This is a genomic window from Pseudoxanthomonas sp. Root65, assembly GCF_001427635.1.
GTDB lineage: Bacteria > Pseudomonadota > Gammaproteobacteria > Xanthomonadales > Xanthomonadaceae > Pseudoxanthomonas_A.
In genome coordinates this window covers 1,758,875-1,874,217 of the sequence record NZ_LMHA01000001.1, presented here as the reverse complement: position 1 = coordinate 1,874,217, position 115,343 = coordinate 1,758,875, and the positions used below count along the sequence as shown (strand labels likewise).

Annotated in this window: 101 protein-coding genes, 1 tRNA gene and 2 pseudogenes (1 of these 104 cut by a window edge); 48 read left to right on the top strand and 56 right to left on the bottom strand. The window is 67.3% G+C overall.

The features are described 5' to 3' along the window. Positions 1–494 carry the 3' portion of a pyridoxamine 5'-phosphate oxidase family protein gene (locus tag ASD77_RS08245; protein ID WP_055941187.1) on the top strand. It extends 88 nt beyond the left edge of the window, so the window shows 494 of its 582 coding nt (coding positions 89–582); its start codon lies off the left edge, out of view; it ends in the stop codon at positions 492–494. Between the two features lie 188 nt (positions 495–682). Here the strand turns inward: ASD77_RS08245 and ASD77_RS08240 are convergent, their stop codons facing one another. The 5 genes from ASD77_RS08240 to ASD77_RS08220 form a co-directional block, all read right to left on the bottom strand. Further along, entirely contained in the window at positions 683–1,183 is a 501-nt protein-coding gene (locus ASD77_RS08240) for a transposase (protein ID WP_055939835.1), read from the bottom strand. Between the two features lie 123 nt (positions 1,184–1,306). Next, the gene (locus ASD77_RS08235) at positions 1,307–1,660 is read right to left on the bottom strand and encodes an FKBP-type peptidyl-prolyl cis-trans isomerase (protein ID WP_055939832.1); all 354 of its coding nucleotides are present in this window, start codon (positions 1,658–1,660) and stop codon (positions 1,307–1,309) included. A 206-nt stretch (positions 1,661–1,866) separates the two neighbouring features. Next, positions 1,867–3,729 (bottom strand): hemolysin, encoded by a 1,863-nt coding sequence (locus tag ASD77_RS08230; protein ID WP_156383524.1) that lies wholly within the window; start codon positions 3,727–3,729, stop codon positions 1,867–1,869. A gap of 44 nt (positions 3,730–3,773) precedes the next feature. Further along, positions 3,774–4,298, bottom strand: coding sequence for a hypothetical protein (locus tag ASD77_RS18100; protein WP_156383523.1), 525 nt, complete (start codon positions 4,296–4,298; stop codon positions 3,774–3,776). An 879-nt stretch (positions 4,299–5,177) separates the two neighbouring features. Next, the gene (locus ASD77_RS08220) at positions 5,178–5,645 is read right to left on the bottom strand and encodes a hypothetical protein (RefSeq protein ID WP_055939826.1); all 468 of its coding nucleotides are present in this window, start codon (positions 5,643–5,645) and stop codon (positions 5,178–5,180) included. A gap of 643 nt (positions 5,646–6,288) precedes the next feature. On the opposite strand from ASD77_RS08220, the gene ASD77_RS08215 reads away from it, so the two are divergent. Further along, a complete protein-coding gene (locus ASD77_RS08215) occupies positions 6,289–6,963 on the top strand; it encodes a hypothetical protein (protein WP_055939824.1) in 675 nt (224 codons plus the stop codon). A 175-nt stretch (positions 6,964–7,138) separates the two neighbouring features. Further along, positions 7,139–7,609: a nuclear transport factor 2 family protein gene (locus ASD77_RS08210; RefSeq protein ID WP_055939822.1), complete on the top strand. Its 471-nt coding sequence runs from the start codon at positions 7,139–7,141 to the stop codon at positions 7,607–7,609. Between the two features lie 101 nt (positions 7,610–7,710). Here the strand turns inward: ASD77_RS08210 and ASD77_RS08205 are convergent, their stop codons facing one another. The 11 genes from ASD77_RS08205 to ASD77_RS08160 form a co-directional block, all read right to left on the bottom strand. Beyond that, on the bottom strand, positions 7,711–8,136 hold the full coding sequence (locus tag ASD77_RS08205) for a hypothetical protein (RefSeq protein WP_055939820.1): 426 nt from the start codon (positions 8,134–8,136) through the stop codon (positions 7,711–7,713). A 64-nt stretch (positions 8,137–8,200) separates the two neighbouring features. Beyond that, the gene (locus ASD77_RS08200; RefSeq protein ID WP_055939818.1) at positions 8,201–8,416 is read right to left on the bottom strand and encodes a hypothetical protein; all 216 of its coding nucleotides are present in this window, start codon (positions 8,414–8,416) and stop codon (positions 8,201–8,203) included. Between the two features lie 106 nt (positions 8,417–8,522). Continuing rightward, positions 8,523–8,909: a hypothetical protein gene (locus ASD77_RS08195; protein WP_055939816.1), complete on the bottom strand. Its 387-nt coding sequence runs from the start codon at positions 8,907–8,909 to the stop codon at positions 8,523–8,525. Between the two features lie 124 nt (positions 8,910–9,033). Beyond that, complete coding sequence (locus tag ASD77_RS08190; RefSeq protein WP_055939815.1) at positions 9,034–9,387, bottom strand: hypothetical protein; 354 nt, start codon at positions 9,385–9,387, stop codon at positions 9,034–9,036. 106 nt (positions 9,388–9,493) lie between these two features. Then, positions 9,494–10,660 (bottom strand): hypothetical protein, encoded by a 1,167-nt coding sequence (locus ASD77_RS18095; protein WP_235578496.1) that lies wholly within the window; start codon positions 10,658–10,660, stop codon positions 9,494–9,496. A gap of 107 nt (positions 10,661–10,767) precedes the next feature. After that, complete coding sequence (locus ASD77_RS08185; protein WP_055939813.1) at positions 10,768–11,613, bottom strand: hypothetical protein; 846 nt, start codon at positions 11,611–11,613, stop codon at positions 10,768–10,770. 55 nt (positions 11,614–11,668) lie between these two features. Further along, a complete protein-coding gene (locus tag ASD77_RS18090) occupies positions 11,669–12,148 on the bottom strand; it encodes a hypothetical protein (protein ID WP_156383520.1) in 480 nt (159 codons plus the stop codon). Between the two features lie 62 nt (positions 12,149–12,210). Then, positions 12,211–13,989, bottom strand: a complete 1,779-nt coding sequence (locus tag ASD77_RS08175; RefSeq protein ID WP_055939809.1) for a hypothetical protein — start codon at positions 13,987–13,989, stop codon at positions 12,211–12,213. Positions 13,990–14,080: 91 nt separating this feature from the next. Continuing rightward, a complete protein-coding gene (locus ASD77_RS08170) occupies positions 14,081–14,881 on the bottom strand; it encodes an NrdJb (protein ID WP_055939807.1) in 801 nt (266 codons plus the stop codon). Between the two features lie 121 nt (positions 14,882–15,002). Beyond that, on the bottom strand, positions 15,003–15,599 hold the full coding sequence (locus ASD77_RS08165; RefSeq protein WP_055939805.1) for a hypothetical protein: 597 nt from the start codon (positions 15,597–15,599) through the stop codon (positions 15,003–15,005). 284 nt (positions 15,600–15,883) lie between these two features. Beyond that, positions 15,884–18,034: an adenosylcobalamin-dependent ribonucleoside-diphosphate reductase gene (locus ASD77_RS08160; RefSeq protein WP_055939803.1), complete on the bottom strand. Its 2,151-nt coding sequence runs from the start codon at positions 18,032–18,034 to the stop codon at positions 15,884–15,886. A gap of 553 nt (positions 18,035–18,587) precedes the next feature. On the opposite strand from ASD77_RS08160, the gene ASD77_RS08155 reads away from it, so the two are divergent. From ASD77_RS08155 to ASD77_RS08125, 7 genes are all read left to right on the top strand, one after another. After that, positions 18,588–20,054: a Do family serine endopeptidase gene (locus tag ASD77_RS08155; protein WP_055941185.1), complete on the top strand. Its 1,467-nt coding sequence runs from the start codon at positions 18,588–18,590 to the stop codon at positions 20,052–20,054. A 169-nt stretch (positions 20,055–20,223) separates the two neighbouring features. Continuing rightward, the gene (locus ASD77_RS08150) at positions 20,224–20,589 is read left to right on the top strand and encodes a hypothetical protein (protein WP_055941183.1); all 366 of its coding nucleotides are present in this window, start codon (positions 20,224–20,226) and stop codon (positions 20,587–20,589) included. A 9-nt stretch (positions 20,590–20,598) separates the two neighbouring features. Further along, positions 20,599–21,078, top strand: a complete 480-nt coding sequence (locus ASD77_RS08145; RefSeq protein ID WP_055939801.1) for a hypothetical protein — start codon at positions 20,599–20,601, stop codon at positions 21,076–21,078. Next, a complete protein-coding gene (locus ASD77_RS08140) occupies positions 21,078–21,506 on the top strand; it encodes a hypothetical protein (protein WP_055939799.1) in 429 nt (142 codons plus the stop codon). The genes ASD77_RS08145 and ASD77_RS08140 overlap by 1 nt, the downstream gene beginning before the upstream one ends. A 180-nt stretch (positions 21,507–21,686) precedes the next feature. Further along, a complete protein-coding gene (locus ASD77_RS08135; protein ID WP_055939798.1) occupies positions 21,687–22,781 on the top strand; it encodes an AI-2E family transporter in 1,095 nt (364 codons plus the stop codon). A gap of 1,517 nt (positions 22,782–24,298) precedes the next feature. Then, positions 24,299–25,039: an HAD-IA family hydrolase gene (locus tag ASD77_RS08130; RefSeq protein WP_055939796.1), complete on the top strand. Its 741-nt coding sequence runs from the start codon at positions 24,299–24,301 to the stop codon at positions 25,037–25,039. After that, positions 25,036–26,406 (top strand): leucyl aminopeptidase family protein, encoded by a 1,371-nt coding sequence (locus ASD77_RS08125; protein ID WP_055939794.1) that lies wholly within the window; start codon positions 25,036–25,038, stop codon positions 26,404–26,406. Before ASD77_RS08130 ends, ASD77_RS08125 begins: the two co-directional genes overlap by 4 nt. Positions 26,407–26,566: 160 nt before the next feature. On the opposite strand, the gene ASD77_RS08120 is transcribed toward ASD77_RS08125, so the two are convergent. The 4 genes from ASD77_RS08120 to ASD77_RS08105 all read right to left on the bottom strand — a co-directional run bounded on the left by ASD77_RS08120 (position 26,567) and on the right by ASD77_RS08105 (position 30,277). Then, on the bottom strand, positions 26,567–27,169 hold the full coding sequence (locus tag ASD77_RS08120) for a response regulator transcription factor (protein WP_055939792.1): 603 nt from the start codon (positions 27,167–27,169) through the stop codon (positions 26,567–26,569). 198 nt (positions 27,170–27,367) lie between these two features. Continuing rightward, positions 27,368–28,570: a sensor histidine kinase gene (locus ASD77_RS18660; RefSeq protein WP_055939790.1), complete on the bottom strand. Its 1,203-nt coding sequence runs from the start codon at positions 28,568–28,570 to the stop codon at positions 27,368–27,370. A 28-nt stretch (positions 28,571–28,598) separates the two neighbouring features. After that, entirely contained in the window at positions 28,599–29,357 is a 759-nt protein-coding gene (locus ASD77_RS08110) for an ABC transporter permease (RefSeq protein ID WP_055939788.1), read from the bottom strand. After that, positions 29,357–30,277 carry an ABC transporter ATP-binding protein gene (locus tag ASD77_RS08105; RefSeq protein ID WP_055939786.1) on the bottom strand — a complete coding sequence of 307 codons (921 nt, stop codon included), beginning with the start codon at positions 30,275–30,277 and terminating at the stop codon, positions 29,357–29,359. Before ASD77_RS08105 ends, ASD77_RS08110 begins: the two co-directional genes overlap by 1 nt. Positions 30,278–30,510: 233 nt before the next feature. Between ASD77_RS08105 and ASD77_RS08100 the strand changes: the two genes are divergently transcribed. From ASD77_RS08100 to ASD77_RS08085, 4 genes are all read left to right on the top strand, one after another. Further along, positions 30,511–31,752 (top strand): efflux RND transporter periplasmic adaptor subunit, encoded by a 1,242-nt coding sequence (locus tag ASD77_RS08100; protein WP_055939784.1) that lies wholly within the window; start codon positions 30,511–30,513, stop codon positions 31,750–31,752. Between the two features lie 505 nt (positions 31,753–32,257). Next, complete coding sequence (locus ASD77_RS08095) at positions 32,258–32,950, top strand: ABC transporter ATP-binding protein (protein WP_055939782.1); 693 nt, start codon at positions 32,258–32,260, stop codon at positions 32,948–32,950. 12 nt (positions 32,951–32,962) lie between these two features. Continuing rightward, the gene (locus ASD77_RS08090) at positions 32,963–34,123 is read left to right on the top strand and encodes an FtsX-like permease family protein (RefSeq protein ID WP_055939779.1); all 1,161 of its coding nucleotides are present in this window, start codon (positions 32,963–32,965) and stop codon (positions 34,121–34,123) included. Between the two features lie 13 nt (positions 34,124–34,136). Next, a complete protein-coding gene (locus ASD77_RS08085; RefSeq protein ID WP_055939776.1) occupies positions 34,137–35,447 on the top strand; it encodes an ABC transporter permease in 1,311 nt (436 codons plus the stop codon). Positions 35,448–35,491: 44 nt separating this feature from the next. On the opposite strand, the gene ASD77_RS08080 is transcribed toward ASD77_RS08085, so the two are convergent. Beyond that, entirely contained in the window at positions 35,492–36,091 is a 600-nt protein-coding gene (locus ASD77_RS08080; protein WP_235578495.1) for a nucleotidyltransferase family protein, read from the bottom strand. Beyond that, positions 36,088–37,047 (bottom strand): XdhC/CoxI family protein, encoded by a 960-nt coding sequence (locus ASD77_RS08075; RefSeq protein WP_055939774.1) that lies wholly within the window; start codon positions 37,045–37,047, stop codon positions 36,088–36,090. The genes ASD77_RS08080 and ASD77_RS08075 overlap by 4 nt, the downstream gene beginning before the upstream one ends. Positions 37,048–37,217: 170 nt before the next feature. Here ASD77_RS08075 and ASD77_RS08070 point away from each other — a divergent pair, with 170 nt between their 5' ends. The 3 genes from ASD77_RS08070 to ASD77_RS08060 all read left to right on the top strand — a co-directional run bounded on the left by ASD77_RS08070 (position 37,218) and on the right by ASD77_RS08060 (position 40,524). Next, positions 37,218–37,673 carry a (2Fe-2S)-binding protein gene (locus tag ASD77_RS08070; protein ID WP_055939772.1) on the top strand — a complete coding sequence of 152 codons (456 nt, stop codon included), beginning with the start codon at positions 37,218–37,220 and terminating at the stop codon, positions 37,671–37,673. 63 nt (positions 37,674–37,736) lie between these two features. Beyond that, a complete protein-coding gene (locus ASD77_RS08065; protein WP_156383519.1) occupies positions 37,737–39,932 on the top strand; it encodes a xanthine dehydrogenase family protein molybdopterin-binding subunit in 2,196 nt (731 codons plus the stop codon). Between the two features lie 10 nt (positions 39,933–39,942). Next, positions 39,943–40,524, top strand: a complete 582-nt coding sequence (locus ASD77_RS08060) for a hypothetical protein (RefSeq protein ID WP_055939768.1) — start codon at positions 39,943–39,945, stop codon at positions 40,522–40,524. A 63-nt stretch (positions 40,525–40,587) separates the two neighbouring features. Here the strand turns inward: ASD77_RS08060 and rarD are convergent, their stop codons facing one another. The 13 genes from rarD to ASD77_RS07995 form a co-directional block, all read right to left on the bottom strand. Beyond that, the gene (gene rarD, locus ASD77_RS08055; protein ID WP_055939766.1) at positions 40,588–41,490 is read right to left on the bottom strand and encodes an EamA family transporter RarD; all 903 of its coding nucleotides are present in this window, start codon (positions 41,488–41,490) and stop codon (positions 40,588–40,590) included. Beyond that, positions 41,487–42,392: a drug/metabolite exporter YedA gene (gene yedA / locus ASD77_RS08050; protein WP_055939764.1), complete on the bottom strand. Its 906-nt coding sequence runs from the start codon at positions 42,390–42,392 to the stop codon at positions 41,487–41,489. The genes rarD and yedA overlap by 4 nt, the downstream gene beginning before the upstream one ends. Positions 42,393–42,670: 278 nt before the next feature. Beyond that, positions 42,671–43,486, bottom strand: coding sequence for a methylated-DNA--[protein]-cysteine S-methyltransferase (locus ASD77_RS08045; RefSeq protein WP_235578494.1), 816 nt, complete (start codon positions 43,484–43,486; stop codon positions 42,671–42,673). Positions 43,487–43,664: 178 nt separating this feature from the next. Beyond that, positions 43,665–45,845, bottom strand: coding sequence for a carboxy terminal-processing peptidase (locus ASD77_RS08040; RefSeq protein WP_055939761.1), 2,181 nt, complete (start codon positions 45,843–45,845; stop codon positions 43,665–43,667). 212 nt (positions 45,846–46,057) lie between these two features. Further along, on the bottom strand, positions 46,058–47,074 hold the full coding sequence (gene lipA / locus ASD77_RS08035) for a lipoyl synthase (protein ID WP_055939759.1): 1,017 nt from the start codon (positions 47,072–47,074) through the stop codon (positions 46,058–46,060). A gap of 539 nt (positions 47,075–47,613) precedes the next feature. Next, positions 47,614–49,791: a hypothetical protein gene (locus tag ASD77_RS08030; protein ID WP_055939756.1), complete on the bottom strand. Its 2,178-nt coding sequence runs from the start codon at positions 49,789–49,791 to the stop codon at positions 47,614–47,616. Positions 49,792–49,828: 37 nt separating this feature from the next. Continuing rightward, on the bottom strand, positions 49,829–51,352 hold the full coding sequence (locus ASD77_RS08025; protein ID WP_055939754.1) for a carotenoid oxygenase family protein: 1,524 nt from the start codon (positions 51,350–51,352) through the stop codon (positions 49,829–49,831). Between the two features lie 11 nt (positions 51,353–51,363). Further along, the gene (locus ASD77_RS08020; RefSeq protein ID WP_055939752.1) at positions 51,364–51,792 is read right to left on the bottom strand and encodes a DUF2141 domain-containing protein; all 429 of its coding nucleotides are present in this window, start codon (positions 51,790–51,792) and stop codon (positions 51,364–51,366) included. A gap of 100 nt (positions 51,793–51,892) precedes the next feature. Beyond that, the gene (locus tag ASD77_RS08015; protein WP_156383518.1) at positions 51,893–54,253 is read right to left on the bottom strand and encodes an EAL domain-containing protein; all 2,361 of its coding nucleotides are present in this window, start codon (positions 54,251–54,253) and stop codon (positions 51,893–51,895) included. Positions 54,254–54,371: 118 nt separating this feature from the next. Beyond that, a complete protein-coding gene (locus ASD77_RS08010; protein WP_055939748.1) occupies positions 54,372–55,436 on the bottom strand; it encodes a 3-deoxy-7-phosphoheptulonate synthase in 1,065 nt (354 codons plus the stop codon). A gap of 223 nt (positions 55,437–55,659) precedes the next feature. After that, entirely contained in the window at positions 55,660–56,268 is a 609-nt protein-coding gene (locus tag ASD77_RS08005; protein WP_055939746.1) for a DUF6445 family protein, read from the bottom strand. 99 nt (positions 56,269–56,367) lie between these two features. After that, entirely contained in the window at positions 56,368–58,008 is a 1,641-nt protein-coding gene (gene groL, locus ASD77_RS08000; protein WP_055939743.1) for a chaperonin GroEL, read from the bottom strand. 132 nt (positions 58,009–58,140) lie between these two features. Next, positions 58,141–58,434, bottom strand: a complete 294-nt coding sequence (locus ASD77_RS07995; RefSeq protein WP_055939741.1) for a co-chaperone GroES — start codon at positions 58,432–58,434, stop codon at positions 58,141–58,143. 208 nt (positions 58,435–58,642) lie between these two features. Here ASD77_RS07995 and cutA point away from each other — a divergent pair, with 208 nt between their 5' ends. From cutA to accC, 6 genes are all read left to right on the top strand, one after another. Beyond that, on the top strand, positions 58,643–58,978 hold the full coding sequence (gene cutA, locus ASD77_RS07990) for a divalent-cation tolerance protein CutA (RefSeq protein ID WP_055939739.1): 336 nt from the start codon (positions 58,643–58,645) through the stop codon (positions 58,976–58,978). Positions 58,979–58,982: 4 nt separating this feature from the next. Then, complete coding sequence (locus ASD77_RS07985; protein ID WP_055939737.1) at positions 58,983–61,277, top strand: protein-disulfide reductase DsbD; 2,295 nt, start codon at positions 58,983–58,985, stop codon at positions 61,275–61,277. Continuing rightward, positions 61,274–61,867 (top strand): TlpA disulfide reductase family protein, encoded by a 594-nt coding sequence (locus ASD77_RS07980; protein ID WP_055939735.1) that lies wholly within the window; start codon positions 61,274–61,276, stop codon positions 61,865–61,867. Before ASD77_RS07985 ends, ASD77_RS07980 begins: the two co-directional genes overlap by 4 nt. 212 nt (positions 61,868–62,079) lie before the next feature. Continuing rightward, the gene (gene aroQ / locus ASD77_RS07975; RefSeq protein WP_055939733.1) at positions 62,080–62,520 is read left to right on the top strand and encodes a type II 3-dehydroquinate dehydratase; all 441 of its coding nucleotides are present in this window, start codon (positions 62,080–62,082) and stop codon (positions 62,518–62,520) included. 48 nt (positions 62,521–62,568) lie between these two features. Beyond that, positions 62,569–63,048 carry an acetyl-CoA carboxylase biotin carboxyl carrier protein gene (gene accB, locus ASD77_RS07970; RefSeq protein WP_055939731.1) on the top strand — a complete coding sequence of 160 codons (480 nt, stop codon included), beginning with the start codon at positions 62,569–62,571 and terminating at the stop codon, positions 63,046–63,048. A 10-nt stretch (positions 63,049–63,058) separates the two neighbouring features. Next, on the top strand, positions 63,059–64,426 hold the full coding sequence (accC, locus tag ASD77_RS07965) for an acetyl-CoA carboxylase biotin carboxylase subunit (RefSeq protein WP_055939729.1): 1,368 nt from the start codon (positions 63,059–63,061) through the stop codon (positions 64,424–64,426). 86 nt (positions 64,427–64,512) lie between these two features. Here the strand turns inward: accC and ASD77_RS07960 are convergent, their stop codons facing one another. Both ASD77_RS07960 and ASD77_RS07955 read right to left on the bottom strand, forming a co-directional pair. Then, positions 64,513–64,872, bottom strand: coding sequence for a hypothetical protein (locus ASD77_RS07960; protein WP_055939727.1), 360 nt, complete (start codon positions 64,870–64,872; stop codon positions 64,513–64,515). After that, a complete protein-coding gene (locus tag ASD77_RS07955; RefSeq protein WP_156383517.1) occupies positions 64,869–65,804 on the bottom strand; it encodes a hypothetical protein in 936 nt (311 codons plus the stop codon). Before ASD77_RS07955 ends, ASD77_RS07960 begins: the two co-directional genes overlap by 4 nt. 148 nt (positions 65,805–65,952) lie before the next feature. On the opposite strand from ASD77_RS07955, the gene prmA reads away from it, so the two are divergent. From prmA to purD, 6 genes are all read left to right on the top strand, one after another. Further along, positions 65,953–66,867, top strand: a complete 915-nt coding sequence (prmA, locus tag ASD77_RS07950; protein ID WP_055939725.1) for a 50S ribosomal protein L11 methyltransferase — start codon at positions 65,953–65,955, stop codon at positions 66,865–66,867. A gap of 49 nt (positions 66,868–66,916) precedes the next feature. Next, on the top strand, positions 66,917–67,870 hold the full coding sequence (locus ASD77_RS17720; protein ID WP_082563177.1) for a DUF3426 domain-containing protein: 954 nt from the start codon (positions 66,917–66,919) through the stop codon (positions 67,868–67,870). Positions 67,871–67,990: 120 nt separating this feature from the next. Then, the gene (fis, locus tag ASD77_RS07940) at positions 67,991–68,263 is read left to right on the top strand and encodes a DNA-binding transcriptional regulator Fis (RefSeq protein ID WP_055939724.1); all 273 of its coding nucleotides are present in this window, start codon (positions 67,991–67,993) and stop codon (positions 68,261–68,263) included. Positions 68,264–68,327: 64 nt separating this feature from the next. Beyond that, positions 68,328–69,914: a bifunctional phosphoribosylaminoimidazolecarboxamide formyltransferase/IMP cyclohydrolase gene (purH, locus tag ASD77_RS07935; RefSeq protein ID WP_055939722.1), complete on the top strand. Its 1,587-nt coding sequence runs from the start codon at positions 68,328–68,330 to the stop codon at positions 69,912–69,914. Positions 69,915–69,964: 50 nt separating this feature from the next. Continuing rightward, entirely contained in the window at positions 69,965–70,396 is a 432-nt protein-coding gene (locus tag ASD77_RS07930) for a hypothetical protein (RefSeq protein ID WP_156383516.1), read from the top strand. 10 nt (positions 70,397–70,406) lie between these two features. Then, the gene (purD, locus tag ASD77_RS07925; protein WP_055939719.1) at positions 70,407–71,699 is read left to right on the top strand and encodes a phosphoribosylamine--glycine ligase; all 1,293 of its coding nucleotides are present in this window, start codon (positions 70,407–70,409) and stop codon (positions 71,697–71,699) included. A gap of 4 nt (positions 71,700–71,703) precedes the next feature. Here purD and ASD77_RS07920 read toward each other — a convergent pair whose 3' ends face one another. Then, positions 71,704–72,831 carry an NADH:flavin oxidoreductase/NADH oxidase gene (locus tag ASD77_RS07920; RefSeq protein WP_200947387.1) on the bottom strand — a complete coding sequence of 376 codons (1,128 nt, stop codon included), beginning with the start codon at positions 72,829–72,831 and terminating at the stop codon, positions 71,704–71,706. Between the two features lie 125 nt (positions 72,832–72,956). On the opposite strand from ASD77_RS07920, the gene ASD77_RS07915 reads away from it, so the two are divergent. From ASD77_RS07915 to ASD77_RS07900, 4 genes are all read left to right on the top strand, one after another. After that, positions 72,957–74,852, top strand: a complete 1,896-nt coding sequence (locus tag ASD77_RS07915) for an MFS transporter (protein ID WP_055939717.1) — start codon at positions 72,957–72,959, stop codon at positions 74,850–74,852. A gap of 110 nt (positions 74,853–74,962) precedes the next feature. Next, a complete protein-coding gene (locus ASD77_RS07910; RefSeq protein WP_055939715.1) occupies positions 74,963–75,250 on the top strand; it encodes a CD225/dispanin family protein in 288 nt (95 codons plus the stop codon). Positions 75,251–75,292: 42 nt separating this feature from the next. Next, positions 75,293–75,631, top strand: coding sequence for a CD225/dispanin family protein (locus ASD77_RS07905; protein WP_055939713.1), 339 nt, complete (start codon positions 75,293–75,295; stop codon positions 75,629–75,631). Beyond that, positions 75,631–76,041 carry a DUF2752 domain-containing protein gene (locus tag ASD77_RS07900; RefSeq protein ID WP_055941172.1) on the top strand — a complete coding sequence of 137 codons (411 nt, stop codon included), beginning with the start codon at positions 75,631–75,633 and terminating at the stop codon, positions 76,039–76,041. Before ASD77_RS07905 ends, ASD77_RS07900 begins: the two co-directional genes overlap by 1 nt. Before the next feature lie 19 nt (positions 76,042–76,060). Here the strand turns inward: ASD77_RS07900 and ASD77_RS07895 are convergent, their stop codons facing one another. The 6 genes and pseudogenes from ASD77_RS07895 to ASD77_RS07870 form a co-directional block, all read right to left on the bottom strand. Beyond that, on the bottom strand, positions 76,061–76,939 hold the full coding sequence (locus ASD77_RS07895) for a hypothetical protein (protein ID WP_055939711.1): 879 nt from the start codon (positions 76,937–76,939) through the stop codon (positions 76,061–76,063). 38 nt (positions 76,940–76,977) lie between these two features. After that, the gene (gene nudC / locus ASD77_RS07890) at positions 76,978–77,898 is read right to left on the bottom strand and encodes an NAD(+) diphosphatase (protein WP_055939709.1); all 921 of its coding nucleotides are present in this window, start codon (positions 77,896–77,898) and stop codon (positions 76,978–76,980) included. A 44-nt stretch (positions 77,899–77,942) separates the two neighbouring features. Then, positions 77,943–78,329, bottom strand: coding sequence for an iron-sulfur cluster insertion protein ErpA (gene erpA, locus ASD77_RS07885; RefSeq protein ID WP_055939707.1), 387 nt, complete (start codon positions 78,327–78,329; stop codon positions 77,943–77,945). A 37-nt stretch (positions 78,330–78,366) separates the two neighbouring features. Further along, entirely contained in the window at positions 78,367–79,095 is a 729-nt protein-coding gene (locus ASD77_RS07880) for a DUF6776 family protein (RefSeq protein WP_200947368.1), read from the bottom strand. A 122-nt stretch (positions 79,096–79,217) separates the two neighbouring features. After that, positions 79,218–79,571 (bottom strand): annotated as a pseudogene (locus ASD77_RS07875) (polymer-forming cytoskeletal protein); the annotation flags it as partial. A gap of 1 nt (position 79,572) precedes the next feature. Then, positions 79,573–80,307, bottom strand: a complete 735-nt coding sequence (locus ASD77_RS07870) for a DUF6776 family protein (protein WP_055939701.1) — start codon at positions 80,305–80,307, stop codon at positions 79,573–79,575. Positions 80,308–80,405: 98 nt separating this feature from the next. Between ASD77_RS07870 and ASD77_RS07865 the strand changes: the two genes are divergently transcribed. From ASD77_RS07865 to ASD77_RS07855, 3 genes are all read left to right on the top strand, one after another. Next, positions 80,406–81,026, top strand: a complete 621-nt coding sequence (locus ASD77_RS07865; RefSeq protein ID WP_055939700.1) for a DUF4126 domain-containing protein — start codon at positions 80,406–80,408, stop codon at positions 81,024–81,026. 82 nt (positions 81,027–81,108) lie between these two features. Then, positions 81,109–83,010 carry an EAL domain-containing protein gene (locus ASD77_RS07860; RefSeq protein WP_055939698.1) on the top strand — a complete coding sequence of 634 codons (1,902 nt, stop codon included), beginning with the start codon at positions 81,109–81,111 and terminating at the stop codon, positions 83,008–83,010. A gap of 29 nt (positions 83,011–83,039) precedes the next feature. Further along, positions 83,040–85,520: an ATP-binding protein gene (locus ASD77_RS07855; RefSeq protein WP_235578493.1), complete on the top strand. Its 2,481-nt coding sequence runs from the start codon at positions 83,040–83,042 to the stop codon at positions 85,518–85,520. Here ASD77_RS07855 and bfr read toward each other — a convergent pair. The 3 genes and pseudogenes from bfr to ASD77_RS07840 all read right to left on the bottom strand — a co-directional run. After that, entirely contained in the window at positions 85,487–85,963 is a 477-nt protein-coding gene (gene bfr / locus ASD77_RS07850; protein ID WP_055941170.1) for a bacterioferritin, read from the bottom strand. The genes ASD77_RS07855 and bfr overlap by 34 nt on opposite strands. Positions 85,964–86,081: 118 nt before the next feature. Next, positions 86,082–86,294, bottom strand: a complete 213-nt coding sequence (locus ASD77_RS07845) for a (2Fe-2S)-binding protein (protein ID WP_055939696.1) — start codon at positions 86,292–86,294, stop codon at positions 86,082–86,084. 183 nt (positions 86,295–86,477) lie between these two features. Further along, positions 86,478–86,957: pseudogene (locus ASD77_RS07840) on the bottom strand (RNA pyrophosphohydrolase); the annotation flags it as partial. 116 nt (positions 86,958–87,073) lie between these two features. On the opposite strand from ASD77_RS07840, the gene ASD77_RS07835 reads away from it, so the two are divergent. Next, positions 87,074–87,150, top strand: a tRNA-Met gene (locus ASD77_RS07835). Positions 87,151–87,425: 275 nt separating this feature from the next. On the opposite strand, the gene ASD77_RS07830 is transcribed toward ASD77_RS07835, so the two are convergent. The 4 genes from ASD77_RS07830 to ASD77_RS07815 form a co-directional block, all read right to left on the bottom strand. Beyond that, a complete protein-coding gene (locus ASD77_RS07830) occupies positions 87,426–87,863 on the bottom strand; it encodes a helix-turn-helix transcriptional regulator (protein WP_162247612.1) in 438 nt (145 codons plus the stop codon). Between the two features lie 242 nt (positions 87,864–88,105). Next, positions 88,106–88,846 (bottom strand): SDR family oxidoreductase, encoded by a 741-nt coding sequence (locus ASD77_RS07825; RefSeq protein WP_055941168.1) that lies wholly within the window; start codon positions 88,844–88,846, stop codon positions 88,106–88,108. A 207-nt stretch (positions 88,847–89,053) separates the two neighbouring features. After that, positions 89,054–89,923, bottom strand: coding sequence for an AraC family transcriptional regulator (locus tag ASD77_RS07820; RefSeq protein ID WP_055939691.1), 870 nt, complete (start codon positions 89,921–89,923; stop codon positions 89,054–89,056). Positions 89,924–90,006: 83 nt separating this feature from the next. Next, complete coding sequence (locus tag ASD77_RS07815; RefSeq protein WP_200947367.1) at positions 90,007–90,576, bottom strand: ABATE domain-containing protein; 570 nt, start codon at positions 90,574–90,576, stop codon at positions 90,007–90,009. Positions 90,577–90,770: 194 nt separating this feature from the next. Between ASD77_RS07815 and ASD77_RS07810 the strand changes: the two genes are divergently transcribed. The 3 genes from ASD77_RS07810 to ASD77_RS07800 all read left to right on the top strand — a co-directional run bounded on the left by ASD77_RS07810 (position 90,771) and on the right by ASD77_RS07800 (position 95,087). After that, positions 90,771–91,706 carry an alpha/beta hydrolase gene (locus ASD77_RS07810; RefSeq protein WP_082563175.1) on the top strand — a complete coding sequence of 312 codons (936 nt, stop codon included), beginning with the start codon at positions 90,771–90,773 and terminating at the stop codon, positions 91,704–91,706. Positions 91,707–91,999: 293 nt separating this feature from the next. Next, positions 92,000–93,655: an acetolactate synthase large subunit gene (locus tag ASD77_RS07805; RefSeq protein WP_055939687.1), complete on the top strand. Its 1,656-nt coding sequence runs from the start codon at positions 92,000–92,002 to the stop codon at positions 93,653–93,655. Between the two features lie 49 nt (positions 93,656–93,704). Then, positions 93,705–95,087, top strand: coding sequence for an aldehyde dehydrogenase family protein (locus ASD77_RS07800; protein WP_055939685.1), 1,383 nt, complete (start codon positions 93,705–93,707; stop codon positions 95,085–95,087). A 105-nt stretch (positions 95,088–95,192) separates the two neighbouring features. Here the strand turns inward: ASD77_RS07800 and ASD77_RS07795 are convergent, their stop codons facing one another. Then, complete coding sequence (locus tag ASD77_RS07795) at positions 95,193–95,597, bottom strand: fasciclin domain-containing protein (protein WP_055939683.1); 405 nt, start codon at positions 95,595–95,597, stop codon at positions 95,193–95,195. Between the two features lie 317 nt (positions 95,598–95,914). Between ASD77_RS07795 and ASD77_RS07790 the strand changes: the two genes are divergently transcribed. From ASD77_RS07790 to ASD77_RS07770, 5 genes are all read left to right on the top strand, one after another. Next, positions 95,915–96,208, top strand: a complete 294-nt coding sequence (locus ASD77_RS07790; protein ID WP_055939681.1) for a hypothetical protein — start codon at positions 95,915–95,917, stop codon at positions 96,206–96,208. Then, a complete protein-coding gene (locus tag ASD77_RS07785; RefSeq protein ID WP_055939679.1) occupies positions 96,205–96,447 on the top strand; it encodes a hypothetical protein in 243 nt (80 codons plus the stop codon). The genes ASD77_RS07790 and ASD77_RS07785 overlap by 4 nt, the downstream gene beginning before the upstream one ends. Positions 96,448–96,483: 36 nt before the next feature. Further along, positions 96,484–96,756: a hypothetical protein gene (locus tag ASD77_RS07780; RefSeq protein ID WP_055939677.1), complete on the top strand. Its 273-nt coding sequence runs from the start codon at positions 96,484–96,486 to the stop codon at positions 96,754–96,756. A 100-nt stretch (positions 96,757–96,856) separates the two neighbouring features. Further along, positions 96,857–105,556 (top strand): glycoside hydrolase family 94 protein, encoded by an 8,700-nt coding sequence (locus ASD77_RS07775; RefSeq protein ID WP_156383515.1) that lies wholly within the window; start codon positions 96,857–96,859, stop codon positions 105,554–105,556. Next, positions 105,553–105,804, top strand: a complete 252-nt coding sequence (locus ASD77_RS07770) for a hypothetical protein (RefSeq protein WP_235578492.1) — start codon at positions 105,553–105,555, stop codon at positions 105,802–105,804. The genes ASD77_RS07775 and ASD77_RS07770 overlap by 4 nt, the downstream gene beginning before the upstream one ends. Before the next feature lie 73 nt (positions 105,805–105,877). Here the strand turns inward: ASD77_RS07770 and ASD77_RS07765 are convergent, their stop codons facing one another. Then, positions 105,878–106,375, bottom strand: coding sequence for a GrpB family protein (locus ASD77_RS07765; RefSeq protein WP_055939675.1), 498 nt, complete (start codon positions 106,373–106,375; stop codon positions 105,878–105,880). Between the two features lie 37 nt (positions 106,376–106,412). Continuing rightward, complete coding sequence (locus tag ASD77_RS07760) at positions 106,413–107,120, bottom strand: hypothetical protein (protein ID WP_055939673.1); 708 nt, start codon at positions 107,118–107,120, stop codon at positions 106,413–106,415. A gap of 106 nt (positions 107,121–107,226) precedes the next feature. On the opposite strand from ASD77_RS07760, the gene ASD77_RS07755 reads away from it, so the two are divergent. Both ASD77_RS07755 and ASD77_RS07750 read left to right on the top strand, forming a co-directional pair. Beyond that, positions 107,227–107,814: a TetR/AcrR family transcriptional regulator gene (locus tag ASD77_RS07755; protein ID WP_162247611.1), complete on the top strand. Its 588-nt coding sequence runs from the start codon at positions 107,227–107,229 to the stop codon at positions 107,812–107,814. After that, positions 107,811–108,167 (top strand): VOC family protein, encoded by a 357-nt coding sequence (locus ASD77_RS07750; RefSeq protein ID WP_082563173.1) that lies wholly within the window; start codon positions 107,811–107,813, stop codon positions 108,165–108,167. Before ASD77_RS07755 ends, ASD77_RS07750 begins: the two co-directional genes overlap by 4 nt. 179 nt (positions 108,168–108,346) lie before the next feature. On the opposite strand, the gene ASD77_RS07745 is transcribed toward ASD77_RS07750, so the two are convergent. After that, complete coding sequence (locus ASD77_RS07745; protein ID WP_156383514.1) at positions 108,347–109,129, bottom strand: hypothetical protein; 783 nt, start codon at positions 109,127–109,129, stop codon at positions 108,347–108,349. An 800-nt stretch (positions 109,130–109,929) separates the two neighbouring features. Between ASD77_RS07745 and ASD77_RS07740 the strand changes: the two genes are divergently transcribed. After that, positions 109,930–111,678 (top strand): hypothetical protein, encoded by a 1,749-nt coding sequence (locus ASD77_RS07740; protein WP_162247610.1) that lies wholly within the window; start codon positions 109,930–109,932, stop codon positions 111,676–111,678. Positions 111,679–111,976: 298 nt separating this feature from the next. Here the strand turns inward: ASD77_RS07740 and ASD77_RS07735 are convergent, their stop codons facing one another. Beyond that, on the bottom strand, positions 111,977–115,039 hold the full coding sequence (locus ASD77_RS07735; RefSeq protein ID WP_055939664.1) for a sensor histidine kinase: 3,063 nt from the start codon (positions 115,037–115,039) through the stop codon (positions 111,977–111,979). Between the last annotated feature and the right edge of the window lie 304 nt (positions 115,040–115,343).

The window sequence follows — 115,343 nt, the reverse complement described above, 5'->3', positions numbered from 1 at the left end:
CCTTCGAGTCCGGCGACGAGGTGCGCAATGCCGCACTCGGGGCCGACGAGGCGGCCTTCATCCACGCGCAGCGCAGTTTCTACATGGCCACCGTGTCGGAAACCGGCTGGCCGTACGTGCAGCACCGCGGCGGCGCGCCGGGTTTCCTGCGCGTGGTCGATGCGAAGACGCTGGCGTTCACCGACCTGCCCGGCAACCGCCAGTTCGTCAGCGTGGGCAATGTGGCCAACGACGACCGCGTGGCGTTGATCCTGATGGACTACACGCACCGGCAACGGATGAAGCTGCTGGGCCGGCTGAGCGTGGAGGAAACACCGGGCGAAGAGCGGACCGAACGCACGATGACCATCCACGTGGAAGCCTTCGACTGGAACTGCCCGAAGTACATCCCGATCCGCTTCGAGGCCGAAGACGTGCAGCGTGCGCTGGATGAGCGCGACCGGCGCATTGCGGCGCTGGAGGCGCAGCTCGCCGAGCTGCGCAGCACACCGTAGGGCGGGCCAAGGCCCGCCGTTCGATGGGTACGGATGGCGTGCGATGGCGGGCTTGAGCCACGTAGCCCGGGTAAGGCCAACGGCCGCACCCGGGGTCTCGGACACGCTCCGGGCAAGGCACCCCGGGTGCGCTGCGCTTACCCGGGCTACGCATGCTTCGTGACCTCGCAACCGATCCACATGGACGCTTACCGTTCGCCCCACCGACCCGCGACATCATGATCTACCGCCCAACCACGCGGCAGCCATCCCCGCGACACATACCGATGGAAGCTGGAATGCGGCCAGGCAGCCACGGTTTCCACCAGCCCATGCTTGAGCGGATTGATGTGCACGTAATCGACCAGCGCCTGCAGCTCGGCCTCGTCGCGCACCGTGCGTTCCCAATAACGCGACTGCCACGGCGATGGCACGCCGGCCGGGACGACACGGCGCGTGAACCCTTTCTTGATGTCCTGCCACAGCCGCGGATAGTCAGCGGTCGCGTCCAACATGCGGATCACCGCATGCAGATGATCGGGCAGGACGACGGCGGCGATCACCACATGCGGTATGCGTCTGGCGGCCACACGCCAAGCGGCGCGCAACGCATCGATCTCGCGAACGAGAAGATCACTCCTGCGGTCCCGCAACGTGACGGTGAAGAAGTACGTTGCGCCTGCAATCCGATTGCGGCGATACCTGACCATGCCGCGACCATAACGGAAACCCGTAGCCCGGGTAAGGCCGAAGGCCGCACCCGGGGAACGGATTGGTTACGTGTCATGCGTCCCGGGTGCGCTGCGCTTACCCGGGCTACGCGAGATGATTCCTCAGGTACCCAGCAGTTCCACGTCGAACTTCAACGTGGCATTGGGCGGGATGACGCCGCCGGCGCCGCGGGCGCCGTAGCCGAGGTTGGCGGGGATGATGAGGGTGCGCTGGCCGCCCACCTTCATGCCCTGCACGCCTTCGTCCCAGCCCTTGATGACCATGCCGCCGCCGAGGGGAAAGATGAAGGGTTCGTCGCGGTCCTTGCTGGAATCGAACTTGGCGCCCTGCGCGCCGTTCTCGTACAGCCAGCCGGTGTAGTGCACGGTGACGTTGCTGCCGGGCTTGGCCTCGACGCCGCTGCCGACGACGCTGTCTTCGTACTGCAGGCCGGAGGCGGTGGTGGTGAATGCCATGGGGGTGTTCCTTGTGAGGATCAGAAGTGTCGGGGCCGTAGTTTATCGCCCGTGAACCCCAAGGGCTTCACGTAGCCCGGGTAAGGCCGAAGGCCGCACCCGGGGATCGCGACCGTGACGTGCAATGCACCCCGGGTGCGCTGCGCTTACCCGGGCTACGTGGACTCCTTGTTGATCCTCTGACTCCGGCGCTTCCGTCAGGCGCATCACATGCGCATGACCGGCCCCTCACGCGCCTGCCCGTGTTGATCCTGCAACGGCGTTTGCCCCTCACGCTGCTGCTGGATCAGCATCTGTTCGCCCAGCTCCGCCATGCGCTGTCCCTCGGGAGACCGGGAGAATGCGCCGGCGATGCGGTCAAGCTCATGGCTGTCGCCCGCCAGCAGGGCGGCATAAACGCTGTTGGCGTACGGGTCGTCGAAGGGTCCGCGTGCAGGCTCGCGGCTGCTTTGGAGACCGTCGGTTTCCATGGCTGTGGCGGGAATGCCTGGCACCGCGTCGACGGTCCCGCGATCCTCCTCGCTTGCCCTCACACGCTCCTGTTCTTCCGCGCGTGGCGGCGCTGCCTGCGGTCGTGCGACGCCGCCTGCTTCGCTCAGGGTTATCCCCAGCTGGCCATTCTGGAAATTTTCGATCGCCGCCGGCTCGCGTCCCATCTGATCCCGGGCCAACGTGTCCGTCACCGAGAGGGTGTTGTTCTCCAGCGCGTAGGTGAAGCGTCCATCTTCGCTGCGGTAGGTGTTGGCAGGATCGTTCGCTGCGCGCGCACCACCTGTCAGCGGCTGCCCGCCCCAGCGCACCTCGCCCACCACGTCGCTGTCCCTCACGGTGTCGCCGGCATCAATCACGTACGTATCGCGGCCCGCACCGCCTTCCATCCGGTCCCGGCCCTGTCCACCGATCAGGATGTCGTCGCCACGATGGGCACGCAGCGTGTCGTTGCCGCCTTCGCCGATCAGCAGGTCGTTGCTTGCGATCTCCTGTGGATTCCGCCCGCGCGACACCCGCTGCGAATCGATGGTTGCAGCGTGACGCTGGTCAACATCATCTGTCGTTGTGCTGTGCTGCTCACGCCTCAACGCGATGTTGCGGTTGTTGACGCGATCACTGTTGGCATCTGTCGGATATTGGCGGTCGACTTCATCACGGTCGCGCAAGCCTCTGCCAGGATCGAGGTAAATGGTCCCGGCGTTGAAACTGGCATCGGTCAATCTATCGGCCAAGTCCGGATACTCCTGTCGAAGCTCCCGCAGAAGCACAGTACGAGCCGGCCCGAGCGCATCCGCGATGTTCGGTACGTTTCCGTATTCATCGACCAGCGCGGGATAATCACGATTCGCCTGCGCAATACGATTTCGCTGGGCGGCGTCACCCTCAACGGTGACCCCGAAACCACGCTCCACGCGATCGATCTCATCGCGATGAAGTTGATACATGCGGTAGACGTTGCGGGCTTCGTCAGGCGCAACGTTGTTTGGATCGTCATACAAGCCGAACACTTGCGCTTCGGCAAAGCGGCGCTTCCGAAGGCCAGCTTCTGCGTCGTTGTTGCTTCCCCAGCAGTTGTAGCGCATCTGGAACCACGCCTCTGCGCGATCGCCGTCGCGCACCGCTTCCATGATCGCGTGCTCTGGCACATTGCTTCGCGGCATGCCATTCAGCATTCCCACGCCGCGATTGTAGGCAAGCGAAACGAGGGCGATCCGTTCATCAGAGAATGGCATCTGCAGACGGTTGGCCGGCCCTTCGTATTCCGCCATCGAAGCGCGCAGCAATTGGTCGGACTCGGTTGCATTAAGTTGCCGCGAAAACGTCAGACCTACTCTGGTCCTGTCGCCGGCTGGAGCGGCATCGACTGCAGCCAATGTTTGCCACTGCTGCTGGGTCAGTTCGATGCCGCTCTCGCGCCAGATCGCAACATTGTTGTCTCGGTTGAGGGTATAACCCCAACCGATTGTCGCGCGGTCATCACCGATATCCTGCGCGTGCGCATGCAGGCTCTCGGAGCCCGCTATTACCATGCGAAGCTTTCGGTCGTACTCCGCCTGGTCAAGTTCCCTGTAATCCATGTCGGTTGCCTCAGCGATGTGGCTGAAAGGTCGTCATCCATGCATCAATCCGGTGTTCTTATCGGGATACCACGGCAGTCGATTTCCTGCCGGGGTTCACTGCCTGATGGAACGTTACTCCGCTTTGTCAGTACATCTTCTCCTGCAATGATGTCGATGTCCCGTTCGCGTTTACGAACGGTGTCCCGCATTTTCCAATGCATGCAGCGACCCTCGATGGTTGCCTCGACAAGATAGATGCCTCCGCTTCGCAGGCTTTCTATTCTCAGGATGGCCGTATTGCCGATGGCAATGCCGCGAACAACCCCGCCTTCGTCGATCTGGGCAAGCCGCGCTCTCGCCCCAAAGTACTCGCCGCTGATCTTGTCGCCTACATGGGTCAGATCGACGTCGAACCCGCCACAGTCCGCATCCGGATCGGTCTTGTCGCACCACTGCACTGACCAGTTGCCATTGAAATCGGCCTTAGCAGCTTGCACCGGGGGGCTAGAGGTGCAGGCAGCCAAGCCAGCGCACGAGAAGAGTAGAAAGCTCGCCAGTGTGCCAACTGCGAATCTCGGGATTGCCATGGGGTCCTCCTGACCTTTTCCTGACAGGTGGCAGTCTGCCAGAGTTGAATGAGCGCTACGGTGATCTGCGGTACGGGGTTCGTATTGATCCTGGCACGACAACGGGGCTGCGCCGTGCCTTGATGCGTCGCTAGCCTGACGGGATCTCATCCGGCCAGCGGCAGGGAGCCTCCTCCAAGTCACGCAATGACACGCGTGCATGCTCCGATGTGTCTCTGCTCAGCATCCACGTTCCGCCGATGATGCTGTCTCCAGGCCACTTGCCTCGTACAGCCGCACCGATCACACGCCATCGCAGGCCCTTGGGCGTGAGCGTCACGACGGCGATATTCTTTTCTCCCGTTCGCGCGTTGTCGATCAACAAGACGGCCGTGTAGCCAACGACTGTGCCAAGCACCGAGCCAGGCTCACCCTCCTCCAGCTTGGACATCCGCGGCGTGGCGGCGAAGTGCTGCCCACACAGTCGCTCGCCACGCTGAATCAGATATAGGGCAAAGGTGCCACACGGGTCACCCGGAGAGTTCCGGTCGCACCACTCGGCTGACCAGGCGCCATTGAAATCCGGCGTCTGCGCTTGGACAGATGGACGGGAAGCGCACGCCACCATGCCGGCACACAAGCCCAGGACCAGAGCCCTTCGCGGACGGCGGCCTGCACGAGGTGTTCCATAGATCATGCGCCTGCTCCTTGCTTGCTTTCGACGCTCGTTGAAGACGCATGCCGCTATCAACTCCGTACCGAACGGTCAGGCCAAGGTCCGGGCCGGACAGCTCTTTGTAACGCGCCCCGGGTGCGCCGCGCTTACCCGAGCTACGTGTGACGGCGACTTTATGAGAAGGGCGAGCCGAAGCTCGCCTTTCTCTTCCATGCCGCGGGCGCTTACGCCGCCGGCTCAGTCTCCACGCGCCGCTTGCGGATGAAGCGTGCGCCCAGGGCTTCGCGCAGGCCTTCCAGGCCGTCGCCGCGGCCGCTCACCTGCAGGTGGGCGTAGCCTTCCAGCGAGCCGACCATCACGTCGCTGCCCAGCGCCGTTTCGGTATCGACCATGCGTTCATAGAGGCGCTGCAGGCGGGCCAGGATAGGGCGCAGCACGTCGAGGGCGGCCAGGTCGGCGCGGTATTCGTCCAGGTCGAAGTTGCGCGGCAGCACTTCGGAATGCTTGCCGAGGGTGACGACGGCCTGGCGGCAGAAGGCTTCGGACTTGTCGCCCATCTTGGTCAGTTGGCGGCGTTCGTCGGGGGTCAGGCCGACCAGGCCGGTGAGGCGCTGCTCCAGGCTGTCGAGGGCCGCTTCGATGGCGCTCAGGTCGTCGGCGGCGAGGTGCAGGGAAACGAGGTTCTGGCTCATGGTCACTCCGTTGATCACGTTGAAAGGAAACGTCGGCGACTCGGCGCCGACGACCGCAGCCTAGCGCGTGATCGCGCGCATTGCCTCTCACAAATGCAGGGCGTTTCGATATGTCGATGGCGCTCGGAACGCCAACGACGAAGCTCGGAGTGTGAGGCACGGAGCGCGGCGCCTTGCGCTTGGAGCTCAGAGTGTGAGGTCCAGAGCATCGCGCCTTGCGCATGATGCTTGGCGCTTCGGAGACCTCGCGCTTTTCGCACCGTCGACGACGCTAAATGTGAGAACGCCGACGCTCTAGGGGCCATCGACGAAGCAAAAAGCACGAGGGTCGGTGCTCCGCGCCCGGACAGCGGAGCGAAGGTGGCTTGCGCGTGGGATTCCGAGCTTCGCGCTTGGCATTCCGAGCCTTGCGGACGGGGCTTGACGCCTTGGCGACGGAGCGCGGAGCCTCGTCGATGGGGCTCCATGTGAGAGTGATGGGGCCTGGAATGTCATCTCACGTGGGGTGGATGCCGGTTTCGTACCGATGTTTCGTGCCTTCGTCGTCGCCAGCCGCGCTTCGTCCGGGCGGACCGCGCGCGATGCCGTGGCGCTCCGATACTTCCGCACCGCCCGCGTGCCGGGCATCTGACCCGGGACCTGCATGACCTCCGCGCATCTTGCGAACATCGCCGTCCATGTCGGCGCCGGCACCCTCGCCCTGCTGATCGGCTTCGCGATGCTCGCGCGCCGCAAGGGCACCGCCGCGCACCGGCGATGGGGCAAGGTGTTCTGCCTGCTTGCGCTGGTGGTGTCGCTGTCGGCGGCGGTCGGCACGCTGTGCTTCCGCTTCATCCCGGTGTTCGCGGTGCTGACGGTGCTGGTGCCGTATCAACTGGTCAGCGGCTGGCGGTCCATCCATACGCGCGAACGCGGTCCGTCGGTCATCGATGCGGTGTGGACGCTGGTGGCGCTGGCCCTGGCGCTGATGCTCACGCCGACGCTGGTTGCGGCGCCGGGGCGGCCGGACATCGTGGCGTATGCGTCACTCGGCACGCTCTTCCTGCTGTTGGCCTACGACGCGGTGAGGTGGCTGTTTCCGCGCCGCTGGTTCGCCACGCTCTGGCGCTATGACCATGTCTACAAGCTGGTCGCGTCGTTGTTCGCCCTGCTGTCGGCGCTGGTGGGCAACGTGATTCGGGTGGGACAGCCCTGGTCGCAGATCGCGCCGTCGGCGATCGGCCTGCTGACGATCGGCTACTTCTTCGTGCAGCGGCGAAGGCAGGAGGTCGCGACGCGGCCGGCGGGTTACGGGCGAACGGATGCCGCAGCGTCGTAGCACCGCAGGGTGGGCCTTGGCCCACCGTGTGGAGATACGCAGGGCTCGCGCGGCCGCTGCGGGTCGGCCCGGCCTGCGGTGTACGATGCGCCACAGGGGAAGGCTGGCTCGTCGGGGCGCCGTGCATCGGTGCGACGGTGGGCTGCGACATTCAGATGCTCTGCGGAGAGGCCCGATGAAGCACGCGCTGCACGTACTGCTGTTGATGGTGGCGCTGCTCGCGCCGGCCCACGCCCATGCCGACGACGCGCCGCTGTCGGTGCAGGCGCAGGTGATGCCGCTGCTCGACGAGATGATGGCGGCGGCCAATGCGCACGATACGGACCGGTTCATGGCGCTGTATGCGCGCGGCGATGCGCTGGTCGTGCAGTTCGACGACCAGACGCTGCGCGGGTGGCAGACGGTGCGGGACCAGCAGGACGAATGGTGGGGCGGCGGCACGTCCGACGCCGTCTACCGGTACCGTTCGGCGCCGGAGATCACCGTGATCGCGCCGGATGTGGTCAGCACGCTGCAGTCGATGGAGGTGGCCAGCACGATGCCCGATGGCAAGAAGGGCAACGTGCGGGTGATCGCCACGTCGGTCTGGCGGAAGCTGCCGGAAGGGTGGCGCATCGTGGTGGCGCACGAGTCGTTGATCCAGTAGCCCGGGTAAGGCCGAAGGCCGCACCCGGGGGTTCGGGACTTATCCGTGCACGGCGTCCCGGGTGCGCTGCGCTTACCCGGGCTACGTGTCTAGGTGCCCGGCTAACTGGCCTTGGCCGCAAACCACCGACGGCTGGCAGGCAGCAACAGCAGAACCGTCACGGCGATGCGCAGTACCGCAGCGAGGCAGGCATGCCACTGCTCCGGCGAGAGGCCACGCCAGAGCATGCGGATCAGGAAGAAGGCCGTCACCGCTGTGGTCAGGACCAGCCATAGCCTGGCCCACTGCCAGCGCCGCCACAGGGCGAACGTCATCACCAAGGTGTAGACGCCCATTGCCGCCATGCTGGGCACGAACAGCTCGAACCTCGACATGGGCGTACCGATCAGCGGGACCACTTCGAGTGGATAGATGACCAGATAGATCGCCAGCGCCGCCATCATCGTCGGCGGCATGCGCATGGGGGCGCGATCCGTCTCGACCAGCACGGCGTGTGGGGCGTCGTAGGGGTTGGGTGCTTCAGTCATGGCGGGGCGGCTGCGGAGCGGGCTTCATTGAAAAGGTACCCTGACCCCTGACCTGGCGGCCGGGTCAGGCCGACGGCACTACCGCTTCGGTGGATTCGCCGCAATGCGCGCACGTCACGTTGAACGTACGCGTCGGTGGCAGGACGCGCTTTCCACAGACGACGTCCAAACACTGCTGGTACAGGTCGAACATGCCTTCGCGGCCGCCTGTGTTCTGCTGCAGTGTGGCGATGCTGGAGAAGAGTGCGGTAGCGGCGGCGTACTGGGCTTCAGTGATCATGCGCTGGCTCGATCAGGGCGGCAGGGTCACCCTACCCCGGCGGGGATACGGCGCGCCAGCGGCAGGGGGTTCCGTGTACGTTCGAGGGCAAAAACAGCACCTCAGTCTAAGCATCGCACTCCGCTACGCGAGGGCCATCCTTGCGCACGTACGTGGTGATACTGCCGGTGTCTGCGTCGTGATTCTCCAGCACATCATGCCGGGGCTGGATGGTCAGCGTGATGGGGATGGCGTAGCCCTTGGCATTGGCCAACATTTCCAGCCGCGCACCGCGTATCCGGTAGACGAGCTCGGTGCTGCCTTTCGCACTCATGACCAGCCCCGTGCCGTCGGTCTTGAAGCGCATGGTGTCCTTGGGGCTCTTGTCGGGGTTTTTGCAGAGCACCCAGTCACCGACTAGCCAATCGTGGGGACCCGTGACCGTGTTTGCGGTGGCCGGAAGTGCGGCTGCGATGCTGAGCAGGCCAGCGATGATGATGACTACACCCTTCATTGATACACCTCGTGATTGACATCGTAGGGTGGGCCTTGGCCCACCGGTTCGTCTGCATTGGCTGAGGGAAAGGTGGGCAGAAGCCCACCTTGCGTAATGGCTGACATTTTCAGCGAAGCTTGTTTCACAACGTCCAGGCGATCAACGCGACCATGATCATCAGTGGAATGACCAGGGCAAACACGATGAACGTGCGTGGCGAGCCAAAGACCAAGCCGAACGGGTTCTGCCTGATCGCCGCTGCGGCGGCGTCTGCGTCGCCCTTGAATTGCGTCCTAATCTGATGCCAGCGCAACGCCACATACCCCACGGCGGACGCTGCAATGAACAGCAGGGCGATGCCGAAGGTATGATCCTCGCGCTTCAGCACAAGGAGAATGAGGGCCAGGGGAAGCAGCGCGAACACCATTCCTCCCGCGAAGCGCCACCAGCTGAGGCTTGCCTTGCGCTTGAACAGCATCTTCTTCCCCGCGCGCATGTTGAAGCCGAATGGTAGCCCGGGTAAGGCCGAAGGCCGCACCCGGGGATCGGAACAGCTCCGTGTAGTGCGCCCCGGGTGCGCTGCGCCTACCCGGGCTACGCCGCTATTCCGGCCCTTCTATCTCGCTGTCGAAGAGCCACCATCCTGCACCCGTGCCGTCGGGCAGCGTGACGATTTCATCATCATCCGAGGGAACGACAGCTTCGGGCGTACTGAGCGCTTTCATCTTCGGCTTAGAGCTATCGTTGAAGGCCGCAATTGCGGCGAGTGCCGCATCCAGATTGTTGCGTGCTACTGCCCGAATCAGATTGCTGGAGATGAAGTGGGTCGGCCCCCGATACCATGGCCAAGGCAGACTTCTTACTTGAACTCCAAGCTTTACGGTTAGGCCGCGCCACTCTACCTCGGGCATCGCATCAACAAGCTGGATGCTGCCACGAGTTTGCTCGGGGTCCACCAATGCAACTGCTAGTTCGAACTGGCCCGCAGCCAAAGCCCAGTTGGCGGTGTGATGACGCAGGAGAGCCAGCTTTTCGATGTCGCCCAGCTCCAGCCCCGGCTCTTCGGAAGGATCAACTACAACAGCCAAGCTTGGGCCATTTTCCACAAGTCCAAAGGTGACCGCATACTCGTTGGCCACGACAGCAGCCGCCCCGTGAGACTTTAGCCAGCTGGTACCTGCAGCAGTCTGCTCCAAACCATGTGCCAAGCCGCTTCTCCAACTTACATCGCTGGACTGCTTGAGGATCATGCCCTTACTCTCAAGCAGAACGACATTCTTGAACGTCCCTTTGGCGGCCATGAAGTCCGGCCGCTTGTTGAACGCTTTTGGCCCCGGAATCGGTGCTTTGAGCATTCCGCATCCAGCACCGAAGTCCACTACGGCAGACATCTTCAGCCCCTCCGTCGCATAGAGCCATGTCATGGCCTGACCCAAGTCACCTGCTAGTGCGGTTCGGGAAGAGTCGCGCAGCGTATCCAGTAGGTGAGGCTGAGCATGAAGCTCGCTGCCGCTCCATAAGCAAGCCTCGCGGACACGCGCATATGCCGCCAAGGCGCGCCAGAAGCCCGTCCTCTGGTCCGGCGCAAGCGTTGCTCCTGATCTGGCAAGAGCCATCGCCAGCTTGAGTGTGCTAACTACAACAGGAGCTTCGCCAAGACAGCCTTTTCGCAGGCTTCCGTTCTTTTTCCGCTCTGGCACCACATGTGCGCCGCTTGTAGCGACGTGTGAGTTCTCAAATTCCCAGAAACTTACATTTGCTTTTGACACAGTAGCTCCTGTGACATCCCTCTCTCTTGTCGTCCTGATGATGTATCGCTTCGCTCAACTCATCCTACTTTCTTCAAAAACTTACTCTGAAACCTGTTTTGTATCCCTCAGGGAAACATCGCTTTGAGCATGGCACGTGTGGCGTCGTCGTCCGCGCTGGACAAGTCTTCCAACACTGTCTCCAGCTCCACCTGCCTTACTTGGCTAAACTTCTCCAAGCGCGCCCCACGCGGCAAGAAGAAGAATGCCTTCATGCCTTCTTCCCAGTGACGCATGAGCACTTCCTGCTTGCGTGCCAACTCTCGGGGTTGACGCTGATACGTGACCTGCGCGATCACCTTGCGCCCATCGGCGTTGACGCCAAGTATGTCGATGTCGGGAAGCCCGCGACCTAGAGGCATCAGCAGGCGCTCAAGCTTGGCGGCGCTTCTCAGCCATTCGTAGCAGAGGACTTCATGTTGTCCGGGATGAAGGTTGCCGGGCTCCCTGGCGACGGAGCGTCCGTGCATCACGGCCTCTAGCACCCCTTTGCCTGCCGCCCATAGGCTGAGTGCGCCGTATGGCGGCTGGATCATCAGGATCGGATGATGGACATAGCGGACTTCCCGGACATCCACCAACTGCGCCGTCTTCAGGATGACCCCCGGCCGAAACTCCTCTGGCCGAATCTCTGTCCCGGGGTTGATACGCCCCACGAGCATGATGTCGGTGCCGTAAGCGGCACCAATGACGACCCCTTCATTGCAGTAGCTGCGCAGCCTGCCGATGGCGGCTTGCGCTGATCGCCACGGCTTTCCCTCGTGAGTGAGGTAGTCCTTGGGATCGACGGACTCGATGTCGTCGTAACGAAGCGCCACGAGCCGCCTATTGAAGAGCGAAGGAATAATCTCTCGCCTCAGCTCATCCTCACGCGCGCTATCGAAGATGTTATGACGGATGAATGCGTAATCCATTGTTGCGATTCTCTTGATGCTCTAGACAAACCAAGCGCGTGCACACCACTACATCTCATTTGCAACCCACACTTCGCGGCGTCACTGGATAACAGTCGTCTACTGATCTCCCGTCAAGCGGGCAATAGGTGTGGTTGGATCGCGCGGTGATTTGGGTCCAGCTACTGCCATCGCGATACAGGAGCGTTCCGCCGGCGCAGCGGTAGCCGGGCGGAACGGGATAGATGACAGCGACGGGACGGGGAGGAGGAACGGCGACTGTGCGGGGGGCGGCCTGCGCTTCGCGCTCCAGCTTGGCGGTTTCCTGCTTGAGCACCTGCAGCACCTGTTCGGCATCGCGGCGCGCTTGGTAGCGCTCGTAGGCGTTGAAGATCAGCAGTGCGGCGAGTACGCCGATGCCGACGGCCACGCCGATCTTCCAGGCGAAGCCGTCGTTGTCATGAGAGGGAGATGACAGTGACGGGCCGCGATAGGAGCGTGGACGAAACTCCACGTCCTGCATGTCCTTGTCGAACCTAGGCTCCTGACGTTCCATGGCATCCCCTTGCCTTGTCGTCCCGACTGATGGGTATCGCTTCGTTCAACCCATCCTACTCGCTACGAGCGCCGAATGAGCTGCGCCATCGGCCCGAGAACGAGACCCACAACGTTCTCGCTCGTGTAGACGGCATCCTTGACGGAGAGCATCTTGTCCCAGTGCCTTACGCGCTCTGACGCAACAAGCCACGCGTGATCTATGGTCGTCACAGATGACTCCATCTTCACCATGGCAAATATTCCATCAAAGAATGTGTCGAGGTAACCGTGCGCATTCTCCACCAGCATATCTAGTAGTTCGACCTTACGCCCGGAATGGACGTACAGATTGCGAGTTCTGTAGATCCTTCTCATCTGCCACTCTACACGTTGATCGTGAGTATCAAGAACCTTCCTTACCTCCCCCGGGGACTTGAAACGCTCGCGAATGTCGTTCCACCGATTGAGCAGCAATGGGTAGCTGGAAAGCTCTGTCAAGGCTTCATTCCTAGTCGCTTGATGAACGTCTAGGTACATCAGCTTAACGAGATTTACTCTGCTCAGATTTCCATCTTGATCACCAACATCGCGAAGCGCCTTCTTTACCAGCCTTGAATCGAATCTAAACATGTCGCTCAGCAAGTCATCAAAGATGTTGCACACATACTGGAGCCTCATTAAAGGCCTCAGCGTATCCGACACACTTTTAACGCGAGCGCCTCGCACGACCTTAGGAACGGAAGACTCTAGTGCAGACCAGAGATTCAGCAATTGAATGCTTGTTGAGCTAGTTCTTCCCGCAGCTCCATGGAGTCCAACAAGTCGATCAAACTGTTCCATCGACTCTTCTTCTAGCCCAAATTTTCGTACAGCCAACGCCATCTGTACGCCCGCCTTTGTCGGCCGAGCATCAAGCGTTCTCGACATGGCGGGAATTGGCGGACGAATCAAAGATCCTTGCGCCTCGCCTTTCTCCATCACCCACGCAAACTCACTCCAAGCTGGCAGAATTGCGTGATGAAAGAGGGAGTAGACGTTTGTAATACGCTCGATTTTCTCCTCTGCCCTCCTCCTGGCCGCAAACTTATCCATCGCTCTAATCTCAACAGCGATGAATATGCGTCCTGCCGCTTGAACTGAAAGCTTTTCCAGATCTTCAGGGGAAATTTCTGCGGGCGGAAGCTCGGCCACACTAGCGCCCATATCCTGAGATGCCTGGGCAAATTTCTTGAACAATTGAGACCCGGCAAACACGACCCTGTAGTTCTTCGCCTTTCCGTCAAATGCACTGAAGAAATCTTCCAGCCTCTGCTCGGGCGACTTGTCTTTTACCAGCTGAATTTTTTCGCGCAGAACCTCTCGAACAAATCTTCTCGTGTAGCCCAGTCTCAGCAAGCTCGTAACAAACGATCTTGCAATGAACCGAATTTCGTGCTTTTCACGACCTATTCTTACAAGGTCCCTAAGTGCGCTAACGCAAGTGTTGCAGTATTTTGCTGCAGCGAGGGACACCAAGATCAGTTCAAATCTGATCTTGCTCTGAGAAATGTTATCAGCCACGCATTCGTTGAGGAGCTTTTCGTAGTCGACGGGCAACAGGCTTTTTGCAATGACATCCTTCGAGATCATGAACCTCATCTCATCACGGATGTGTTCGAAGTTCCCCCTGTCGATGATTCCGGCATCGATATCTTCGACGACTTCAATAGCCTCAGCCGCGAGCGTGCTCGGATTGTGACTAGATGGCTTATACGTATCGAGCGTGTATTCAAACAGCATCTCGTCCAAGCACTCAGCGAAGAACTGATAACCCTCGTGTGAGCGATCATCTGCGAGACCCAGCAAGAGCGACTGTTTCATCCTGAGACCTCTCCTTTTTGCACCATCACCAAATCACTCGAAAAAAAGGGCTCCGAAGAGCCCTTTTTCCGCTTCATCCTTTAACTTAATCTCACCCGCACTTCGAATACCCACAGTTCAAGCACGTCGCACACCCGTCCATGATGACGAGGGCCTTGGTGTTGCACTTGTGGCAGAGCGTGGCGGAGGGCGGGAAGCTGGCGCCATCGCCGGTCACGGCGATGTCCTCGGCGGCGCCCTGCGCGGGCGCGGCCGGTGCAACGGTCACGGTTTCGGTGACGTCAGAGTTTTTTTTTGCGCGGTCTTCGTACTGCTTGCGCTTCTCGGCCAGGATGGCGCGCTGGTGCGCGCTCATTTCCGGGTCGTGGATCAGGCCGATCGACTTCATGTGCTCTTCGACGATGGCGCCCAGCTCGGCCACCAGCGACGGCATGTACACGCCACCGGCCTTGAAGTAGCCACCGCGCGGATCGAACACGGCCTTCATCTCGTCCACCAGGAACGTCACGTCGCCGCCCTTGCGGAACACCGCCGACATGATGCGCGTCAGCGCCACGATCCACTGGAAATGCTCCATGGACTTGCTGTTGACGAAGATCTCGAACGGACGGCGCAGCTCGTGCTCCGTGCCCGCGTTCAACACGATGTCATTGATGGTCACGTACATGGCGTGCTCCACCAGCGGCGACTTGATCTTGTAGGTGCTGCCGATCAGGACTTCCGGGCGCTCGATGCGCTCGTGCATCTGGATGATGTTGTCCTGCGGCACTTCCTTTTCCACCGTCTCGCGCGGCACCGACGCCACCAGGATCGCGGCTGCGGCTTCGCGCGCCTTGTCCTCGGGGGTGAGCACGCTGTAGCCCTTGATTTTCTTGTCGATCTTGACGGCCATGACGGTGGAATCCTGTTCGTATTCGGTGTGGTGTCGTGAATGGGCGGCGCCTGGCCTTCCGGGCCGGCCCCCGCCCCAACCCTCCCCCGGACCCGGGGGAGGAGGGGTGAAGCATCAGGTCTTACTTACGGGCGGCTTTTTTCGCCGCTTTCTTCGGGGCTGCCTTGCGGACGGCTTTCTTGGCCGCCTTCTTCGGCGCGGCTTTCTTCGCCGCTTTCTTCACGGGCGCCTTGCGGGCGACCTTCTTCACTGCCTTCTTGGCGGCCTTCTTGACCGGCGCCTTCTTGGCGGCGGCCTTGCGGGCGACCTTCTTCACCGCCTTCTTGGCGGCGGTCTTCTTGGTGGCGGCTTTCTTGGTGGCCTTCTTGGCGGCCGACTTCTTGGTCGCCTTCTTGGCCGTCTTCTTGCCGGTCACCTTCTTCTGCAGGCTGGCGGCTTCGGCCTTGGCGGCGCTGCTGGCGGCGGCCAGCTTCTTCTTGGCCTTGGCGACGGTCTTCTTCACCGCCTTGGTGGCCTTGTCGGTGCGCTTGGCCACGGCCTTCTTCGCCTTGGCGATGTCGGCACTGACCGTCTTGCGCGCCTTCTTGGCCGCCTTCTTGGCCTTGGCGACCGTCTCGCTGGCGGTGGAGGCCACCGCTTCGCCGATGCCGGTGACTGTTTCTTTCACGCTCTCGGCGGCGCCGGAGAGCGTCGCCGTGACACCATTACCGTTGCTCATGTTGCCCTCCTAGTGGGCGAGTGGGTTGACGCTGCCGATGCTATACCCGATAGCGCGGGGTGGAACGGTGAAGCCGGTGAATCGTTTGTTGCTTTTCCTTCTCCCCGCGGGCGGGGAGGGGTTCTTTCTTTCCCTTCTCCCCGCTAGCGGGGAGAAGGTGGCCGAAGGCCGGATGAGGGGCCGCTTTTCGCGAGGAGCAAGAGCAACTCGCTGCGCTCGCTCCCCCTCACCTGCCCTCCGGGCATCCTCTCCCCGCAGGCGGGGAGAGGCGAGAAGCAGGTTCCTCAGAACTTGCCGTAATACCCTTCCTTCAACGCGTCGAACAGGTTGGCGGCGGTGTGCATCTCACCGTCGTACTCGATCTGCTCGTTGCCCTTCACCTCGATGGTGCTGCCGTCTTCCAGCTCGAAGCGGTAGGTGGTGTTCTCCAGGTCCGCTTCCTTCACCAGCACGCCCTGGAAGGCGGCGGGGTTGAAGCGGAACGTGGTGCAGCCCTTCAGGCCCTGCTGGTGGGCGTAGCGGTAGATGTCCTTGAACTGCTCGTACGGGTAGTCCGTGGGCACGTTGGCGGTCTTGGAGATGGAGCTGTCCACCCACTTCTGCGCGGCGGCCTGCACGTCGACGTGCTCCTTGGGGGAGATGTCGTCGGCGGCGATGAAGTAGTCGGGCAGCTTCGCCTCCGGGTCGTCGGAGAACGGCATGGCCTTGCCGTTGACCAGCTCGCGGTAAGCCAGCAGCTCGTAGGAATAGACGTCGACCTTTTCCTTCGACTTCTTGCCTTCGCGGATCACGTTGCGGCTGTAGTGGTGCGCGAACGAGGGCTCGATGCCGTTGGAGGCGTTGTTGGCCAGCGACAGGCTGATGGTGCCGGTGGGGGCGATGGAGCTGTGGTGGGTGAAGCGGCTGCCGACTTCGGCCAGCTCGTCCACCAGCTCCGGGGCCACCGTGGCCACGCGCTGCATGTAGCGGCTGTACTTGGCGTGCAGCACCTTGCCGGGGATCTCCTGGCCGACCTTCCAGCCGTCGGTGGCCATTTCCGGACGCTGGCGCAGCATGGCGGCGGTGACGGCGAAGCGCTCTTCCATGATCGGGGCCGGGCCCTTCTCCTTCGCCAGGGCCAGGCCCATTTCCCAGCCGGCCACGGCCATTTCGCGGGCGATGGCTTCGGTGAACTCGCAGGACTCGGCGCTGCCGTACTTGTGCTTGAGCATGGTCAGGGTGCTGCCCAGGCCCAGGAAGCCCATGCCGTGGCGGCGCTTGCGCAGGATCTCCTGGCGCTGCTGTTCCAGCGGCAGGCCGTTCACTTCGACCACGTTGTCGAGCATGCGGGTGAACACGCGCACGACTTCCTTGTATTCCTCCCAGTCGAAGCGGGCCTGGTCGGTGAAGGGGTCGCGCACGAAGGTGGTCAGGTTGACCGAGCCCAGCAGGCAGGCGCCGTACGGCGGCAGCGGCTGCTCGCCGCAGGGGTTGGTGGCGCGGATGGTCTCGCACCACCAGTTGTTGTTCATCTCGTTGACGCGGTCGATCAGGATGAAACCCGGCTCGGCGTAGTCGTACGTCGAGACCATGATCATGTCCCACAGATGACGGGCACGGATGTGGCCGTAGATCTTGCAGGCCACCAGGCCGTCGTCGCGGACGATGTAGTTCTTGTGGGTGGGCCACTCGCGCCAGACGACCTGGGCGGCGTCTTCCACGTCGATGTCGCCCTTCTCCTTGATGTTCACCGGGAACACCAGCGGCCAGTCGGCGTCGGTGTCGACCGCTTCCATGAAGCCGTCGGTGATCAGCAGCGACAGGTTGAACTGGCGCAGGCGGCCGTCTTCGCGCTTGGCGCGGATGAAGTCCTTGACGTCCGGGTGGGAGATTTCGAACGTGCCCATCTGCGCGCCGCGGCGGCCGCCGGCGGAGGACACCGTGAAGCACATTTTGTCGTAGATATCCATGAAGGACATCGGGCCGGAGGTGTAGGCGCCGGCGCCGGCGACGAAAGCGCCCTTCGGGCGCAGCGTGCTGAATTCGTAGCCGATGCCGCAGCCGGCCTTGAGGGTGAGGCCGGCTTCGTGGACCTTGTCCAGGATGCCGTCCATCGAGTCCTCGATGGTGCCGGACACGGTGCAGTTGATGGTGCTGGTGGCCGGCTTGTGCTGCTGGGCGCCGGCATTGGAGGTGATGCGGCCGGCCGGGATGGCGCCACGGCGCAGCGCCCACACGAAGCGCTCGTACCAGTAGGCGCGCTTCTCGGGGGTGGCTTCGGCATCGGCCAGGGCACGGGCCACGCGCTGGTAGGTACCGTCGATGTCGGCGTCGAGGGCCTCGCCCTGCTTGGTCTTCAGCCGGTACTTCTTGTCCCAGATGTCCTGGGACGCCGGTTGCATGGGGACCAGGGTGGGCTGTTCCGTCTTGATCGCCTCGAGGCGCACCGTACTCATGGTTGTGTTGTTCTCCTGAAAACGACTGGAACTTCTAATGGCTGTGGTGGCGGACGGGCCAGGGCCCGTCCCGGTATTTCATCGCGGTCCCGGACGACGGGGACGGCACGCCGGGCGGCCGCACTCGCTGCGCCGCACCGGTGGCCGGATTGTGGAGGTGGGACCTGCCGTTACCGTGGTGCCCACTGCTTCCCTCGCCCTCATGCGCCAATCCCCAAAGGCGCCCGATTTCCCAAGCGCAAAGCCCGCAGGCGTTGTCGACAAAAACACCAGTGCTTGGGTCCGCCCCGTGCTGGACCGCAACATCTTGTGTCAGCACGAAGCCGCCAAACTACGCCCGGGGTTCCCCCCTGTCAACCGGATTGACATGACAATTGCATGGCGTCCACCCCACCGTCCGTCATACCGCGGCGGGCGGCATCGCCCACCCGCAGGCGGTGAACTTCATTGCAGGTTTAGGGGTCGGTCAGCAGACTCATTCAGGTTCGCGGGAAGGCCGCCGGCCCCCGTTCCCTTCGACGCCACGAGCTGACGACCGACCATGAAGAACGCGCTGCGCCCGCTCCCCACCCTGATCGCCCTGACCGCCGCCGCCGCCTTCGGCGGCTTTGCCGCTACCGGCCTCAACGAGCTGTTCCAGCAACCGGCCCAGGCCGCGCCCAGCGCCGCCGCCGTGCCGATGGCCGCCGCCCTGCCGACCACGGTGGACGGGCAGGCGCTGCCGTCGCTGGCGCCGATGCTCAAGCGGGTCACTCCGGCGGTGGTCAGCGTGTACAGCCGGCAGACCGTGCGGGTGGCCAGCCCGCTGGGTCCGTTCGGCGATGATCCGGTGTTCCGCCGCATCCTGGGCATCCCCGACATGCCGCGCGAGCGGGTGGAGCGCGCGCTGGGCTCGGGCGTGATCGTCGATGCCACGCGCGGCTACGTGCTGACCAACCACCACGTGGTGGAGAACGCCGACGGCGTGTCGGTCACGCTGAGCGACGGCCGCCAGGTGGAGGCCGAGTTCATCGGCTCGGACCCGGACACCGACGTGGCGCTGATCCGCATCCCCACCCAGGGCCTGACCGCGGTGCCGATGGCCAACAGCGACCAGCTGCAGGTGGGCGATTTCGTCGTCGCGATGGGCAACCCCTACGGCCTGGGCCAGACGGTGACCTCGGGCATCGTCTCGGCGGTGGGCCGCAGCGGCATTCCGGTGGCCGGCTACCAGAACTTCATCCAGACCGACGCGTCGATCAATCCGGGCAACTCCGGCGGCGCGCTGGTCGACCTGCAGGGCCGGCTGGTCGGCATCAACACCGCCAGCTTCAACCCGCGCGGCAGCATGGCCGGCAACATCGGCCTGGGTTTCGCCATCCCGATCAACATGGCGCGCGGGATCATGGACCAGCTGATCGCCAACGACGGCGTGGTGCGCCGGGGCACGTTAGGGGTGGAATCGCAGGACCTGGACGAGCGCACCGCGCGCGCCCTGGGCCTGGACCTGCCGCGCGGCGCGCTGGTGACGCGCGTGTATCCGGGCTCGGCCGCGGCCACCGCCGGCCTGCAGCCGGGCGACGTGGTGCTGTCGGCCAACGGCCAGCGCATCGACAACCGCGCGGCGCTGCACAACTTCGAGGGCCTGCAGCCGGTGGGCACGCGGGTGGCGCTGGACGTGCGCCGCGACGGCAAACCGCTGCAGCTGAGCGTGGCGCTGAAGGAAGGCGTGCGCAACGCCGAGGGCGCCACGATCGACCCGCGCCTGAGCGGCGCCACGCTGAAGGAACTGGACGAGTCCGCGCGGCAGCAGCTGCGCGGGCTGCTGCGCGGTGCACAGGGCGGCGTGCAGGTCGACAACGTGGTGCGCGACAGCCGCGCCTGGAACAACGGCCTGCGCCCGGGCGACATCATCGTCGGCAGCAGCAGCGGCGAATTCGGCGACCTGCCGGGCTTCCGGGCCAGCTTCGAGCGCAAGCCGGCGCAGCTGGTGGTGCAGATCCTGCGTGGACGCGGCACGGGGCGGCTGTTGATGCAGTGACGGTGGAGCAGGAGTGAGTGGAGAGGAGTGAGAAGTGAGTGCCTTGCCCCGCTGTCCCGCTCACTCCTCACTCCTCCCCACTCACTCCTCGCTCCAGCCACCTAACAGCGCGTTCACCGCCGTGCATTACAGTGGCCCCATCCCCCGCCTGCAGGAGACACCCATGAGCATGCCCACCAATACCGATGCCCTGAAGTCCAACCTCGGCGAAGCCGGTTCGCACCTGGCCTCGGCCGCCGCCGCGGCGGGCGAAGCGATCAAGGGCGCCGCCAGCGCCGCCGGCGATGAACTGCGCCTGGGCAAGGCACACGTCAAATCCGAACTGGCCGACGGCGCGCTGTCGGGTCTGGCCGCGGCCGAAGCCGGTGGCGGCGCCGCGCGCGAGCAGGTCGATGCGCTGATGGACAAGGGCCGCGACCTGATCGACAGCGCCGCCGACCTGATCCGGGAACGCCCGATCGCCTCGTTCGGCGTGGCCTTCGCCGCCGGCTGGATCATCGCCAAGCTGGCGCGCAGCGGCGGCGGCGACAAGTAAGCCTGCCGCGTGAGCGACGCGCCCCGCGACAACGACGTGCCACCGCCGCCAGCCTTCATCGACAGCCTCAAGGAGGTCGGTGAAGCCGGGCGCGCTGCGTACGGCTCGGCCAGGGACACCGGCCGCGCGATGCGCGCGCTGGTGTCGGCCGACTTCGCGTTGGCGCGCAGCGCCTTCGGGCGTGCGCTGGCGTGGGCGTGTGTGGCCATCGTGTTCGGCGCCTCGGCCTGGCTGCTGATCACCGGCGCGCTGATTGCGCTGATGCAGCGGTTCGGGTTTTCGTGGCTGCAGTCGCTGTCGCTGGCGGCCTTCATCAGCCTGGCCATGACCGCGTTCGCGGCATGGCGCGTGGGCCGCTATTTCGACTACACCGGCATGCATGCCACGCGCCGGCAGCTGTCGCGGCTGGGGCTGTTCGACGAGAACGGCAACAGCGACGAAGACGAAGCACCGCCCGCGACGCCGCCGCCCGGCAACGGAGGCCCCTGATGCGCTTCGAACAGTTGCGGCAGCACGTGGCCCGGGCCGAGAAGCGGGTGGAACTGCGCAGCGCGCAGTCCTCGCTGTACTGGACCATCCTCAAGCAATCCTGGCGTGAAGGCTGGACACCCGGCCGCATCGTCATCGCCGGGGTGGTCAGCGGCTTCCTGGCCGGCCGCGCCGAGCCCATGCGCGCGATGAGCGGCGCGCGCTGGATGCAGATGTTCACCGCGGTCTCCAGCTTCATGGCCAGCGCGCAGGCGGCGGCCGCAGCGGAGACCGCCGAGCAGGCCGCCGACACCGCGCAGGATGTGCAGCAGCAGGCCGAGGGCGTCACCGACGACGAACCGATGGTGGACGAGGTCTTCGACGAGGACGAGATCGTCGTCACCGCGCCTCGCCCGGCCGAAGCGGCGACCGAGCTGTCCGAGCGCTGACAGCGCAAGTGGGTGTGGGAGCGACGTAAGTCGCGAGCTCTTTGCTGCGCCACGATGGGCCTGCGCCTGGTATGCGGGTGAACGCCTCCCGTGCTTGGCCAGCGGCGCCCCGTCGCGACTCACGTCGCTCCTACAGCAATACCGCCACAATCGCGCATCCTTCCAGGCGGCCTCCTGCCCATGAGCACACCTGCCCCACCCGACGCCCCCGCCGCCCCCGTTCCACCGCCATCCCGTCCCCGCGCCTCCACGCCGATGCTGGTGCTGGCCACGCTGGCGGTCGGCTACACGCTGTGGGCCGCGCAGGACCTGCTGCTGCCGGTGCTGCTGGCGATGTTCTTCGCGCTGGTCGGCAATCCCATCATCCGCGTGCTGCGCAGGATCTACGTCCCGCGTTCGCTCGGCGCGCTGGTCGTGCTGCTCGGCGGCATGGCGGTCACCGGCCTGCTGGCGCAGAAGATGCTGCCCTCGGCGATGGAATGGGCGCAGCAGGCGCCGCGCGAGATGCGCCAGCTGGCGCCCAAGCTGCGCGAACTGACCAAGCCGGTGCAGGACGCGAACAAGGCCGCCGAGAACTTCGCCCGCGCCGCCGCCGGCGGACAGACCGGCCGCCAGCCGCAGATGGTGCAGGCCACCCCGGACGATCCCTACGGCAAGCTGCTGGCCACCCCGCGCGTGCTGGCCTCGCTGCTGGCGGTGGTGCTGCTGACGTTCTTCTTCATGGTCTACGGCGAGAACCTGCAGCGCAACGCGATCGCACTGCTGCCCGGGCGGCAGCAGAAGAAGTTCACCGTCGAGATCCTGCATTCGATCGAGCGCGAGGTGTCGCGCTACGTGCTGACCATCAGCATCATCAACACGGTGGTGGGCCTGGTGTTCGCCGGCGTGCTGTACCTGCTGGGGCTGCCGCTGGCCGAGGCGCTGCTGTGGGGCACGATGGCGGCGCTGCTGAACTTCGCGCCCTATGTGGGGCCGCTGATCGGGATGGTGGCGATGCTGCTGGTGGGCTTTGTCAGTTTCGAGCAGCCGCTGCAGTCGATGCTGCCGGCGATCGCCTACCTGGTGCTGCACACGATCGAAGGCCAGATCGTCACCCCGATCATCCTGGGCCGGCGCATGGCACTGTCGCCGCTGATCCTGATCCTGGCGCTGATGCTGTTCGGCTGGCTGTGGGGAATCATCGGACTGCTGCTGGCGGTGCCGCTGCTGGTATGCGTGAAGCTGGTGCTGGCGCGGGTGGAGGGGATGGAAGGCTGGGCGCGGTTGCTGGAGTGATCGCGGCGTCTTGAGCCCCTCTCCCTGCGGGAGAGGGGTTGGGGAGAGGGCCAACGAAGCCCGTTTCTTCGATCCGCCCGTAGTCGGCACCACATCCGCCATGACGTTTCGCTTACCCCGCGCGCTCAAGCCCCTCTCCCCGCGGGAGAGGGGTTGGGGTGAGGGCCAACGAAGTCCGCACCTGCTTCGATCCGTAAGCAGTCAGCACCACATCCGCGACAGGCTCTGCTTTTGATGGCCTGGCGGGAGGCGCTTTCCATGTCTTGAGCATGGTGCCGCTCGCCGCGGGGGCCCTACTTGACCAGCCATTCGGCTGTTGAAAAGCGCTTCTTTGCTTGTGCAAAGAAAGAATCAAAGAAACACCCCCCAGGCGGCACGCCCTGCGCTTCGCGCAGGGTCCGCGAGCGGGCCGGGAATTTTCGTAAGGCACATCCATGTGCCATACGAAAACGCCGCCCATCCGGGACGGCGCCCTTCGGGTTTTACCCGGCCCACTCGCCGTGCCTCATGGGGACCCCGAAACACAGGAGCGACAGCACAGCAGGTCGCGCGCGCGGACCCGTCGGCTTTGGCTCTTGGGCCCCCTGAGGTCCGGCAGTCACGGCGGGTAAAACCCCGTAGGGGCGGCGCACAGGACGTGCGCCGTTTTCGTATGGGCCAGGATGGCCCTTACGAAAATTCCCGCCGGGACTGCGTACCCGCTGCTTGCGGCGGGCGGACCGCCGGGGTGTGCTTTCTTTTGCCTACTTTTCTTTGCACAAGCAAAGAAAAGTAGGGCCTCCGCGGCGAGCGGCGCCATGTACCCGACAAGAAAGTCCCCATCGCAAGTCCATGGAACCCAAATCCATAGCGGATGCCGGAAACACCATGGAGAGCGAAGACATGGACTTCGTTGGCCCTCACCCCAACCCCTCTCCCGCAGGGAGAGGGGCTCAACACGGAGCGCTCAGGGCGTACCGCATGGCGCATGCTTCTTTGGTTCCTCTCTTTGCACGAGCAAAGAAGTGCTTTTCAATAGCCGTATGGCTGGTAAAGGGACGCCCCCGCGGCGAGCGGCACCATATGCCCGACAAGAAAGTCCCTACCGCAAGGCCATCAGAAGCAAAAAGCTGCGGCGGATGTGCTGCCGACTACGGGCGAATCGAAGGCATGGGCTCCGTTGGCCCTCTCCCCAACCCCTCTCCCGCAGGGAGAGGGGCTCAACACGGAGCGCTCAGGGCGTACCGCATGGCGCATGCTTCTTTGGTTCCTCTCTTTGCACGAGCAACGACGTGCTGCTCGACAGCCGAATGGCCGGTCAAGGGACGCCCTCGCAGCAAGGGGCGCCCTCTTGTCCGACAGGAAAAACCATCCGCAAGCCCTCGGGCCAAAGCGCCATCCTGCATGTGGCGGCAACTCGGGAGGCCTCGAGGCACCCAGTTCGTTGACCCTCACCCCCAGCTCTCTTCCGCAGGGAGAGGGGCTTGACCCGCGCCCAGTGACGGGACTGCCCGCCGCCCGGGTGTAAAATCGCGACGATGAGCTTCCCCGTCCGCGCCATCACCCTCGATCTCGACGACACCCTCTGGCCGTTCGCCCCCATCGGCGCACGCATCGAGCGCGTCCTCGACGACTGGCTGCGCCAGCACAGCCCCGCCACCGCTGCGATGTTCCCGGTCGAACGCATGCGCGCCGTGCGCGACGACGTCTTCGCCGCCCATCCGCAGTACAAGCACGACCTCAGCCGCCTGCGGCGGATGACGCTGGAACACGCGCTGCGCGAGAGCGGCGCCGACATGGCGCTGCTGGAGCCCGCGTACGAGACCTTCCATGCCGCACGCAACCAGGTGGAGTACTACCCGGACGCGCTGGACGCGCTGCAGCGCATCGCCGCGCGCCTGCCGGTGGCAGCGGTGACCAACGGCAACGCCGACCTGCAGCGGATCGGGCTGGGCCATCTGTTCGTCCATCAGGTGCATTCGCGCGAGCACGGCGTGGCCAAGCCGGAGCCGGCGCTGTTCCACGTGGCCTGCGACCTGCTGGGCGTACCGCCCGGCGACGTGCTGCATGTCGGCGACCACATCGAGATGGATATCGTGGGCGCGGCGAACGCCGGCTTGCGCAGTTGCTGGATCAACCGCCCGGAAGACCACGACGGCACACCCCGGGCATGGCCGCACGATGCCCTGCGTCCCGATCTGGAATTCGCCACCCTCACCGCGCTGGCCGACTGGCTGGACGCGCACCCCGACTTCGCCACGGAACCCGCCACCGCATGAGCGCTGCCCTCGCCTATACCGATTCTTCCGCCCATGCGCGTCCGCTGCATGTACTGGAACGCGCGCAGCTGGCCGCATGGCGCACCACGCAGTCGGCGGCGGTCAACGCCTGGATCGACGCACAGAACTTCACCGCCTCGCCCGGATCGCTGCTCGCGCTGCCGGGCGAAGATGGTCTGGCCGGCGCGGTGATCGGGATCGGCGATGCGCTGGATCCGTATGCCTACGCGCATGCGCCGTTCGGCCTGCCGGCGGGCGACTGGCAGCTCGCCACCGATCTGTCCGCCGATGCACGCACCGCGCTGCAACTCGGCTGGGGCCTGGGGAGCTACCGCTTCGACCGCTACAAGCAGCCGCCGCGCAAGCCGGCGCGGCTGGTGCTGCCGCAGGCCGATGCCGAAGCACTGGACCTGCTCGCCGCCAGCCTGCAAGTGCGCGACCTGGTCAACACGCCGACCGAGCACATGGGGCCGGATGAACTAGAAGCGGCTGTGCGCGCGTTGGCCGCCACGCACGGCGCAGACGTGGAGGTGATCGCCGGCGACGCGCTGCTGGCGCAGAACTTCCCCGCCATCCACGCGGTGGGCCGCGCCTCGCACCGTGCGCCGCGACTGATCGCGCTGCGCTGGGGCGACGCATCGCAACCGCATGTCGCGCTGGTCGGCAAGGGCGTGTGCTTCGACACCGGCGGCCTGGACATCAAGCCGGCCGACGGCATGCGCAACATGAAAAAAGACATGGGCGGCGCCGCGCATGCCATCGCGCTGGCGCAGCTGGTGATGGCGCGCGCGCTGCCGGTGCGGTTGACGCTGCTGGTGCCGGCGGTGGAGAACGCGATCGGTCCCAACGCGTTCCGCCCCGGCGAAGTGATCGCCACGCGCAAGGGCGTCAGCGTCGAGATCGACAACACCGATGCCGAAGGCCGGGTGATCCTGTGCGATGCGCTGACCTATGCCGGCGAACAGGCGCCCGACCTGCTGCTGGATTTCGCCACGCTGACCGGCGCCGCACGCATCGCGCTGGGCCCTGACCTGCCGGCGCTGTTCGCCAACGACGACGCCGTGGCCAACGACTGGATCGCCGCCGGCGAGCGCGTGCGCGACCCGGTCTGGCGCATGCCGCTGTGGCGGCCGTACCTGCGCTACCTCACCAGCGGCATCGCCGACCTGGCCAACGCCGGCTCGCGCATGGCCGGTGCCGTCACCGCCGCGCTGTATCTCGAACGCTTCGTCCCGGACGGCATGCCGTGGGCGCACCTGGACGTGTACGCGTGGAACGACAGCGACCGCGCCGGCCGTCCCGCCGGCGGCGAGGCGCTGGCCCTGCGTAGCGCCTACGCGATGCTGAAGGCGCGCTACGGCGGTTGAGGTTGCCGTGTCTTCGCCTGTGGGAGCGACGTAAGTCGCGATCGCACGTCATCCGGCCCCGGATGTCCTGACGTAAGCGTGCAACTTCCAGGCATCGTGCGCCGACCGTTCGCGACTTACGTCGCTCCCACAGTCGACCTTCCGCAGTCACCACGCCTGGCTACAACCACCCCCGCTGCCGCGCCATCCGGTACGCCTCGATGCGATTGGCCACGCCCAGCTTGCCGATCGCTTCGGACAGGTAATTTCGCACCGTGCCCTGCGAGAGGTTCAGCTGCCTGGCGATGTCGCCGGCCGACTGGCCCTCGCCGGCCAATCGCAGCACCTGGCGTTCGCGGTCGTTGAGCGGGTCGGCGTCGGACCAGGCTTCCAGGGCGAGTTGGGGATCGATGGCGCGGCCGCCGCGATGCACCTTGCGCAGCGCCTCGGCCAGGTCTTCGGCCGGCGCGTCCTTCAACAGGTAGCCGGCCACGCCGGCATCGAGCGCGCGGCGCAGGAAGCCGCCGCGCGCGAACGTGGTGACGATGACGACCTTGCAAGGCAGTTCATGCCGCTGGATGCGCTGCGCCAGCTCCAGCCCGCTGAGACCGGGCATCTCGATGTCGGTCACCAGCAGGTCGGGCTTCAGGCGCTGCAGCTCGCGCCACGCGGTTTCGCCATCGGGCGCGCTGCCGACCACCTCGATGTCGCTCTCCATGCCCAGCAGCGCGGTGAGCGCGCCACGCACCATGGCCTGGTCTTCGGCAAGCAGCACGCGGATCATCGGAAGGCCGGAAAGGAAGGATCGGGTGACACGCTAGCAAATCATGCCGGCTCGTGGGAGACGTCTCGCCCATGCCCCGCAACGAAGCGGGCGAGTACCGATGTGGGAGCGACGTGAGTCGCGACACATGACGTCGGCGTCCTTGCACTTCGCCACGTATCGACGCATCAGAACCATCCGGAATGCTGCCATCGCGACTTACGTCGCTCCCACACCGTTTTCCGCAGTTGTCGTCTGCGGATCGAGGGACGCCTCCTCCCGCGACGGCAACGGAAGCGTGATCTCCACGCAGGTACCCTGCCGCAGCGTGGAGTCGATGCGCAGGCGGCCGCCGCGCGACTCGACCCGCTCGCGCATGCCGGACAGGCCATTGCCGGGCACCGCCGCGCTGCCGACGCCGTTGTCGCGGATGCGCAGCTGCACGTGGTCACCGGTCGATGTCAGCGACACCTCCGCCAGCGTGGCGCGGGCATGGCGCTGGATGTTGGTGACCGCTTCGCGCAAGGCCAGGGCGAGCACGGTTTCCAGATCAGGGGGCACGACCACTTCGTGCGCGTCGTAGCGCAGGGTGACGCCGTCGGACTCAAGCAGCAGCTTCGCCGACGCCAGTTCGGCCGCCAGCCCGGCGGCGCGGATGCCGGTGACCGCACGGCGCACCTGCGCCAGCGCATCGCGGGCGACGCGACTGACGTCGACGATCTCGTTGCGGGCGGCCTGCGGATCGCGCTCGATCAACCGGCCCGCCAGATCGGACTTCAACGCCACCAGCGACAGCGTGTGGCCGAGCAGGTCGTGCAGGTCGCGGCCGATGCGCTCGCGCTCGGCCAGGGCGGCCAGCCGCCGGACTTCCTCGTGCGAGAGCTTCAGCTCGGCGCGCTTGCGCACGGTTTCGGACTGGAAGTAGTTGCCGGTGAACACCGCCACCGAGATGATCGCGGTCAGCACCGGTACGAACACCGGAAACGCCAGCCACGACGACAGCGCGTAGTAGGCGCCCAGCAATGCCGCCAGCGCCAACAGCCGCGTCCACAGCGCGCCCGGCAGCAGCGCGACGAACGCAGCCGCATAGATGATGTAGGTGTTGGAGAACGCATTGGACGCCATCAGGCCGTAGCCGAGCGCGGCGATGCCGAACGTGCACAGCACCCGGGTCATCGCGCTGCCGCGGTAGGCGAGGAAGTACATCGGCAGGAACACCACGATCGACGCCAGCGTCGGCCACAGGCGCCACTGCAGGCGGCCACCCCAGTCGCCCCCGGACGGCACCAGCACCGGCATGAACAGGAACAGCAGGTAGCCCAGCAGCAGCACCGGCATCCAGCCCAGGCCCAGCGCCTCCGGCACCAGGGCATCGCGCAGGCGGGTGGCCGTGCGCAGCAGCGGGGAAGAAGACAGGCTCATCGAGGACTCCTTGTAGCGGCAGGCCGGTTCATTGCACCAGCCGACGGCGGGCCAGCAGGAAGAACACCGCCGTGACCACGAGCAGGACAGCGAGGTGGACCCACAACGGACCGTCGACGTCGACGCCGACGATGGCCTGCGCGATCTGCGCCAGATGATACGCCGGCCATGCAGGCGCCATCGACTGCAGGAACGACGGCAGCATGTGCAGCGGCACCCACAGCCCCGACAGGAAGGCCATCGGCAGGTAGATCAGGTTGATCACGGCCGGCGCACCGCGTCCGCTCACCCGCGTGCCCAGCCACAGGCCGAGCGCACTGAAGGGCAGCACGCCCACCAGGCAGCTCGCCACCAGCGCCAGCCACTGCAGTGCCGACAGCCGCACGCCGGCCACGCCGATCGCCAGCGCGCCGAGCAGCAACAGGATGATGGCGCCGAACAGCACCGCCATCGCCATCTTCGCCACGAGGTACGCGCCCGGCGGCATCGGCTGCGCGCGCTTCAGCGTCAGCAGGCCCTGTTCGCGGTCCAGCGCCACGGTCACGCCGAAGCCGAACAGCGCCACGCCCATCACGCCGAACACGCTGTAGCCGGCCAGCAGATAGGTCGCTGCGGCAGGCCCGCCCTTGCCGCCCAGCAGCACGCCGAATAGCAGGTAGAACACCGGCGGAAACAGCAGGCATGGCACCGAGAACGAGGGCGTGCGCAGCAGGCGCAGGAACTCATAACGCGCTTCCAGCAGGTAGGCGCGCGTGGAGGAGAACGGAACGGGGGAGACGGCGTCCATCAGGCGGCTTCCTTCTGCGTGGCATCACGGGTGAGGGCGAGGAAGGCATCGGCCAGGCCGGCGCGCTGCACTTCCAGATCGGACAACGCGGCGTCTTCGGCCAGCAGGCGGCGTACGACAGGCTCGGCGGCCTCGGCCACGATCTCCAGCCGCTCACCGTCGCGTTGTGCGAGCTGTACGCCCGGCCAGCCCTGCACCAGGGCCGCGGGCAGTGCGCTGGTGCAGCGGATGCGGCGTTGCGCGACGGTCGCGCGGATCTGCGCCACCGAGCCTTCCGCGATCACGCGCCCGTGGTTGACCACCACCACGCGGTCGGCCAGCGCTTCGGCTTCTTCCAGATAGTGGGTGGTCAACAGCACCGCGCAGCCCTGCGCACGCAGTTCGCGGATCGCCTTCCACAACGTCTGCCGCGCATCGATGTCGAGCCCGGTGGTGGGTTCGTCGAGGAACAGCAGCTCGGGCCGGCCGCAGACGGCCATCGCGAACTGCACCCGTCGCTGCTGGCCACCGGAGAGCTGACCGTAGCGACGCGCCATCAGGCCATCGAGCCCGGCCAAGGCCACCAGATCCGCCACACTGCGCGGCTGCGGGTAGTAGCTGCGCGTCAGGTCGATCAGCTCGCGCACCTTCAGCGTGTCCGGGATGGCGGCGCTCTGCAGCATCACCCCGGCGCGGCGACGTGCCGGCAGCGATTGCGGCGGCAGGCCGAACAGTTCGGCGGTGCCGGCATCGGCGCGCTGCAGGCCGAGCAGCAGGCTGATGGCCGTGGACTTGCCGGCGCCGTTCGGGCCGAGCAGTGCCAGCACCTGGCCGGCAGGCAGCACCAGGTCCAGGCCATCCAGCGCCAGCGTCTTGCCGTAGTGGTGGCGGACGCCGCGCAGGCGGGCCAGCGGTGTGGAGGAAGGAAGTGAGGTGTTCATGCGAGGCTCTCGCCGGAGGGTGCCGCCATCCTGCCCCTCCCCGCGTGGCGTGATGAGTGCGGCCTCTCAGGCGAATCAGGTGACAGGTGTCACTGGGCTGCGGACCGCCGTTGGCCCAGGATGCGTCCCATGGCAGGCCGCGGCCGGCCATCGCCGCACGAAGTGACTTCCGGCAACTAGGCTTCCGTTACTCTTGCTGGTCACACTTCCCCGCATTCACCGTCTGGATACGCATGAACACGTCTGCCGACCTGCTGAAGGAACTCCGCATCGACCGCAAGGCGCCGCCGCCCGCGCCGCCATCGCGTCGTGGCCTGTGGATCACGCTGGGCGTGGTGGTCGTGCTGCTGGCGCTGGCGGCCGCCGCGTGGGCACTGCTCGGCCGCGAGAAGCCGCTGGAAGTCCGCACCGCGCCGACGGTGGCGCTGGGCAACGGCGGTGCCGCGGCCTCGGTGCTGGACGCTTCCGGCTATGTGGTCGCCCGACGCATGGCCACGGTGTCGGCCAAGATCACCGGCAAGGTGCGCGAGGTGCTGATCGAGGAAGGCATGAAGGTCGAAGCGGGACAGGTGATGGCCACGCTGGACCCGGTCGACGCCGACGCCAGCCGTGCGCTGTCGCAGGCGCAGGTCGAATCGGCGCGCTCGCAGGTGGCCAACGTACAGGCGCAGCTGACCGATGCCGAGGCCAACGCACGTCGGCTGTCCACGCTGGTGGAGCAGCAGCTGGTGGCGCGCTCGCAGTACGACCAGGCGATCGCCGGCCGCGATGCCCTGCGCGCGCAGCTGCAGGCCGCGCAGCGCAACGTCACCGTCGCCAGTCGCAGCCTGGACATCTCCGACAACGGCGTGGACAACACCATCGTGCGTGCGCCGTTCGCCGGCGTGGTGATCGCCAAGGCCGCGCAGCCGGGCGAGATCGTGTCGCCGCTGGCGACCGGCGGCTTCACCCGCACCGGCATCGGCACCATCGTCGACATGGAATCGCTGGAAGTAGAAGTGGAGGTCAACGAGTCCTTCATCGGCCGCGTGCAGCCGAAGATGCCGATCCAGGCCACGCTCAACGCCTATCCCGACTGGCAGATCCCCGGCGAAGTCATCGCCATCATCCCCACCGCCGACCGCAGCAAGGCGACGGTGAAGGTACGCGTGGCGCTGGGCCAGAAGGACCCGCGCATCGTGCCGGACATGGGCGTGCGGGTGAGCTTCCTGGAAGCCGCCAAACCGCAGCAGGCCGAGCAGCCCAAGGGCGTGCGCGCACCGGGTGCCGCCGTGGTCGAACGCGAGGGCGCGCAGGTGGCCTTCGTGGTCGGCGACGACGACACCGTGCAGCAGCGCCGCCTGACGGTGGCCGGCAAGCTGGGCGACGACATGCAGGTCACTGACGGACTGCAGGCCGGCGAAACCGTCGTGCTGGATCCGCCTACCGAACTGAAGGACGGCGCCAAGGTCGTGCTGGCCGACGACGCCGAGTAAGCCCCGCCGAAACGGCGCGCGTGAGAAAACCCACGCTGCGACGAATCACCGGGGAGTGGCTGGTCGCTTTCGCTCTTGCTTGACGGGGCCCCTTGAGGTCCGGCTGGCACGGCAGGTCAAACCCCGCAGGGGCGGCTCACAGGAAGTGCGCCGTTTCCGGATGACACAGGACGTGTCTTCCGGAAATTCCTGCCGGGACTGCGAACCCGCCACGTGTGGCGGGCGGACCGCCGGGGTGTGCTTTCTTTGCTTACTTTCTTTGCACAAGCAAAGAAAGTAAGGCCTCCGCGGCGGGCGGCACCAAGACGACTCGCCGTATCGGCAAGACAGCAGTACGCACCAACCACGTCCAGCGAACCACCACCGTGTCGAAAGCCTGTTTCCCGCTTCGTCGCACGAAAGACTTCGCAAGATCCATCGATCAGGCCAGACCCCGTGCCGATCGTCCGCAATGCTCACCGCCCCGCCTGCGCCACCTCCCGACTCGCAACGAAGGAACACGCCCATGTCCTCCCTGGTTTCCATCCGCAACCTCACCAAGACCTACCAGCGCGGCCCCGAGAAGGTGCAGGTGCTGCACGGCATCGACCTGGACATCCCGCACGGCGACTTCGTCGCGCTGATGGGGCCGTCCGGATCGGGCAAGACCACGCTGCTCAACCTGATCGGCGGGCTGGACACGCCCAGCGGCGGCGAGATCGAGATCGAGGGCCAGCGCATCGACCAGATGAACGATGGCCAGCTGGCGCACTGGCGCAGCTCGCATGTCGGCTTCGTGTTCCAGTTCTACAACCTGATGCCCACGCTGACCGCGCAGCGCAATGTCGAACTGCCGCTGCTGCTGACCAAGCTCGGCGGCGCGCAGCGCAAGCGCAACGCGGAGATCGCGCTGCAGCTGGTGGGCCTGGCCGACCGCAAGTCGCACCGTCCCAATGAACTCTCCGGTGGCCAGCAGCAGCGCGTGGCCATCGCCCGCGCCATCGTCTCCGACCCGACCTTCCTGATCTGCGACGAACCGACCGGCGACCTCGACCGGCATTCGGCCGAGGAGATCCTCAACCTGCTGCAGATGCTCAACAAGGAACATGGCAAGACCATCATCATGGTCACGCACGATCCGAAAGCGGCCGAATACGCCACCCACACCATCCACCTGGACAAGGGCGAACTGGCCGATGCCCCGGCCGGCGCGCACTGACCGGAGGCGACCATGAAATATTTCTCGCTGATATGGTCGGCGCTGTTCCGCAGCAAGACGCGGACACTGCTGACCCTGCTCTCGGTGGTGGCGGCCTTCCTGCTGTTCGGCCTGCTCGACTCGGTACGCGTGGCGTTCAACTCCGGCGGCAGCGTGGCCGGTGCGGACCGCCTGGTGGTCGCGTCGCGGCTGTCGATCACGCAGATGCTGCCGTACAGCCTGTCGGCCCGCATCGACGCCACGCCGGGAGTCAAGAAGAGTGCGTACGCCGCGTGGTTCGGCGGCATCTACAAGGATCCGAAGAACTTCTTCCCCAACTTCTCGGTCGGTCCCGGCTACATGGAGATGTACCCGGAATACATCATCGATCCGGCGCAGCTGAAGGCCTGGGAAGCCGACCGCACCGGCGCCATCGTCGGCGAGAACCTGGCCAGGCGCTTCGGCTGGAAGATCGGCGACACCATCCCGTTGCAGGCGACCATCTTCCCGCAGAAGGATGGCAGCAACGCCTGGCCACTGACGCTGCGCGGCACCTTCAAGCTGGCCGACAGCAAGCGCAAGGGCGAGGAGAACCAGCTGCTGTTCCACTGGAAGTACTTCGACGAGGCCAACCAGTACGTCAACGGCCAGATCGGCTGGTACATGGTGAAGCTGGACAACGTGAACCACGCCACCCGCGTGGCCAACGCCATCGATGCGATCTCGGCCAACTCCGCGCACGAGACCAAAACCCAGACCGAGCAGGCCTTCAACCAGTCCTTCGCCAAGCAGTTCGCCGACATCGGCCTGATCGTTACCGCGATCATGGCGGCGGTGTTCTTCACCCTGCTGCTTCTGACCGGCAACACCATGGCGCAGGCGGTACGCGAGCGCGTCCCGGAGCTCGCCGTGTTGAAGACGCTGGGCTTCACCAACGGCACCGTGCTGGTGCTCGTGCTGGTCGAATCGGTGCTGCTGATCGTACTCGGCGGCGTGCTCGGCATGCTGATCGCGTCGGCACTCATCCCGGTGGTCAGCGGCGCCAGCAACGGCATGATCGCGCTGCCGTCCATCCCGGCGCAGACCTGGGGCGTGGGGTTGGGACTGATGGTCGCGATCGGACTGATCGTCGGCGCGCTGCCGGCGACCCGCGCGATGCGATTGAAGATCGTCGATGCATTGGCCGGCCGCTGACAGGAGACATGACATGAAGAAGCAATGGTTGGGCAATCTCATCTCCATCGTCGCGCTGGTCGTCGGACTCGGCGTGTGGATCGTGCTGCCGTGGTTCGCGGTGCTGGGTATCGCGGTGGCGCTGGTGCTGTGGCTGCTCCTCACCCGCAGTGGGCGCCTGTCGCTGGAGGCCGCAAAGATCGGCATCGCCAGCCTGCCGCAGCGGTGGGGTGCGTCGTCGGTCATCGTGGTCGGCATCGCCGGCGTTGTCGGCGTGCTGGTGGCGATGCTGGCGATGGGCGAAGGCTTTTCCGCCACCCTCAAGCAGACCGGCGGCGAAGACACCGCCATCGTGTTGCGCGGCGGTTCGCAGGCGGAGACGAATTCCGTCATCAGTCGCGACCAGGTACCGCTGATCTCCACCCTGGCCGGCGTGGCCAAGGGTCCGGACGGCCGGGCCCTGCTGTCGCCGGAGCTCTCGCAGATCGTCAACCTGCCGACCGCCAGCACCGGCGAGGATGCCAACGCGCAGTTCCGTGGCGTCAGCGAGGCGGCGTGGGCGATCCGTCCGCAGGTGAAACTGGTCGAAGGACGCAAGTTCAACGTCGGCGTGCGCGAGATCGTGGTCGGCCAGGGCGCGAAGGGGCAGTACCGCGGCCTCGACATCGGCAAGACGCTGCGGCTCGGCAACCAGGAATGGACGGTGGTCGGCGTGTTCGCCTCCGGCGACGCGCACGACTCGGAGCTGTGGACGGACATCGACACGCTGTCGTCCGCCTACGACCGCCGCGCCTACCAGTCGGTGACCGTGCGTACCGAAGGCAAGGCGGGCTTCGACCAGTTCAAGCAGGCGATGGAGAACGACCCGCGTCTGAAGCTGGACGTGCTGACCACGCGCGACTACTACACCAAGCAGTCCACCGGCCTGAACACGCTGATCAAGGTGCTCGGGACCGTCATCGGCACCATCATGGCGATCGGCGCGGTGTTCGGCGCGCTCAACACCATGTATGCGGCCGTCGCGGGGCGTGCGCGCGAGATCGCCACCATGCGCGCCATCGGCTTCCGCGGCCTGCCGGTGGTGATGGCGGTGATGCTGGAGACGATGCTGCTGGCCCTGCTCGGCGGGGTGCTGGGCGGACTGATCGCCTGGGTGGTGTTCAACGGCTACAGCGTGGCCACGCTGGGCAGCAACTTCAGCCAGGTGGTGTTCCAGTTCAAGGTCACGCCGGAGCTGTTGTGGAGCGGCCTGAAGTGGGCGCTCGGCATCGGCCTGGTCGGTGGCCTGTTCCCGGCATTGCGGGCGGCGCGGTTGCCGATCACGCAGGCACTGCGCGCGATCTGAGATGGATCAACGAGGCGCCGGCGGATGCCGGCGCCTTGTCGCGTTCAAGGATCCAGCCATCCCTTCGCGATGGCCGCCGCGATATCGTCCAGCACATCGATATCGTGCGCCAGGTCGGGCGCTTCGCAGGCGATGACGTCCGCGCCAGCCGCGTTGAGTGCATCGCGCAGTCCACGATCTCCCTGCACGGCCAGTGCCGCGCGCAGCATCGTCGCAGCGACGACGGCGGGAATACCGACGCGATCACCGAGACGCGTCGCCGCGGATCCCGACGATGCCCGACGGGAGGCCTCCAGCAACGCCAGAAGATGGGCGACCTCCAGCGCGGGTTGATCGCAGGTCAGCAGCAGGGTCGCCTCTGCGTGCGTGGCAAGCGCCTCGGCGGCGACGCGCACGCTCCCGGCCAGACCCGCGCGCCATTGCGCGTTGACCACGCATTCCACGGGCAGGTCATTCACTGCACGGGTGACGTCATCCGCCTGCGCCCCGACGACCACCAGCACGCGCGCAGCACCGGACGCCAACGCCAGTCGCGCCGCGCGATGCACCAGTGTTTCATCCTCGCGCGTCAGCAGTTGCTTCGGACGTCCCAACCGCGTGCTGCCACCGGCCGCCAGCACGACCGCCGCGTGCGAACTACTCACGCCGGCTCGCCGTGATGCCAGGCCTGCAGCTGCGCAGCGATGCTCAGCGCGATGGCTTCCGGTCCCTGCCCGCCCAGCTTCAAGCCGATCGGCGAACGCAGCCGCGGCAGCAATGCGCCGTGCAGCGCGGAAGGAATCACCCGCAGCAGGTCTTCGCGCCGCCGCACCGGACCGAGCAGGCCGATGAAGGGGATGGCCGACGGCGTCAGCGCCACCAGGGCTTCGCGGTCGTATTCGAAATGGTGGTGCATCACCAGCGCGGCATCCGGCGCAGGATGAAGGCTGCGCAATGCGTCCTCGGGCGCCTGCATCAGCCACACATCGGCCACCTCCTCGGCAGGAATCCAGCGCGCACGCCGTTCCACCACGGTGACATGCCAGCCGAGCTGGCGCAGCGACGCCACCAGCATGCGGGTCTCGGGACCGCCGCCGAAGATCGCGACGCGCGGCGGTGGCGGCACCGTCACCTCGCCCGCCACGTCGACCATGGCCGACGCCGCGACGGGCAGTGTCCATGCATGGTCGACCTCGCCCGCACGCGCCGCCACACCACCGTCGGCCGACAGCCGCAGCGACAGCGGACCGGCACCCCGCCACCACGCCTGCACCACCTGCGACCAGCCGGGCAGCCGATCCAGCGGCAGCAGCGCCAGGTGCAGGCGGCCGCGACAGCCGACCGCCGAACCGGCCAGCAGGTCTTCGTCATCGCGCGTGTCGATGTCCATCGCATCCAGATGCCCGGCCGCCACCGCGTGCCGTGCGCGGCGCGCGATCTCCGGCTCCAGGCAACCGCCGCTGAGCCAGCCGGTCTGCGTATCGTCGGCGGCGAACACGGCCATCGCGCCCTGCCGCACGTACGTCGAGCCCTCGGTGGCGACGACGACGACCAGCGCGGCGCCGTCGCCGGCCTCGCTGGCGCGCGCGGAAACTTCCAGTGGATGGCGATGGACCGACATGCGCACCACGATGGCGCAAGCACGGGGCCGAAGGCAACGCCTCGCTTGCGCGTCGGGGCATCGGGCAAGCATCGCGCAGGATCATGCAAGCCGCCGCGCACGGTTTCACTGGCAGGCCACGCGGCCACGGAGTATCGTCGCCAGGTCCCACGCCGCCGCCAGGAGACCCCATGAAGTTGAACGTCAATGGATCGGAGCGCGACGTCGACGCGCCCGACGACATGCCGCTGCTCTGGGTCCTGCGCGACCTGATGGGCCTCACCGGCACCAAGTTCGGCTGCGGCATCGCGCAGTGCGGCGCCTGCACCGTGCACGTCGATGGCTCGCCGTTGCGCGCCTGCGTGACGCCCGCCTCCGCCGTCGCCGGCAAGAAGATCACCACCATCGAAGGCCTGTCGGCCGACGGCTCGCATCCCGTGCAGAAGGCATGGGCCGAGCTGGACGTGGTGCAGTGCGGCTACTGCCAGTCCGGGCAGATCATGTCGGCCGCCGCGTTGCTGGCCGTGGTGCCTGCGCCGACCGACAACGACATCGACCACGCCCTCTCCGGCAACCTCTGCCGCTGCGGCACCTACCAGCGCATCCGCGCTGCCGTGCACCGCGCCGCGGAAATCGGCAAAGCCTGATTCCACTTCGCTGCGGCATGTGCTGCCGCGGCTCCGATCCGATGTTCGACGGAGGTTGTGTCCGTGAACCTTGAACTGAAATCCTCGCGCCGTGGCTTCCTGCGTTCGACCGCCCTGGTCGGCGGCGGACTGGTCGTAGCCATCGCCGTTCCCGGCGCCCGCCGCTTCGCCTGGGCCCAGGAGGCGCAGCCGGCGAGCGCCGCCGCATTCGCACCGAATGCCTTCCTGCGCATCGCCGCCGACGACTCGATCACCGTGCTGCTCGCGCATGCCGAGATGGGCCAGGGCATCTGGACCACGCTGCCGATGCTGATCGCCGAAGAATTGGATGCCGACTGGTCGAAGATCCGGGTCGAACACGGCCCGGCCGACAAGGCCTATACCAGCCCGGTGTTCGGCATGCAGGGCACCGGCGGCTCGACCACCACGTGGTCCGAGTTCGACCGCTACCGCCAGGCCGGCGCCGTCGCGCGCAACCTGCTGCTGCAGGCCGCCGCGGCGCGCCTCAACGTGCCGCTCGCCGACCTGCGCACCGAGAACGGCGCCGTGGTGTCCGGCACGCAGCGCCTGCGCTACGGCGAGCTTGCCGATGCCGCCGGCAAGCTGCCGCCGCCCGATCCGAAGACACTGACGCTGCGCGACCCCAAGGACTGGAAGCTCATCGGCAAGGCGACCAAGCGCCTGGATACGCCGGAGAAGATCACCGGCAAGGCCGTGTTCGGCATGGACGTGCAGTTCGAGGGCCTGCTGACCGCCGTGGTGCTGCGCTCGCCGGTGTTCGGCGGCACGGTGAAATCGTTCGATGCCACCGCAGCGCGTGCCGTGCCCGGCGTACGCGATGTGGTGCAGGTGCCCAGCGGCGTTGCCGTGGTGGCCGAACACTTCTGGGCGGCCAAGCTCGGACGCGATGCGCTGCAGGTGGTGTGGGAAGCCGGCGAAGGCGCCACGCTGGACAGCGCGACGCTGCGGCAGCAGTTCTCGCAACTCGCCACCGAGGACGGCCCCACCGCCATACGCGCCGGCGATGTCGTCGCCGAGCTCAGCAAGGCCGCCAAGACCGTCGATGCCGAGTACGCCGTGCCCTACCTCGCCCACGCGGCGATGGAACCGCTGAACTGCACCGTCAAGATCGCCGACGGCGAGTGCGACATCTGGTGCGGCACGCAGTTCCCGACGCTGGACCAGAACAGCACCGCCAGGATCCTCGGCATTCCGCCGGAGAACATCCGCATCCACACGCCGTTCCTCGGCGGCGGCTTCGGTCGCCGCGCCACGCCCGATTCCGACGTGGTGTCCGAGGCGGTCCACGTCGCCAAGGCGGCGAAGGCCCCGGTCAAGACCGTGTGGACGCGCGAGGACGACACGCGTGGCGGCTACTACCGTTCGGCCTTCGTCGAGAAGATCAAGGTCGGCCTGGGCGAGGACGGCCTGCCTAAGGCGTGGCACCAGGTGATGGTGGGCCAGTCGATCATGGCCGGCACCTTCATGGAGGCGATGATGGTCAAGGACGGCATCGATGCCACCTCGACCGAAGGTGTCGCCAATTCACCGTACGTGCTGGGCACGCCGGCGCACCGCGTCGACCTGCATTCGCCGAAGACCGGCATTCCCGTGTTGTGGTGGCGCTCGGTGGGCCACAGCGCCAACGGCTTCGTCATGGAAGGTTTCGTCGACGAACTGGCGCACGCGGCTGGCAAGGACCCGGTGGAGTACCGTCGCACCCTGCTGAAGGACCATCCGCGCCACCTTGCCGCGCTGAATCTGGCGGCGGAGAAGGCCGGCTGGTCGTCGCCGTCCCCGGAAGGACGCGGACGCGGCATCGCCGTGCACGAGTCGTTCGGCAGCTACGTCGCGCAGGTGGCCGAGGTCTCGGTCGAGGACGGTCAGATCCGCGTGCACCGCGTGGTCTGCGCGATCGACTGCGGCGTGGCGGTCAATCCGTCCGCCGTGGAGGCGCAGATGGAGTCCGGCATCGTGTTCGGCCTGGGCGCCACCCTGCATGGCACGCTCACGCTGAAGGAAGGTCAGGTGCAGGAATCCAACTACCACGACTACCGCGTGCTGCGCATGCACGAGATGCCGAAGATCGAGGTCCACATTGTGCCCAGCACCGAGAAGATGGGCGGCGTGGGCGAACCCGGCACGCCGCCGATCGCACCGGCCGTGGCCAATGCGGTGTTCGCCCTGACCGGGCAGCGCCTGCGCGAGCTGCCGTTGCGGCTGCCGGTCGCCTCCGCCACCCCCACGCCGACCGCCTGAGGAGACCGCCATGCGCATCGCCCTGATGTCCCTGACCGTACTCCTGCTGACCGCCTGCGGCCCCCGCATCAGCGAGGAACAGAAAGCACAGGCGCTGACCGCCTTCGCCACCGTGGAGAAGGTGTTCCAGCACCCGCGCTGCAGCAACTGCCATATCCCGGGCGATGCCCCGCTGCAGTTCGATGCGCAGACACCGCACGCGATGAACGTGGCGCGCGGGCCGGACGGCAAGGGCGCGCCCGGCCTGCCCTGTTCCACCTGCCATGCCGAACAGAACGCGCCTGCCAGCTACGGCCCGCACGCACCGCCGGGCGCACCGCACTGGCAGCTGCCGCCGCCTGACCAGAAGATGGCCTGGATCGGCCTGCCGGCCGACCAGCTGTGCGCGATGATCCAGGACAAGAAGCGCAACGGCGACCGCGACTTCGACGCCCTGCTCAAGCACGTGGCGGAAGACAAGCTGGTGTTGTGGGGCTGGAATCCCGGCGGCGAACGCGCCCCGGTGCCGGTGCCGCACGACCAGTTCGTCGCCGCGTTCAAGACCTGGGCCGACGCCGGCGGCCCCTGCCCCGCGCCCGCTGCGCAAGGCTGACGCAAGCGCCGGGCATGCCCCGCTAACGGCCTCGGACCGACAAGCAGCGAAGCGAGCGCCGCGCTACGCCGCCGCCATGTCGCGACGGCGTGCACGCCACAGGCCGTCCGTGGCGAAGATCAGCAGCCCGGTCCAGATGGCGGCGAAGCCGATCGCGCGTTCGATGCCGAAGGCTTCGCGGAACACCAGCACGCCGATCAGCAGCTGGATGCTCGGTGCGATGTACTGCAACAGGCCCACCACCGACAGCGGGATGCGACGCACGCCGTAAGCGAAGCCGATCAGCGGCACCGCGGTGACCGCGCCGCCGAACACCAGCAGCAGGTCGTTCTTCCAGCCGTAGCCGCTGACGAAGCCGCCACCGTGGCCGAATTCGCCCCAGACCACATAGGCCAGCGCCGGCAGGAACAGATACAGGCTCTCGACACCCAGCCCGGCCACCGGATCCACCGCGACCAGTTTGCGCACCAGTCCGTACAGGCCGAACGAGAATGCCAGACCCAACGCGATCCACGGCGGCGCGCCGGCCTGCAGCGTCAGCCAGGCCACGCCGAGCAGGGCGAAGCCCACCGCGACCCATTGCGCGGGCGACAGCCGTTCACGCAGCACCAGCACGCCCAGCACCACGTTGATCAACGGATTGATGAAGTAACCCAGGCTGGTCTCGACCACGTGGCCCGCATTGACCGCCCAGATGTACAGGCCCCAGTTGAACGCGATCAGCAGGCTGCTCACGCCGAGCAGCGGCACGGCGCGCGGCTGCGCACGGACCTGCCGCCACCAGCTGCGTCCGTGCTTCAGCAGCAGCCAGCCGAGCACCAGCACCGCGCTCCACACGATGCGGTGCGCGATGATGTGGAACGACGGCACCGCTTTCAGCAGATGCCAGTAGAGCGGCACCACGCCCCAGATCAGGAACGTGCCGGCGGTGATCGCCAGCCCCTTGCGGTCGATGGGCGCGCTCATTTCGCCTGGCGCGCCCGTGCCAGCGTGATGAACACCACGCCCGCCAGGATCACCGCCATCGCGCCGAGATCGTGGCGCGTGAAGGTTTCACCGGCGATGAAAGCGCCCAACGCCACCGCGATCACCGGATTGACGTAGGCATAGCTGCCGACCAGCACCGGGCGCGCATGGTGCAGCAGCCACACGTAGGCGGTGAAGGCGATGATCGAGCCGAACACCGCCAGGTAGGCCACCGCCAGTCCGCCGGTGAGCGTCCACTCCGCCGTGTTGAAGCGTTCGCCGTGCAACAGGCCGGCGACCACCAGCATCACGCCGGCCGCCAGCATCTGCGCCGCCGCCGTCATGAACGGCGAGGGCAGATCGCGGCCGCGCGACCACACCGACCCGTAGGCCCATGCGATCGGCGCGATCAGCAGCAACACCAGGCCGACCGGCGAACCGGTGAGCGAACTGCCGGCGTTGAGCCACACCACGCCGGCGAAGCCGATGACGATGCCCAGCCACTCGGCCTTCGTCGCATGCTGGCCGCGCAGCGCGCCGAACAGGCCCATCCACAGCGGCATCGACGCCACCGCGACCGCGGCCAGGCCGGACGAGACCGTCTGTTCGGCCAGCACCACCATGCCGTTGCCCATCAACAGCAGCAGCGCGCCCATCACCAGCACGTTCTTCCACTGCGCCCGCGTGGGCGGTGCGACCCCGCGCCAGCGCAGGAACAGGAACATCACCACGCCGGCCGCGACGAAGCGGCTGCCCGACACCATCAGCAACGGCGGAAAGCCGCCTTCCAGTGCAATGCGGATGCCGAGATAGGTCGAACCCCAGACCACGTAGACGATGGCCAGGGCGGCAGCGACGGCAAGCCCGCCACGCGCGGGCGCGGCGGAAACGGGAGCGTTCATGGGGACCGTGGGGAGTGCGGCAAGGCGCAATTCTAGGCCAGCCACGGACCCGCGGCATGACACGGATGCCCTCGGCTGCTTGAAACCTTTCCGGGCAGGCTTGAATCGCCTTCAAGACGGCTTCGGGTCCAGGCTGCGAAGTGTGGGAGCGACGTAAGTCGCGATGGAGCGCTCTGGACATCATGCGCGCGCGCATCACGGCGTTGCCCCCACCTGCGGGATCCACCGACACGATGCAGCCACCCGGCACACCCATCGCTCCCACACGGACGCGTCGATCAGCCGCGTTCGCGCGCCAGCAACTGCTCCTTGCGCGGCAGGCCCCACCGATAGCCACCGGGTGAGCCGTCTCCCCGGATCACGCGATGGCAGGGCACGACCACGGCGATGCGGTTGTGCGCGCAGGCGCTGGCCACCGCCCGGGCCGCGCGCGGTGCGCCCAGCGACTGCGCCAGTCCTGCATAGCTGACGGTGTCTCCCGCCGGAATCTTCATCAGCGCCTCCCAGACCCGTTGCTGGAAACCGGTGCCCAGCAGGTCCACCGGCACCTCGGCCTCGCGACCCGCCAGCCGCTCGGCGACGGCACGCAAGCGGGGGGCCAGGTAGTCGTCGCGACCGGCATCGACCCGCTCGGTCTGCGCCAGCGGAAACTCCTCGCGCAGCCGCCGCTCCAGCGCGGCATCGTCATCGCCCAGTTCGACCGCGCAGATGCCGCGCTCGGTGGCCGCCACCAGCGCGCGACCGAGCACGGTGTCGACCAGCGTCCAGCGGATCGCCACGCCGCGGCCGCCGGCGCGGTAGGTGGCCGGGGTCATGCCCAGTTTCGCCGCTCCCTGTTCGTACAGCCGCGACGGCGAACCGTAGCCGGCGTCGTACAGCGCCGTGGTGACGTCGCGTCCTTCGCGCAACGCGCTCTTCAGCGTCCCCAGCTTCTTGCGTGCCAGATATTCGGCCGGACTCAGTCCGAAGCGCGCACGGAAACGGCGCTGCAGATGGGAGGCGCTCAGGCCGGTCTGCGAAGCGAGTTCAGACAACGAGGGTTCGCCCTCGTCGAGCAGGCGGAGCGCCTGATCGAGCGGATCGGCGACAGGCACGTTAGAGGTGGGAAGCGATCGGCGCGACATGGTGTCCATGCGCCCAGACTAGGGCGAGTGCGCCAGCCCGACTATCCGGATCTTGCGCTTCATCCGAGGCGTGAGCGCGGAGGAGTGAGTAACGAGGAAGAGCGCATTGCGTACGCTCACTCCTCACTCCTCACCACTCAACACTGCCTCACTCAGCCCAGCGACCCGGACCCGGCGAATCGGGCAGCACCTGCGCCGACAGCTTGCGGTCCTGGCCGAGGATGCCGATGGCGTCGGACAGGATGGCCGCGGACTCGCGCAGCAGCGGATCGGGGCGCTTGTCGGCCAGCTTCTCGCGCTGCGCGTCCTTGACGATGTCGCGCTCGGACGCACCCAGGCCGTCATCGGCCAGGTCCTCGGCCAGCGGATCCAGCGCGAGCCCCAGCGCCTTGCGTTCGGCCTGGCGCTGTTTGCGCTGCTGGTCCTGGCGGTCGCGCTCGGCGCGACGTTCGGCTTCGTTGAGCGACACGTACTTCTTCGCCGCCTCTGCGCGGAACTGCGCCACGTCCTCGGACCACCACTGGAATTCCTTGTCCTTGGCCGAGCGCGCCGCGTGCAGCGCCTCCAGGCGCGGCAGCAGCGGCGCAAAGTTGCCGTACTGCGTGTGCGGGACCGCGGCGATACGCGTCCACGGCAGGGCGTTGTCGTACGTGCTCTCGCCGTACTCGCTGGCATCGACGCTCACCGGGAACGCGATGTCCGGCACCACGCCCTTGTGCTGGGTACTGCCGCCGGCCACGCGGAAGAACTGCGCGATGGTCAGCTTCACCGAACCGAAGCGCGGCGCTTCATTGGCCGGCCAGCGGTCCAGGTCGACCATGTTCTGCACGGTGCCCTTGCCGAAGCTGGTCTCGCCGATCACCAGGCCACGACCGTAGTCCTGGATGGCGCCGGCGAAGATCTCGGATGCGGACGCCGAGGCGCGATTGATCAGCACGGCCAGCGGGCCGTCCCACGACACGCCGGGCTTGCGGTCGCTGTTGACCGTCACCCGGCCACCGGATTCGCGCACCTGCACCACCGGCCCCTTGTCAACGAACAGGCCGGTCAGCTCCACCGCCTCGTCCAGCGAGCCACCGCCGTTGTTGCGCAGGTCCATCACCACGCCGTCCACGCCCTGGGTCTTGAACTGGGCCAGCAGCTTGGCGATGTCGCGGGTGGCGGAATTGAAGTCGTTCGGGTTGCGCCGGCGGCCTTCAAAGTCCTGGTAGAACGCCGGCAGCTTGATCACACCGATGCGACGCGCGGGCTCGCCGCCGGCGGCCGGCAGCGAAATGATCTCGGACTTGGCGGCCTGCTCTTCCAGCTTGACCTTCTGCCGGGTGATGGTGACCTGCGCATGCTTGCCGTCGATGCCGGCTTCGACCGGGATGTATTCGATGCGGACCTGCGTGTCCTTCTTGCCGCGGATCTGCGCGACGACATCGTCGATGCGCCAGCCGATCACATCGGTCAGCGGTCCCGACTTGCCCTGCCCGACCGCGACGATGCGGTCGCCGATCTTCAGCTTGCCGCTCAGGTCGGCCGGGCCGCCCGGCACGATCTCGCGGATCGCCACCAGATCGTCCTGCCGTTGCAGCACGGCGCCGATGCCTTCCAGCGACAGCGACATCGACTGGTTGAAATTTTCGGCGGTGCGCGGGGTGAAATAGTCGGTATGCGGATCGATCGCGCCGGTGTAGGAATTGAGGAACGTCTGGAAGACGTCTTCGGTCTTCAGCTCGTTGATGCTCCGCTGCAGGTTGGCGTAACGCTTGTCCAGCGTCTTGCGGATGTCGTCGGGCTTCTTGCCGGCCAGCTTCAGGCGCAGCCAGTCGTTCATCACCGACTTCTTCCAGATCGCATCCAGCGCCTTGCCGTCGGCGGCCCACGGCGCGTCTTCGCGGTCGTATTCCCAGCGCTCGTTGCCGTTGAAATCGAAGTCCTGCTTCAGCAGCGCGCGGGCATAGGCCACGCGCTGGCCGACGCGCTGCTTGTAGACGGTGAAGATCTCGTAGGCCGGCGCGAGGTCGCCGCTGCGGATGGCATCGTCCATCTTGGTGCGGTAGGGCGCGAAACGCGCCACATCGGCTTCGGTGAAGAACTGCTTGCCGCCGTCGAGCGCCTCGAAATAGCGCTTGAAGATGTCCTGCGAGAGCGTGTCGTCCAGCGGGCGCGGCCGGTAGGCGTAGCGGCTGTCCGACAGCAGGCCGTAGACCAGTTTGGACGTGTTGGCCTGGTCGGCGGTGGGCGCCACGGTGATCGCGTCGCCCTCGCCGCGCGCGAGCAGCGCCAGCGGGGTCGAGAGGGCCAGGGCCAGCAGCAGGAGGGGGGCTTTCTTCAAGGTCATTGCGTACTCATGGCCCAGGGGGCCGTCAGGCTGGAACGGACAGCGGATGCGACACGATGACAGTGCACAAAGTTGCGTGCCTTGTCATCTGCCTTTCGGCAGCCTAAGGGCCGGGGCGTAGGAAAAGGTGAACCGCGGCCCTGCCGCGATCCCGCGCCATGCACGCCACTGCGCCCGGACGGTCGCCCGGGTCGCGCGCTCCGGTGGACGGCTCAGCCGGCCTGGCGGCTGGTGGCGGCCGCCTGCGCGGCCTGCTGATCGGCGTGGTACGACGAACGCACCAGCGGGCCGGAGGCGACGTGGCTGAAGCCGAGCGCCATGCCGTATTCCTCCAGCGCCTTGAATTCGTCGGGCGTCCAGTAGCGCAGCACCGGATGGTGGTGCGCGGTGGGCTGCAGGTACTGGCCGATGGTGACCATGTCGACATCGTGCGCGCGCAGGTCGCGCAGCGTGCCCTGCACCTGTTCCATCGTCTCGCCCAGGCCCAGCATGATCCCGGACTTGGTGGGCAGGTGCGGATGCTGCTGCTTGAACCGCTGCAGCAGGGTCAGCGACCACTGGTAGTCGGCGCCGGGGCGGACGTTGGGGTACAGGTCCGGAACGGTCTCGATGTTGTGGTTGAACACGTCCGGCGGATTGGCCGCCAGGATCTCCAGCGCACGGTCCATGCGGCCCTTGCCGCGGAAATCGGGCGTCAGGATCTCGATGCGGGTGGACGGCGAGTGCTCGCGGATGGCGGCGATGCAGTCGACGAAATGCTGGGCACCTCCGTCGCGCAGGTCGTCACGGTCGACGCTGGTCACCACCACGTACTTCAGGCCCATGTCTGCGACCGTATTCGCCAGGCTCAACGGCTCGGAAGCATCCGGCGGCTTGGGCCGGCCGTGGGCGACGTCGCAGAACGAACAGCGGCGCGTGCAGACCTCGCCCAGAATCATGAAGGTGGCGGTGCCGTGCCCGAAGCACTCGTGGATGTTGGGGCAGCTGGCTTCCTCGCAGACCGTGACCAGGCGGTTCTCGCGCAGCTTGGCCTTGAGCCTGGCCACCGAACCGTCGGACGGGATGCGCACGCGGATCCACGACGGTTTGCGCAGGACCGGGGCATCGGCGAACTGCACCGGCGAGCGGGCAATCTTGTCGCCGCCGAGCTGCTTGGCGCCGGTTTCCAGCGACGCGGGCGCGGAACTGACGACCTGGAGGGGGATCACGCGTGCGGGGGTATCGGCCATGGCGGCAATTCTAGCCCCTTACCCGCACGCCTGGACCTGGAACACCGGGCCGACGCGTGATCGACGAGACGTCCCGCACATGCGCCCGAGGCGGCAAGCCGCCGAACCGGAAGCGATCGGCACGCTCGGCCGGTACCGTCGGGCTGGCCTACGGGACAGATGGCCCCCGGCATGGCACGGGCATGGCACCAAGCGGCACACGGATAACGGCGGTTTGTTCCCCGCCACACAGGCATAAAAAAGCCCGCAATGACCAGGTCATTGCGGGCTTGCTCCCTCCCCCACGTCGGGATGCGGGGCCATCGTGAAGGGTGGATTACAGGTGTTGCACGCTGCACTGCAAAACAAAACCGGGCGGTTCACCGACCCTTGCTGTGATGTCACGAATATGAACACCAGCCAAACCCGCGTCACTGCTGGGTGTTACCGATATCAGACCAATTCCCGACCGTTCGTCAGAACGCCGGTTACGTTCTTCACTGCGTTTACCTGAACAGGCGAACCGCCGATACCGCGCGCGACCATCCCGGCCCGCGCGGCTATTTGAGGTAGTGCGGGCGTCCGTCGTACCAGGCCTTGGCACGCACCAGATGCAGCGTGCGCTGCGGGCCCCGCACTTCCATGCCGACACTCAGCGCGCGCCACCGGGCGTAAAGATCGCCCTGTCGCTGATCGCCCTGCAGGCGCAGCCGCGCCAGCATGTCGTAGCGGTCGTTGCTGGCTTGCATCCGGTCCAGGATCAGCACGTCGTCACGCCACTGCACGCGACCCTGCACTCGCGCCTGGCCGGCATCGACCAGCCGGTACACCCACGCCGGGTACTCCTTCTGCCGGGAGAACAGCGCCAACAGGAAGCCGACATCCTTCATGGTCACGTCGGCACCGCCGCCGGCGCTGATCGGCCTGTCGACGTCCAGGCGCGCCCGGTCCAGCGTCACCTGCGCCCACCAGCCGCGGCGCGACTCGCCGCCGGGTTCGGCGAAGCCGACATTGCGCACACGCACGGTGCTGCCGTCGGCGACGAACAGCCGCCGCTTCAGGTCGGCGCGGCGGAGTTCCAGGTCCAGGTCGATGTCGCCGCGCAGCTGGATGCCGGCCAGGTGCATGCGGGTGCCACGGCCGGCAATGCGGACCGTGCCGTGTCCCACTTCGCCCGCCGCGTCCAGCGACAGGTCGCCACTGAGCACGCCGGCACCGCCTTCGAAGCGCATCTGCCGGCGCGGCAGGAACGGGTTGTAGACGCGCAGGTCGGGCACGCGCGCGTCCTTGAACACGACCCTCGCCTGCAGGGCATCGCGCAGCTGCGCCAACGGGCCGTCCGCATTGATCGTCAGGGTCAGCTGCCGTCCCTGCACATACGGCGTATCGGGCGTCTTCAGCGGCGCCACGTCGAAGCGATCCAGCGTGGCCTGCAGGCGCGGCACCAGTGCGCCGTCCTTGCCGGCGTCCAGCCGGATGTCGGCGCGCGCGCGGCCGCGGATGCGGTTGTCCATCACCTCGGCCACCGCGTCGACCTCGGGCACGGTGATGCGACTGCCCGCCGCCAGCCGGCCCTCGACCACCTGCACATCGGCGCTGACCGCGCCGGCGCCGTCGAGCGTCAGCCAGGGCGCCTGCGGGAACAGGCCTGACAGCCAGCGCAGCGAGTCGAAGTGCCAGGTACCGACGAGATGGCCGGACACGCGCGGCAGCACCCGAGCGAAATCGCGCAGCGGCACCTGCCGGCCGCGCAGGCGCAGGTCGGCCTCCACCGCCAGCCGGCCGTCGGCCTGCGGTGGCACCGTCGCCTTGATCGCGATGTCCTCGTCCACCGCCACGTCGATGCCGAGGATGTCATTGCGCACCGCGCCGGCGATGTCGTTGCCCGCCACCGCCATGGTCCATTGCGCGCGTCCGCCCGGCTTGAGCGCGCCCCGATCGAAGCCCAGCGCGATGTCGGCACGACCTTCGCCGGCCACCGGCTTCACCGTCACCGCGCCCTGCGGACCGACCGCCACGTCCAGGCCGGCGGTACGTCCGGCCAGCATCAGGTCGATCTGCGTCTTAAGCAGCTTGTCGATACCGGCCGCGTCCTCGCGCCGATGCCGGTCGATCGCGAAGCGCGCCTCCAGCGTGGCCTCGCGCAACACCTCCGCGCCGTCCCGCAGCAGCCGCGCCTCGGCGAAGGCCACGCGCGAGGGCATCAGCTCCATCGGCCCGCCGCGCAGTTGCTTGTAGAAGCCGACATCACCGCGCCCCACGCCGCGCAGGTCCAGGCCATCGAAATAGCCGCGACGGATCGAGTCGCTGCGGATGCTGTCGAACTGCAGTTCCCAGCCGCCCTCGCGCGGCGGCGGCGGCACGCGTTCTTTGGTGACGCGACGGATGCCACCCTGGACGTCGTCGGCGCGCACGTCGGGCACGTGCAGACGCCGCGACAGCAGCGGCCACAGCGCGATGCGTCCCTCCACCCGCCCCGCTGTCGCCTCCCATGCGATGCGTCGCGACTGGCCCTGCAGCCTCACGTCGCGCAGGCTGACGCGTCCGGGCCACCAGGTCTGGCCGGACGCCCACTGCATCTGGAAACGATCCGGCTTGCGGTTCAAGGCCTTCTCGCCCAGGGCCGTGTTGAGAAACACGTTACCGGCGACCAGGTAAAGCGCATACGTCGCGACGAGGGCGATCAGACCCCGACACAGCCAGCGCAGGGCGTTATGGCGAAAGGATGTCCGTTCCATCCGCACAGGATGCCGCATCCGGCGCAGGCAGGGTGGCTCAGCGTGCGGCGAAGTGCCCGTGGAAACCCAGCGGCACGGTGTAAGGCAGCCAGGCCTGCGCCAGCGGGCCATCGTCCACCCGCTGCGCATCGAGCACCGCGATGCCGCTGCGGCCGCGCGCCGCATCGAGCAGGGTGCCGACCAGCCAGCCCTCGTCGGGCCGCGTACCGCCGGGGCGCGGGACGAACAAGTGTTCCTCCACCAACACGTCGCGGCCGTAGTCGTGCACCTGGCGGCGATCGCGCACGAGGTCGAACGCACCGATCCGGCTGAAGTACGGCGCGGTCGAGCCCTCGGCATGGATCGGCGCATACAGGCGCGCGGGCGACGACGACGCGGTGCGCGCATCGAACATCGGGAATTCGACCCCTGCGATGCCGGTCTCCTGCCAACGCGCCTTGCCGCTGCGCAGGTCCAGCACCAGCTCACGCAACGTCCCCGTGCCACTGTGCGCGTCGCCGTGCACGTCGCCATTCATCGCCGCCTTCATCGGCGAACGCGCCTCCTCCACATCCACGTGCTGCACGGCGCGCACGGTAATGCGTCCATCGCGCTCGTGCGCGTCGCCGAAATGGTAAATGGCGGCGAAGTCGGCCTCGAACCAGCGCGCCTGCGCGGGCGTCGCCTTGTCGACCACGGCGATGCGCAGCGGCTGATCCTGCTGGAACCGCAGGCGCTCGAAGAACGCACCATGGCCCTCGCGGTAGCGGAACGGGATCAAGGCGAAGACCAGATGACGGTCGGTCATGGCGAAACTGTGCAGATAGCCGGGCACCGGCGTCTCCAGCACGTCGGCCGAGGCCAGCGTGCCGTCGCGGCCGATGTGCCACACCACCAGGCCGTTGCCGCCCATCATCGAGATGGAGCCGAAGTTCCATGACGAGCCATCGCGGTCCACCAGCGGATGGGCGGAGAACGGGATCGCGGCGAGGTCAGGGCGCCAGGTCACGGGACCGAGCGTGGTCAGTTCGTCCGGATCCAGCTCGAACGCCGAACCCGCTTCGGACAGTGCGAACAGGCGCCCGTTGATCATGGTGACGGAGGTGTTGGCCGTATTGGCGTCATCGTTGTTGCGGATCGGCTGCATGTCCGGGATGGAGGTGCCGGCGACCGGATACAGGAAACAGCCCGCCTTCTGCTCGCGGGTGAATTTCGGCGTGGCGACCATGCGGGCGTGGTGGCCCACGGTGCCGTCGCCGTTGAAGCGCCAGCCATGCACCATGCCGTCGCCGTCGAACCAGTGCTCGTAGCGGAAGCCGGCGCGCTCGGTCCAGGCAGGACCGTTGCGGTACAGCGTGCCGGCAAAGCCTACCGGCAACCGGCCCTCGATCTGCACGGTGGACGGGCCCAGCGTCTCGGTCTGGACGGATGACCAGCCCTCCAGCCACGGTTGCGCGCGCAGGCCGGCGGCGAACCGCGCAGGATCGCCGGCGAAGGCGGGCTCACTGCGCAGCAGCGTGGGGGCGACGGCCAGCGCGGTGGCGCCGGAAAGCAGGGTGCGCAGGAAGCGGCGACGGTCCATGGCGGCGCACCTCAACGCAGGGTGATGTCGATGGCGGCGTCGTCAGCGCCAACCTCGATGCGCGCTTCGTCCCAGGTCGGCTTGCGCATCACGCGCGGATTGTTGCTGAAGCCGTAGGCCTCGATGGGCATGCCGATCATGTTGCTGTCGAGCTTGCCGTTGCCGTTCTCATCGTGCGTCACCAGCACGGCATAGGCACCCGGCTTGAGGTCCTCGAATACGAACGTGGCCTGCCCGCCGCTCGGCGGCGCGCCCGTGGCCTGCACCGGCGCGGCCTTTCCTTCCCATCCCTCCTGCGAATCGACCAGAGCGATCTTGATCAGACCGGCCTGGGCCCGGACGTCGTGCAGTACCACGGTCAGTTCGGCAGCCTGCGCCCCTACCGTGGTGGTGGCCAGCAGAGAGGACAGGAGGAAAGCGCGGCGGGCGAATCGGTGCATGACGGACTCCGGGAATGGATGGCGGGAACGTGCCGCCAGTCTCCTCGGCCTCCGCAGGCCGGGTCAGTTGCCAACCGTCATCGATCCGACCTGCCGGAAGTCACCTCGCGGGCAGGCCGCCGTAGCCCAGCCCGCAAGCAGGTAACGGCCGACCCAGCAGGAAGCCCTGCACCGACCGGCATCCCAGCGCGCGCAGCAGATCCAGTTGCGCCTGCCGTTCCACGCCCTCTGCGGTGACCGGCACGCCCAGCGCGCGGGCGAGCTGGAGGATGGCGGCGATAATCGCCTCGGTCGTGGCGCGCTCGTCCTGCAGCAGGCCTGCGGCGAAGGATTGGTCGAGCTTGATGTGATCGAAGGGCAGTTCCCGCAATTGCGCCATCGACGAATAGCCCACGCCGAAGTCGTCGATCGCGATGCGCACACCGCGGCTCCGCAGCCGCGCAAGCACGGCACGCGCGGCAGCCGGGTCGCGCGCCAGCGCCGACTCGGTCACCTCCAGCTCGAGCCGCGAAGGCGGCAGGCCGACACGGTGCAGAACGTCCAGGACCGTATCGACGAACGGTGGCCATGCCAGCTGCACCACCGACACGTTGACGGCCAGCAACGTGGATGAGGGCCAGCACAGCGCATCCCGGCAGGCATGTTCGAGCACCCACAAGCCGATCTGCAGGACCAGGCCGGACTCCTCCGCTGCCGGAATGAAATCCGCCGGACTGATGCGTCCGTGCAGGGGATGCCGCCACCGCAACAACGCCTCGTAGCCACGCACTTCCAGCGTGTCGGCCGCGTACAGCGCCATGTAGTCGATCTCGAGCTGGTCGCCGTCCGCCGCCATGGCCAGGTCGCTGACCAGCGCCAGCCGCTCGCGCAGGTGTGCGCTCATCGCAGGGTCGTAGAGACGCACCGTGTCGCGGCCCCCGCTCTTGGCGGCGTACAGCGCGGTATCGGCACGCCGCAGCAGTTCGTCGTGGGTCACGGGCGGCTCCGGAATCAGCGCCGCGCCGACGCTGGCACGGACATCGACGCGGAAGCCGTTGACCCACTCCGGCTCGCGCAACACCAGCAGCACATCCTGGAGGCGGTGCAGGACATCGTCTTCCGGCGCATCCACACGCAGGTCGCGCAGCAACAGGGCGAACTCGTCGCCGCCCAGGCGCGCCAGCGCGTCGCCCGCGCGGCAGACGCGCTGCAAGCGTCGCGCGACCACGCACAACACTGCGTCGCCGACCGGGTGGCCGAGGCTGTCGTTGACGTTCTTGAAATGGTCCAGATCGAGCAGCGCCATCGCCGCCGGTGTCCCGGATGTCGTGCCCTCGTGCGATTGCTGGAGAAAACTGCGGCGGTTCGGCAGCCCGGTCAGCGCATCGTGGTGGGCGAGATGGTGCAGGTTGCGCTCACGCTGCAGCGCGTCCGCTTCGCGCAGACGGGCGTCGGACACATCGCACCCTACTCCGCGCCAGCCCGTCCACGCGCCGGACGGCACATGCAGGGGACGGGCACTGATCTTCCAGCTGCAGGTCTCGGGGGTCGCCGCTTCCACCACCAGGCCGGTGAACGGCAGCGGGGTCGCCAGGCGCCGCTGCAGCGCGTCGGCGCCGACCTCCCGGTCACTGGCCACCTCGATCAGGCGCTGCCGCGCGAACAGCGTGTCCAGGCGCCTGCCGACCAGGGTCGTATCGTCGCGCCCGAGCATCCGCGCCAGGGAAGGCCCTACCCGGGTCAGGCTGCCCCTGCAGTCGCTTTCCCACAGCCAGTCGTTGGCATTGCTCTCGAACTCGCGCAGCAGCAGCCCCACGATCTGCTTCTGTCGCGCCGCCGACGTCTCGGCCTCGATCCGCTTCACCAGCATGCGCGATACGAACAGCAGGGCGATGGTCAGCATCACGGCATAGCAGCACAGCTGCACGATCGTCATGCCCTGCGCCAGGAAGTCCAGCCGCGCCACCATGACGCACGCGGCCACGGTCAGGATCACCAGCCACAGGAACGACAGCAGCGGGGCGGTGATGCCCACCAGCACGCCGGTAGCGATCAGTCCCGGGGTGTAGGCGGCCAGCAGCAGTCGGCTGCCGTCGCTCGCGGCCAAGGGGGCGCCGAGATACAGGCCGATGCCGCAGGCCGTCGCGGCCAAACTGCACCAGCACGCCGACACCCACAGGTCGACCAAGCGCAACTCTTGCGGGTGCGGCCGCCGGGCAACCCGCCACCGGCCGATCGCGTGCGCAGCCCAGCCCACGTGCACGACGACGAAGACCACGGCCCAGGGCTGCCAGCGATGGCCCTGCAGGAAGGGCGCCATGACCTGGAAGACGCCCAGGGCCGTCAGCAGGTTCGAGGCGACGTACCAGGGGATGACCCGAAACAGGTTGCGCAGCTGCCTGTCCAGCAATACCGCGCGCGTCGCCGCGTCCGCATGCGGCAGGGCCCAGCATTGGCGTAGCGCCTTCCACGGCATCGGCATTCCCTCGGCCGGCGAGCCGCGCCGGTGGACGCCGTGGAGCCGGCGTCAGGAGGGCGCGCCTGATCGACACCCTCCCCTTCGCTACGTTCGTGCCGGAGCGGACATCGCCGCAGGCCGTTTACGCCGCGCGGGCCAGGCGCCGGATCCGGACCGCGTCGGCCAACCGGTGCAGCACCTGCACCGATCCCTCCCACGCCAGACAGCCATCGGTGATGCTCTGCCCGTAACGCAGCGGCTGCCCCGCCACCAGGTCCTGGCGCCCGCCTTCCAGGTGGCTTTCCACCATCACGCCGACGATGCGGTGCTCGCCCGCGCGCAGCTGCGTGGCAATGGCATCGACGACGGCCGGCTGGTTGTCCGGGTTCTTGCCGCTGTTGGCATGGCTGGCATCGATCATCAGGCGCGCCGGCAGTCCGGCCTTCGCCAGCACCTGGCTGGCGGCCTCGATGCTGGCGGCGTCGTAGTTGGGCGTCTTGCCGCCGCGCAGGATGACGTGGCAATCGGGATTGCCGGCGGTGGCGGCGATGGCCGAGCGCCCGTCCTTCGTCACCGCCAGGAAATGATGCGGGTGCGACGCCGCGCCCACCGCATCCACCGCGATCCTGACGTTGCCGTCGGTGCCGTTCTTGAAGCCGACCGGGCACGACAGGCCGCTGGCCATCTCGCGGTGCACCTGGCTTTCGGTGGTGCGCGCGCCGATCGCGCCCCACGCCACCAAGTCGCTGATGTACTGCGGCGAGATGGTGTCGAGGTATTCGCAGCCCGCCGGCAAACCGAGCGCGTTGATGTCGCGCAGCAGGCGGCGCGCGAGCCGCAACCCGCGGTTGATGTCGAAGCTGCCGTCCAGCGCGGGATCGTTGATCAGGCCTTTCCAGCCCACCGTCGTGCGCGGCTTCTCGAAGTAGACCCGCATGACGATCTCCAGTTCGCCAGCCAGCGCATCGCGCAGCGGTTTCAGGCGCCGGGCGTAGTCGATGGCGGAGGCGGGATCGTGGATCGAGCAGGGCCCGACCACCACGATCAGCCGGTCGTCGCGGCCATGCAGGATGTCGTGCAACGCGCCGCGCGCATCGGACACGGTCTGCGAGACGGCGTCATCGCAGGGCAGTTCGGCGATCACGGCGGCGGGCGTCACCAGCTCATCGAGTCGGCGGATGCGCAGGTCGTCGGTATGGGGGGCCATGGGGGTTCTCCGGGTCAACAAAAAAGCCGCCAGGTTCGCTGGCGGCTTCAAGGGGATTCTTCTGGTGTCTTACCTAGAATGAACACGTCCTCGCTTCCGCCGTCGGCATCGGAAAGCCGTAGTAGCGAAACCAATAGCGGGCGCGGAGCGGATTCATGCGACGCATTGGGCCATGCACTGCGGCCGTTGTCGACTGTTTCATCGGCAACGGAAACCCGCGCGATCAGGCCGCGGTGAAGAACATCAGGTAGACCAGCCGCCCGTCCTCCATCGTGGTGCCGAATGCCGGGCCGGCGGTATGCCATAACCAGGGACGCAGCAGCAGCAGTCGGTTGAAGCGCATCGGCACCTGCTGGGTGGGCTCCCACACGCTGTCGTCGTTGCTGTGCTTCTCGATGATTTCCTGATGCATCTGCGCATGCGAGGAGAACCCCATCTCCGCCAACTCCGCATCGTTGAGCGGGGCACGGTCGCGGTTCGATGGGCGATGACGGAAGAACTCAGTGCCGCCGCGGCAGTCCTCCGGCTTGCTGAGATAGAGGATGCCCGACCAGTACGCCTGGTCGATGTGCACCTTCGCACTGCCGACATCCGACGCCAGCGTGATGCGGAACTTGCCGTGCGACTGCAGCGGATCGATCGGCTTCAGGCGCTCGCCGGTGAGATGCGAGGCAATCTCGGACAGGCCCTCGATCTCGATGCGCTCCAGCGAATTGCGGCCCGGGAACGGCCCGCGCAGATCGGGGTAGGTCAGCTTCAGCGCGGCTTGGCGCAGCGACCACGCGTCTTGCGGGCCAAGGAAGTCGTCGACGACGATGAGGGAGGTGTGCATGGCGCGCAGGCTAGCGAGCCCGTGCGCCGACCACAAGGCAAAAAAGAACCCCGCCTCTCGGCGGGGTTCTTGTCGTGCGGGTGGAACAGGACGCGGGACTTAGAAGTCCATGCCGCCCATGCCGCCCATGCCACCGCCGGCCGGCATCGCCGGCTCATCCTTCTTCGGGGCCTCGGCCACCATCGCTTCGGTGGTGATCATCAGGCCGGCGATCGAAGCGGCGTTCTGCAGCGCGGAGCGCGTGACCTTGGTCGGGTCCAGGATGCCGAACTCGATCATGTCGCCGAACTCGCCGTTGGCGGCGTTGTAGCCGAAGTTGCCCGAACCGTCCTTGACGCGGTTGACGATCACCGACGGCTCTTCGCCGGCGTTGGTGACGATCTCACGCAGCGGGGCTTCCATTGCGCGCAGGGCGATCTGGATGCCGTGGTTCTGGTCTTCGTTGGCGCCCTTCAGGGTGCCGATGGTCTGCAGCGCGCGGATCAGCGCGACGCCGCCGCCCGGGACCACGCCTTCTTCCACCGCCGCACGCGTGGCGTGCAGGGCGTCTTCGACGCGGGCCTTCTTTTCCTTCATCTCGATCTCGGTCGAGGCACCGACCTTGATCACGGCCACGCCGCCGGCCAGCTTGGCCACGCGTTCCTGCAGCTTCTCGCGGTCGTAGTCCGACGAGGTCTCTTCGATCTGCGCCTTGATCTGCTTGATGCGCGACTGGATGCGCTCGGCATCGCCGGCGCCGTCGATGATGGTGGTGTTCTCCTTCGAGATCACGACCTTCTTCGCACGACCCAGGTCGTTGATGGTGGCCTTCTCGAGCTGCAGGCCGACTTCCTCGGAGATCACCGTGCCGTTGGTCAGCGTGGCGATGTCTTCCAGGATGGCCTTGCGGCGGTCACCGAAGCCCGGCGCCTTGACAGCGGCGACCTTGACGATGCCGCGGATGGTGTTGACCACCAGCGTAGCCAGGGCTTCGCCCTCGACTTCTTCGGCCACGATCAGCAGCGGCTTGCCGGCCTTGGCGACGCCTTCCAGCACCGGCAGCAGTTCGCGGACGTTGGAGACCTTCTTGTCGTGGATCAGGATGAAGGGGTCGTCGAATTCGACCTGCTGCGACTGCTGGTTGTTGATGAAGTACGGCGACAGGTAGCCGCGGTCGAACTGCATGCCCTCGACGACGTCGAGTTCGTTCTCCAGGCCCGAGCCCTCTTCAACCGTGATCACGCCTTCCTTGCCGACCTTCTTCATGGCCTCGGCGATGATGTCGCCGATGTTGCTGTCGGAGTTGGCCGAAATGGTGCCGACCTGGGCGATCGCCTTGTCGTCGGCGGTGGGCTTGGAGAGCTTCTTCAGCTCTTCGACGGCGGCCTTCACGGCCTGGTCGATGCCGCGCTTGAGGTCCATCGGGTTCATGCCCGCGGCGACGGCCTTGGAGCCTTCGCGGATGAACGCCTGTGCCAGCACGGTGGCGGTGGTGGTGCCGTCACCGGCGTTGTCGGAGGTCTTGGAAGCGACTTCCTTGACCATCTGCGCGCCCATGTTCTCGAACTTGTCGGCCAGTTCGATTTCCTTGGCGACGGAGACGCCGTCCTTGGTGATGGTGGGGGCGCCGAAGCTCTTCTCGAGCACGACGTTGCGGCCCTTCGGGCCGAGGGTGGCCTTGACGGCATTGGCGAGGATGTTCACGCCGCGCACCATGCGCGTACGGGCGTCTTCACCGAAACGGATATCTTTGGCAGCCATTGGAAAAACTCCGTGATTCGTAATTCGTGATGAGTGATTCGAGAAACGTCGGGCGGCGGGAAATCGGATGGAGCGGGATCGTCAACGCGGTTGCGCTACTGCGAATCCCCAATCACCGATCCCGCCTCGGCTTCAGCCGAGGATCGCGAGAACGTCGTCTTCCTTGATGATCTTGTACTCGACGCCGTCCTGCTTGTAGGCCGAACCCGAGTACTGGCCGTAGATGACCTTGTCGCCGACCTTGACCTTCGGGGCGCGAACGCCGCCGGTGGCGTCGACGAACTTGCCTTCGCCGACGGCGATGACTTCACCCTTGGTGGGCTTTTCCTTAGCGGCGTCGGGAATGATGATGCCGCCGAGGGAGGTTTCTTCGGCTTCGATCGGCTTGACCACCAGACGGTCGTACAGCGGCTTGATGTTGCTCATGTCAATCCTCTTAAGTGATTGATTGGACTAGGAAAGGGGCGGCGATGTTAGCACTCGCCTCGAGGGACTGCCAACGTCGCGGACGCAAAAACCCGGCAACGCCGGATGCCGACCGATGTTGGGCGGGTCGATCCCGCTTTCAAGGGGGCGGGTGGCAAATTTTTTCGCCGCCGGGCCGGGCCGGGCGGTCTGCGATAATCGCCGGCCCATGCCTGTCTTCCTCATCCTGTCCGCCTGCCCGGACGCCGACACCGCCCAGCGGCTGGCGCGGACGCTGGTGGAGGAACGGCTGGCGGCCTGCGTCAGCCTGCTGCCCGGCGCGGTGTCGACCTACCGATGGCAGGGGCAGGTGGAACAGGCCACCGAAGTCCAGCTGCTGGCCAAGACCAGCGCCGACCGGCGCGACGCCTTGATGGCGCGACTGGCGGAACTGCACCCGTATGAACTGCCGGAGATCCTGGCGGTCGAAACCGCCGCCGGCCTTCCTGCGTATCGGGACTGGGTCGTGGCCGAAACCCGGGCCGACGCCCGCGCCCCCGAGTGACCCGATGACGCTGATCCGCACCCTGCTCGCCTGCCTGCTGCCCCTCGCCTCGCTGATCGCGCCGGCGGCGTCCGCCGCGATCACCCAGGACGACCTGCTGCCGGTGGACGAGGCGTTCGTGCTGACGGCCACCGCGCCGGCGCGCGACCGCATCGAGATCCGCTGGCAGATCACCGACGGCTACTACCTGTACCGGCACCGCACGGGCGTGGAAGCCGACGCCGGCTTCGCCGCGCAGCCACTGCAGCTGCCGAAGGGCAAGGCCTACCGCGACGAATTCTTCGGCGACGTCGAGACCTATCGTGGCGAACTGGTGGCCACCCTGCCCGGCCGGCCGACGGCGGGCGCCGACAGCGTCACGCTGAAGATCAAGTACCAGGGCTGCGCCGATGCCGGCATCTGTTACCCGCCGCAGACCCGCACGCTGAAGGTGGCGTTGCCGGCGGGCGCAGGCGAGGCCTTCGTCCCGCTCGGCGCCAGCGCCGTGACCGGTGCCCTGCTGGGCCAGAAACCGCAGACCGGCATGGACGCGCTGCCGCTGCCGGCGGAACAGGCGTTCGCTTTCGAGGCGATCGCCTTTAACGGTAACGAACTGCTGCTGCGCTTCACCCCGGCGCGCGGCTATTACGTGTATCGCGACCGTACTTCGATGGCGCTGGAAGGCGCATCGGGGGTCTCCCTGCAGGCGCCGCGGTGGCCGAAGGGCGTCGCCCACCGCGACGAACACTTCGGTGATGTCATCGTCTACTTCGACCAGGCCGAGGTGCCGGTGCCGCTCACGCGCGACCGCGCCGACGCGGTGGCCGCGACGCTGCGGGTGACGTTCCAGGGCTGCCAGAAGGACGGCATCTGCTATCCGCCGATGACGCGGCGGGTGAAGCTGTCGATCCCCGCCGGCCCTGTTACACCGGCCAGCACGCCCGACGTCCCTGCCCCGACCGCCGTCGCGCCGCTGCCGACGACAGCGACTGCACCGGATGGCACGACCACCGGTACCGAGGATGCTGCAGCGGCGACCACGCCCGCCGCGACCGATGTCGAACGCACGCGCCCGCCCGAAGACGTGCTGGCGCGCAACCCGCGCGGCGCCACCTCGTTGCTCGCCGCGCTCGCTTTGGCGCTGCTCGGCGGCCTGATCCTCAACCTGATGCCCTGCGTGCTGCCGATCCTGTCGCTGAAGGCGCTGTCGCTGGCCGAGAGCGGACGCGGCGACGGCGATGCCCGCCGGCGTGCGCTCTGGTACACGGCCGGGGTGCTGGTCAGCTTCGTCGCGGTCGGCGCGCTGGCCATCGCGCTGCGGGCCGCCGGCCAGGCGCTGGGCTGGGGTTTCCAGCTGCAGCAGCCGTGGGTGGTGGGGCTGCTGGCCTACGTGATGTTCGCCGTCGGCCTGAGCCTGTCGGGCGTGTTCGCGGTCGGCCATCGGCTGGCCGGTGCCGGGCAGGGGCTGGCCTCGCGTCGTGGTCCCGTCGGCGACTTCTTCACCGGCGTGCTGGCGGTGGTGGTGGCCAGCCCGTGCACCGCGCCGTTCATGGGCGTGGCGCTCGCTTACGCGTTCACCGCGCCGACGCCGCTGGCGCTGCTGGTGTTCGCGATGCTCGGCCTGGGCCTGGCCCTGCCGTTCCTGCTGATCGGTTTCGTGCCGGCGTTGGCGAACCGGCTGCCGCGGCCCGGCGCGTGGATGGACACGCTGAAGCAGGTGCTGGCCTTCCCGATGTACCTGACGGCCGTGTGGCTGCTGTGGGTGCTGGGCAACCAGCGCGGCATCGACGCGGTGGGCCTGGCGCTGGTCGGCCTGGTGCTGCTGGCGCTGGGGCTATGGTGGTTCCAGCGCGTGCGCTTCGCCGCCTCGCCGCTGCAGCGGGTGCTGGCGCTGGTGCTCGCCACCGCTGCGCTGGTGCCGCTGGGGATGGTGCACCGGTTGCCGGCGCCCTGCAGCGTCGCACCCACGGCGGAAGGCCATCTGGCCTGGTCGGCGGAACGGCTGGCGGCGTTGCGTAGCGAAGGGCGCATGGTCTTCGTCGACATGACGGCGGACTGGTGCGTCACCTGCAAGGCCAACGAGAAGGCCGTGCTGGACACCGACACCTTCCGCGACCTGCTGGCCGCGCACGATGCGGTGATGCTGACCGGGGACTGGACCAACGTGGACCCGGCCATCACCGCCTTCCTTGAGCAGCACAAGGCCGTCGGCGTGCCGCTGTACGTGCTCTATCCGCGTGGCGGCGGCGAAGGCGAAGTGCTGCCGACCGTGCTGACCCACGAGACGATGCGCCAGGCCTTCGAACGGGCGGCGCGATGAAGGTCACCACGCCGCGCATCCTGGCGGTCGCCCTGGTCGCCGGTGGCCTGGGCCTGCTGGCCAGCCTGTGGTTCAACGGCAATCCGCTGTGGCGGACCGGACCCGGCGAGCGCGCGCTGCACGCCGCGGTCAACGCGACTGCCCCCGCGCCCCCGGAAGGCGTCACGCCCGCCGGCATCGGCGATCGCATGCCGGCGATCGCGCTGCCGGGACTGGATGGCAAGATCGTCGATCTCGCCGCCAACTACCGTGGCAAACGCCTGCTGATCAATGTCTGGGCCAGCTGGTGCGGGCCGTGCATCGAGGAGATGCCGGAACTGCAGCGCTTCGCCACCTCGCAGGGCACCGAAGGCGTCCAGGTGGTAGGCCTTGCACTGGACACCCACGACGGGGTGACCGATTTCCTCAACCGCGTACCGGTCAGCTACCCGATCGTGCTGGACACACCGGGCCCGGCCGATGCCAGCGTCTGGCTGGGCAACACCAAGGGCGTGCTGCCCTACACGGTGCTGGTGGGCGCCGACGGACGGATCGAGCGACAGAAGATCGGGCCGTTCGAGCATGGCGAGATCAGCGGCTGGGCCGATTAGGCTTCGGCTGGCAACGTCGCCGAAGTCGCGCCCATCGCCCGCTATCAGCCTTCACCTGTCCGCCCGCCCGACATCCCACGACGACGCGCACCTGCCTGATCCATCACGTAACGGCGAAAAATCAAACAATCGCTTAAAACGAAGCAAACTTCGGCGAACTGGACAGCATTGCCGGGTTCAAGCAGACTGCCGCCCTTCCGCTGGAGAGCCGAATGGCGAAGCTGCTGGTCCTGCATGGCCCCAACCTCAACCTGCTCGGCACCCGCGAGCCGGAGGTCTATGGCCACGCGACACTGGCGGACATCGACCTGGCGCTGACGGCGCAGGCGCAGGCGGCGGGACACCAGCTGGAAAGCTTCCAGTCCAACGCCGAACACGCCTTGGTCGACCGCATCCAGGCCGCCCGCGGCGACGGCACCGCCTTTCTCCTGATCAACCCGGCCGCCTTCACCCACACCTCGGTCGCGATCCGCGACGCGCTGGCGGCGGTGGCCCTGCCCTTCATCGAAATCCACCTGTCCAACCCGCACAGCCGCGAACCCTTCCGCCACACCAGCTATCTCAGCGACAAGGCGGTGGGCGTGGTCTGCGGGTTCGGCGCCGACAGCTACCGCTACGCGCTGGACGCCGCCCTGCAGCGGCTGCCCGCCTGACCTTTCTCTGGTTCCCTGCGGGGAACCGCGTTCAACCACGAGGCTCCCATGGATCTCCGCAAAATCAAGAAACTGATCGACCTGCTGGAAGAGTCGAACCTGGCCGAAATCGAGATCAAGGAAGGCGAAGAGTCCGTGCGCCTGGCGCGCACGCCCAAGGGCGGCTATGCGGCGCCGGCAGCGCCTGCGCCCGTCGCCTACGCCGAACCGCGCCCCGCCGCACCCATGCCGATGAGCTCGCCCACCGAGGCCTCCACCGGCGGCACCGCCAAGGCCGGCAACGCCCTGCCGGACGGCCACGTGGTGCGCGCTCCGATGGTAGGTACGTTTTACGCCTCGCCGTCGCCGGACAAGCCTTCGTTCGTCAGCATCGGCCAGGCGGTGAAAGCCGGCGAGACGCTGGCGATCATCGAAGCCATGAAGATGTTCAACCCCATCGAAGCCGATGTGTCCGGCACCGTGCTGTCGATCCTGGCCGAGAGCGGCCAGCCGATCGAATTCGACCAGCCGCTGTTCGTGATCGGCTGAGGTCCGCACCATGCTGGACAAAGTCGTCATCGCCAACCGGGGTGAGATCGCGCTGCGCATCCTGCGCGCCTGCCACACCCTCGGCATCCGCACGGTCGCGGTGCATTCCACCGTCGACCGCAACCTCAAGCACGTGGCCATGGCGGATGAATCCGTCTGCATCGGCCCGGCCGCATCGAAGGACAGTTACCTCAACATCCCGGCGATCATCGCCGCGGCCGAAGTGACCGACGCGCAGGCCATCCATCCGGGCTACGGCTTCCTGTCGGAGAACGCCGACTTCGCCGAGCGGGTGGAGCAGTCCGGCTTCATCTTCATCGGCCCCAAGGCCGACACCATCCGCATGATGGGCGACAAGGTGGAAGCCATCCGCGCCATGCAGGCCGCCGGCGTGCCGTGCGTGCCGGGCAGCGGCGGTCCGCTGGGCGACGACATCGTGGCGAACACCAAGATCGCGCGCGAGATCGGCTATCCGGTCATCATCAAGGCGGCGGGTGGCGGTGGCGGTCGCGGCATGCGCGTGGTGCATGTCGAGGGCGCACTGAAGGCGGCCATCGAGACCACCAAGTCGGAGGCCAAGGCGGCCTTCGGCAACGGCGAGGTCTACATGGAGAAGTTCCTGGAGAATCCGCGCCACGTGGAGATCCAGGTGCTGGCCGACGGCCAGGGCAACGCCATCCACCTGGGCGAGCGCGACTGCTCGATGCAGCGCCGCCACCAGAAGGTCGTGGAGGAAGCGCCGGCACCGGGCATCAGCGAGGAACTGCGCAACGAGATCGGCAAGGTCTGCGTGGAAGCCTGCATCCGCATCGGCTACCGCGGCGCGGGTACGTTCGAGTTCCTGTTCGAGGATGGCCGCTTCTACTTCATCGAGATGAACACCCGCATCCAGGTGGAGCATCCGGTGACCGAGCGCATCACCGGCATCGACCTGGTCTGCGAACAGCTGCGCATCGCCGCCGGCCACAAGCTGAGCATCAAGCAGAGCGACATCGTGCTGCGCGGCCACGCCATCGAGTGCCGCATCAATGCGGAAGATCCCGATACGTTCATGCCGCATCCGGGCCTGATCCAGCACTTCCATCCGCCCGGTGGTCCTGGCGTGCGCGTGGACACGCACATCTACGAAGGCTACCGCGTGCCGCCGAACTACGACTCGATGATCGCCAAGCTCATCGTGCATGGTCCGGACCGAGACACCGCCATCGCCCGCATGCGCGTGGCGCTCAGCGAGATGGTCATCGACGGCATCAAGACGAATATCCCCCTGCAGCAGCGCATCATGCGCGACCAGGGCTTCCAGGCCGGCGGTCAGAACATCCACTACCTGGAAAAGCGCCTGGCCGAACGCAAGAACAAGGCGATCTCGCTGGTCTGACGCGGATCCGCATCGCCGAAAAACCGAAGGGCCGGGATGTCGCCATCCCGGCCCTTCCGGTTTGCGATGCGCGAAGACGTATCGCGTTACCGCGCCGGCGCCTGCTGCGTACCCGGCACCGGGGTGGCGCCGAGCGGCGAGGAGGGATCGGTGATCCGCACCACTTCGGACGAACCATCGGCCCACACCACCCGGATGGTGCTGCCCGGAGACAATGTCGAGAAGGGCGTGCCGCTGCGCGCGCGGTACAGCGCCGCGACCTGCGCCGCACCCAGGCGGCGCGCATCGTCGGGGGCGTGGATGGTCATGTGCCCCACCCGCGAGAGGTCCCGGAAGCCGGGGTCGCGCGTCTCGATGACGATCGTGGCGGCCGCAGCGGCATACGCCACCACCACCAGGCCCCACACCAGGAGATTGATTCCCGGCCGCGTGCGCTTGTATTTCATCCGTCTACTCCCTGGGGGGCCAGCAAGGTGCCCACCATCTCGTCCACATTGTCCGCACCCTGTCGCGGGACACCGGCATCCCGTGCGAAGGTGGTGAAATCCTGCGATGCGTCCTGCGAGCAGATGCCGCCGTTGACGCAGTAATTGGTCATCATCGAACCGTCAGGGCTGCAGTCCATGCCCAACTGGCATGAGGCGATGCGCCAGGCGATCTCGCTCAGTTCGCTGCCCGACACCTCGCCCAGCGTGTCGCGCTGTCCGCTGCCGGTGGTGCCCATCACCGGCGCGATGGCGAGATAGGCGAAGGGGTCTTCCGATTCGAGGACGCGCCGCACCAGGTCGCGCCGGTAGTCGTCGCCCTGCTGGAGCGGCTGATCCATCGCCAGCAGGGCGGCTTCCGCCGCCAGGCTGCCTGCACGCGCGGCCTGCGTGCGCTGGGTGATGAGGGTCGGCAACGAGAAACCGTCCTGCGGCACGAAGCGGCCGCAGCGCTGCTGCACGCGCTGGCGGGCGGCGATCATCGCGCTGCCGCCGGACAATCCCAGGCCGGCGATGACGCGGGTGTCCTGCACATAACCGACCGGATCGGCCGCGTAGCCCGCGCAATGGTCCTGCACCAGGCTCAGCAGCCACATGGCATCGGCATCGCCTGCCGCCGCCAGCGCCACCAGCTGGCGCGAATAGGCGAACAGGTCGGTGCTGTCCTCGAAGCCGCGCCGCAACGGCGACAACGCGGGCACAGCACGCACGGATGCCGGGCGCAGCACGGGCGTTGCGGAAGACGGGGAGAAAGATCGAACGGCTGGCGCGGCGCCGGCATCGACGGCCGTGGGCAGCGCATGCGGCAGCCAACCCGCCTGGCGCAGCGGCATCCACGCCAGCGCCCCCAGCAGGCCCACCAGCATCATCGGCATCAGCAGCTTCCGGGGCACGCAGCCATTATCCCGGCGCTTACCGGGGCTTTCAATGCAATGCGCGCGCGTTCACGCAGCCGGTGGCGCCTTTCGTCGTGCCGCTGCGGTCCGTCGCCGCGACACGCGTGAGACAATCCCGGCCCGTTCATTTTCACCGCGTCCGGCCATGCCTTATCTGGAACTCTCCCTGCGCTGCACCGAAGCCGAGCAGCCGCGCTACGAGAACGCATTGGATGACGTGGGCGCGTTGTCGGTCACCCTGCTGGACGCCGATGCCGATACCGGCAACGAACGCGCCATCCTCGAGCCGCGCGTCGGCGAAACCCCGTTGTGGAAGGCGCTGGTGCTGACCGCGCTGTTCGATGCGGACACCGATGCGCTGACCCTGCTGGCCGCCCTGGACTCTTTCGATCCCGGCCTGGACTGGACGCAGGTCGGCTTCCGCAAGGTCGAGGACGAGGACTGGGAACGCGCGTGGCTGGACCAGTTCACGCCGATGCGCTTCGGCGCACGCACCTTCATCGTGCCGTGGAATCACGCCGTGCCCGATGACGCGGGCGACGACGCGGCCGTCGTGCGCCTCGATCCCGGCCTGGCGTTCGGCTCCGGCACGCATCCCACCACCGCCCTGTGCCTGCGCTGGCTCGACGCCCTGGCCAGCGACGGCGTGCTGCAGGGGCAGCGCGTGCTCGATTTCGGCTGCGGCTCCGGCATCCTCGCGCTGGCCGCACTGAAGCTGGGCGCCGCGCAGGCCGTCGGTGTCGACAACGACCCGCAGGCGCTGCTGGCCAGTACCGACAATGCGCAACGCAACGACGTGGGCGCGGACTTCAGCGTCTACCTGCCTGACGACGAACCGGTGACCACGTATCCGGTCGTGGTGGCGAACATCCTGGCCTCGGCGCTGGATGCGCTGGCCGAGATCCTCGCCGCGCGCGTGGCGTCGGGCGGCCGCATCGCACTGTCCGGCATCCTCAAGGGGCAGGAAGACGACCTGCTCGTCCGTTATGCCGCGTGGTTCGACGCACTGTCCGCCACGCAGGACGGCGACTGGATGCGCATCGACGGCATCCGCCGCTGACGTTGCCGGTCACAACACGCCCGCAGACGAGCGTGGTTGAATAGCGGCCATGTTCACCGCCTGCCCGCACTGCCAGTTCCTTGTCGCCCGCGACCCGCACTCGGGTGCCGTGCCGGCGGCATGTCCGCGCTGCGGAAAGCCGCTGGCGACGGCAGGTGATGCGATATCGCCGGCGCCAAGCCTGGCCACGCTGCTGCATGCGACGCCGACGAAGGCCGAACCGCAGGCGCCGGACGCGGACGTCATCACCGCCGATGCCATCGCCAACGCAGCGGCAGAGGTGCCATCCGTCGAGATGGAGACGCCGCTGACGGCAGCGCCGATGGATGCATCGTCACCGCCGGAAGATGCCGAACACGAAGCCGTTCCGCGCGACGATGCATCCCCGCACCACGACGCATCAGCACCCAACCCCATCCCGTCGCCCGACACCGCACCGGCCCGCACGCCCGATGCAGCGATCGCGACTCCGGTTGCCGCACGCGAGGCGACGGGGCCGCGTTTCCTGCACCGCGCACGCACCACGCCGGTGCATGCGCAGCGTGCGCGCGCACTGTGGGCGGTCGTCGTCGCGCTGTCGCTGCTGCTCTGCCTGCAGGTCGTGATCGCCGATCGCGCTCGGCTGGCGATGCAGGCCGGATGGCGACCGGTGGTCGTGGCGTTGTGCGGCGTGTTCCGCTGCGAGGTCCCGACCTGGCGCGAACCCGCGGCCTTCACCATGCTCAGCCGTGATGTGCGTCCCGTCCTTGGCGCGCCGGGCACCCTGCAGGCGCAGGCCACGTTCCGCAACGAAGCGCGCTGGGCGCAGGGTTGGCCTGTGATCCTGCTGACGTTGAAGGATGCCGATGGCCGCACGCTCGGCGCCCGCGCCCTGCAGCCCGAGGATTACCTGCCGGAGGGTGAGACGACGACCGCCATCGGGCCGGGCCAGAGCGCGCAGATGGCGGTGCGGATACGCGAACCCAGCGCCAGCGTCGTCGCGTTTTCCTTCGACTTCCGTTAAGTCCGCCGGTTCATCAAAAAGCGGATGCACGCGCCGCGATCAGGCGCTAGACTCGTCCGCCCGCCGAATACCCACAAGCACAAGGCGGGCATCTGCATCCGTAGCGCCCAGGGGATCCGATTGAACGCCGCCTCCACACGCCAGGACACGCCACGCGCCGCATCGCGTCCGCCGTTGCGCGAACATGTCGCGCATTCCGTGCGCCGCTACCTGCGCGACCTGGACGGCTGCGAAGCCGACGATGTCTACGAGATCGTGCTGCGCGAAATGGAAATCCCGCTGTTCGTGGAAGTGCTCAACCACTGCGAAGGCAACCAGAGCCGCGCCGCCGCCATGCTCGGCATCCACCGCGCCACGCTGCGCAAGAAGCTCAAGGACTACGGACTGGCCTGAGCCGTCCCGGACGCCGTGGTGCAGCGCGTTATAATTCGCGCCCCGCTCCGTCCCGCCGTCCTCCATGACCCTCGATCTCCAGCCCGTGCGTCGGGCGCTGTTGTCCGTTTCCGACAAGACCGGCCTGCTCGACCTGGCCCGCGCACTGGCTGCCCGCGATGTCGAGCTGCTGTCCACCGGCGGCACCGCGAAGACATTGCGTGACGCCGGCCTGTCCGTGCGCGATGTCGCCGACGTCACCGGCTTCCCGGAAATGATGGACGGCCGCGTCAAGACCCTGCATCCGAAGGTACACGGCGGCCTGCTGGGCCGCGCAGGTACCGACGACGCGGTGATGGTCGAGCACGGCATCGGCGCCATCGACCTGCTGGTGCTGAACCTATATCCGTTCGAGTCCGTCACCGCCAAGGCCGACTGCACGCTGGCCGATGCGGTGGAGAACATCGACATCGGCGGTCCGGCGATGCTGCGTTCGGCGGCGAAGAACTTCGCCCGCGTCGCGGTCGCCACCGATCCCTCGCAGTACGCCGCACTGGTCGCCGAACTCGAGGCGAACGATGGCGCGCTGTCGGCAAAAACGCGTTTCGCGCTGTCGGTGGCCGCGTTCAACCGCGTGGCGCAGTACGACGCCGCGATCAGCAACTATCTCTCCACCGTCACCGATACCTCGTCGGACGTGCCCGTGCGCAGTGCCTTCGCCGCGCAGGCCAACGGCAGCTTCATCAAGGTCATGGACCTGCGCTACGGCGAGAATCCGCACCAGCAGGCCGCGTTCTACCGCGACCTGTATCCCGCGCCCGGTTCGCTGGCGACGTTCGAGCAGTTGCAGGGCAAGGAACTGAGCTACAACAACATCGCCGACAGCGATGCGGCATGGGAATGCGTGCGCCAGTTCGATGCGCCGGCCTGCGTGATCGTCAAGCATGCGAATCCCTGTGGCGTGGCCGTCGGCGTGGCCTGCGGGGATGCGTACGAACTGGCCTACGCGACGGATCCGACCAGCGCCTTCGGCGGCATCATCGCCTTCAACCGCACACTGGATGCGGCGACGGCGAAGGTCATCCTGGACCGCCAGTTCGTGGAAGTACTGATCGCGCCGGACTACGAGCCGGCCGCGCTCGACTACGCCACCAAGAGGGCCAACGTGCGCGTGCTGCGCATTCCGATGGCGCCGGTTTCGCCGGGCTTCATCGACACCAAGCGCATCGGCTCGGGCCTGTTGCTGCAGACCGCCGATGACCGCGTGGTCACGCGCGACGAACTCAAGGTCGTGACACAGCGGGCGCCGACCGACGCGCAGTTCACCGATCTGCTGTTCGCCTGGAAGGTGGCCAAGTTCGTGAAGTCCAACGCCATCGTCTACGCCAAGGACCATCGCACCATCGGCGTGGGCGCCGGCCAGATGAGCCGCGTGTACTCGGCGCGCATCGCCGGCATCAAGGCCGCCGATGCGAACCTGGTGGTCGAAGGATCGGTGATGGCCAGCGACGCGTTCTTCCCGTTCCGCGACGGCATCGATGCCGCGGCCGCGGCCGGCATCAAGGCGGTGATCCAGCCGGGCGGCTCGATGCGCGACGGCGAGGTGATCGCGGCCGCAGACGAGCACGGCATCGCGATGGTGTTCACCGGGGTGCGTCACTTCCGCCACTGAGGGCTCCGGCCCTCGTCGTTGTCTGCACCTCCTCGGAGCACGACCGCATGATGAACGTCCTTCGTACTGCCTCCATCCTCTTCGCGACGGGCATCGCGCTGATCGTTGCCGGCTGCACGGATACGACGTCACGCCTCCAGCAGGTGCAGGCGAAGATCGCGGCCACGTTGCCCGCACCTTATTACGAGGACCTGGTGACCGAAGCGGTGGAGGTCGAGGGCAATCGCCTGGTGATGCGCATCCGCAGTCCGGCCGGCGATGCCGCCAGGACCCGCGAGGCGGTCGGCTTCGACATGCTGAAGCAGAGCGAGCAGCGCGCGCTGTACGAGCTGTGCGCGCTGCCGGACATCGCGCCGCTACTCGACACCGATGCCGTCCTGGTCAGGCGCTTCGTCGACCCGAAGGACGCGCCGTTCTTCGAAGTCCAGCTCCCCGCGCGCGACTGCGCGACTCCACCGGCCGACGCGCCGGCACAGCCATGAGGAAAGCCCCTTGAAAGTCCTGGTCATCGGTGCCGGCGGTCGCGAGCACGCGCTGTCGTGGAAGCTGGCGCAGTCGCCGCGCGTGGACGAAGTGATCGTGGCGCCCGGCAACGCCGGTACCGCGACGGAAGCCAAGTGCCGCAATGCCGTGGTGAAGGTCACCGATATCGAGGGCCTGCTGGCGCTCGCGCAAGCCGAAGGCGTGGGCCTGACCGTGGTCGGCCCCGAGGTGCCGCTGGTGGCGGGCGTGGTGGACCGGTTCCGCCTGGCGGGACTGCGCATCTTCGGCCCCACCGCTGCCGCCGCGCAGCTGGAAGGCAGCAAGGCCTTCGCCAAGGACTTCCTGGCCCGGCACGGCATCCCGACCGCGTTCTACGCTGTGCACACCGACGTCGATGCCGCGCTGGCCTACGTGCGCGAGAAGGGCGCCCCGATCGTCATCAAGGCCGATGGCCTGGCCGCCGGCAAGGGCGTGATCGTGGCGATGACATTGCAGGAAGCGGAAGACGCCGTACGCGACATGCTGTCGGGCAACGCGTTCGGCGATGCCGGCGCGCGCGTGGTGATCGAGGAGTTCCTGGAAGGCGAAGAGGCCAGCTTCATCTCGATGGTCGACGGCACCACCGCGCTGCCGATGGCCACCAGCCAGGACCACAAGCGCGTCGGCGACGGCGACACCGGTCCGAACACCGGCGGCATGGGCGCGTACTCGCCCGCGCCGGTGGTCACGTCCGCGGTGCATGCCCGCGTGATGCGCGAGGTGGTGAACCCCACCGTGCAGGGCATGATCGCCGACGGCGTGCCGTTCACGGGCTTTCTCTACGCCGGACTGATGATCGACGACGGCGGCGCACCGAAGGTCATCGAGTTCAATGTCCGCTTCGGCGATCCGGAAACGCAGCCGGTGATGCTGCGCCTGCAGTCCGACCTGGTGGATCTGGTCGAAGCCGCCATCGACGGCCGTCTCGATGCCATCGAGGCGCAGTGGGACCCGCGCCCCTCGCTCGGCGTGGTGATGGCCGCGGCGCCGTATCCGGACACGCCGGTGACCGGCGACGTGATCGCCGGGCTGGATGACGTCCCCGCGACGGCGAAGGTGTTCCATGCCGGCACGGCGCTCGACGCCGATGGCCGCGTCATCAGTGCCGGCGGCCGCGTGCTGTGCGTCGCGGCGCTGGGCGACTCGGTATCCGACGCGCAGCGCAATGCGTATGCCGGCGTGGACAAGGTGCGCTGGACGAACGAATTCCACCGCACCGACATCGGCTGGCGCGCGATCGCGCGCGAGCGCACCGGCGCCTGACCGATCACGTCGCCTGCGCGAAGTTCGCCGCGTGTTCGCGCGGCGCGCTGCGCAGGTACTGCGGCGCGATGGCGATGCGTTCGCCCAGCGCCACGGCGGCATGCCAGGGCCAGCGCGGGTCATAGAGGATGCCGCGCGCCAAGGCGATGGCGTCGGCCTGTTCCTGGAGCAGGATGTCCTCGGCCTGCTGCGGTTCGGTGATCAGGCCCACCGCGATCACCGGCATCGCCACATTGCGCCTGATGGCCTCGGCGAACGGCACCTGGTAGGCCGGTCCCAGTGCGATCTTCTGCGCCGGGTGCAGGCCGCCGCTGGAGACGTGGATGAAATGGCAGCCGCGTGCGTCGAGCGCCTTCGCCAGTGCGAGGCTCTGCGCCAGGTCCCAGCCGCCCTCGACCCAGTCGGTGGCGGAGATGCGCACGCCGACCGCCATCGATGCCGGCACGGTCGCCTTGACCGCATCGAACACCTGCAGCACCAGCCGCATCCGGTTCTCCAGCGAGCCGCCGTACGCGTCGTCGCGATGGTTGCTGAGCGGCGACAGGAACTGGTGCAGCAGGTAACCGTGCGCGGCGTGGATCTCGATCAGGTCCAGGCCCAGGCGTACCGCGCGGCGCGCACTCTCGGCGAAGGCCGCGACGACGGCGGCGATACCGGCCTGGTCTAGCGCCTGTGGCGGATGCTGGTCTTCGCCGTAGGCGAGCGACGATGCCGACACCGTCTGCCATCCGTGCGGTGCATCGGGCGCGATCTGTGCGCCGTGATGTTCCCACGGACGCTGCGTGGACGCCTTGCGTCCGGCGTGCGCCAGTTGCACGCCGATCGGCATCGTCGAATGGCGGCGCGTCGCCGCCAGCGCCCGCGCGAAGGCGGCCTCGGTGGTGTCGTCCCACAAACCAAGGTCGGCCCAGCTGATGCGGCCCTGAGCCTGCACGGCGGTGGCTTCGATGATGGCCAAGCCCGCGCCCGATTGGGCGAGGTTCGGCCAATGGAAGGCGTGCCAGTCGGTGGCGCGGCCTTCTTCGGCGGAGTACTGGCACATCGGCGCGATGACGATGCGGTTGGACAGCACAAGCGGCCCCAGTGCAAGGGGAGAGAACAGGCGACTCATGGAGAAGATGACACCGGACAACGTGGGGAGCGCCACTATCCGCCCGCCACCACGCGCCATCAATGCCATCGACGGAACACTGTCGGGCACGCCGGCACGCACCGCCATCGCGATTTGCTAGGCTTCGCGCAACCCACGGAGGGCGCATGTCCAGCCACAGCCAGTTCTCGCTGCTGACACAACGGCGATTCCTGCCGTATTTCACCGTCCAGGCGCTGGGCGCCTTCAACGACAACGTCTACCGGCAGGCGATCATCGCGCTGCTGTTTTTCCTGGGCGCCAGCGACGGCCAGCTCTCGCTGTACGCCACGCTGGCGCCGGCGATCTTCATCCTGCCGTACTTCCTGTTCTCCGCCATCGCCGGCCAGTTCGCCGAGAAGCTGGAGAAGCACCGGCTGATCGTGATCACCACGACGATGGAGATCGTGATCATGTCGCTGGCGGCCGTGGGCTTCCTGCTGCAGAACATGCCGCTGCTGCTGGTCGCGCTGTTCTGCACCGGCGTGCAGTCCACGCTGTTCGGGCCGGTGAAGTACTCGGTGCTGCCCTCGATCCTCAAGCCCGAGGAACTGACCGGCGGCAACGGCCTGGTCGAGATGGGCACGTCGATCTCGATCCTGTGCGGCATGATCGCCGGCGGCATGATCTTCCAGATCGCCGGCGCGCATGGTCCGCAGGCGGCGGCCATCGCCATCGTGCTGCTCGCGGTGCTGGGGAACGTGGTGTCGCGGATGATCCCGCGCATGGACGCCGGCGCGCCCGACCTGAAGATCCGCTGGAATCCCATTCCCGAATCGCTGGCCGTGCTGCGCATGGCCAAGCAGCAGTTGGCCGTGCGCAACGCCATCCTCGGCGTGTCGTGGTTCTGGTTCTTCGGCACGCTGCTGACCTCGCAGCTGCCGGCGTACGCGAAGCTTCATCTGGGTGCGGCCGACGGCTCGTCGACGCTGTACGTGTTCGCGCTGGCGCTGTTCTCGATCGGCACCGGCGTCGGGTCGCTGCTGTGCGAACGGCTGTCGGGGCGCACCGTCGAGATCGGCCTGGTGCCGGTGGGCGCACTGGGCATGACCGCGTTCCTGCTGGATCTCTATTTCGCCAGGCCGGGCGCGGCGCCGGCCACCGGCCTGGGCGTGGCCGAGTTCGTGCGCCAGGCCGGCAGCGTGCGGATCATGATCGACCTGATCGGCATCGGCATGTTCGCCGGCATCTTCGTGGTGCCGCTGTTCGCACTGATCCAGAGCCGCACGGAGAATTCGCGGATGGCGCGCGTATTCGCCGCGCTCAACATCCAGAACTCCGGCTTCATCGTGCTGGCGGCGCTGGTGGGACTGGGGCTGCATGCGCTGGGCTGGAGCGGGCCGCAGATCTTCCTGGCGCTGGCCATCGCCAATGCGCTGGTCGCGATCTGGATCTTCACGATCGTGCCCGAGTTCCTGATGCGCTTCCTCAGCTGGCTGCTGGTGCGTGCGCTGTACCGGCTGCGCCTGCACGGCATCGAGAAGCACGTGCCGGACGAAGGCCCGGCGCTGATCGTCTGCAACCATGTCAGCTACATGGACGCCCTGATCCTGGCCGCGACCATTCCACGGCCCGTGCGCTTCGTCATGTACTACAAGATCTTCCAGATCCCGGTGATGAGCTGGATCTTCCGCACCGCCAAAGCCATCCCGATCGCCGGCGCGCGGGAGAATCCGGAACTGATGCAGCGCGCGTTCGATGAGATCGATGCGGCACTGGCGGCGGGCGAGATCGTCGGCATCTTCCCCGAGGGCGCGTTGACCAAGGATGGCGAGATCGCCGCCTTCAAATCCGGCGTGGAAAAGATCCTGGAACGACGTCCGGTGCCGGTGGTGCCGATGGCGCTGAAGGGCATGTGGACCAGCATGTGGAGCCATCGCGACAACCGGATGGGGCGCATGCGCGTACCGCGCCGGTTCCGTGCGCACGTGGAGGTGGTGGCGGGCGAACCGATGGACGGCGCGGCCGTGGATGCGGATGTGCTGGAAGCGAAGGTGCGTGCGCTGCGTGGCGATGCGGCCTGATGCTTCCGCCCCGTCGCGTTACCGGCTAGGCTGACCGCAGGGGCCCTCACTTCTCGCACTGCCGCAGGCGTCGGTGGCCCCACCCTGTCGCCCGTTTCCGCGAGAACCGCATGAGCACGCTCCCGCCCTCCCCGCAAGGCCCGTACGTTCCCAACCATCTGGTGTGGGCGATCCTCGCCACGCTGTTCTGCTGCCTGCCGCTGGGCATCGTCTCCATCGTGTTCGCCGCGCAGGTCGACGGCAAGCGCGCGGCGGGCGATCTGGCCGGCGCACAGGAGGCATCGCGCAAGGCACTGAACTGGGCGATCGTGTCCGCGCTGATCGCCCCGATCCTGATCGCGCTGTGGTTCTTTTTGTTCGGCGGTCTGGCACTATTGGGCAGCCTGAGCGGCATGTAGGCCGACTCGCCCACTCTCCATCCCTGCACAAGGAAAGCCTGCATGAGCGCCGTACCTCCCATGCCCCCGTCATCCGCCGCACCGGGCAGCGTCCCCAACCATCTGGCATGGGCCATCGTGTCCACCGTGCTGGCCACCTGCCTGTGCTGCCCGCTCGGCCTGATCGGCATCGTCGCGATCGTGTTCTCGTCGCAGGTCAACGGCAAGCTCAACCAGGGCGACCTGGAAGGCGCGCGCCGCGCGTCCGCCAACGCCAAGACCTGGTGCTGGGTGGCCACCGCGTTCGCCATCATCGGCCTGCTGCTCAACATCGTGGTGCTCGCCACCGGCGGCATGGAGCAGTACATGGAGATGATGCAGCAGATGCAGCAGATGCAGTGATCGCACTGCGTCCCCTGCACTATGTCGCAATGACGGCGGCGGCCCTGGTGGCCGCCGTCGGCGTCTGGCTACTGCTGAACTTCGATCCCAACGCGGCAGACAGCCCCTTTCCGGGCTGCATGTTCCGCGCACTGACCGGGTATTTCTGCGTGGGCTGCGGCCTGACGCGCGCCCTGCATGCCCTGGTCCATGGCGACCTGCCGCGCGCGTTCGCTATGAACCCGCTCGCCGTCCTGCTGCTGCCGGTCGTGCCGATGATGATCGCGCATGGCCAGGGATGGCGGCCTCGCGTGCTGGCGCCGGTGATGCGCGTATTGCTCGCGCCGAAATTCTGGCTGGTGCTGCTGCCGGCGTACTGGATCGCACGGAACCTGCCGTGGTTCCCTTTTACGCTGCTCGCACCAGGCTGACGGCGCGACGGCTGGCGACTCAGCTGACCCAGCCCCCGATCACGAACAGCGCCAGTACCGCCATCCACAGCAGCAGGATGCGCCAGACCAGGCTCATCGCATCGCGTAGCTCGGGCAGGTCGCGCATGGTTTGCACCATGCCTTCTTCCGCATACTCCTCGGCTTCTTCCGCCAGTTCGACGCGCACGCTGGCGCGGGCGACGTGGGCAAGGAATCCGGTATCCAGGCGGAAGCGCGTGCCGCCGGCCTCGCGCCAGGCGGAGAACACGGTATCGAAGTTACCCACCAGCGCCATCGCCAGCGTCATCAGTTGCGCGACCGGCCAGTCCAGCGCGGTCTTCAACGCGCGCGCGCCGGTACGGTTCTGTTCGGGCAGGTCCGTCGCGGCGGCACTCTGCGCGGCAAGCCGGTAGAGGAGCGCCCCCACCGGGCCGAGCAGCAGGAACCAGAACAGCACGCCGAACCAGCGTTGCAGTGCGTTGGCGAACACGGCCTCGACCAGGGCGGGACCGTCCAGTGCCGCGCCTTCCCCTGTGAGTCCGAGGCGCGCGATCGCCGCACGGCGGGTCGGTGCGTCGTGTGCATCGATGACGGCTTCGACGTCGAGATCGAGATCGCGGGGACCCCATGCGTAGACCAGGATCGCGATATCGAACAGCAGGCCGACCAGCCCGTAGACCAGGCCATCCAGCAGCCATTGCAGCAGCGCGACCACCAGCAGCACCGGCACCAGCGCCAGCGCGATGCCGTAGCGCCCCCGCCAGACATCGCCCGCGGACTCGCCCAGCCAATGCAGCCAGGCGCTATACCAGTGGTAATGGCGCCACGCGGCGACCAGCGTGGGCGCGACGTGGCCAAGCACCAGCGCAAGCACGACGGCAACGAGCGTGATCGACATGCGGTTCCTCCGGAGCCGGATTCTAGCGCGGCGACCTGTTAACGCCCGGTCCCGGCGGGCACGGATCCGCGGCGTGCGTGCATGCCGGCATGCCAGTGCTCGATCAGCGCGCGCGCGATCGAGAGGGTCGGTGACAGCAGCAGACCTTCCCCGTCGTCGCCTTCGCGGGCGAGTGCGGCATCGATCTCGTCGAACGTGAACCAGCGTGCGTCCTCGAGTTCGCCATCGACCTGGGGAGCATCGGGTTCAGCGTCCGCGCAGAAACCGAGCATCAAGGCACCGGGGAACGGCCACGGCTGCGAGCCGAGGTAGCGGCACGCGCGTACGCGTACCTGCGTCTCCTCGAGCACTTCGCGCGCAACGGTCTGCTCCAGCGTCTCGCCCGGCTCCACGAAACCGGCCACCACCGAATACCGTCTTGCGGGCCAGGAGGCCTGTCGGCCCAGCAGCAGGCGCTCGCCATCGCTGACGGCGACGATGACGGCCGGGTCGACGCGCGGATAGTGGTCCTTGCCGCATTGCGTGCAGTGCGCGGTGTAGCCGGCGCGGCGGAAGGTGATGTCGCCACCGCAGGCGCTGCAGAAGCGGGTGGACGACTGCCAGTGCAGCAGCGCGCGCGCCATCGCGAAGACGCCGGACTCGAACGCAGGCCAGGTGGCGGCGGCGCGGCGCAGGTCGCGCCAGCCGAGCGCATCAAGGGCATGATGCCGGGCATGCGCGGCAAACCACGCCACGCCATCCCGCAGTCCGAGGAACAGGCTGGCACCGGGGCCGCCCCCCAGCGACGCGCCTTCAACGGCCTGCAATGCACCGTCGGCATGCGTGAGCGCACGTCCTTCGTCGTCGAGCACCATCACCCGCGCGGACGGCCACAGGCGCGCGAGCGCCTCGGCGTCATCGCGAATCGCGTCGGCGCGGTCCAGCGTATCGCCTGCGAAGGCGAAGCCGGACAACGGCATGGCGAGGGAATCGGGACCTGTCACGGAACGCGGCAGGCCGGACGTCACATGCTGAAACTGCTGCCGCAGCCGCAGGTGGTCTTGGCGTTCGGGTTGCGGATGACGAACTGCGCGCCCTGCAGGCTCTCGCTGTAATCCACTTCCGCTCCCATCAGGTACTGCAGGCTCAGCGGATCGACCAGCAGGGAGACGCCATCGGTGTCGACGGCGACGTCGTCATCGGCGCGGTTCTCGTCGAATTCGAAGCCGTACTGGAAGCCGGAGCAGCCGCCGCCCTGGATGTAGACACGCAGGGCCAGGGCGTCGCTGCCTTCTTCCTGGATCAGCTCGCGCACCTTCGCCGCCGCGGCGGGCGTGAAGTTCAGCGGGCGGTCGATGGACTGGTAGTCGGGCGCGGCCGCCGCGGTGGGCAGGGAAACAACGGTGGTCATGGGGCAAGGATGGGGGCTGGCGGAAGGCAGTTCAAGCTCAACGCGTCGCGGCGCCCTCGCCGGCGCCTTCCTTGGCCGTGGCCTGCGCCCAGGGAAACGACTGTTCCACGGCGGCACCGCTCTGCGGCACCACGCGGGCGATGACGCGGACCGGCTTGAAGCCCGGCGGCAGCAGCAGGTCGCCTTCGACCTGCTGGAAGTATTTGAAGGAGTACGGCACGCCCGGCGCATTCGGCTGCTGGCGCAGGTCTGCCCAGCCCAGCCGGCGCAGCTTGCCGGCTTCGGTGCCTTCCACCGACACCAGCAGGCGACCGGCGTTCACCGCGCCGCGATTGAGGTTCTGGGTGAGGGTGGCGGTGAAGTGCCAGGCCTGTTCGTCCTGCGGCTGCAGGGTCAGTTCGTGCACGGACAGGCCGCGGCGCTGCCCGGTGGCGCCGACGAAGCGCTCGTAGAAGGCGACATCGGCACGCAGGCCGGCGATCTCCTCATCACGCTCGGACAGCGCGGCCTGCAGGTCGCGGTTGGCATCACGACTGATCTGGTCGGAGCGCGACAGCGTGGCGACCTGCTGTTCAAGCGATTCGATGCGTTGCTGCTGGCTGCGCATCTGCGCCGGCGTAGGCCCCTCGTCGGCCGCTCCCGCCACGGCATGCCACAGGGCCCAGCCAGCCAACGCCAGCACCACGACCACCACCACGATGGCGATGACCGGCCCCCGCTTGAAGCGGGGCGGTGGGACGGTCGGCGGGAGGGGCCTAGCGTTCATGGCCGCAGGATAGCGCGGCCGTTCCCAGCGGGCTCTGAATGGCGCCGTCAGGCGTCGGCGGTGGCCCAGGCCTCGGGCGCTGTCGCCTGATGCTCGCCGTGGCCCGCGGACACTGCGTCCGCATGCACCAGGCGGCCGGTCAGCTGCGCGCCGGCGCTCATCTCGACGACCTTGTAATGCAGGTTGCCCTGCACGCGGGCCTTGGGAGCCAGTTCGATACGTTCGAGCGCGTGGACGTCGCCGGTCATGCGGCCGTTGATCACCACCACCGGCACCTGCACCTCGCCTTCGATGCTGCCCTGCTCGGCGAGCGTCAGCACGGCGCGCTCGCCGGCTTCGGCGATCACCTTGCCCTGGATATGGCCTTCCACGTACAGGCCACCACTGAACACCACATCGCCGCGGATGGTGACCTGCGGGCCGATCAGGGTGTCGATGGCGCCCACGTCGGGACGGATGGGCTTGGTCTTGAACATGTCACTTGCCTCCTGCGGCTGTGGCGGTCTTCCAGTCGAGGGCCTGCTCTACCGCGGCATCTTCGCCGTGCAGGGACACCTTGACGCGCTGCGGGGTGAAATCGGGCGGTAGCATCACGTTGCCATCCAACTGCTGGAAATATCGGAAGGAATACGCCTGCGCCGGCGCGCTGCGCTGCTGGTGCAGTTCGTCCCACTGCACGGCGGCCAGCTTGCCCGCACGCACGCCTTCGACGGTGAACCGCATCTGGCCCTCGCTGATCGCTCCCCGGTTCATCGTCTGGGTCAGCATGATCTGGTAACGCCAGGTGCCGCCGGCCTCGGGCACGAACTCGGCCACGTGCACGGTCAGGCCCTTGCGCTGGCCGGTCGAACCGACCAGGCGCTCGTAGAAGGCGATGTCGGCGCGCAGCGCGGCGATTTCCTCGTCGCGCTCGGCCAGCGCCTCCTGCACTTCGGCGTTGGCGGCACGGCTAATCTGGTCGGAGCGGGCGAGCGTGGATTCGCGCTGGCGCAGGGTGTTCAACTCCGCCTGTACCGCCTTGATGCCGCGCTCGGCACGCTCACGTGCGGCGTCGGCCTGCGCCAGCCGCGGCGCGGCCGTATGGGTGGCCGCCCACCACACGCCGGCCACGCTGAGCACCCAGGCCAGCCCGAACAGGAGCGAGGTGCCGCGACGGCGGACGGCCGCATCGCGCGGCACGATCCGGAAGCGGGAAGAAACAGGCGCAGCCATGACGGACAAGCGGCGGACGGCGCTCAGCCGGCAGCCAGACGGGACCCCTATACTCGCCGCAGTGGCGCGAGCCCCAGAGTTTAACGGGAGTGGCCGGGATGTCCGAAGCGCATCTGTTCGTAATTGGGATCCTGTTGGCATGGATGGCCGGGATCCGCGTCTACCTTACGGTCTTCGGCGTCGGCCTGGCCGGCGCGCTGGGCTGGCTCGACCTGCCGCCGGCCCTGCAGGCGACGGAATCCTGGTGGGTGCTGGGTACGTCCGGGGCGCTGGCACTGACCGAGTTCTTCGCCGACAAGATTCCGGGCGTGGACTCGGGCTGGGACCTGCTGCAGACGCTGGCGCGCGTACCGGCCGGCGCCTTCCTCGCCGCAGCCACCCTCTCGCCGGACGGCCAGCTCAGCGGCGGCGTGCTGGCGGCCGGCGCCGGCGTGGCACTGACCAGCCATGTATTGAAGAGCGGCACCCGCGCCCTGATGAACACCTCCCCGGAGCCGGTCAGCAACTGGGCCGCCTCGATCACCGAGGACGCCGTGGTGGTGGGCGGGCTGGCGTTGGCCTTTGCGCACCCCTGGATTGCGTTGTGTCTGGTGATCGGCGCGTCGCTGCTGATCGCCGTCGCGGTGTGGTGGGTCTGGCGCAAGGTGACGCGCGGATTGAAGCGGCTGCTGCAGACCACGCCTCCGGTGCACGCACCACCGCCGGCTTCCGGCCCGTGACAGGCGCGCGTGCATCGGGGATCATGGCTCTGCCTCGGCCGTGAACTTCATCGCATAATGGGGCTCAGCTTGGGGAAGCCTGATGTCCACCGTCGATTCCACGTCCCGCCCGCAGGATGAGCCTTCACGCTCGCGCCTGCGCGCAGAAACTCCACCGGCGCACTACTGGCGCCGTTGGGTGGACGACGCCGCCCCTGCGGACGCGGCGGATACGCCCGCCGCCGGAGAGCCCACCGAGATGACCCCACCGCCCCCCCCACCGTCCGCGACGCCGCCGGCAAGCCCGCCGCCAACCGTGCCAGCCGCTGCGACGCCGGCCATGCCGCCGGAACCGGTCGATCCGGAATCCCCGTACCGGGTGCTGATCGTCGAGGACGACCGCGGCCAGGCGCTGTTCGCCCAGAGTGTGCTGCATGGCGCCGGCATGCAGGCCGAGGTGCAGATGCAGTCCGACGGGCTGCTCGACACGATGCGCCGCTTCCGCCCCGACCTGGTGCTGATGGACCTGCACATGCCCGGCAAGGACGGCATGTCGCTGACCATGCTGTTGCGGCAGCAGCCGGAATACCTGCACCTGCCGATCGTGTTCCTGACCGGCGATCCGGATCCGGAGCGCCAGTTCGAGGTGCTCGAAAGCGGTGCCGACGACTTCCTCAACAAGCCGATCCGGCCACGCCACCTGATCGCGGCGGTGTCCAACCGCATCCAGCGCGCGCGCCAGCGCAACCAGGCGCTGCAGTCGCCGCGTCCGTCGATGAACACCGACACCGGCCTGCCGACACGCACCTTCGTGCTGCAGCAGCTGACCGACACGCTGCAGCGGCAATCGCGCGGCGGTGTGTTCTTCGTGGAGGTCAACAGCGCGCTGAGTCTGCGCGAGCGCTATGGCTACGCGGTGTTCGAGCATTTGATGAGCCAGGCCGGCCGGCAGTTGGCGGCCGCGGCGTCGCCGAATCCGGTCGCCCGCCTCAACGACAACAGCTTCCTGATGCTGGCCGACAGCGTCGACGAAACCACCCTGGCAGCGCTGGCGCAGCAGTTGCGCGACGGACTGGCCGGCCATGACTTCCAGACCCGCCCCAACGAAAACCTCAAGCTGCGCGGCTCAGTCGGCTACACCGCCCTGTCGCTCGGTTTCGCCGATGCCGGCAGCGCGCTGGAGGCGATCGAACGCGCCGTACTCCAGGCCCGCCTGAAATCCGACAGCCTGGCCGAGTACGTGCCCGCTGAAGTCGATGACGAAGCGCCACGCATCTCGCTGGAGGACGGGCAGTTCGAGCTCGCCTACCAGCCCATCGTCGCCGTCGCGGGCAGCGACCAGGCGCAGTACCAGGTGCTGCTGCGGATGCGGCAACCGGACGGTTCGCTGCTGCCGGCGTCGCAGGTCATCCCGGCGGCGGAGCTGGCCGGCGGCATCGCCCAGATCGACCATTGGGTGCTGGAGCACGCGCTGTTCGTGCTGGCCGAGCGGCAGGCGGCGGGACCGTCGCTGCGCCTGTTCGTGTCGCAGTCGCCGCGCTCGCTGGCGCGCGAATCGCACGCATCGTGGCTGCTCGATGCGCTGCGTGCGCGCGGCATCGAAGGCACCTCGCTGGTCATCGATCTGCGCCTGGCCGACGCCCTGATCCACACGGTGACGCTGCGCCAGTTCTGCCAGCAGCTGATGCCGGCCGGCGTGCAGTTCTGCCTCAGCCAGTTCGAACCGGGTGCGGAAGCCGATGCCCTGCTCACGCAGCTGCCGCTGGGGTTCGTCCGCGTCTCCAGCAAGTACGCCAGCGCGCACGCCGACCCGGTGCTGCGCGACCAGTTGCGCGGCATCATCGACAACGCCCATCGCCAGGGACTGCAGGTGATCGGCCAGCAGATCGAGGACCCGCAGGCCGCTGCCGCCATGTGGATGGGCGGCGTCGATTTCATCCAGGGCAACTTGGTGCAGGCCGTCGGCAGCGAACTCGGCTTCGACTTCCATAACGCGGTGCTGTAACGATGCCCACGGCCGGTCGCATGCCGGTGATGCCCTGGGTAACGGTGGTTTGCGCCACCGCGTCGATCGTCTCGCTGGGCCTGCATTGGGCGGGTCAACCCGGCCCGTGGCTGCAGGTGGCCGCAGGCGCCGGCGGCGCGAGCGTCGTGGCGGCGATCCTGTCGGCCCTGCATCTGCGCGCAGAAGTCCACCGTCATGCCGGCATCCACGCGCGCGCCGCCATGGCCGAGTCCGAGCGCGACAGCCTGCAGCGTGATCTGCAGCGCCACGATCGCCTCGAGCAGGAACTGATGCGCGCCAAACAGGCCGCCGAGTCGGCCGCAATGGCGAAGGGCGAGTTCCTGGCCACCATGAGCCACGAAATCCGCACGCCGCTCAACGGCATCGTGCCGATGCTGGAAATGCTGTCGCGCGCGCCGCTGGCGCCGGACCAGCGCGAGATGCTGAGCACCGCCACGGCGTCGTCGCACCAGTTGCTGCGGATCGTCGATGACATCCTCGACTACTCCAAGCTCGAGGCCAACAAGCTCGACCTGGAGATCACCGGCTTCAACCTGCGCGAGCTGCTCGACGGCGTGCTGCAGCTGATGCACCGTCCGGCGGAGAACAAGGGCTTGCGGCTGAGCCTGCAGCTCGATCCCGCGGTCCGCCTGCCGGTGCGCGGCGACCCTGTGCGCCTGCGCCAGGTGCTCAGCAACCTGGTCGGCAACGCCATCAAGTTCACCGAGCGCGGCTCGATCACGCTGGTGGTGCGGCGGCTGGGCGAAACGGCCGCGCAACACCTGCTGCGGTTCGAGGTACGCGACACCGGCATCGGCATCGAAGAAGACGCCCGCCACCGCCTGTTCCATTCCTTCAGCCAGGCCGACGCTTCCACCACCCGCCTGTATGGCGGCACCGGCCTGGGACTGGCGATCTGCCGGCGCATCGTCGACCTGATGGGCGGCCGCATCGACGTCGTTTCTGAAGTCGGGCGCGGGTCGACGTTCTGGTTCGAAGTGCCGCTGATGAAGGTCATCGGCGACCTGCGCCAGCGCGACAACGGCGTCCTGGACCATGGCCGCGTGCTGATCGTGTCGGCCGAGGCCCGCCTGCGCCAGCGCCTCACGCTGCTGGCCACCAACTGGGGCATGCAGCCGGTCGCGGTCGAGACCACGCAGGAAGCGCTGGACCGCCTGCGGCTGGTGGGCGAACAGGGCCAGCAGGACTATCTGGCCGTCCTGGCCGACATCGGCAGCATCCGCAGCACCGCGCTGGCACTGCACCGCGCGATCACGCGGCGCCCGTCACCCGACGCGCTGCGGCTGGTATGGCTGTACGGCGACGACACGGTGCCTACCGAGCTGCATCCCCGCAGCACGCTGCTGTCGCGGCAATCGCCCGATGCGGACCTGCGCGCCGCGCTGACAGGTGCGGCACCGGAGCCGGATTCCGCCGCGGCCACGGTCGACATGGAAGAGATTTTTCCCGAACCGACCGGCATGCCGGAGCCGGGCGACGACGGCATGCTTCCCGCCATGCCCGAGGTACGGGACCAGCCCGTCGCGCCGCCCCTCGCGGCGAGCCTGGCGCCGGCGGCGACAGAACCGGAACCGGCCGTGGTCAGCGCCATGCGTACCGAACCACGCCTGCTGCTGGTGGAGGACAACCCGGTCAACCTGCTGGTGGCGCAGAAGCTGCTGTCCGCCCTCGGCTTCACCTGCGAGACCGCGGCCAACGGCGACATCGCCCTCAAGCGCATGCAGGTGGAGCACTTCGACCTGATCCTGATGGATTGCCAGATGCCGGTGCTGGACGGCTACGCGGCGACCCGCCGCTGGCGCGAACTGGAGGCGCAGCGCGCCGATGCCGGCCGCCTGCCGATCGTGGCGATGACCGCCAACGCCATGGCCGGCGACCGCCAGCGCTGCCTCGATGCCGGCATGGACGACTACCTGGCCAAGCCGGTATCGCGCGAGCAACTGGAAAGCTGCCTGCACCGCTGGTTGCCGGACCGCATGAACTTCGTGCTGCGCAACGCCGCGCTGGTCACGCCGGCGGAACCGCCTCTGCCCACGCCGGCCGTCGCCACCGCGCGCGCGCCATCGCCCAGTTTCCCGGTGCTGGACCAGACCATGCTGGAGGAACTGCGCGAGATCGCCGGCGATGAAACCACGCGCATCATCAGCATCTTCCTGGAAGACGCACCGCGCCTGATCGGCACGCTGGAAAAGGCGGCCGCCGTGCCGGACTTGGACGCGATGCGCGATGCCGCGCATACGCTCAAGTCCTCCAGCGCCAACGTGGGCGCCATGGCCCTGTCGGCTGCCGCCAAGCGAGTGGAACTGGGCGCACGCGCACGCAAGCTGGAGCGCCCCGCCGTGGCCGTCGCACTGGTCATCGCCGAATACGCGCGTGCGCGCATGGCGCTGCAGGGCTACGCAGCGCAGCAGCTGGGTCGCCCCCTGCTGGCCCAGCCCTCATCCGTTACGAACGCTCAGTCGTCGCCGTCGAGCTTGGTCAGCAGGTAGTTCGGCTCGCCGATCCGGTCGATCACCGACAGCTGCGTTTCCAGCCAGTCGATGTGCTCTTCCTCGGAATCCAGGATCTTGGCGAACAGCTGGCGGCTGACGTAGTCAGCCACCGACTCGCAGTAGGCGATCGCGTCACGCAGCAGCGGCAGCGCCTCCTGTTCCAGCGCCAGATCGCACTCGAGGATCTCGCGCGGCGTCTCGCCGATGCGCAGCTTGCCCAACGCCTGGAAGTTCGGCAGGCCATCGAGGAAAAGGATGCGTTCCGACAGCGCGTCGGCATGCTTCATCTCGTCGATGGATTCCTTGTACTCGTGCTCGGCCAGTTCCTTGAAGCCCCAGTTCTTCAGCATCTTGGCGTGCAGGAAGTACTGGTTGATCGCGGTGAGCTCGTTGTAGAGCGCCTTGTTGAGGTACTCGATGACCTTGGCGTCGCCTTTCATGGCCATGCTCCGTGGGCGGAAGGATGGCAAAGGTTAGCCGGCACACGCGCACCGTGTCGGAACGCGAATCGTGATCATTCTGGAGGGATGCCGCTGTCGACGGACGGCTGTCGCGCGCTCAGGCGGCGTGCGACAGCGTGAGGATCGGGAACAGGGACTCGCGTGGGACCGGTTGCGCGGCCTGCAGCACGTCCATCGCCATCTCCAGGCAGCTGCCGCAATTGGCGCCGGCGCCGGTGCGCATCGTCAGCTCGGCCACCGTGGCGCAACCGGCGGCGGCCGCTTCACGGATCTGGTGGTCGGTGATGCCGTTGCAGATGCAGACGTACACGATGGCGGGGCAAGGCGGCGGGCACGGAACGGCCCGGGAACATTTCACCCGCAATGAGAATGATTGTCAATTCTTGATGGACTCGCCGGCGCCGCCCCGTTTACGCGGCGGTTGGTCGCGCCCGCGGCGGCGGGCCAGGTCAGGCGCCCGCGGGGCGGGCATCTGCGGGGGAATCGCCTGCGGACCGGCGACGGTGCGCGCGAAGGTAGCCAAATGCTCCAGCGCGCTGGCGTACACCCGGCGCTTGAAGATGACCACATGGTCGAGCGGGTACCAGAAATCGACCCAGCGCCAGTGGTCGAACTCGGGACTCTCCGTGAGGTCCAGGCGCAGATGCGCCTCGTCGCCGACCAGGCGCAGCAGGAACCAGACCTGCTTCTGGCCGATGCAGACCTGCCGTTCGTTGCGCCGGATCGCGCGCGGCGGCAATCGATAGCGCAGCCAGCCGGGGGTGACGCCCAGCACTTCGACATGTTCGGGCAACAGGCCGGTTTCTTCGCGCAACTCGCGATACATGGCCTCGACCGGCGTCTCGTCCGTGTTCATGCCGCCCTGCGGGAACTGCCAGCCGTCCCGGCGCACCCGTCGCGCCCAGAACACCCGACCATCCGGCCGCATCAACACGATACCGACATTGGGTCGGTAGCCGTCCGGATCGATCACGATGCGGACTCCTGAAATCTACTGTCACCGACTCTGCCACGAGCCGCCGCAAGCGACAAGCGCGCCGCACCGGCTTGACAGGCAGGGGGTCGAAATGAAGAATACGCGGTTCACGCGGCTATGTAGCTCAGCCGGTTAGAGCACAGCACTCATAATGCTGGGGTCGGTGGTTCGAGTCCACCCATAGCCACCAGAATTTCTTTGAAATTCAACGCGTTAAAAAGAACCCGCCTCATGGCGGGTTTTTTGTTGGGCGTGATTTGGGCTTACGGGAGCGGGGGTGCCGATTTAGAGAAGGCTTAGAGCTAGAGCCTAGGGAAGCTCACTGGACACCAAGAGTATGTTTTTCCTGGAGTGCGCAACCCAAAGCGCTGTCCTTCCGAAAACACTATCGACGCCGCCCTGAGAAACCTTGGCTACGACGGAGACACTATGGTTGGGCACGGATTTCGCCACATGGCATCCACATTACTCAACACACTCGGGTTCAACCAAGATGAGACCGAGCGCCACCTCACGCACTATGTGCGCCTGGGCTATTCGAGAGTTCGACTCGATTCGCCACGACAACAGCTTGGCACTGCAATTGATCAGTTCAGGGCGCGCCACTCCATTGAGATACTCGTGCGGTCGCAAACCGGTTACCGAGCGGAACGCGCGCGTGAAGTGACTCTGATCGAAGTATCCGAGATCCGTAGCGATGGTCGCCAACGGAATGCCACCGGTTCGAAGCAGGCGTTTGGCCTCATGGACGCGTCGCCAGCGAACGTACTGCATGGTACTCATGCCCGTCTCCGCGCGGAATGCCCGAGCGAAATGAAACCTGCTGACGTGCGACGCCCTTGCGATGTCTTCCAGAGAAATAGGATCGCGGAAGCGGGCCTCTATGTAGATCAGCGCCAGCATCACGCAGCGGAACCTCGACCGGGCGCGCCGACCCAGCACGGGCTCCTGCCGTATCAAGGGTGACTCACCGGAAGACTTGCGCATCCGCAGGCGGTTCCTCTTGCGCGGCTGGGGAACATCGGTGCGTGTGCGGCGCGCGCATGCAGAGATCCACACTGCCAAGGTCGTGATGCTGCCAATGGCCGACGTCGGGGTTCGGGTCACTGCAGCGGCGCACGAGTAGCGGGTGGTGCGAGCCTGGGCTACGCGAGCGCTCCCGCATCCGCCGTGAGGGTCGCTCCGGTGATCACGCCTGCCGCGGGACTCGCGAGGAAGGCGACCGCATAGGCAATCTCCTCTGGTCGCGCGAAACGGCCGAGCGACGTCATGCTGCGTTGGAAATCGCCCGCAGGGCCATCCGCCGGATTGGCATCCGTGTCGGTGGAGCCGGGGTTCACCAGGTTCACGGTGATCCCCTTGGGACCGAGTTCTCGTGACAGACCGCGGGTGAACGCGACCAGCGCCGCTTTCGTCATCGCATAGGCGGTCACGCCAGGAAACGGGACGCGCTCGGACAAGCCAGAGCCGATCGTGATGATTCGCCCACCCTCGGCCAGGTGCGGTATCACTGCCTTGGAGAACAAGACCGGGCCCCGCACATTCGTATCCATGAGACGCTGATACTCGTCCATATCAAGATCTTCGATCGTCCCGCTATGGGCGATCGCCGCACTGTTCACGAGAATGTCGAGCCCGCCCAGGAATTCGATGGCCTCGCTCACCGAGCGTGGGATGGCGGCAGGCTCGGCGCTGTCGGCGTGGAGGGCGATGGCACGCCGTCCGGTGCCTTGCATCGAGGTGGCCAACGCCCGCGCCTTGTCGCCCGAAGCGCGATAGGTAAACGCTACGTCGGCGCCACCTTCTGCCAGAGCTTTCACAATTGCCGCGCCGATGCCACGAGCGCCGCCGGTCACCAATGCGCGTTTTCCAATCAAGTTGATCATGTCGACCCTGTCGATGAGAGGCACCGGGACGCGCCTTGCGAAAGGCGCGCACGGAACCAGGTGGACTGCTTGGCCATGCCAAGATGCGTCACCAGTATCACGCCTGCCGACGCGTTCGACACTGGCCGTTCTTGCCGGGAACAGTTCGAAATTGCTGTCGGATCTCAGGAGCATCATGCCGCCGCGCGGGCGTCCGATGCCGCACTGTCAGGAGCGTCGATCCCGGCGCCATGCTGCGGGTGTGGCGCCAGTGAGTTTTCGGAATGTCCGGCCGAAATGCACAGCGTCCGCAAATCCTGTCGCCTCGGCTACGCTCTCCAGTGAGGCGCTCGTGGTCAGGAGCAGGCGTTGTGCGCGCTGGATCCTGGATCGGAGTTGCCATTGATAGGGCGCCAGTCCCGTAGACGCCTTGAATGCGCGGCTGTAGTGATACGGCGAGAGCCCTGCATGAGAAGCCAGGGTAGCGAGTTCGATCCGGCGCGGCATACTGGCCTCCAGATAGCTGATGGCGTTTCGCAACTGCACGGGAGAGAGTCTTGACGGTCCCCGTGCCACGACCTTGCTGCGGGAGAAGAATCTCGCCGCGAACGCGGTGATCAGCCCATCGCCGTAGAGCTGGTCGCCGGCATCCTGATCAGATACGGCGTCTGCGATGAGTTGCATCAACGTCGAAAGTTTCTCGTCCGAGAATCGGAGATCCGGTACGGACGCAGCATCCGTGTGCTTGATATGGCAGCGTTCGGCGAGCTCTTTCGCGTCGAACGAGACGCGTATGTCCCTTGCATAGCGGATGTCCTTGCTGAAGCCCCAGATGTCCATGCCCGCCGGGACGAAGTTCAACTGCTTCGGCCTGTAATCGACCGTGCACGCCGTGGAGCGTTTCAACCTGGGCTCTGAACGATGCTCGCCCACTTCCTCGAGGATCATGCCGACCCGGGCATTCTCCTGGTGAGGAACCTCGTACATGACGCGACCCGAGCAGGTGAAGTCTGTCAGGAGCGCATTCACACCGCTCCAGCTGCGAGCGATGCTGTGGACGCTCACCAAGTTTTCCAGAATGGGGGAGACGTTCTGCATGGACGGGCTCGCTCGATCTTTCATGGTGCATGCACCGACTGCTGTCATTGATACCAAGGCGTCTTCGCACCCCTACGATTCCGTCAGGAACCCTGGCGCAGCTTGTGGCGTGGCGAGGCCTGCGGCGATTGCGTGGCGCTCCGATTCCTGAAGCGCGCCGCCTTCTGGCGGTTACCGCACTGGGCCATGCTGCACCAGCGCCGCTTGTGCGACTTGGTGCGGTCGTAGAACCACAGGATGCAATCCGGGTGCTCGCACTGCCTGACCAGGGCGAAGTCGCCTTCCGCGAGCAGCTGGGCCGCCGCTTCGGCGACCGGGCCGAGCAGTGAGGCGGCGCCGTCCCCACGTGCGACACGGCGCAAGGCCATCCCACCCGCCTCGTCCCGCTGCAGAAACGGAGACGTCACGTACGCCTGCAGGTACGCGTTGAGGTCGTCGATGCCGACCTTTTCGCCTTGCTTGCGCGCAACGACCGCTTCCCGCACCGCCGCCCTCAGCGTGCGGCCATGCATCAGCAGGTCCGGAAAAACCTGGCCGGTCGCATTCGCCGACGTGACGCCCTGGCGCACCAGCCAGCGGTGGACATCCTCGGAGGTCGCCCAATGGTCGACCACATGGCCCTGGCTTCTTGCCTCCGTGTTGAGCAGATCCAACGCCAGATGGTCGCCCAGCTGGGGGGCTTCGGCCGCGCCATCCGCCTCGCCTGACTCAACTGTCTCCATGAGAATAACCTCTTAAATGCCTATTGACAGGTTACCACGACAAGCGCAGGCTATGCCCAAGTAACCTATAAATTTAGTTTATATAGGTTACCTCCATTCAGCCTACTTCCCTCGAGAGAACCGTCATGAGCCTCAAAAGCTTGCTTCTGGTTGCCGCCACGCTCGGCACTGCCCTACCCGCGGCCGCGGCCGAGCCCGACAGCGAGATCCACTACCGCACCGCCGACATCCGGGGCGTCAACGTCTTCTATCGCGAAGCCGGACCGGCGGACGCCCCTGCGGTCCTCCTGCTCCATGGGTTTGGTGCCTCCTCACACATGTTCCGGGACCTGATCCCGGTCCTGGCGCAGCGCTACCGCGTGATCGCCCCCGACCTGCCGGGCTTCGGGCAGACGACGGTCGAGCCGGGCGTCGCATTCGACTACACGTTCGACAACGTGGCTTCCGTCATCGATGCCTTCACGGTCGCAAAGGGCCTGGATCGCTATGCGATCTACGTGTTCGACTACGGCGCACCGGTCGGCTGGCGCCTGGCGGTGGCCAACCCGACCAAGATCACCGCCATCGTCAGCCAGAATGGCAATGCCTACGAAGAAGGCCTGAGCGCTGGCTGGGCCGACATGCGCAAGGCATGGGCCGAGCCCACCGCGGAAAACCGCGAAGCGCTACGTCGTTTCAACACGCCCGACATGATCAAGTGGCAGTACACCGAAGGCGTTCGCGACACCTCACTGATCGCACCCGAGAGCTATCAACTGGCGTCCGCCGCGATCGCGCGCATCGGGGTCGAACCGCAGATGGACCTGCTTCTGGACTACGGCAGCAATGTTCGGCAATACCCGCAGTTGCATGCCTTCTTCCGCCAGTACCAGCCGCCGACGCTCGCGATCTGGGGCAAGAACGATCCGTTCTTCCTCCCTGCCGGTGCGGACGCCTTCAAGCGCGACAACCCCAGGGCAGAGGTGCGGTTCCTGGATACCGGCCACTTCGCCATCGAGACCCACGGCGGCGAGATCGCGGTCCGCATGATGGAGTTCCTCGACCGCAACGTGTCGCGGTAACTATAAGAACCTCTGAGCGACCGACTAGCTTTCCGTAGACGCTCGCTCGCCACTCTGCGCGTAGCGACTTCCGACATGCAGCGACCTGGAACGAGTCGAGGTATGTACTGCGCCTGGAGTGGGTCAGTCAGAAGGGAGGGCTAGCGTTCCAGAACGAAGAACATCGCGATCCTCGCGGACACATGTCTTCCGGTAGCGCAACGCCCCGCGCGTTTAACGCAACGCTTGCTAGACTCGGCGACGCACGACATTCATGCAGCTCTGTCCCTTTCACTGCCATGAGGATCCGAACGATGCGCAAGGGCTCTACGTTGTTGGTCGACGCGCTGGAGAACGAAGGCGTGGACCGCATCTTCGGCGTGCCGGGCGAGGAGAATCTCGATTTCCTGGAATCGCTGCGGAATTCGCGCATCGAGCTGGTGCTGACGCGTCATGAGCAGGCCGCGGCCTTCATGGCCGCGACGCATGGACGGCTCACTGGCCGGCCCGGCGTTTGCCTGGCCACGCTGGGTCCGGGCGCGCTGAACTTCTCCACTGGTGCGGCGTACGCGCATCTGGGCGCCATGCCGTTGATCCTGATCACCGGCCAGAAGGCCGTGATGAGCGCCAAGCAGGCCCGCTTCCAGATCGTCGACATCGTCGCGTCGATGAAGCCGCTGACCAAGATGACGCGCCAGATCGTCAGCGCGGCCTCCATTCCCGCCACCGTGCGTGACGCGTTCCGCGTGGCCATGGAAGAGAGGCCGGGCCCGGTGCATCTCGAGCTGCCGGAGGACGTCGCTGCCGAAGAGGTCGAGCACGCGCCGGTGATTCCGGTCCATCCGATCGAGCGTCCGCTCGCCGCGCCTGCCGCGCTCGACCGGGCCGCGCAGGCGATTCTCGACGCGAAGCGACCGCTGGTGATGATCGGCGCGGCCGGCAGTCGGCCGTGGCTGACCGAAGCGCTGTCGACCTTCGTCACGCGTACCCGCCTGCCCTTCTTCAACACGCAGATGGGCAAGGGTGCGGTGACCGGCGGTTCCAACCTGTACATGGGCACCGCCGCCCTGTCGGAAGGCGACTATGTCCACGAAGCGGTTGCGCGCGCCGACCTGATCATCGCCATCGGCCATGACACGGTCGAGAAGCCGCCCTTCCTGATGAAGCGCAGCGGCGTACCGCACGTCATCCACGTCGGCTACCAGTCCGCCACGGTCGAACAGGTCTACCACCCGGACATCGAGGTGATCGGCGATATCGGCAGCTCGGTCGAAGCGCTCGCCGAGCGGCTCGACGGCCGCCTGTCCGCCGATGAAGGGATGATCGAACTGCGCCAGAAGATCCTCGCCCGCCTCAACGACCGCGCCGAGGAGGATCGCTTCCCGGTCACGCCGCAGCGCCTGGTCCACGATGTGCGCACGGTCATGCCGGACGACGGCATCGTCTGCCTCGACAACGGCATGTACAAGATCTGGTTCGCCCGCAACTACCGCACGCATGTAGCCAATACGCTGCTGCTCGACAACGCGCTCGCCACGATGGGCGCCGGCCTGCCCTCGGCGATGATGGCGGCGATGCTCCATCCGCAGCGCCGGGTCATGGCCGTCTGCGGCGATGGCGGCTTCATGATGAATTCGCAGGAGATGGAAACGGCGGTGCGGCTCGGACTGAACCTGGTCGTGGTGATCCTCAACGACGGTGCCTACGGCATGATCCGCTGGAAGCAGGCGGTCGACGGCTTCGAGGACTTCGGCATGCGCTTCGGCAATCCGGACTTCGTGCGCTATGCCCAGGCCTATGGCGCGAAGGGATCGCGGGTGACGGCGGTCGAAGATCTCGTGCCGACGCTCGAAGCCGCCTTCACCGGCGGCGGAGTCCATCTGGTCGATGTACCCATCGACTATTCCGAGAACACCCGCGTGCTGGTCGACGAGTTGCGCAACCGGACGCCCGACGTGGAGTGCTCGTAGGCGGACACGGCCGCGCGCGTTCTTCCCGTACCCAAGCAAGGAATCCAAGATGTTGACCGTCGTACAGGCCTTCGACCGCACGCCCATCGCAGAGATCGGCGTTGACGATGCCGCGGCCCTGGAACGCAAGCTGCAAGTTGCCGAACGCGTATTCAAGGATCGCGACGGCTGGCTGAAACCGCATCAGCGCGTGGCCATCCTGCGCAGGCTGGCCGCGTTGATGGAGGACCGGCGCGACCACCTGGCCCTGCAGATCGCGCGCGAAGGCGGCAAGCCGCTGGCCGATGCCATCGTCGAGACCACGCGCGCCATCGACGGCGTCCACAATGCCGCCGACGAACTGCGCAACTTCGCGGGCCGGGAAATCCCGATGGGTCTGTCCGCCGCTGCGGAGAATCGCTGGGCGTTCACCACCAAGGAGCCAATCGGCCTCGTGGCGGCGATCTCGGCGTTCAATCATCCGCTGAACCTGATCGTCCACCAGGTCGCGCCCGCCATCGCGGTCGGTTGCCCGGTGATCGTCAAGCCGGCGAGCACGACGCCGCTCTCCTGCCTGGAGTTCGTTGCGCTGGTCCATGAGGCCGGCCTGCCCGAGCCCTGGTGCCAGAGCTTCGTGCCGGAAGGCAATGACCTGGCCGAACAGCTGGCGACCGATCGCCGCGTCGCTTTCCTCAGTTTCATCGGCTCGGCCCGGGTCGGCTGGTCGCTGCACGCCAAGCTCGCCCACGGGGCGCGCTCGGCGCTGGAACATGGCGGCGCGGCGCCGGCCATCGTCGACCGCAGCGCCGACCTCGACCGGATCATCGAGCCGATCGTGAAAGGCGGGTATTACCATGCCGGCCAGGTCTGCGTGTCGACGCAGCGCGTCTATGTGCACCGCGACATCGCCGACGACTTCACGCAGCGGCTGATCGCGCGTGTCGAACGCCTGCGTACCGGCGACCCCACGCTGAAGGACACCGAGGTCGGTCCGCTGATCCTGCCACGCGAAGCCGACCGCGTTGCGGAATGGATCAAGGACGCAGTCGAGGGCGGCGCCACGCTCGCCACCGGGGGGGCACGCCAGTCGGAGACCACGCTGCAACCGACGGTGCTGCTCGACCCCGCGGCCGACGCGCGGATCTCCCTGCAGGAGGTCTTCGGTCCGGTGGTCGCGGTCTATCGCTACGGCGATCTCGACGAGGCGATCGCGCGCGCGAACGCCCTGCCTACCGCCTTCCAGGCCAGCATCTTCGCCCAGGACATCGATGTCGCGCTGCGCGCGGCCAACCGTCTGGATGCGTCGGCGGTGATGATCAACGACCCCACCGCCTTCCGCACCGACTGGATGCCGTTCGCCGGTCGCCGCGAATCCGGATACGGCACGGGCGGCATCCCGTACACCATGCGCGACATGACGCAGGAAAAGATGATCCTAATGCGCAGGGGCTGACCCGGACAGGTACGCACCCACGCAACGTCGCCGCGGGCCACGGCTGACGCAAAAGAAAACGGCAGGGATTACGCCCTGCCGCGTGCATTCCCTTGCTGCCTCACCTCAGCGAGGCCTGGGTTCGGGCAGGTTGACCTTGTCGATGCCATGGATTACGCCGTTCCTGGCCATGATGTCGGGACGCGTGATCTGCGCATCGCCGATGCTCACGTGCCCGCTCGGCGTGCAGACATCTGCGGCTGTCTGGCGGCCGGCAACCACGTGGCGGTTCACCATCGCGGCGAGTTCGTCCCGGTTGCCGGGGTTGAGCAGGCGATCCAGCGTGCCATGCGGCAACTGCCGGAATGCCTCGTCCGTGGGGGCGAACACGGTGTAGGGACCCGCTCCGTTGAGCGAGGCGGTCAGGCCGGCCCTGTCGATCGCCTGCATGAAGGTGCGGAACGAATGCCGGCTCCTCAACGTCCCCAGCAGATCCTGCTGGAAGAGACCGGGCTTCTGCAGCATGTCCATGGCGTTTCCTGCGGGAGGGACCCGGCGTGGGTCGTGGCGAACGGTCGCGGCCGCAGCATCGACCTGGCACCAGGCCAGAGGCACGCACAATGCGGCAGAGAGGAAACGAGGATGACGCGCGGCTGTGCAGCCGATGGGGTCCTGCGCCGCGATCCGCACACTGTGCGCCTGTCGCCGTGACTGCCACGTGAGGCTTCGCGCGCGGAAACACACGGGGCGCGTCGCCGCGACGTGCTACCGTGGGTCCACGCGGAATTCCGAGGCTGGCTAACTTCCGCGCCCGCAGTGTGCCGGCTCGCACAAGATCGGGAGCCGCCATGAGCAGCAAGCCGCATCGCGTCGTTCTGGGCGCACACGCATTCCGCCGGATCGCTGTTCTGCTGGAGGACCGTGCCGTGGAGTGCGCGGAGAACGAGGGCTGGCCGATTCCGGCCGATGCGCGGGAACCGCCCCGCGTGGTCGCGCGTTCCGGCTTCGTGCAACGCGTCGCGGTGCTGTTCCGTCGATATGTCAGGAAGGAATGGCACTTCTGGTCGGGCAAGCGCGACATCCAGCGACGCATCAGGGTGCGCCCGTTCGTTCCGCTGCCTGCCGCGGGCGCCTCGCCATGAGCAGCATCTCGCTGCTCATCTCCCCGTTCGGCGTCGAGTCCATCGACGCGCGTCTGGATCCGGAGCGGGATTCGCGCGTCAACGCGTATCGACTGGTCCACGAACAGCAGGGGCCCGGTAGTGACGTGCGCTGGTTCTTCTTCGCCAAGGCCGACCTGTCGAAACCCGAAGCGATGGCGCGCGCGCAGCAGTGGTACGAGACCTCGCGGCATCCGGACTGGCCGGGCTTCAGGCACTAGGCCGGCCATCTCGCAGTAACCGACGGGCACCCACGCATGCGACGCGAACAGAAACAGGTCTTCCTGCTGCACCTGGGCAGCCGCCAGTCGATCGGGCCGGACGATCTGCGCGTCATCTGGGCGACCGCCTGCGAATCCGGCGATGTCCACGTGAGCCGTCGGGTGCAGCAGAGCAGCGTGGACGGAACGCGTCCCTGCTACGGCCTGTGGGTGCGCCGCACCTTCAACCGGGTTGCCGCCGAGGAGCGCCTGCGCGCGATGCTGGATGCGCGCGGCTATCTCTTCACGCTGACGCCGATGCCCATCTAGCGGCGAACGCGCGCGCATCACCCACCCCTTCACGCCCACCTCCCGGGGTGCGTGCAAGAATGGGTTCCACGTCGGTCAGCCGCTCCCCACAGGATTTCCGATGCCCCAGGTCTGGAGGGTTTTCAGCCGCTGGTTGCGCCTGCGTCGTCGCCTGTGGCGCTGGCGCCGTGCCGCGATCCAGAAACCGCTGAGCGCTGAAGCACCGCTGCGCGCCCAGCTGTTCAACGTCGAACAGATGGAACGGCATGGGCGTGCATTGGCGCGGGCGCACCGCGTGCGCGCGCATGCGGGGCCGGAGCGCCTGCTGGACCGCCTGGCCGAGAACGAAGGCCTGCTACAGGATGTCTGCGCGCTGCTCACGCGGATGGTGCAGGACGACATGCGCATCACCCCTGCCGGCGAGTGGTTGCTGGACAACTCGTACCTGCTGGAAGAGCAGATCGTCACCGCACGCCGGCACCTGCCGAAAGGCTACAGCCGCCAGCTGCCGTCATTGAGCCAGGGCGGGTCCGCCGGCCTGCCGCGCGTGTACGACCTGTCGCTGGAAGCCATCGCGCACGGCGACGGCCGCATTGACGCCGAGACCTTGCGCCGCTTCTTCGCCGCCTACCAGTCCATCACGCCACTGAAACTGGGCGAGCTGTGGGCGATCCCGATCATGTTGCGGCTGGCGCTGATCGACAACCTGCGCCGGATGGCGGTACGCGTGATGCGCGACGGCGACGACCACCGCCTGGCCAGCGAGTGGGCCGCGCAGCTCAATCGCACCGCGGCGGAAGATCCCAAGGACGTGGTGCTGGTCATCGCCGACATGGCGCGCTCCGGCCCGCCGCTCAGTGGCGCCTTCGTGTCCGAACTGATGCGTGGATTGCAAGGACGCGGCGGCGTGTTCTCCATGCCGGTCACCTGGCTGGAACAGTGGGCCGCCGACGGCGGCCTGCGCATCGAGGAACTGGTGCACCTGGAAAGCCAGCAGCAGGCGGCGGACCAGGTGTCGATCAGCAACAGCATCGGCAGCCTGCGCTTCCTGGCCAACATGGACTGGCGGGAATTCGTCGAGGACATGAGTGTGGTCGAGCGCACGCTGCGCGCCGACCCGGCGCGTACCTATGCGCTGATGGACTTCAGCACGCGCGACGACTACCGCCACGTGGTGGAGAAGATCGCGCGCCTGGCCGGTGTCGACGAGAACACCGTCGCGGAGATCGCGCTGCAGCGTGCACAGGCCGCCGCCGCAGCGGCGCCGACGCATCCGGAAGCGCACGTCGGCTTCTACCTGGTGGATGACGGCGTCGGCCAGACGCAGGCGGCGGTCGCCTCGCTGCCGGATGCACGCCCGGTCCGCCTGCGCCCGCATCGCGTTCCGCTGATGGGTTATCTGCTTCCCATCGCCGCCATCATCGGCCTGTTCACCCATGGCCTGCTGACCGCGGCAGCGCCCACGCAGGGCGTGCCCCTCTGGTTGCTGGCGGCGCTGGCGCTGCTGGCGTTCAGCGAACTGGGCATCGCCCTGGTCAACTGGGTGGCGACCCTGTGGGTGGCGCCCCGGCCGCTGCCGCGGATGGATTTCTCCAAGGGCATTCCGGCAACGGCACGCACTCTGGTGGCAGTGCCCAGCATGCTGGGAAGCACGGAAGGCGTGGACGCCCTGGTCGAAGCGCTGGAAGTGCGCTTCCTGGCCAACCGTGACCGCCACCTGCACTTCGCCCTGCTCACCGATTTCCTGGACGCCGACGAGTCGTCGATGCCGGGCGATGCCGCCCTGGTCGCCCACGCCGCGCAGCGGATCGAACAGCTCAACCGTCGCTATGCGCCGGAGCGCGCCGGCGAGGACGGCGGCGATCTGTTCTTCCTGTTCCACCGCCCGCGCCTGTGGAATCCGCGCGAACGCCGCTGGATGGGGTACGAGCGCAAGCGCGGCAAGCTGGCGGCACTGAACCGGTTGTTGCGCGGCGGGACCGGCGACGACTTCCTGCAGGTGACCGGGAACCTCGGCATGCTGGCGCAGGTGCGCTACGTGATCACGCTGGATACCGACACGCGCCTGCCGCGCGACGCCGCGCGCGAGTTCGCCGGCACGCTGGCGCACCCGCTCAACCAGGCCGTGTTCGATGCACGCCGGCGTCGCGTGGTCCGCGGCTACGGCATCCTGCAGCCCAGCGTCGGCACCAGCCTGAGCGGACGGCCCAGTTCGCGTTATGCGCGCATGTTCGGCAGCGAACCGGGCATCGATCCGTATACGCGCACCGTGTCGGATGTGTACCAGGATCTGTTCGGCGAAGGCTCGTTCGTCGGCAAGGGCATCTACGACGTGGATGCATTCGAGCACGCGCTGGCCGACCGCTTCCCCGACAACCGCATCCTCAGCCACGACCTGCTGGAAGGCTGCTACGCGCGCGCCGGTCTGGTCAGCGACGTGCGGCTGTTCGAGGAGTATCCCGCGCGCTATGCGGCAGACGTGAAGCGCCGCTATCGCTGGATCCGCGGCGACTGGCAGTTGCTGCCCTGGCTGCTGCCGTGGGTGCCGCGCCGCGATGGCGGGTTCGAGCGCAACCCGTTGTCCTGGCTCTCGCGCGGCAAGCTGCTCGACAACCTGCGCCGCAGCCTGGTGCCGGCGGCCACGGTGGCGTTGCTGGTGCTGGGCTGGCTGTTCTCGCCGGCCCCGCTCGCCTGGACCGCCTGGCTGCTGAGCCTGTGGGCGCTGCCGGTGCTGCTGCCGGCGTTGCGCGACGTATTCGCCTGGCCGGTCGACATGCCGCTGGAGACGCATCTGGTGCAGGTGGGCCGGTCGAGCCTGCGGCAACTCCAGCGCGCGGTGGTCAATGTGGCCTGCCTGCCGTACGAAGCCTTCTTCAGCGTGGACGCGATCCTGCGTACGCTCTGGCGCCTGCTGGTCACGCGCCGGCATCTGCTGCAGTGGAATCCCTCCAGCGAAGTGGAACGCAGCCTCGGCGGCGGCATGCGCGCCGAACTGCTCGGCATGGCGCCCGCACCGCTGATCGCGACCTCCATCGCCGCCCTGCTGGCGATGCGGCAACCCGCGGCGCTGTGGGTGGCCGCACCGTTGCTGCTGCTCTGGCTGGTGTCGCCTGCCGTCATGGCCTGGCTGGGCCGTCCCACCGGTCAGCGGACGGAGAAGCTGTCCGTACCGCAGCTCGCCTTCCTCGGCACGCTGTCGCGGCGTACCTGGGCGTTCTTCGAGACCTACGTGCGCGCCGAGGACCACTGGCTGCCGCCCGACAACGTGCAGGAGCATCCGGCGCTGGTGGTGGCGCGACGCACGTCGCCGACCAATATCGGCCTGTCGCTGCTGGCCAACCTGGCCGCATACGATTTCGGTTACCTGCAGGCCGGTGGCGTGATGGAGCGCACCCGCCTGGTGTTCGACACGCTGGAGGCGCTGCCGCGCCATCGCGGCCACTTCTACAACTGGTACGACACCGAAACCCTGCAGCCGCTGCCGCCGGCCTACATCTCCACCGTGGACAGCGGCAACCTGGCCGGGCACCTGCTGACCCTGCGCCAGGGCCTGCTGGCGCTGGCCGATGCGCCGGTGCTGGCGCCCGCCACCTTCGGCGGACTGGGCGATACGCTGGCCGTTCTGGAAGACGTGGCCGCGGACGCGGGCTCCGACGACGAAGCCCTGTCGCGTGCGCTGATCGAATTCGGTGCGGTACTGGCACAGGCGCAGCGGGAGCCGCCGGCGACCGTCATCGATGCCGAACGCATGCTGGCGCGCCTGGTGGTGCACGCGGACGGCATCGCAGCGGCCTGGCCTGCCGCGAGTCCGATGCCTCTGCATCCGCACCACTGGCCCACCGCGCTGGTCGAAAGCTGTCGTTCGGCGCATGCGGAGCTGCAGTTCCTGTTGCCCGACGCCAGCGCCTGGACCGGCGAACGCATTCCCACGTTGCGCGAACTGCAGGACGCCTCGGCCCATCCGCTGGCCACCCGCCGTGCGCGCGAACGCATCCACCAGCTCGAACGGCTGGCGCACATCGCCGGGCAGTTCTCGCTGATGGAATACGAATTCCTCTACGACCGCGCGCGCCACCTGCTGGCGATCGGCTACAACGTCGACGAGCACCGCCTGGACAGCGGGCTTTACGACCTGCTGGCGTCGGAAGCGCGGCTGTGCAGTTTCGTGGCGATCGCGCAGGGGCAGTTGCCGCAGGAGAGCTGGTTCGCGCTGGGCCGCCTGCTGACCGAGGTCAACGGCGATGCCACGCTGCTGTCGTGGAGCGGCTCGATGTTCGAGTACCTGATGCCGCCGCTGGTCATGCCCAGCTACCCGGATACGCTGCTGGACCAGACGTCCCGGCATGCGGTGGAAGCGCAGATCCAGCATGGCGAACACCATGGCGTGCCGTGGGGCATCTCGGAGTCGGGCTACAACACTGTCGACGCCCGCATGAACTACCAGTACCGCGCCTTCGGCGTGCCCGGACTGGGCCTGAAGCGCGGCCTGGGCCAGGACCTGGTCATCGCGCCCTACGCCAGCATGATGGCGTTGATGGTGGCGCCGGAAGCCGCCTGCGAGAACCTGCAGCGGCAGGCCGCGCTGGGTTTCGGTGGTCATTTCGGCATGTACGAGGCTATCGACTACACGCCGGCGCGGGTGCCGCCCGGACAGGACTGCGTGGTGGTGCGGTCGTTCATGGCCCACCACCAGGGCATGGGCTTCCTCGCGCTCGTCCACCTGCTGCGGCAGCAGCCGATGCAGCAGCGCTTCGTGGCCGATGCCGAGTTCCAGGCGACGCTGCTGTTGCTGCAGGAACGCATTCCGCATACCGGCGTGTTCCACCCGCACGAGGCCGAGACGCTGGGCACCCGCGCCGCGCCCACCGAAACCGAGACCCAGCTGCGCATCTTCCGCAACCCGGGGACGTCGCGGCCGGCGGTACAGCTGCTCTCCAACGGCCGCTACCACGGCCTGGTCACCAGCGCCGGCGGCGGCTACAGCCGTCACCGCGACATGGCGGTCACGCGCTGGCGCGAGGACGGCACGCGCGACCACTGGGGCAACTTCTGCTACCTGCGCGACGTGGAGAGCGGCGAGTTCTGGTCCACGTCATTGCAGCCGGCATGCGTGCCGGTGGACCAGTACGAAGCGATCTTCTCCGATGCCAAGGCCGAGTTCCGCGGCCGCAAGCGCGGCTACGAAAGCCATCTTGAGATCGCCATCTCCGCCGAGGACGACATCGAACTGCGCCGGCTGCGGCTGGGCAACCGCAGCCGGCGCACGCGCACCATCGAGATCACCACCTACGCCGAAGTGGTGCTGGCGCCGGCCATCGCGGACGAACTGCACCCGGCCTTCAGCAACCTGTTCGTGCAGTCGGAGATCGTGCGCGAGAAACAGGCGCTGCTGTGCACGCGACGGCCGCGCGCGCACGACGAAGTGCCGCCGTGGATGTTCCATCTGGTGGCCGTGCACGATGCCGACATCACCGCGATCTCGTACGAGACCGACCGCGCCCGCTTCCTCGGCCGCGGCAACACCCCGCGCACGCCGGTGGCCCTGTCGGCGCAGGACGCGCTGTCCGACAGCGAGGGTTCGGTGCTGGATCCGATCGTCGCCATCCGTTGCCGGATCGAACTGGCACCGGGGCAGACGGCGATGATCGACATGGTGCATGGCGTGGGCCGGGATCGCGACGCCTGTGCCGGCCTGATCGACAAGTACCGCGACCGCCGGCTGGCCGACCGCGTCTTCGACCTGGCGTGGACGCACAGCCAGGTCGTGCGCCGGCAGATCAACGCCTCGCAGGCGGATGCGCAACTCTACGAGCGGCTGGCAGGACTGATCGTCTACGCGCACCCGCTGCTGCGCGCGGACGCCGACGTGCTGCTGCAGAACCAGCGCGGCCAGTCGGGCCTGTGGGGCCATGCGATCTCAGGCGACCTGCCGATCGTGCTGCTGCAGGTCGCCGATGCCGACAACATCGAACTGGTGCGGCAGATGGTGCAGGCGCACGCGTACTGGCGCCTCAAGGGCCTGCGTGCGGACCTGGTGATCTGGAACGAGAGCCAGGCCGGTTACCGGCAGCAGCTGCAGGATCTGATCCTGGGCATGATCTCGGCCGATCCCGAGGCCAACGTGCTGGATCGTCCGGGCGGCATCTTCGTGCGCCCCGGCCAGCAGATGTCGCAGGAGGACCGCATCCTGCTGCAATCGGTGGCGCGGGTGATCATCAGCGACCAGCAGGGCTCGCTGGCCGCGCAGATCGGCCGCCGCGAGCCTGCCGAGCGGATCATGCCGTCGCTGCTCGGCGAAGGGCCGCGCGAGGAACATGCTGAACGTCCGGCACCCACAGCATCCACCGGGCTGCCGCCGCCCGTCGTCATCGACGAAGAGGACGACACCTGGCCGTTCGAGCCGGTGGCCGACACGTTCGTCCACGACAACGGCACTGGCGCGTTCGCTGCCGACGGCCGCGAGTACGTCATCGTCACCCGCGAAGACGGCCCGACGCCCGCGCCCTGGTGCAACGTGATGGCCAACGAGCGGCTGGGCACGGTGGTCAGCGAAAGCATGGCCGGCTACACCTGGTTCGAGAACGCGCACGAGTTCCGCCTCACGCCCTGGCACAACGACCCGGTCGCCGACAGCGGCGGCGAAGCCTTCTACCTGCGCGACGAAGACAGCGGCCACGTGTGGTCGCCGCTGCCGTTGCCACGCCGCGGCCGCGGGGCGTACCGCACGCGCCACGGCTTCGGCTACAGCGTGTACGAGCACGTCGAGGACGGCATCGCCAGCGAGCTGTGGGTGTACGTGGCCGTCGACGATGCAGTCAAGTACTCGGTGCTGAAGCTGCGCAACCTGTCCGGGCGCGCACGCCGCCTCTCGGCCACCGCTTACGTGGAATGGGTACTGGGCGACCTGCGCGTCAGGTCGCAGATGCACATCGTCACCGCGCAGGATGCCGCCAGCGGCGTGCTGACCGCGCGCAATCCGTACAACACCGAGTTCGGCGGCCGGGTCGCGTTCTTCGACACCGATGCCAGCGGCTGCAGCTTCACCGGCGACCGCACGGAGTTCCTCGGCCGCAACGGCAGCATGGCCGATCCGGCGGCACTGCAACGCGAACGCCTGTCCGGCCGCCTGGGCGTGGGACTGGATCCGTGCGCGGCCATCCAGGTGCCGCTGTCGCTGCCCGATGGCGAGGCGTCGGAGACGGTGTTCCGGCTCGGCATGGGCAAGGACGAAGACGACGCGCTGTACCTCGCCCGTCGCGTGCAGGGCACGCAGCGCGCGCACGATGCGCTGGACGCCGTGCGCATCCACTGGCGCGGACTGCTGACGTCCGTGCAGGTCAGCACGCCCGATCCCGCTGTCGACGCGCTGGTGAACGGCTGGCTGATGTACCAGACCCTCGCCTGCCGCTACGTGGCGCGCAGCGGCTACTACCAGTCCGGCGGCGCGTTCGGCTTCCGCGACCAGCTGCAGGACACCATGGCGACGCTGCATGCCCGGCCGGCGTTGACCCGCTCGCACCTGCTGCTGTGCGCGGCGCATCAGTTCCCGCAGGGCGACGTGCTGCACTGGTGGCATCCGCCGCAGGGGCGCGGGGTGCGCACGCGCTGCTCGGACGACTACCTGTGGCTGCCGCTGGCGGCCGCGCGCTACCTGCAGGTGACCGGCGATGCCAGCGTGCTGGACGAACAGGTGGGCTTCGTCGATGGGCGACCGGTCAACGCCGACGAGGAGTCGTACTACGACATGCCCGCCACGTCGCACCTACGGCAGTCGTTCTACCAGCATTGCGTGCTGGCCTTGCGGCGCGGCTGCAGCCTGCTGGGCGAACGCGGCCTGCCGCTGATCGGCACCGGCGACTGGAACGACGGCATGAACCGCGTCGGCGAGGCCGGGCGTGGCGAGAGCGTGTGGCTGGGCTTCTTCCTCTACGACACGCTGCAGCGCTTCATCGAGGTCGCACGCGTGCGCGGCGATGACGCGTTCGCCGACGAATGCGTCGAACATGCCGAGCGCCTGCGCGCGAACCTGGAAGCCCACGCCTGGGACGGCCAGTGGTACCGGCGCGCATGGTTCGACGACGGCACGCCGTTGGGCTCTTCGACCAGCGACGAATGCAGGATCGACTCGATTTCGCAGAGCTGGTCGGTGCTGTCGGGTGCCGCCGATCCCGCACGTGCGCGGCAGGCGATGGCGTCGCTGGACCGCCATCTGGTGAAGCGCGAAGCGGGCCTGATCCAGTTGCTCGATCCGCCGTTCGACACCACGCCGAAGGACCCCGGCTACATCCGCGGCTACGTGCCCGGCGTGCGCGAGAACGGCGGCCAGTACACCCATGCGGCGGTCTGGGCCGCGATGGCCTTCGCGCACCAGGGCGATGCGGAGCGGGCGTGGGAACTGGCGCGCATGATCAACCCGATCCACCACGCGCAGGATCCGGATGCGACCGCCGTCTACAAGGTGGAGCCCTACGTACTGGCCGCCGACGTGTATGGCGTGGCACCCCATGTCGGCCGTGGCGGCTGGACCTGGTACACCGGCTCGGCCGGCTGGATGTACCGCTTGCTGACCGAATCGCTGCTGGGCCTGCAGCGCCTCGGCGACGAGCTGGCCCTGCATCCCTGCCTGCCGCGCGAATGGACACAGTACGAACTGCGCTACCGCTTCGGTTCCACGCTCTACGTCATCGCGGTGGAACAAGGCGATGACGGCACACCCATGCTGCAACTGGATGGCACGGAACAGGCAGGCATGCGCTTCCCGCTGGTGGACGATGGCAGCGTGCATCGGGTGGAGGCACGCTGGCCCCGCGCCGCGCCGTGAAATCGCGCGCCCAGCTCGAAGCGGAACTGGATCGACTGGCGGAGATGCTGCCACCCTGGCTGCAGCATCTCCGCCACGAAGCCCAGTTCTGGCCGCAGTTCGATGCGCTGGCGGACGCGATCGTGAAGGAGGCTGGCGCGGACGATCTCGCGCACGTGCAGGCGAGGCTGGAGGCGATGCTTCGGGTGCATGCGGAAGCGCTTGACTGGATGGGAGAACGCAGTCCGCTTCCGAGTCAGCAGACGTGAGCATGGCGCTTGAAGGTCGAACCCGGACAGCGTGTCGCGAGCGGGCTCCCTGCGGCGCGGCATTGCCGGAAGATCATTCCTCCATGGCGGACAACAGGGATCGAATGTAGGCACCCTTCGCCAGGGTGTACGCCGTCTTGTCGCCCGCATGCGTAATGGCGAGCCGTCGCTTCAGGGCTTCGTACTCGCATCGACGTGCGTCGTCGGCGCGCAGCAGGTCGCGGAAGCGGAGATGTTCCCTCCAGAGTCGCCCACCATGTTCGACGCCATGCAGGTGGATGCGCAGGTCGCCGGCGATGTCCTTGACGAAGTAGCGGCGCTGCGGGATCGCGGCTTCATAGTGCGGCCGGTAGGTGTAGTCCAGCTGCACGAGGTCCGCGATGCGGGCTTCGATCGTGGTGAGCGTGGGCGCACCCAGCAGGAGGTCGATGACCGGTTTGGCCGCCAGGCCGGGGACCGCGGTGCTGCCGATATGCAGGATCTCGATCGGCACACCGGTGAACGCCGGCAGCAGTTCCTGGCAGAGGTCCTGGAAGATCAGCGGCCAGGTGGGCGAATAGGGAACGAGCATGGTGGGTTCCTGGGGTCGGGCGAAGGTGGGCCTGGCGTCAATCGCGAGGGCCGTCTCCGGAAAATGTCGTTGGCATGAGGCGCTGTGAAGCCCGGACGACCCACAGGCCCAGCAGGCAGTACCAGAGACTCTGTGCCACGACGACGAAGGTCATGCCGGTGACGTCGAGCGCGATCCATCCCGCGGCATAGCCGATCAGGCACAGCAGGCCCGCGATCACGCCGTAGGCGCCGCATGCGATCGCCAGCGGCCCGGATTGGCGCAGCATGGCGACCGACCACAGCGCGATGCCCGCCGACATGCCGAGCATGCCGAATCCCGCCAGCACCTGGTTGGCGGAGAAGGCCAGCAGCACCGACGGCAGTGCGTCCTCGGCGTGCGGGATCAGCGGCATGACCCGCTGCAGGTAGTCGCCGATGAGGAAGCCGCTGATCAGCGCCGCACCCAGCATCGCGACGGCGCCGAGCGCGTACAGGCGCGCCGCAGCCCCTACCCCGCCACTCCCCGGCCAGCACCGCGCGAGGTGGGTCAGCGACAACCAGAGCGCGACGATGCACGCGATCATCGCCAGGTGCACGTGCCGGCTGAGCGACGATATCTCCGTGAGGCTGACAAGCCGCGCCGCCATGTCGGCGCCTTGTGCGGTGGGATGGAAGATCATGATGAGCGGTGCCAGCACGCCGCTTGCGATCAGCAGCAGGCCGCACGGCAGGACATCGGGCGCGCGGGATGACGTGGTGTTCATGCGATGCCCCTGCGAGGAAGAACACACAGGCTAGCGGTGCGATCACCGCCGGTTTCCGGACAATCGCGACCCAATGTCCGGCAGGGTTCGTGGGATGATCCGGCCCATGACCCCGCTTGAGCCCAACGAAGATCCCCGCAGGCGGCGCACGCGCCAGGACTTGATGGCGGCGTTCTTCTCGCTGGTGCTCAGTCAGCGCTACCACGAGATCCGCGTCGGCGATGTGCTGGCGCGATCGGGCGTCAGCCGCTCGACGTTCTACGAGCACTTCCGCAACAAGGACGAACTGCTCGCCGCCAGCCTGGAAGGACCGTTCCAGACGCTGGCCCATCTGGTGGGCGAGCGGGCGGACGTCAACAAGGTGTGCGCGATCCTCGAGCACTTCTGGCAGAACCGCGCGCTCGCACGCAGCCTGTTCCAGGGCGCTGCGCTACGCATTGTCCGCAGCACCTTGGTCGTGCATGTGGAGAACACGCTATCTCCTGCGCAACGCAGTCGCCTGCGCATTCCCGCGCGTCTCGCCGCACATGGGCTTGCCGACGGCCTGTTCTCGCCGGTGGTGGCCTGGTTGCTGGGCGAGGCCAAGTGTAGTGCGCAGGAACTGGCCGTGGCGTTGCAGCTGTCCACGGCAGCGGCCACGCGCGCACTGCAGACCGGCGCCCCCGCCGACGACCAGACAAGGAGAAGTGAATGAAGATGCAGCGCGCGATTCCGATGCTTCCCGTCCGCCACATGCCGACGAGCGTCGGGTTCTACGCAAAGCTGGGCTTTGCGGTGGAAAAGCGCAACGACGAATGGCGTTGGGCGATGCTGGTGCTGGACGAGTGCCGGCTGATGGTGGACGAATCGATCAACCAGCCGCCGGATGCACCACGCACGTCGGTGATCTACCTGTACCCCGACGACATCTTCGCCTACCACCGCGACCTGCGGCGGCGCGGCCTGGACGTGCCTTCGATCAGCCACCCCTTCTACGGCATGAGCGAGTTCCGCATCGAGGATCCCGACGGCAATCGGCTATGGATCGGGCAGCGGACGGGAAGCTGAGGTCTGCTTGCGGGGCAACGCGCCCGTCGAAACACATTCACAGTGGCTGCAATCTCAGCCTCTTGGCTTGAGTTCAACCGACCGACGCGACGGTCGGCCGATATCGCTCTGCTGGTGTTTCGTTGCCGAACGTCTTGCGTGGGCGGCGGGCACGTTGCCGTGCCCACCGTTGGTCGTGCTCAGAAGTCCCAGCGGCCGGTGATGCTGAGCGGAACCGAGACACGGCTGCCGGTATCGTTGATGCGCGCCAGGCCGAGCCCGGCGATCGCCGAATCGTCGTCGGAAAGATCGTCGATGTAGTTCAACCCTGCGGCGACCTTCATGCTGAAGCGCTCGGTGAACGGGATCTGCACGCCGGCTTCGATTCCGCCGCTCAGCGCCCAGGCCTTCTCGTAGAACGGCGCATTGGGAATCGTGATGGCGGCGTCGGGAATCTCGAAGGTGGCGCGGATGGCATCGGTTTCGGTCGCGCCCAGCCGCGCCGCGACGAACGGCCTGACCCGGCCAGCGTCGCGGAAGAAGTGCCGGTAACCCGCCTCCCACGTGTACGCGTCATAGCCGGAGAACCGGCCGAAGACATCCAGCTCGGTATCGAGCGCCGGCACGTAGGCGGCACCGACGCGCACGCGACCGTCATCGGCGCTGGTCTCCCTGGCCTGGAGGAAGACTTCGCTCCGGTCACTCAGTCCATAGCCCACTTCCAGGCCCCAGGACATGGCGTTGCCGTAGATCTGGTCGTGGCTACGGGAGCGGATGCGCAACTCCGCGCTGACGCCTGCCAGTGCGGGATTCAACGGACCGAGATCCGGCACCGGCGCCACGGCGCCTGAGTGGACGTCGCCACTGACCGGAAAGTCGACGCCGCCCAACACCGACATCGAAAATTTTCCCTGCTCGGGGCCTGCCGCGAATGCCGGCCCTGCCGCCATCAGCAAGGCAGCGCCAAGAAATTTGATCTGCATGGTCCTCTCCCCTCGGAGCGGGTAACGCCTACCCAATGTAGGCAGGTGATCTACGCGAGAGTGGTGGAAACGGATTCAACGGGATGCAGTACGTAAGCGCCCTTTCAGCGCTCCTCACGCCGTTTCCACATTGCTGTACGGGCTTGCCGTTTGTGGGCATTACCACGGTCTGGTTCGGCTGCCGCATCCGCTCTGGAAGATTAGCGTCGAGGGTGTCCTCTCTGCGCTGGACCTTCTTTGCGTCCACACCGAACCACGAGTAAGCCCCCGATCTCACGGAGACATGATGGTGTCGTTCGAGGATCGTAGGATCCATGGCAAGCGTGCGATCCGCAGGCGAGTCCGAGACCGAGACCGAGACGATTGAGCAGGTCAGCTAGCGACCCAGAGCGGACATCGCTTCGGGTCAGATTCGAGTGATGGATAGGCCTCCATCTAAGAAGAATTGGCCGCTCCGATCACGGCCAATAATCAAGTGCTGGGCAAGAATCAGGAGTAGGCCGATCCAGATCCCATGCCCTTGGCTAACCTGACTATGGTGGTCAGGGGGATGGGTTGAGCAGCGAGAGTCCTGCCCGCAGGCGCGTTGGTCCCAGCCGCAAGCCTGTTCGGATGCCGTGTGGCTAGGGTCCTACGCGGCTAGGCCTGGCTGAGCGGCTGGAGAAGGCGGAATGCCACCTCAAGCCTGTCGTCAGAAGGCATAGAGTTTTTACGTCGCAGGCATGAATCGCGTGTCGACAGCTTGTCATCCAGGCGGTCTGTTGTTGATTAGAATGCATCCGTACTCAAGGGGGAAGGCCATGCTTCATCATGTCCGACAGCTGTTGTTCGTGCTGCTCGTGTGTGCGGCCGGCAACGTCCGCGCTGCGTCACCCACGGACGGACCCAGCGTTGCGCCGCGCGACGCAAACCACTGGGGCGTGTACGCTCAGCTTGCCGGCAGGACATGGCAAGGCGAGAACGGCAGCATGACGTGGGCGTGGGGGCCAAACGACACGCTGGTTGAAACCGGTATCACCCAACAATCGGCTACGATCCGTCCCGGCGCGGTGCCCGGCACGCTAGTGCAGGAACACAGCCGCTCGCACGTTTACGATGGAAGTATCGGCGCGGACGGTTCCATCTTGTGGATACGCCGCGGCATCATCAAGCTGCCCTACCGCATGTCGCTGGTCGACGGACGGCTGGTGGCCGAGTCGGTCAAGCTGGGTAGCGACAACCAAGTCGCCAAGGTGAACAGGACCTGGACCTATTCACCACAGATAGGGTCGCTGGCCCCTGCTGAGGATGTGATCGTCGCGACCACCAAGCCTGTCACCCGCACTGCGCCCGCCAACGAGGGGCCCGCGGCGCCGGTCGTCGCTGCGCCTGTACAAACCCCCACGAACACGAGCTTCGGTTGGCTGGATGCACGCATCGGCCGGTCGTTCGTCGGCACCAATCCGTGGGGCGCCACGTACACGCTCGATGTCTACCGCGACGGCGCGTCCTTGGCGCTGCACCATGGCAGCCTCGGCGGTGCACGCACCGGCCGTATGTTGATTCGCCCGACCGCCACGCCGGGGCGGTTCGAACTGCTGGAGAACTGGCATGGCGCCGCCACTGCGAACAGCGTGGCCTATATTGCTGGCACTCCCGGTGCACCTGCCACCGATCCTTTGGATGGCTACTATGCAGACCCGCGCGAACCGGGCGACTTGGTCATCGGTTACGACATCCGGGGCGGTTACGTGGTGCTCGTGTTCCATCCCAACGACACGACCGGAGGCCTGACGTACCATCAGAATGGCGGCAAGCGCAGCTTTGGCATCAGACGGGCCATCGGCGATCTCGACTACGTGGGGACCGCATGGTTCTCCCCCGCAACCCAAGACGCGGTCGACAACGTGCGGGCGTACGCAGCGGCCGAGCAGCAACGCCAGGCCGAGGCGCGTCGCGAAGAGGAACGGGACCGCGCCGATCAGCAGCAGCGCTTGGCCACAGCGGCGTACAACAGCCTCGTGCAGGCCACCGCAGCTGCGGTTGAAAGCGAAGCCCAATCGCGCGCGCGTCTGGACGCCACTCTCGACCAGGCGGCACGTCAGGCCACGTCCGAACGTCAAGGCAGTGCGGCCGGATCGGACCAGTACGCGCGCGAGCTCGCGAACGCGCGTGCCGCTACGGAGCGTCAGGAGGCGATCGCGGCGGAATATGCTGACCGTCGTGCCGCTGCTGCGGCGCTCAGCGCCGCGCCGGATACTTCCAGAGTCAGGGCGGCCGGTGTAGGCAGCGCGTCAACCCAAGATCGCGCCGACACGTGCGTTGGCCAACCGGTCACGAAGACACACGTGTGCCCCAGCAGCAGCGGATTGATTGGACGCATCGTCAACAGTTGCACCGCCCATGTGGACGTGCGCATGTGCTTCATGACAGATGCCGGGTGGAGCTGCCAATCCAACTACGGCTTGGCGCCCGAGCGTGCTTGGGAGCCGGGCGATTGCAAGGCGACTGGACAGGTGTTCCGTTCGGTGCGTTACAGCAGCAGCAACACGCCGCTCGCGTCGCCGTAAGCCAACCATACGTTATCGCGCGGCTCCCACGCCAGCGTACCCCACCATCTGCTCATCGGCATGGCGGACGCGACGTAGAGAGGCCGCGCGGTAACCTGGAGAGCAGCGATGCCCTTCCCCCGAGAGTCGGCTCCAGTAGTGGCTTGCGGGATATCTCATCCTGATCAGGCTAGGGACGATGTCCGCTTCTGACCGACATCAGACTCGTTGATTCAACGGTCCGCTATGGGTCAGAAGCCAAACGACCACACCCGACCCATCGCTCCATCGAGGTCCTTCGCCAGCGCACACCTCGTCGTCACCGAGCGGCGCGTCTCCGCCTCAACAACCGCCGCCACCAACGTGCCGCAGGCGGCTTCCCGCGATACGCCACCTCCGCAGGGACGCGCAGGGCGACATCGGTGCCCTTGCCGCCGCTGGACTGCAGCTCCAGCATCGCGCCGATGCGCTCGGCGCGTTCGCGCATGCCGGACAGGCCCCAGTGCCCGTGGCGTCCGCCGGCCTGCAGCACTTCCCGCGGCAAGCCCAAGCCGTCGTCGCGGACGCGCACGGTCAGCCCATCGGTGTCGTAGGCCAGCTCGACAACCACGTGGGCGGCGTGCGCGTGCTGGAAGGCGTTGAGCACGGCCTCGCGCGCGATGCGGTACACCTCGTCGCAGACGAGCGGATCCAGCGTGCGCGGGGCGCCGTCCACGATCATGCGGAAGTCGATCGCGTAATCGGGCACCAGCTCCTCGCCCAGCGCGGCCAGCATGTCCGGCAGCTCGCCCGGCGGGTGCGCGCGCAGGTCCAGCACGCGCCCGCGCGCTTCGCCCATCACGTCGTCCGCGCGTTGCAGCACGCGCTCCATCGCCGCATGGGTCGGCGCGTCGCGGCCCAGCGATTCGGCCACCGCGTGGAAGCGCAGGATCAGCCCCTGCACGCTCTGCAGCAGGGTGTCGTGCAGCTCACGCGCGATCCGCTCGCGCTCGCGGTGGCGTTCCTGCAGGCGTTCGCGGATCTGCGCCGACAAGTGGCGAAGGCGCAGCAGGTAGGCGATCCAGAGCAGGGAGACGCCGGCCACCACGCACAGCACCACGAACCACGGGGTCTGGTAGTAACGCGGCGCGATGACGATGGGCAGCGAGGCGCCGACGCTGTTCCATACGCCATCGTCGTTGGCGGCGATCACCTGGAAGACATAACGGCCGGGGCCCGGATCGTTGTAGAAGGCGGTGCGCCGCGTGCCGGCGTCCTGCCAGCCCTCGTCGTAGCCGACCAGCCGGTAACGGAAGCGCACCCGCTCCGGGATGGACAGGCTGAGCGCGGTGTAGGCGATCTGCAGGTTGCGCGTTCCCGGCGGCAGCTGCATCGCACCGCCCTGCACGCGATGCAGGTGATCGTCGACAGTGAGCGACAACACCGTGACCGGCGGCGGAAGGGGATTGCGGCGGATCGCGACCGGATCGATCGACACCACACCACTGGTGGTGGCGAACCACAGTTTTCCGTCGCGTCCCTCGGTGGCTGTGGGGATCGGGCGGAACTGCGCGGGCACGCCCGGCAGGCCATCGAGGAAGTCGAAGCGCTCGTAGGCGGGCGCATCGGCGCGCGCGTCGAACAGCCGCGGAACGTCGGTCGCCTTGATGTGCAGCACCCCCTGCGCACCGTTCAACCACAGGTCGCCCGCACGCGTCTCGATGATCCCGCTGATGCCGCGGAACGGACTGTCGGGCAGCGGACGCAGGGCGTGCAGCCTGCCGTCCGCGTAGCGGGCCAGGCCACGCTCGCCGCCGATCCAGATGCCGTCGCGCCCTTCCACCAGCGCGGTGACGTTGCCCACCCGCAAGCCCTGCGCAGCCCCGATCGCCTGCACGGCCTCGCCCCGCATCACCGCGATCTGGCCGCGCGCATAGCCCATCCACAGCGCGCCGTCGGCAGCCGACAGCAGCACCAGCGGCGATGAGCCGGGCGGCAGGCCGGTGCGACCGCGCACCTGCTGCCAGCGACCGTCCGCCAGGCGGTGGATGCCGGGCGTGTTCAACGACACCCACAGCACGCCGTCCGCATCGTGGGCGATCGCCTGTACGCCCGAGTAGCCGGACACCGGCAGCGGCGTCACCGGCGTGGCGCGTCCATCACGCCAGCGCCAGAGTCCGCCCGGACCGCCCAGCCACACGGTGCCGTCGCGGTCGCGGTGCGCGGCGGTCAAGGGCGGCGGCAGGTCGGCCTCACGCCAGTGCGCACCATCCCGTTCCAGCAACGGACGATTGCGGCTGCCGACCAGCAACGTGCCGTCGGCATCGGTGACGAGGGCGAAATCCTGCGCGCCATCAGGCAGCGTCGCGGGCACGACGTTGGTGTGGCGGAAGCGGTCCAGCCCGCGGCTGCTGCCCACCCACACCGTGCCTTCCCGATCTTCCAGCACCGGCAGCAGGTAGTCGGCGCTCAGGCCGTCGTCCTGGCGGAAGCGCTCGAATGCCGCGTCGTCGCTCGTCGCGACCGGCCGCAGCGGCTGCGCCAGCCGGTGCACGCCCTCGCCCATCGTGGTGGCCCACAGCGTGCCGTCGCGATCGAACAGCAGGCCGGCGGACGGCGTCGGCAGGGAATGCGTGGTCACCGCACGTTCGAGCGGCAGCTGGCGCACACCGCCTTCGTTCTCGGCGATCCACAGACCGCCATCGGGCGCCTGCGCGATCTGGCTGATGCGGCCCACGGCGATGTCGAGCGTCTCGAACACCTGCGCACCTTTCCGCAACCGCGCGATGCCGGCGTCGGTCGCCACCCACAGCGTGCCGTCGCGATCGGTGAACACCGTGCGCGCCTGCGTGCCGGGCACGCGCCAGTCGCGATCGACGCGATACCAGCGCCCCTCGTGCAGGTACACCAGCCCGCTGAAGGTCGCCGCCCACAGGCGGCCATCGGCGCCCTGCGCGAAGCGAAACACCGTGCTGGTGGGCAGTCCCTGCGCTTCGCCGTAATGGGTCAGGCGGTTCGCCTGCAGGAAACTGACCGCGCCGTAGCGGAAACCGATCCACAGACCGCCGTCGGCGGTGGCGTACAGGGTGGAAATGCTGGTGGCGGGAAACCCTTGCCCATCGTCGGGCGCGTAGCGCTCGAACTGCACACCGTCGAAGCGGAACAGGCCCACCTGCGTGGCCAGCCACAGATAGCCATCGGTGGTCTGCGCCAGCGCGGTCACCTGCCCCGGCGCACCCTGCTTGACGGTCCACGCGGTGTGGTGGAACTGGGCGATCTGGCGCTGCGGATCCAGCGCATGCGCGAACTGCGCGCACAGCAACAGGCACAGGCCGGCCAGCCACGCGCGTGGCCCGCACCGGCTCCCGGCACGCCCGTCCTGCCTGCTGCACGCGCTGGCCAACCTGCCCCCTTGATGAACCGCCGACCCCGTCCGTCCGCACCGGCACGCCCCTCCGCGCGCGACGCGTCAGCTCACTTTAACCGAGCCCGCCTCGCGTGTCGGATTCCCCGTCCGAGCGTCATCCGGCGCGGCCGGTCTGGACGCACTCGCCGCAACGGACGCACGCGAGCGTGCCCGGCGGCTCATCGCCGCAGGACACCTGGGGTGGTGGCAGTGCATCCGGTCCGGATGCAGGTGATGGGCGGGCGCGTAGTGACGCCCGCCTGCGCGGCCGGCGGCTTCGCTGGTCGCGGCCCTCCCTGGC

Excerpts from the sequence above, each read along its gene's own strand:
- accB (WP_055939731.1), top strand. The coding sequence starts at position 62,569 with ATGGATCTCCGCAAAATCAAGAAACTGATCGACCTGCTGGAAGAGTCG.
- ASD77_RS07865 (WP_055939700.1), top strand. The coding sequence starts at position 80,406 with ATGTCCGAAGCGCATCTGTTCGTAATTGGGATCCTGTTGGCATGGATG.
- ASD77_RS08020 (WP_055939752.1), bottom strand. The coding sequence starts at position 51,792 with ATGCACCGATTCGCCCGCCGCGCTTTCCTCCTGTCCTCTCTGCTGGCC.
- ASD77_RS08030 (WP_055939756.1), bottom strand. The coding sequence starts at position 49,791 with ATGGAACGGACATCCTTTCGCCATAACGCCCTGCGCTGGCTGTGTCGG.
- purH (WP_055939722.1), top strand. The coding sequence starts at position 68,328 with ATGACCCTCGATCTCCAGCCCGTGCGTCGGGCGCTGTTGTCCGTTTCC.
- ASD77_RS18090 (WP_156383520.1), bottom strand. The coding sequence starts at position 12,148 with ATGGAACGTCAGGAGCCTAGGTTCGACAAGGACATGCAGGACGTGGAG.
- aroQ (WP_055939733.1), top strand. The coding sequence starts at position 62,080 with ATGGCGAAGCTGCTGGTCCTGCATGGCCCCAACCTCAACCTGCTCGGC.
- ASD77_RS07795 (WP_055939683.1), bottom strand. The coding sequence starts at position 95,597 with ATGGACATGCTGCAGAAGCCCGGTCTCTTCCAGCAGGATCTGCTGGGG.
- ASD77_RS07760 (WP_055939673.1), bottom strand. The coding sequence starts at position 107,120 with ATGAACACCACGTCATCCCGCGCGCCCGATGTCCTGCCGTGCGGCCTG.
- ASD77_RS07915 (WP_055939717.1), top strand. The coding sequence starts at position 72,957 with ATGTCCAGCCACAGCCAGTTCTCGCTGCTGACACAACGGCGATTCCTG.
- ASD77_RS07790 (WP_055939681.1), top strand. The coding sequence starts at position 95,915 with ATGAGCAGCAAGCCGCATCGCGTCGTTCTGGGCGCACACGCATTCCGC.
- yedA (WP_055939764.1), bottom strand. The coding sequence starts at position 42,392 with ATGAACGCTCCCGTTTCCGCCGCGCCCGCGCGTGGCGGGCTTGCCGTC.
- ASD77_RS08160 (WP_055939803.1), bottom strand. The coding sequence starts at position 18,034 with ATGAGTACGGTGCGCCTCGAGGCGATCAAGACGGAACAGCCCACCCTG.
- ASD77_RS08175 (WP_055939809.1), bottom strand. The coding sequence starts at position 13,989 with ATGAAACAGTCGCTCTTGCTGGGTCTCGCAGATGATCGCTCACACGAG.
- ASD77_RS08090 (WP_055939779.1), top strand. The coding sequence starts at position 32,963 with ATGAAATATTTCTCGCTGATATGGTCGGCGCTGTTCCGCAGCAAGACG.
- ASD77_RS07825 (WP_055941168.1), bottom strand. The coding sequence starts at position 88,846 with ATGATCAACTTGATTGGAAAACGCGCATTGGTGACCGGCGGCGCTCGT.
- ASD77_RS08040 (WP_055939761.1), bottom strand. The coding sequence starts at position 45,845 with ATGACCTTGAAGAAAGCCCCCCTCCTGCTGCTGGCCCTGGCCCTCTCG.
- ASD77_RS08230 (WP_156383524.1), bottom strand. The coding sequence starts at position 3,729 with ATGGATTACAGGGAACTTGACCAGGCGGAGTACGACCGAAAGCTTCGC.
- accC (WP_055939729.1), top strand. The coding sequence starts at position 63,059 with ATGCTGGACAAAGTCGTCATCGCCAACCGGGGTGAGATCGCGCTGCGC.
- ASD77_RS08010 (WP_055939748.1), bottom strand. The coding sequence starts at position 55,436 with ATGGCCCCCCATACCGACGACCTGCGCATCCGCCGACTCGATGAGCTG.
- ASD77_RS08095 (WP_055939782.1), top strand. The coding sequence starts at position 32,258 with ATGTCCTCCCTGGTTTCCATCCGCAACCTCACCAAGACCTACCAGCGC.
- ASD77_RS07800 (WP_055939685.1), top strand. The coding sequence starts at position 93,705 with ATGTTGACCGTCGTACAGGCCTTCGACCGCACGCCCATCGCAGAGATC.
- ASD77_RS08060 (WP_055939768.1), top strand. The coding sequence starts at position 39,943 with ATGCGCATCGCCCTGATGTCCCTGACCGTACTCCTGCTGACCGCCTGC.
- ASD77_RS07750 (WP_082563173.1), top strand. The coding sequence starts at position 107,811 with ATGAAGATGCAGCGCGCGATTCCGATGCTTCCCGTCCGCCACATGCCG.
- ASD77_RS07860 (WP_055939698.1), top strand. The coding sequence starts at position 81,109 with ATGTCCACCGTCGATTCCACGTCCCGCCCGCAGGATGAGCCTTCACGC.
- ASD77_RS07765 (WP_055939675.1), bottom strand. The coding sequence starts at position 106,375 with ATGCTCGTTCCCTATTCGCCCACCTGGCCGCTGATCTTCCAGGACCTC.
- ASD77_RS08210 (WP_055939822.1), top strand. The coding sequence starts at position 7,139 with ATGAAGCACGCGCTGCACGTACTGCTGTTGATGGTGGCGCTGCTCGCG.
- ASD77_RS08130 (WP_055939796.1), top strand. The coding sequence starts at position 24,299 with ATGAGCTTCCCCGTCCGCGCCATCACCCTCGATCTCGACGACACCCTC.
- ASD77_RS08165 (WP_055939805.1), bottom strand. The coding sequence starts at position 15,599 with ATGAGCAACGGTAATGGTGTCACGGCGACGCTCTCCGGCGCCGCCGAG.
- rarD (WP_055939766.1), bottom strand. The coding sequence starts at position 41,490 with ATGAGCGCGCCCATCGACCGCAAGGGGCTGGCGATCACCGCCGGCACG.
- ASD77_RS08185 (WP_055939813.1), bottom strand. The coding sequence starts at position 11,613 with ATGGATTACGCATTCATCCGTCATAACATCTTCGATAGCGCGCGTGAG.
- ASD77_RS08235 (WP_055939832.1), bottom strand. The coding sequence starts at position 1,660 with ATGGCATTCACCACCACCGCCTCCGGCCTGCAGTACGAAGACAGCGTC.
- ASD77_RS08125 (WP_055939794.1), top strand. The coding sequence starts at position 25,036 with ATGAGCGCTGCCCTCGCCTATACCGATTCTTCCGCCCATGCGCGTCCG.
- ASD77_RS07805 (WP_055939687.1), top strand. The coding sequence starts at position 92,000 with ATGCGCAAGGGCTCTACGTTGTTGGTCGACGCGCTGGAGAACGAAGGC.
- ASD77_RS07785 (WP_055939679.1), top strand. The coding sequence starts at position 96,205 with ATGAGCAGCATCTCGCTGCTCATCTCCCCGTTCGGCGTCGAGTCCATC.
- ASD77_RS08215 (WP_055939824.1), top strand. The coding sequence starts at position 6,289 with ATGACCTCCGCGCATCTTGCGAACATCGCCGTCCATGTCGGCGCCGGC.
- groL (WP_055939743.1), bottom strand. The coding sequence starts at position 58,008 with ATGGCTGCCAAAGATATCCGTTTCGGTGAAGACGCCCGTACGCGCATG.
- ASD77_RS08150 (WP_055941183.1), top strand. The coding sequence starts at position 20,224 with ATGCCCACCAATACCGATGCCCTGAAGTCCAACCTCGGCGAAGCCGGT.
- ASD77_RS07995 (WP_055939741.1), bottom strand. The coding sequence starts at position 58,434 with ATGAGCAACATCAAGCCGCTGTACGACCGTCTGGTGGTCAAGCCGATC.
- ASD77_RS18100 (WP_156383523.1), bottom strand. The coding sequence starts at position 4,298 with ATGGCAATCCCGAGATTCGCAGTTGGCACACTGGCGAGCTTTCTACTC.
- lipA (WP_055939759.1), bottom strand. The coding sequence starts at position 47,074 with ATGGCCGATACCCCCGCACGCGTGATCCCCCTCCAGGTCGTCAGTTCC.
- ASD77_RS07830 (WP_162247612.1), bottom strand. The coding sequence starts at position 87,863 with ATGCTGGCGCTGATCTACATAGAGGCCCGCTTCCGCGATCCTATTTCT.
- ASD77_RS08015 (WP_156383518.1), bottom strand. The coding sequence starts at position 54,253 with ATGCCGATGCCGTGGAAGGCGCTACGCCAATGCTGGGCCCTGCCGCAT.
- ASD77_RS08135 (WP_055939798.1), top strand. The coding sequence starts at position 21,687 with ATGAGCACACCTGCCCCACCCGACGCCCCCGCCGCCCCCGTTCCACCG.
- ASD77_RS08070 (WP_055939772.1), top strand. The coding sequence starts at position 37,218 with ATGAAGTTGAACGTCAATGGATCGGAGCGCGACGTCGACGCGCCCGAC.
- ASD77_RS17720 (WP_082563177.1), top strand. The coding sequence starts at position 66,917 with ATGTTCACCGCCTGCCCGCACTGCCAGTTCCTTGTCGCCCGCGACCCG.
- ASD77_RS07755 (WP_162247611.1), top strand. The coding sequence starts at position 107,227 with ATGACCCCGCTTGAGCCCAACGAAGATCCCCGCAGGCGGCGCACGCGC.
- ASD77_RS08100 (WP_055939784.1), top strand. The coding sequence starts at position 30,511 with ATGAACACGTCTGCCGACCTGCTGAAGGAACTCCGCATCGACCGCAAG.
- ASD77_RS08075 (WP_055939774.1), bottom strand. The coding sequence starts at position 37,047 with ATGTCGGTCCATCGCCATCCACTGGAAGTTTCCGCGCGCGCCAGCGAG.
- cutA (WP_055939739.1), top strand. The coding sequence starts at position 58,643 with ATGCCTGTCTTCCTCATCCTGTCCGCCTGCCCGGACGCCGACACCGCC.
- ASD77_RS07855 (WP_235578493.1), top strand. The coding sequence starts at position 83,040 with ATGCCCTGGGTAACGGTGGTTTGCGCCACCGCGTCGATCGTCTCGCTG.
- ASD77_RS07880 (WP_200947368.1), bottom strand. The coding sequence starts at position 79,095 with ATGAACGCTAGGCCCCTCCCGCCGACCGTCCCACCGCCCCGCTTCAAG.
- ASD77_RS08120 (WP_055939792.1), bottom strand. The coding sequence starts at position 27,169 with ATGATCCGCGTGCTGCTTGCCGAAGACCAGGCCATGGTGCGTGGCGCG.
- ASD77_RS08025 (WP_055939754.1), bottom strand. The coding sequence starts at position 51,352 with ATGGACCGTCGCCGCTTCCTGCGCACCCTGCTTTCCGGCGCCACCGCG.
- ASD77_RS08005 (WP_055939746.1), bottom strand. The coding sequence starts at position 56,268 with ATGCACACCTCCCTCATCGTCGTCGACGACTTCCTTGGCCCGCAAGAC.
- ASD77_RS08105 (WP_055939786.1), bottom strand. The coding sequence starts at position 30,277 with ATGAACACCTCACTTCCTTCCTCCACACCGCTGGCCCGCCTGCGCGGC.
- ASD77_RS07910 (WP_055939715.1), top strand. The coding sequence starts at position 74,963 with ATGAGCACGCTCCCGCCCTCCCCGCAAGGCCCGTACGTTCCCAACCAT.
- ASD77_RS08085 (WP_055939776.1), top strand. The coding sequence starts at position 34,137 with ATGAAGAAGCAATGGTTGGGCAATCTCATCTCCATCGTCGCGCTGGTC.
- ASD77_RS07810 (WP_082563175.1), top strand. The coding sequence starts at position 90,771 with ATGAGCCTCAAAAGCTTGCTTCTGGTTGCCGCCACGCTCGGCACTGCC.
- ASD77_RS07960 (WP_055939727.1), bottom strand. The coding sequence starts at position 64,872 with ATGAAATACAAGCGCACGCGGCCGGGAATCAATCTCCTGGTGTGGGGC.
- ASD77_RS07775 (WP_156383515.1), top strand. The coding sequence starts at position 96,857 with ATGCCCCAGGTCTGGAGGGTTTTCAGCCGCTGGTTGCGCCTGCGTCGT.
- ASD77_RS08240 (WP_055939835.1), bottom strand. The coding sequence starts at position 1,183 with ATGGTCAGGTATCGCCGCAATCGGATTGCAGGCGCAACGTACTTCTTC.
- ASD77_RS08110 (WP_055939788.1), bottom strand. The coding sequence starts at position 29,357 with ATGGACGCCGTCTCCCCCGTTCCGTTCTCCTCCACGCGCGCCTACCTG.
- ASD77_RS07820 (WP_055939691.1), bottom strand. The coding sequence starts at position 89,923 with ATGCAGAACGTCTCCCCCATTCTGGAAAACTTGGTGAGCGTCCACAGC.
- ASD77_RS08220 (WP_055939826.1), bottom strand. The coding sequence starts at position 5,645 with ATGAGCCAGAACCTCGTTTCCCTGCACCTCGCCGCCGACGACCTGAGC.
- ASD77_RS08170 (WP_055939807.1), bottom strand. The coding sequence starts at position 14,881 with ATGGCCGTCAAGATCGACAAGAAAATCAAGGGCTACAGCGTGCTCACC.
- ASD77_RS07985 (WP_055939737.1), top strand. The coding sequence starts at position 58,983 with ATGACGCTGATCCGCACCCTGCTCGCCTGCCTGCTGCCCCTCGCCTCG.
- ASD77_RS07740 (WP_162247610.1), top strand. The coding sequence starts at position 109,930 with ATGCTTCATCATGTCCGACAGCTGTTGTTCGTGCTGCTCGTGTGTGCG.
- ASD77_RS07780 (WP_055939677.1), top strand. The coding sequence starts at position 96,484 with ATGCGACGCGAACAGAAACAGGTCTTCCTGCTGCACCTGGGCAGCCGC.
- ASD77_RS07870 (WP_055939701.1), bottom strand. The coding sequence starts at position 80,307 with ATGGCTGCGCCTGTTTCTTCCCGCTTCCGGATCGTGCCGCGCGATGCG.
- ASD77_RS08195 (WP_055939816.1), bottom strand. The coding sequence starts at position 8,909 with ATGAAGGGTGTAGTCATCATCATCGCTGGCCTGCTCAGCATCGCAGCC.
- prmA (WP_055939725.1), top strand. The coding sequence starts at position 65,953 with ATGCCTTATCTGGAACTCTCCCTGCGCTGCACCGAAGCCGAGCAGCCG.
- ASD77_RS07930 (WP_156383516.1), top strand. The coding sequence starts at position 69,965 with ATGAACGTCCTTCGTACTGCCTCCATCCTCTTCGCGACGGGCATCGCG.
- ASD77_RS07905 (WP_055939713.1), top strand. The coding sequence starts at position 75,293 with ATGAGCGCCGTACCTCCCATGCCCCCGTCATCCGCCGCACCGGGCAGC.
- nudC (WP_055939709.1), bottom strand. The coding sequence starts at position 77,898 with ATGCCGTTGTCCGGCTTCGCCTTCGCAGGCGATACGCTGGACCGCGCC.
- ASD77_RS07895 (WP_055939711.1), bottom strand. The coding sequence starts at position 76,939 with ATGTCGATCACGCTCGTTGCCGTCGTGCTTGCGCTGGTGCTTGGCCAC.
- bfr (WP_055941170.1), bottom strand. The coding sequence starts at position 85,963 with ATGAAAGGCGACGCCAAGGTCATCGAGTACCTCAACAAGGCGCTCTAC.
- ASD77_RS07745 (WP_156383514.1), bottom strand. The coding sequence starts at position 109,129 with ATGCAGATCAAATTTCTTGGCGCTGCCTTGCTGATGGCGGCAGGGCCG.
- ASD77_RS08140 (WP_055939799.1), top strand. The coding sequence starts at position 21,078 with ATGCGCTTCGAACAGTTGCGGCAGCACGTGGCCCGGGCCGAGAAGCGG.
- ASD77_RS07980 (WP_055939735.1), top strand. The coding sequence starts at position 61,274 with ATGAAGGTCACCACGCCGCGCATCCTGGCGGTCGCCCTGGTCGCCGGT.
- ASD77_RS08190 (WP_055939815.1), bottom strand. The coding sequence starts at position 9,387 with ATGCGCGCGGGGAAGAAGATGCTGTTCAAGCGCAAGGCAAGCCTCAGC.
- ASD77_RS08205 (WP_055939820.1), bottom strand. The coding sequence starts at position 8,136 with ATGACTGAAGCACCCAACCCCTACGACGCCCCACACGCCGTGCTGGTC.
- ASD77_RS18660 (WP_055939790.1), bottom strand. The coding sequence starts at position 28,570 with ATGAGCCTGTCTTCTTCCCCGCTGCTGCGCACGGCCACCCGCCTGCGC.
- erpA (WP_055939707.1), bottom strand. The coding sequence starts at position 78,329 with ATGACCACCGTTGTTTCCCTGCCCACCGCGGCGGCCGCGCCCGACTAC.
- ASD77_RS08200 (WP_055939818.1), bottom strand. The coding sequence starts at position 8,416 with ATGATCACTGAAGCCCAGTACGCCGCCGCTACCGCACTCTTCTCCAGC.